Below are 99,258 nucleotides of genomic sequence, written 5' to 3' on the forward strand. Positions count from 1 at the left end.
CCATAAGTCCTTGAGCGTATACGGCGTATCTTCTTCCCAACGCCCGATCCCGTCGGGCAGAACCGTAATCTCTGCCGCAGCATCGGTCTGAAAGTTAAAGACAGCCAGATAGATGCAGTCTTTCCCGCTCTCGGACCGGACCAGCCCGAAGATGTTCGCCGCTGCCGGGCCTTCTGCCTCCACAAGCGGAAGGAAGGTCTCGCCGAGGCCCGCAAGCGCCACGATATCCTGATTCGCCAGCCATTCCTCCGCCCGGAGGCAGGCTTCCTCCTTGCGGAAATCATCCCCCATCATCATCAGGGTGCCGGCTATGACGGAAGCGTTGAGCCGGCTGCGCCCCTCGTGGTACGAGGTAGGTTCCTGATTGAAGCTCTGATACAGCACCGTATGGTCCGGATCGTTATAACGGTAAATGGTTCCGTTCATCCACCACCCGTAGGTCAGCGAATTGAGCATATATTCGGTATCCGCCAGCGTTCCGAAGGCATCGCAGGATATGCGCCGGCTGTGTCCGTAGATATGGGGGAAGATCGGCGCGATGGACAGATTGATATGGAAGGGCCTGCCTATCTTCTGCGGGTCGAGGCTTCGCACGATATAATCCATCCCGAAATTATAGGCTTGAATTCCCGTACGGATATCCGGATTGTGATGGCTGCCCTCCAGCGCGCCATGTCCCAGAAAATCAAGCTTCACATAGTCGAAGCCCCACTCCACGAAGCGCTTCAAATGATAATCCGTCCGCAGCCGGTTGCCGGGATGGGTCGGATCAATCGCCAGCCCTCCATCCAGGCTCGGCAGCAGATTTCCCTCCCTGTCCCGCAGCAGCATATCGTTATACGTAAAGCGGCCTTCCGTTCCTTCCACCTCGCGCTCGAAGCCGGTGCCCCAGAACGCGAACGGAGTCCAATAGATACCGGCTTTCTGCCCGTTATCCTTCACCTGCCGCACAGCGGCTTCCAGCTGCTCCGGCGTCAGGTTATTCCAGAAGGAATCGAAGTTTACATAGACGGTTCCTTCCTTATTAAATCCATTGTCCTGCAGCTTCCGGAGAAAATCCGACGTTTTGCTGTACACATCGTAATCCAGCTTCCCCCCGACGGCGGACCAGCTGTTCCATCCGAAAGGCACGCCATGCTCCCATGGAAGCGCAGGCGCAAAGGCGGCATTGGCATGCCCGAATGCCTCCAATCCGCCGCGGTAGCTCCCGAAGGAGCCGAGCAGAATAACCGGCGATTCAAGCACCGCCCCCGCAATGGCTCCATGCGGGATGGAGTCCCGGCTAAGCTCGCCCGCCGCGCCGCCATAAATCTCCAGGCTCTCCACGCATCCGGCGGCGGCGCTCCTTACCCGCAGACCCGTCTTCCATGTATCGTGCGTAACCGAGCCCATCACCATGCCTTTGCCCGATGCAGGATCATAGAGGGCCGTCGCTTCATAGCCTTCCACCTCTCCCGGCATCGAAACCGATTCATAACGCACCCATTTGTCGTTATCGAAAGGGACAAGCAGCGCCTGCAGAGCGTGACCCTCCGGCAGCCCCAGCGACATGAACGGTCCTGATGAGGCATCCGCAAGGACGGGGGCCATATAGTTCGATTCCAGATTGCCGCCGGATTCCGCATCGACCTCCAGCTTCACGGTGATATACGCTTGCTCCTCATACACCGTGAACTGCTGGCGAAGCAGGGGGAGGCCCTCCCCCGTATGCAGAACCGTCAAGCACCGCCCTGTGCCGATGGCATCGGAAACCTCATCAGCTGCCGCTGCATTCAGTTGGCGGGATTCATACTCCGAAGCGCGGCGGATGGATCCATCCAGACTAAAGCCCGAGTCTATTCCAATCAGCCTGGAGCCGTCCCTCCAGCGTATGCCATATTTTCCGCTCCCAAGATCAACCGTCAATGTCAGGATGCCGTTATCCAGCGATACCGACGTTTTGTCCGCTTCCGTCTCTATCCTGATAAGCCGGGTGTTCATTTGGCGTTCCTCCTCTGCCTTTGTTTGATCTCTGCCGTTTCCTGGAAGCTGGTGAACAAAATGTTCCCCGTCGTTTCATCGCCGACCCTTCTAAAACAGCAGCTTACTTCCACAATTCCATGCGCTTGTTGTAATTATCCGTGATGATCGCTTCGACCTTCTCGCCGCCGGCCGCCTTGATCTGGTCCAGCATCGCATCGTACATGGAGTTGGCCGTCGCTGCATCGCCTGCGATAATGATCTTGGTGATGCTTTGCTTGATGACATCCTGAACCTTCTGGTAATTGAGCGATTCCGGCGTTCCGCCCTGCGGTCCCAGATTATCGTACGGCGACGAGTCAAATACGGTATCAGCCAGGTTCTTGATCGCCATTTTATCGATTATATTGCGGTTGTATTGTCCCAGGCCGTACGGCGTACCATCGCTGCCGGCGCCGTTCTTGATGAACCAGGTCCATTTGCGGATGCCCGCTTTCTTCATCGGATCGTCCGGGTTATCGTTCTGGAGACCGTCAAGCGTTTCCTGCCGCGGCGTATGCTTGCCGTCCTTCATATCCCAGTGCACGCCCTCGATTCCCCACATCAGCAGGTACTGTCCTTCGTCGCTCGCCAGATAATTCATGAATTTCATCGTCTCTTCCGGATGCTTGTTGTTCTTCGTAATGGCGATGGCGTCCCAACCAAGTGGACTACGCGGCCCAAATGTGGTTTTGGCGGGATCCACACCCGGAGCTACAACCTTGTAGGCCATCATCTGCATATCTTCGCCGCCGGTTTTTTTCAGCGCATTATTGGCGTTGCCCACATCCCAGTAAGCGCCAGGCGTCGAGAACACGATGCCGTTGGACAGCTTCTGCTCCCAGGTCTGCGTCTTGCTGACCGCCCAATCGCGGTCGACTAATTCTTGACGGTATAAATCATTCATGTACATAATCATTTCCCGGTATTTCGGATCCTCGACATCGAATCTCAGCTTGCCGCCGTCCTCATAATAGGTTTTCAAGCCCCACATGCCTTTGAAGGTTCCCAGCACGGCTCCCATATTCTCGGCATTGAAGGTAAGCGGAAACGTCGGTTTGCCGTCGACGGACGGATGAGCGGCCTTATAATCCTTGAGCAGCTGTGTAAATTCATCCGTTGTGAACGGCTGGCCGCCCTCCGCCTTATTCGGGGCCAGTTCCGTCAGGACGTCCTTGCGGATGTTCATCCCGAGCACCGGATCGGTATCCATGCCGTACCAGTTGGAGAGATAGTAGTTCTTGCCATCCGTATAGCGGGTTTTCTTGAGCACATCGCCATACTGCGACTGCACATCCGGACCGTATTTCTTAATTAGATCATCCAGGGGAATAATCGCGCCAGCGGCGATATATTTGTTCACGATGTCGCTGCCCCGGTCCAGGAGCACAATATCCGGCAGATCGTTGCTGGCAAGCATGAGATTTAATTTCTCCGCCGGGTTGCCGGTCGGCTGCTGGATTTCCACCGTTACGCCGGTCCGCTTGGTAATTTCCTTGGCGACTTCATTCGTAAAAGCATCGCCCGTGTTTTTGTCAAAGAATGTGAGCGTAAGCGGCTCCGAAATTTTGGCGGGATCCCCGCCTGTGTTTTGACTTCCGGCATTTGCGTTATTGGCGGCCTCGCCATTGCTTCCTCCGTTGCTGCCGCTGTTGCCGCAGCCTGCGAGCAGTGAGCCGGCCAGCGCCAGCATCATCAGAATGGAGGCTGTTTTCTTCTTCTTCATGTTCTTTTCCCCCTACATTCAAATGTGAGTTTCATAGATCCGGTGCACCGGGCCCGGAATGTGCTGCCTGGTAAGAAGAAACGCTGTGCCGACCTTTGGCGGCAGTGTGAGTTTCTTCCCATAAACCTTATAGAAATGGATAAAAGGGAAGCTAATACATTCTATAATGGCAAGAAGAAACGGCTGCGCCGACCCTTGGCGGCAGCGTGAGTTTCTTCCCTGTGGCTGCGTGCGCTCATTACGCTGACCGTCAGCTTTTCACCGCGCCCAGCGTCATGCCCTTCACGAAATACCGCTGCAGGAAGGGATAGACAAGCACGATGGGCAGCGTTGCCACCATGGTGGCCGCCATCCGGATCGTATCCGGGGAGACCGCCAGCCGTTTGGCGGAATCCGCCGTCTTCTGCGCATCCGATACCATGCTGCCGGTCTGGTATTGATTGAGAATCTTGACCAGCACGGCCTGCAGCGTCTTCAGGCTGGACTTGTACGTGAAAACATAGGAATCGAACCAGGCATTCCAGTGTCCAATGGCTGTGAACAGGGCAATCGTAGCCAGCACCGGCATCGTCAGCGGCAAAATGATTTTGATAAACGTCTGCACGTCGTTGGCTCCGTCGATTTTGGCCGATTCGTCCAGTTCCTTGGGCAGCTGCTCGATGAAGGTCCGCACAAGAATCATATAGAACACATTCATCAGCCCCGGGGCGATATAGACCCAGAACGTGTCGATCAGATGCAGGCTTTTCAGAACCATATAATACGGAATAAGGCCGCCGCCAAAATACATCGTGAAGATAAAATAAAGCGTAATGGGCCTGCGCATGAACAGATCGCGCTTGCTTAACGGGTAAGACAGCAGACTGATGACCAGTACTGTAAGCGGCGTTCCGATGACCGTCCGCGCCACCGTCACGACGATGGCGTTCAGAATTTCGGAATCGGTCAGAATTTGCTTGTAGCTGGTAAAGGAGAACTCTCTGGGCCAGAAGTAGATGCCGCCTTTAATCGTATCGGACGCGCTGTTGACCGACAAAACCAATATGTTCCAAAACGGATAGAAGGTCGCAAACAGCACAACCAGCAAGAAGAGATAAACAACCGAGATATAGACCCTGTCTCCCATGCTTTTGCTTTCCATGCTTGTACTCCTTTCTCTGCCGGGCGGCAAGTACGGGTATCTCCCCATATCGTTCGTGTTCAAGAGGACCTTTCAGAGATTCCCGTAGATTTAAAACAGCGACTGATCGTTGACCCGCTTGGCGATATTGTTCACCATCAGCACCAGCATAAAAGCGACAACGGATTTGAACAGCCCCACAGCCGCGCCGTAGGAGAACATGCTGTTCTGCAATCCATACCGGTACGTGTAGGTATCGATAACATCCGAATACTGGAGGATCGTATCGTTCTGCAGCAGATACTGCTGGTCGAATCCCGCATTCAGCACGCCGCCCACCGCAAGAATCATCAGAATGACGATGGTCGGCCTCAAAGACGGCAGCGTAATATGCAGCATCAGGCGCCACCTGCTTCCCCCGTCCACTCTGCCCGCCTCATACAGCTCCGGATTGATGGAAGCAATCGCAGCCAAATACATGATGGCGTTGAACCCCATATCCTTCCAGGTGTTGGAGGAAGCAATAATCCACCAGAAGTAATGCCCGTTCTGGAAAAAAGCGATCGGCTCATTCGTCACATGGAGCAGTACAAGCACCTTGTTCAGGAGACCGTCCGAGGCGAGCAGGGTCACGATAATATTCGCGGCGATGACCCAGGAGATGAAATGCGGCAGATAGGATACGGTCTGCACCACCCGTTTGAAAGCCCGCTGCCTCACCTCGTTGATTGCCAGCGCCAGAATAATCGGTGCCGGAAAGCCGAGCAGCAGGCTGAGCAGGCTCTGGGCCAGTGTATTTCGCAGAATAATGCGGAAGTCGCCGTTATTCAGAAAATATTCAAACCACTGCAGCCCCACAAAGTCGCTGTGGAAGAACGAGCCGAAGAAGGAAGCGCCTCCCGGCTGGTAATTAATGAACGCCATGTACAGTCCGAACATCGGGCCGTACGAGAACAGCAGCGTGCAGATAAACGCGGGCAAAATCATCAGCCACAGCCACTTTTGCTGCCGCAAGCGCTTCCATGAACGTCCTCGCGTTTGGGGTGGTTTGCCCGGCATTTGTGCGTCCGCGTAGGCTCTCATGCCAATTCCTCCTTTTGTGCCAAGTCGCATTCGCCCTTGAAGTACCCTCATTATAAATTCAGCAGCGGGGAGGATTATATGCCAGAATTCTCCGATTCATAGTCCAAAATAACGGAATTCCTGCCGGATGATTGTTGAAATGCGTCAGACCGACTACAATAAAGTTCAGCTGTTATCCTATTCCTGCGGCAAAGGACGTGGTCTTCCCTTGTATAAGATTCTGCTTGTTGATGATGAGAAAATGGAATTGCAAGCGCTTACTGACTGTGTTCCCTGGTCGGATATGGATATCCGCGTGGTTGGAACGGCAAAGAACGGCCGCGAGGCTCTGGAGCTTACGCAGCAGCTGTTGCCTGACATCATTCTGACGGATGTCCGGATGCCCATTATGGACGGACTGGAATTTGCCAGACGCGCCAAAGGGCTGCACAAGCAGATATCCATCGTATTCTTAAGCGGGCATGACGAGTTTCAATATATTAAAAGCGCCCTTGCGGTGGAAGCGACCGGCTATCTGCTGAAGCCTGTCGATCTCGATGAGCTCGCCCAGCTGATGGAGAAGGTGAAGCTCAAATGCCAGGAGGCCAGGCTGGCCGCCCGTTCTGAGTCGCTGGCGAAGGAGAAGCTGCTGCGCGAGCTGCTGCTGGAGGAATCGGAGCAGGGCCGGGCGCAGCTTGCCCGCCAGCTTGCCGAGCTCGACCGCAGGCTGCCGCTCAGGTGGAGGTACGCGGCAGTCTATATGCAAACCGCCGGGGCCTCTCCCTCTGAACTGGCGGCGCCCTCTGCAGGGCCGGACGTCCTGGGGCCGCTTGAGCGCAGCGTCCGTGTTTCCATTCGCAGCCAGCTCCAGGCCATGGGATTTGCGGGCGAGCTGATCGACTGGGGATATGGCGCTTTCGTCGCCCTGCTCCCCGCTTCTTTGCTTGACGGGGATCCGGAGCCGCTGCGGCAGCTCCAGAAGACAATCGGCGAGGAATTCCCGCTCGCCCTGACCATCGGGCTGTCCCGTCCGGGCGAACGGCTGGAGGATGCGGGGGAACTGGTGAAGGAAGCCCGCATCGCATCAGGGCAAAGCTTCTATTATGGCAGCGGAGCGCTGCTGTCTGCTGAGGAGCTCCGCGGCACGGTCATGGGGGAGGTCGAGATCGGCGGCAGCCTCGAGACGCTGCGGCGCCTGATCGGCCTGATGCTGCCGGAGGAAGCGGAATTGGAGATTAAGCGCTTCACCGCCGATCTGAGGGAGCGCCATATTCATCCCCAGCTTGCCCGCAGCGCCGCCGTCCGGCTGGTTACGGCTGTCGAGCAGCATTTTACCGGAGCCTTCAAGGAGCAGCACCGCCCCTTCAACAGCGAGTGGATCATCATGAACGACTGTGCCACGCTGGAAGAAATTGAAGCACATATTCTCCACGTATGCAGTACGCTTGCTATGGCGCTGGCAGACAAGGACAAGGACCGGCACCAGCATGTGGCCAGGCATGTGCAGGAGATTATCGACCGCTCCTACTCGACTTCCCTTACCGTCGAAGAGATTGCCAAAGAAGTATATCTGTCGCCGAATTATATCCGGTCGATCTTCAAGGACAAGACCGGCAAGACGATTCTCGAGGCGATTACAGACCGCAGAATGGAGCGGGCCTCCATGCTGCTCTCGGACAAATCGCTCAAAATCCATGAAGTCGCAGGCAGGGTCGGCTACGAGAATGTTTCCTATTTCTGCTCGGTTTTCCAACGGACCACCGGGATGACGCCGAATCATTACCGTAAACAAATTTGAGGAGGAATGCTTCTTGCTCCGCGGGCTTCAGCGCGTCCTTACCCGGCCTTTTCTGAATATTCGCTTTCGCAACAAGCTGTTCGCCGTCTTCGCGCTGGTTGCGGTCGCGCCGCTCCTATTCTTCGCCTTCTATTCCTATGGAACGATGAAAGCCGAGCTGACCCGGCAAACGTATGCCTCCATGGCGGTCACGACCGACCAGATCAGCGCCAACCTGAGAACGAAGCTGGACGCTTACGCCAAGGTCTCCTCTTCCTTATATCTGGACCCGCGCCTGCGCGATATTCTGATTCAAACCTATTCCAGCGAAAGCTCGCTTATCGACGCCTATTCCTATATCAACAGCACCTTCAAGAATATACTTACCACCAATAACGAGATTATGAGCATGACCATCTATACGCATAATGAAACCATTCCGGCGGATAATGTGTTCCTGCGCAAAGCGGATGAGAAGATGAGGCGCAGCCCGTGGTACGAGCCTGTCAGCAAATCCTACGGAAGCGTCACATTCACCGTCATGACGGCGACAAATCCGCCTGACGATCAGGTTGTAAAGGGAATCGAGGAGCGCAAGCCAGCCCGGGTCGTACTCGCGCGTCTGCTCGATAACAACAGCCTTAATTATCCCTACGGCTATTTGACCATGGAGATCCCGGAAGCCGATATTTACGCGCTGATTGAGAAAGAAAACAAGAATAAGGAGCTGTTCATCGTCTCCGAGGAGGGTGCAATTGTCTCTGCCCGCGACAAGACGCTTCTCAATCAGCCGCTGGCCGGGCTTGTTCAGGGGAATTGGAGCGCGGAGCCCGATGGCAGCTTCATGGGGCATTACAAGGGGGAGCGCGTATATGTGGTCTACAACAGCATCGGCAGCGGATGGAGGACGGTCTCTATCGTCTCCTACGACAGCCTGATTAAAAACGTCAAACTGGCTTTTTCCCGGTTGTTCACGCTGGCTGTATTCATCGTCGGGCTCGCCATACTGCTCATCTATCTGACGGCGCGGTTAATTACCAAACGCATCGAGACGCTGCTCCAGCTGACCCGCCGCATTGAGCGTGAGGACTTCAGCATGCCTGACACGTTTATGGGCCATGACGAGGTCGGACAGCTGGCCTTCGCCATGCTGAAGATGTCCCGCCGTCTGAAGGAAATGATCACCGTTGTCTACAAGAAGGAAATCGCCAAGAAGGAAGCGGAGATGAGCATGCTGCAGGCGCAGATCAATCCCCACTTTCTGTACAACACGCTGGCCTCCATTTCCGCTCTGGCGATGCTTAGCGAGGATGCCCGGATTCACAAGATGGTGACGAATCTGGGCAAATTCTACCGGATTTCCCTCAACAAAGGAAAGACGATCATCAGCTTTGGCGAGGAGCTGAAGCTGACCCAGGCCTATGTAGCCATACAGCAGCTGCGGTTCGAGGGAATGCTCAATATTCACTATGATATCGACGAAACGGTATCGCCTTACCCGGTTGTCAAGCTCGCGCTGCAGCCCTTCATCGAGAACTCCATCAACCATGCCATTTGGGACGACGAGGCGCCGCTCAACATTATTATCCGGGCCAGGACGCAGGGCGGCACGCTTGTGCTGGAGGTGATAGACGATGGCATGGGCATGCGCCCGGAGAGACTTGCTTTCGTGCGCGGCGGTGGGAATGAGGAAGACAAATCCGGTTACGGTATCCGCAACGTCGACCGCCGCATCCGGATGACGTTCGGCGAACGCTATGGCGTGCATATCTTCAGCCGTCTCGGCATCGGCACGACCGTGCAGATCCGCATTCCCGTCAGCGGGCCTTTGTAGCAGCGGGCACCGCGCGCTGCTACCAGCGCGAGCTGTGGCGCTGCATGACGGTGCATATCCGCACCGCGGAAAAACCTTGCTGCACGCTGAATCAGCGGTCAACTCGGCCCAATCGAAAGCTCCAGCAAGGTAAAACCTGCTTACACGCACCACCCCCTCGGGTTTCGCCACTGCATCCCGGAAAAACCTTGCTGTATCGCCGCTGAAGACAGCGCCAACCGGTTCTCTTGATGCTCCCCCTTGATAAACTATGCTATTATATTCATATCTTCAAAAGTTTATCGGGTGAAGGAGCAGGGCTGCAATGAATCACCACCAGAATATCCAACAATTTAAAGCCGATTTCTATAAAGCGCTGGCTCATCCCATGAGAATCCGGATTCTGGAAGCCTTGTGCGAAGGAAATAAAAACGTAAACGAGCTGCAGAGCATTCTGGGCTCGGAGGGTTCCGCCGTATCCCAGCAATTGTCGGTGCTGCGGAATAAAAATGTGGTTTATGGCATTAAGGATGGCACCTCGGTCATCTATTCCTTAAGAGATCCGCTGATCAAGGATCTGCTCGCCGTAACGAGGCGGATTTTTGACAACCACCTTGTGGATGCCATCTCGCTGCTGGAAGATATTCGAAAAGAGACTTGACCGACAGAACAAGGGCATTCCTGAGCATGATTCAGGATACCCTTGTTTTTTTGTTTCTTTCCATGCGCTTTCGTAAAAAGCAGCGGAATTTCATGTTTGACAGCATCTCTCCACAAGGAGTACCATTCATCCTGTATATATTCAAATAATCAAATATATAAAGAAAAGAAGGTATCAGGATGAGATGGTCAGGAAGGTTCGAGGGCTATCATGCAGCCGCCCTCCGCAAGGATCTTGTTTCAGGTCTGATTGTGGGCATAATCGCCATTCCGCTGGGGATGGCGTTTGCTATTGCCGCTGGTGTCAAGCCGGAGTACGGCATCTATACGACTATTGTCGCCGGTATCATCATTTCCTTGTGCGGCGGCTCCAAATTTCAGATTGGAGGCCCAACCGGCGCCTTTATCCCCATCCTTTTCGCCATTGTCATGCAGTATGGTTATGAGGATCTGCTCCTCGCCGGTTTCATGGCCGGGATGATTCTTGTGCTCATGGGAATATTCAAGCTTGGCGTGCTCATCCGTTACATCCCCCGCCCTGTTACCATCGGCTTTACCTCGGGGATCGCCGTTATTATTTTCAGCGGACAGATTGCCAATTTTCTGGGCCTGAGCGGGATCGCAAAACATGAGAATTTCGTGCCGAACATGAAGGAAATCCTCCTGCATTTGGGGACTGTCAATCTTTACAGCGTCCTGACGGCGGCGATTTGCCTGGCGGTGCTCCTGCTTGCGCCCAAATGGATGCCGAAGGTTCCGGCTTCCTTGTTGGGCATTCTTATCTCCACGGTCATTGCGGCTGTATGCTTCCCCGGACATGTCGCGACCATCGGCTCCTCCTTCGGGGCCATCCCGAGTGCGCTGCCTCAGTTTCATCTGCCGGACATGACATGGGGTCGAATAGAAGCTCTGCTCCGGCCGGCCTTTATTATCGCGATGCTTGGAAGCATCGAATCGCTGCTGTCGGCAGTCGTTGCCGACGGCATGACCGGCAGCCGCCATAACAGCAACCGGGAGCTGATCGGGCAAGGAATTGCCAATATGATCACCCCGCTGTTCGGGGGCATTCCGGCAACCGGAGCCATTGCCCGGACGGCAACCAATATCCGAAGCGGGGCCGTATCCCCTTTCTCCGGCGTTGTGCACGGCATTGTCGTGCTGCTGGTGCTTGTTTTATTCGCCCCCTACGCCTCGGAAATTCCACTGGCCAGCATGGCCCCCATTTTGATGCTGGTGGCGTGGAATATGAGCGAGCGGCATGAATTTGCCCATGTCCTCCGGACAAGAACAAGTGATTCCCTCGTTCTTGCCCTTACTTTTGCGCTGACCGTATTTACGGATTTGACAACCGCCGTTGAGGTGGGGCTCCTGCTGGCCGTCATTCTCTTCGTGAAGCGGATGAGCCAGAATCTGGACGTTTCCAAGATGCTGCCAGACCCGCTCGCCAGGCACGGGAAGGTGAAGGCCTATATGGTGTCGGATGGCCATGACTGCCCCCAAATCAGCATCTACACGGTAGATGGTCCGCTCTTCTTCGGCGCCGCCCATTTATTCGAAGAGTCGCTCATGGCGGGTATGGATGCAGTGCCCCGGATCCTGCTTCTGCGCATGGGCAAGGTCCCTTTTATGGATACGACCGGCGAATATAATCTGGCCCGCCTGGTGAACCGGTTCGAGCGTTCAGGCGGCCGGGTTCTTTTGTCGGGGACCCGGCCGCAGCCTATGAAGCTATTGGAGAAGACCGGTCTGGCTGCGCGAATCGGCGCCACTCATCTATTCCGGCATACGGGCGAAGCGATTGATTATGCTTTGACCCAACTGGATGCCGGCAGATGTGCCGGCTGCAGCCATTTTGCTTTTCGTGAATGCGGCAAATTATCGCAAGGAGGCGGCATGGCTGTTATTGAGCGGTCGCATGAGCTAAAATAAGGGGTAGCCGTACACCAAGAGAGGAGTTATATTCTCATGTCTGAAGACGGAAAGCGAAGCGAACGCCCCAAATTGAAAGTGATTCATTTTGATAAAGACAAGCAATCGCTCATTGAGACCGAACAGCCCCAGACGACATTCGACGATGTAGGCGGGCTGGAAGAGGTCAAGCAGAATATCCGCATGAATTTTGTGCTGCCGCTGCAGCAGCCCGAAATGTTCGAGGCCTTCGGCAAGCAGGCCGGCGGAAGCCTGCTGCTCTACGGTCCTCCCGGCTGCGGCAAAACCTTCCTGGCCCGCGCGGTTGCCGGCGAAATCAACGCGAACTTCATCCATCTCGAGCTTCAAGCCATTTTATCCATGTATATCGGCGAAAGCGAGCATAATCTGCATGACCTGTTCGAGAGAGCCCGTCAGGAGAAGCCCTGCGTGCTGTTCATCGATGAGCTCGACGCTCTCGGCGGCAGCCGGCACCAGATGCGGCAGCATCACGAGCGGATGCTGGTCAATCAGCTGCTGCTGGAGCTGGATGGACTGGAATCGTTTAATGATCAGGTATTCGTAATTGGAGCGACGAACACGCCCTGGTATCTGGATACGGCCCTCCGCCGTCCCGGCCGCTTCAACCAGCTTTCCTTCGTCTCGCCGCCAGGCGCTGAAGAGCGCGCCACCATTCTCCAGCTGAAGACGGCCGGCAAGCCGCAGCAGGAGCTTGATATCCGCAAGCTTGCCGGGCAGACGACCCATTTCTCCGGCGCGGATCTGAATCAGCTTGTCGACGATGCCACGCAGCTTGCGCTGCACCAGTCCCTGAAGGCGGGCAGCATTCAGCCGATAACCAGCGAGGATATGATGCAAAGCCTGAAAAGCCGCAAGCCGACCACCCTGGAGTGGTTCCAGACGGCCAAGAATTACGCCACCTTCAGCGATTCCAACAAAGATTATCAGGTCGTCCTGGATTATATGAAGCAGCACCGGCTTCGCTGACGGGAGGTGCAGACGCTGTGCAGCCTTATCGAATGCAAACGCAAACCCTTCAGAAAATCAATCAGCTGGTCGCTTGGGAACGCTATAAGGAAGCGCTGACCGAAGCCGAGGATTGGGTCCGGAGTGCTCCGGATGATTCCGTGGCGCTCGGCATGCTGGCCTTCGTCTACCAGTTTACCGATACCGGCAAAGCTCTCCATTGGTGCGAAGAGGCCTTGAAGCGCGACCCCGAATTCGAGCTCCCTTGGCGGATCATGCTCGTCATTGCCTACGAACGCAGGGAGTGGAAGAAATTCCTGCAGGTAAGCTCCGAGATGCTGCGGATGTTTCCGGAGGAGGATTATATTTACCGGCTGAAGGGGCAGTATCTGATTATGCATGGCAAGTATGAGGAGGCCCGCGTCCTGCTGGAGCAGGCCATCGCCCTTCATCATTCGGCGATTAACTACGCCGTTCATGCCTATACCCTTGCCTTAACAGGCAAGCATGACGCCTCGAGGGATTCAGAGACGACCGCTCTGCGGGAAGAACCGGAGAATATCGAGGTGCTTCTGTACACGGGCTGGGCCGCGGATCGGCGCGGCGAGCACAAACAGGCGGTAGAGCGGATGAATGCCGCCGTCCGACTTGATCCCGATAATAAACAGTCGCGCACCGAGTATCTGGAAATGCTGCAAAAATCCTATTGGTTCTACCGCATCCTGCTGCTGCCCCGGTTTGTGACCCGATTGAAGAGATGGCAGCTGCTTCTTCTGTGGTTCATTGCTTTTGTGCTGTTCAAGCCGCTGATTCTGCTGCTCATCCTGCTGCATGTTCTCTCTTACTGGACCAGCAAGTGGCTTGTTCATCTCAAGGTGTTTGGCTTCCGCCGGTCTCCCTCGCAGCGGGGAAAATGACATTAAGGCAAATGGAAAGGCCCGGTCAAAGGGATTAGCTGCCATTTGACCGGGCCTTTCATTCTGGTTATGAGGTTTTCCTTCTCGCCACTTCAATGAATTCCGCAATTGTAGCACTCTTGATCGGTTTGCTCATATAGGCATCCATGCCGGCGGCCAGGCACTTCTCCTGATCGCCCTTCAGTGCGTTTGCCGTGACCGCAATAATATAGGGGCAGCTCTCCGGCGGCAGCGTTCTCTTGATCATTTCCGCCGCTTCCAGCCCGTTCATGACCGGCATCTGCACATCCATAAAAATAATATCGTAGCTGCCTGCCCCCGCCATTTGGACAACCTCGCTGCCATTAACCGCTATGCTTGTCAGGTGACCCTGCGATTCAAGCATTTTCTGCAGGACCAGCTGATTGACCTTATTGTCTTCAGCAATCAGGATGTTCAGAGACTGCTGGGTGCTTCCCTGCGCATTTCCCTCCGATTCGGCCCCCTGCAGCTGAAGGGAGGTCTGCTGCCCGGCCTTGCGCAGCCGTACGGTAAAAGCAAAAACGGTCCCCTGCTTATCAGCCTGCTCCACCCAGATTTCCCCGCCCAATAGTCCGATAAGCTTCTTACTGATCGCAAGTCCCAGTCCCGTTCCTTCGGTTTTGCGGATCATGAAATCATCCACCCTGTAGAAGGGCTCGAACAAATGCTTGATTTTCTCCTGCGGGATTCCGATCCCCGTATCCTTAATCACAAATTTAAGCCGGACCTGATCGTCATCGTCCGTCAATCTTTCAATGGAAACCGCGATGCTGCCGTAATCCGTAAATTTAACAGCATTCCCGATGAGATTCATCAGCACCTGCTTGAGCCGCTCGGGATCGCCAATCAGTGTCTCAGGCCATTTGTTCCTGAAGTAGGTGTGGATTTCGAGATTCTTCTCCTGGGCCCTGGGCAGCAGGATGCCGAGCGTTTCATTCAGGCAATCCATAATATTGAAAGGGATCTCCAGCATTTCCGTCCTGCCTGATTCAATTTTTGAAAAATCCAGAATATCATTGATAATATTGAGCAGGGTATTGCCGCTTTTGCTGATGATTTGGACATACTCCTGCTGCTTCTCATCCAGGCTGGTGGATTCCAGAAGAAGATCGGTCATCCCGATCACTCCGTTCATCGGCGTGCGGATTTCATGGCTCATCATGGCCAGAAATTCACTTTTGGCTTTGTTCGTGTTCTCTGCCGCCTCCTTGGCGATCAGCAGCTTCCTCTGCTCCGTAATATCCTTCGCAATAATATACCAGCCCACATTCTTCTTATTGATGATGATCGGCGCCAATGTCGTCAGAACCTCGGTACTACGGCCATCTTTATGATTAAAGGCATTAATTTGCCGTTCGGCCATTATATCATCAGAGAGGATGCGGCTTAATTTGTCGGCGCCGATAAAGACGGACACCTTCATGCCGATCATCTCTTGAATGCTGTACCCGGTAAGCTTCTCGGCCATGGCATTGGTATTGATAATACTGCCTTCCAAATCAAGAGAAAGCACGGCATCATGGTTATATTTCTTTAATGATGTATATCGTTCAATGCTTTCCTGCAGCTTCAGTTCTATCTTTTTGCTCTCTGTAATATCCTGGGTAATCCCGTTCATCTTGACAGGTGCGCCGCTCTCGTCGAAAGTAACCGATACGCGCGTATTCAAGTATTTGACCGATCCGTCAGGCTGCAGAGTGCGGAATTCCACACTGTAGCTGTCGCTTTTCATAGCTCCCTGCAGATGTTTGGGAATCAGCTCCCGATCCTCAGGATGAATCAGCGATAACAGGTCGTCAGGCAAGCGGCCGATGTCCAGGTTCAATATCCTGTATAGCTGGTCGGAAAACCTGATTTCCTGCTGGATGATATCCCAGTCCCAGCTGCCAAGAGCTGCAATGCGCTGAGCCTCCGCCAAATTTTCCTCGGTGTTCTTCCTCTCGGAGATGTCCCGGCTGATTCCAAAAATATTCCGGATCCGGCCCTGCTCGTCCCTGATTATGGTCGTTGTGGTTTCAAACCATAGGTAATGGCCGTCCTTGTGGCGGATCCGGTAGGTGAATATGCCATTATCCGCAAAAGGCGAGGCTTGGATCGATTCCAGATCCTGCGGGTGATAGAGTTCAATATTGCTTTGTCCTACCACTTCTTCCGGCTCGTAGCCAAGCAGCTCACGGACCGATGGAGAACAGTATTGAATGATGCCGTCCGAATTGCTGCAGCTGATAATATCCCAAGCATGTTCAGTTATCAGCCTGTACAGCTCACCGGCCTCCATCATTCCTTGTTCAGCGGCTTTGACTTTACTCCGGGATATTTCCTGAATATAGCATAAAATATATAAAGGCTTATTATCCCTTTTATCACCTGCGAGTGACAGCTGCGTGGAGGTCCAGACCGTACTGCCGCCGCGCGTTCTATATCGTTTCTCCATTTCGAATACAGTCGAATCCCCTTCGAGCAGCGTCCGGATTCCCGACGCTTCCGTCTCTAAGTCTTCCGGATGGGCGATATCCGCAGAAGTGAGTCCTGTCAACTCGTTTTCCGTGTAACCGGTGAGACTGCAGAAGGCAGGATTGACCTTGAGCCACTTTCCACCGATGGACATCACCGCTACACCTATTGGCGCATGTGTATGGATTTGTTCGAAACACGCAACATGATCGATTTGCACCTTCTGCATCCCAAACTCCCCCCCGCGATCCATTTCCATTCTATAATTTCGTTTCACCATATTGTTATAAACAGAACCATCGCCTCATACGAAAAACAGCAAAAAAAGCCCAGCCTATTTCTTTTATTCGGCCTTAAACGGTTATATTCCTTGCACATTTGATGGACAGGTTTATTTCCCTGTTTTCCTATTAGCGCACCTCCAAGCCCGGCTGTTTCCATCCTGTGGCGATGAAGCATATCCCTCTGAAATACAAGCAGCGTATGATGGGATTTCAATCTTCCATGCATCAAAAAAAACCTGTCCACGAAGGACAGGCTGTTTGCCGCATTACCGCTTCCTATTCGCTCAGCCGCTTCTGTCTTTCCGCACTGTAATGAAAGATCATCCGGATTAGCGGCGGCACCGCGAAAAAGATGAAAAATGTGCGGAATAGCTGGTAACCGGCCACCATCGAAAGATCAGCATTGATCTCGTGGGCGATAATGCCCATCTGGTCCATTCCCCCAGGAGCCAGGCTCAGCAGCCCCGTCGAGATAGAGATGGGCTCAAGCTTGGTGAGAAGAAAACTGAGTCCGCAGGCCCCGATCAACAGCAGGACGCCCCCTCCAACAGCAAGGGTCAATGTGCGCAGCTTGCTTGGCAGCTGGCCCGGCTTCAGCAGCAGGCCGACATACGTTCCGATCAGCAGCTGAGCGGCATTAATGAGCGGCGAAGGAAGCAGGGGGCCGTCAAGGCCGGCGAACTGGAGAATGGCTGTTGCGATAGCCGGCCCCAGCAGGAAAGCTGTCGGAAATTTGATTCTATTCCCCGCTATCGCGCATACCGTGCAGGCAGCCGCAAATAGAATCAGATTCGGAAACAGTCCGCTCCAGCTTGCCAGGGCGGCAGACACTGTCCCCCCGCCGGAAACTGCTGCATGCGTCTGTCCCATGATGGAGCTGAAGATGATCACCGGAATGCACAGCACAATCATCATCAGCCGGATAACCTGCGTGACCGTCACGATCGTAATGTTGACGCCCTCTGTCTCCTCTGCCAGGGCGATAACCTGCGTCAGCCCTCCCGGGATGCAGCCCAGCAGCGCCGTCTTGTAATTAATGCCGGACAGCTTGCATACGAGCCAGGCAATGCCTGCGCATAAAGCCAGAAGCAGCACCGTCATCAGCAGCATGATGGGAAGCTGATGGTACATCTGGCGCAGCGCTGCGGCGGTCAGGGACAAGCCGATCGTGTAGCCGACGATAATCATCCCCGTATTCCGGAAGAAGCCGGGCCATGCGTAACGCTCCTTCATCAGATTCGAGCCGATCAGGACGGCGATCATCGGCCCGAGCAGCCAGGGGATCGGGATATGCAGCAGCTTGAACAGCAGCCCTCCGGCAGCAGCGGTAATGAATGCGGTCAATATTCGTGAACGGTTGCTTTTATTCATGTTATGTACCCCGCCTGTCTGTAATATCATGCAAAAAACCACCGCCTGTTCCTGCGCGATGGTTTTAAATATGTCCGTATACCAGAAAACGCGAAACGATTCAAAACCTACTGGCATCATAACAAAGAGACAGCTGATCCGTCCAGTATGATAGAATGAGGCAGTAGATGATTACTGACAACCGGGCTGCAGCAAGCCCGCTGGCTAACGGTTGCAGTGTGGGGACAGGAGAAACCGAAGCGATGCCGCAAAATGATCTCGCACATACCCGGCAGCCGGAGAGACGCCGAAAGCCGGGTGTGAGAGCAAGAAACAAAGCTAAACGCCGCAGAATGTTGATGTGGTTAATTTTAGCAGCAACTGCCGTTAGCCTGTGGAAAGGCACTGAAATAGTTGAGCGGTTATGGCCCTCGCCAGCGCCGGATGTGACCTCGCTGCATCCCATCGTTGCAGCCAAACAGGCTGACCTGATCGCGGCAGCCGCGAAAATCGGAATTGCGATTCTGATTACGGACGGCCTTCGTACGAACGAGGAGCAGAATGCGCTGTACCGGCAGGGACGGGGCAGCAGCGGACAGGTCGTAACGAATGTGAAGGGCGGGGAGTCCTACCACAATTATGGTCTGGCGATCGATTTTGCCCTGCGCACCAAGGATAATGACGTGATCTGGGATCTGGATTATGACGGGAACGGCAGCGGCCGCCCTGATTGGCTGGAAGTGGTGGACATCGCCAAGGGGCTTGGCTTCACCTGGGGAGGAGATTGGGAGGAATTCCGGGATTATCCGCATCTGCAAATGGATTTCGGCTACTCCATTCAGGAGCTGAGAAGGGGCGGGCGGCCGCCCCAGGAATGAATAAGGCTGCTTGAACCCGATGATCGCCGCCATGGTGACGAATACAACGATCCCGTATGGGCGAAACGTGATCATTCTGCGCCCCGCTTCAGCATCAGACAGCTTTCTGTATTTCGATGCTCATATAGGCAGCGAATTCCGTTAATTCTGATCTTCCCGCTTCGATGCTGTCCGTTAATCCGGCATAAACATCCAGGCATTGCTGAATTAACGGGTGATATGCGCCGGGAAGCGTCTTTATCCCCCAGTCTCCGCCTTCTTTCTTGGAGGATATGACGCCTTCCTGGAGAAAGTACAATACTCTGCAGAGGTTCAAGGTCATGTATACCGGGTTTTCCACGATATGTTCGTAAGCGTTCTCAATATCATAAAGAACGGATGCCACATAATACTGGCACCTGACAGGCTGGAACAACGCTCGAAGCGGCTGGCCGTACAATGCCGTCCCCCGATCGTAAGCAACCGCATACTGTGCGGCCAGATCATAATCCCCGTAATCGCTGCAGCTGTAGTTTTCATCCGTTTGATACTTTTCCCGGTGGAATTCAGAGTAATGGAGTTCTACGGGAGTGGGGTAAACAAAGTCTGTCAGCTCCGATTCCAGGACAACACTCAGCTCAATTCCGCCTGCACCGGGCAGCTCATCGTTAAGGGCTAATATCTTCCGGACGATCTGTTTGCGATTCTCCACGGTCAGCTTCTTCCTGGCAACCACCAGCAGATCGATGTCGCTGCGGCCCGGGTTAAAGCATCCCATAGCCAGTGAACCGTGCAAATAAACGCCGGTCAGATTATCTTTCATGGCTTCTTTAAACAGCGCTGCGATCCTGTTCAAATCATACGGAATATCCAGCCTGGATCCCCCTCCCTGGCCCTCGTCCTGAAGCTCACAATTCCGGCTGGCGCGCGGCGTTGAGTTCAATGATATTGCGGTCCGGATCGAGCAGGAAGATCTGGGCAAAGCCGGTAATGCTGTTCGGGTTGGCTTTATGCTCGATATTTTGGCGCTTGAGCCAGTCGATTGTCTGCTGATAATCATTAACGCGGATGGCAAAATGACCGTCGCGCGTATCGATGGTGCGGGTCCGCAGCGTCTCGCCATCGTGCACAATCAGGTGGAGCTGCTGGCCAGTCTCTCCGACCGAATACCATGCGCCGGGAAAATCAAACGGCGGCCGCTGCATTTCCTGCAAACCGATGATTTCTTCATAGAAAGCCTTCGCCCGCTCAAGATCGGTCACAATCAAGCTGACATGATGAATGCCTTCAATCTCGAAAATTTGCTGGTTCATGATTTTATCCCCCTTGTAATCTCGTTTATCATCATCTTATCACAAAGATTACCGCAATCGCTTACTGGATCTGCTCCCTGCGCATGGATATCCGTTATCGTGCCAACCTGCATGTTCGCCGGGAAAGCTCTTCTATCAGGGGCTATGGTGGACTGCCTGCAGCTGCTGGTACTGCTCGGTAACCTGTTGATCCGGCTCGATGCCCAGATCCAGGCGGAGCAGCTGTCTGTACGATTCGTAATAGTCTCTCATTTCCCTGTAATCCTTGAGCTGAGAATAAGCCTTCAGGATAAGCAGACAGAGCTCTCTGTCATAAGGCTCCCTCTCCTTCGCCTCCTGCAGCCGGTGAAGCGCCTGGAGCGCCTGCCCCGTTGAGAGCTCGTAACGCGCCATATCCAATGTGCCCTGTATAAACAGAATCTGCAGCCAGCTGCTCCTGGTCTTGGCCCATTCATAGTCGTGTTCCTCCAGATATTCGCCGCGGTACAGCTTCAGCGCGTAATCGAACAGAGTCTGGTTCTGCCTGTTTATGCCCGTCTGTCCATCCAGTATGCTTTCGAATTGCTCGACATCCGTAATAATCCCCTCCCCAAACAGAGCATAGCTCTCGAGGGCGAACTCCACGGAGGCTTGGATTCCCTGCTCCTTGAGCAGCTTGCGGATTCGATAGATGGAGGTATGCAGATGAGTCACGGCCTTATCCTGCTCGTAGCCTGCCCAGAGCGTTTCCGTGAGCTGCTGCTTGGGGATCCACTCGCCTTTGCGGTGCAGCAGATAGGCCAGCAGCTCCTGGGATTTCAGCGTGCGGAATTTGAGCCTGTCCCCTGCTTGCCGGCCTTTGCTCAATTCCAGGCGCTTAAAGCACAGCACTGTGGGACTCTCCATCGCGGGCTTATCCTCCTGATGGCTCTCCCTGCCGCTTAAATACGCGCATATCCGATCCATGGTCTTGGAAAAACGGCTGGGATCTATCGGCTTCAGCAAATAATCCAGCGCATTCAGGTCGAATGCCTCCAGGGCATAATCGGCATACGCAGTCACGTAAATAATCCGGATGCTGCGATCAAGCTCCTGTATACGTTCCGCAGCATCCAGTCCGTTCATTTCCGGCATCCCGATATCCAGGAAGACAATGTCCACTTTCTCCCTGCCTATATGCTCAAGCCCGGCCTGTGCGGTCAGATAAGCCCCCGTCATTTCAACGCGGCCGTCGCTGCGGATCAGCCGTTCCAGTTGAATGAGAGCCGGCCTCTCATCATCAATCAATATCGCGCGCATGAGTCTCACTCCCTGCTGTAATGTATATGCCAGATTACGGTTTCGGCACTTCAAATGAGACCGTCGTGCCGCGCCCCCATTCACTGTCGATGCGCAGTCCTTTGCCATAAAGCGTCAGCAGGCGGCTGTGAATATTGATCAAGCCAACGCCACCTTTCTTCGATTCCATCAGGAGGGAGCCGAGTCTGTCCGGCTGGATGCCGACACCGTCATCAGTGACGGACACCTTCAAGGCATGCTCCGTCTCTTGAATGACAATCCTGATCGTTCCTCCATCCGCCTGCTGCATAATGCCGTGCCTGACGGCATTCTCCACAATCGGCTGGATGCTCAGAGGGGGGACAAGGGTCCGGCTCTGCTCATCGATATCGTATTCGACCTGAAGCCGTTCCTCGAATCGGGCTTTCTCCAGAAACAGATAAGATTGAATCAGCTCCAGTTCCTTGTGCAGCGGTGCCAGCTGTTCCCGATTCTGAAAGTCGAAGCTGCCCCGCAGATAGCGGCTCAGCTCAATTAACAGCTGCATGGCTTTTTCGGGATCGTCGGGACATACGGCAATCGTGGTATTCAGCGCATTATAGAGAAAATGAGGCTTGATCTGTGCCTGGAGAAACGCCATCTCTGTGCGAATGGCCTGCTGGACCGACTTGCGCAGCTTCAGCAGGGTACCGACACGGGCTCTGAGCTCGCCCGCTTCCACCGGCTTGCTCAGAAAATCATTTGCCCCCGCCTGAAAGCCTGCCTGAACATCCTCCGCCCGGCTCCTTGCCGTGAGCATCAGCACCGGCAGCTCGAACAGCGAGCAGCGGATGCGGATCGCCCGGCACAGCTCAATCCCCGACATCCCCGGCATAATCCAGTCCGTGATGACCAGATCCAGATGCGGAGTGGCGGCGATCACGGCCAGCGCTTCTTCCCCGTCATAAGCCCTAATGACCTTGTAGCCGGTGATGCTCAGCAGATTTTCCAGCACCTGCAGGTTAACCGGGTTGTCGTCCACAACCAGAATGGTGCCTTCGTTGTTCGCCGGTTCTTTCACCTTGCTCATGGCCGGGGCCGGCAGCGCGGCATCCGACTCCAGGTCCGGTGACAAGGAAGCCGCCGCTTCCTGACGGGCATCTCCCGCCATGAGGGAGGACCTGGTACGGGAAGCGGCTGGCAGGGTGAAATGGAATACAGCGCCCTGCCCCGAATCCGATTCCACGCCGATCTGACCCCCTCCTAGCTCGACCAGCCTTTTGGTGATGCTCAGTCCAAGCCCTGTGCCTCCATACTCCCGGTTCCCGGCATGGCTGCCCTGATCGTAGGCTTGGAATATATCCTCAAGCCGTTCCTTCGGAATTCCCGCGCCTGTATCGGCCACCTCCACCCTCACATAGGCTCCTTGCGCCCGCGCCGAGATGCGGATTTCTCCCCTTGGCGTATATTTCACCGCATTGCCCAGCAGGTTGTAGAGGATTTGCCGAAGCCTCTCCTCGTCGGTATCCAGAAGCATCAAATTCTCCGGCCAATCCTGAATGAAGCGGATATCCTTGACCCCGGCCAGATGCGCAATGACCTCCAGCACCGATTGAACAACAGAAGGCAAATCCACTTCCTGGCGGTAGAGAATGACTTCCCCGTTCTTCAGCTTCGCAAAATCGAGGATATCGTTGATCAGGAAGCTCAGGCTTCTTCCCGTTGCGGCGATCGTAGCCAGATCCCGGCTCTGTTTGCTGCTCAGCACCCCTCCAGCTCCCTCCAGCAAGGAGTCCGCCATGTTGATGATGCCATGCAGCGGCGTACGAAGCTCATGCGAGGTGTTGGCCAGAAATTCATCGCGCAAGCCGTCAATGGTGAGCAGTCTCCTGGACAGCTGCCTTACTTCGATGAACGTTTTCTCGAATCGCCGGGCCATCAGAAAGGCCTGTAAAATAATAAACATCAGCATCTCGTAGGGAACAAACACCTGATCGTCCAGCAAGCCAAGGACATTCAGGCAGCTTACGGCCACAAGAACCAGAATGCTCGCCATGCTGAGCAGAATATAATGCGCATCCTCTCTCCGGTGGCGAATGCCGTGGATCAGATGATAGATGCCGTAGAGAAGCACAATCTGCGAGAATGCCGTCATCATAACACTGCTAACGGCAAACAGCCCTATAGGAATGACGATATTGATGAGCAGCAGAATCCCCATCAGGATGTTGATGGCAAGATAAAACCTGGCATGGAATTTCCCCGTGCCGAATGCGAGACCGTAACGGAACAAGCAATAATAGGCGATTACCGGGGAAGTGGCCTGCAGCTTCATCACGAGCTCATAGGAAAGCCCGGGCAGCAGATTCGCCACCAGCTTCTCCCCATGGGTCAGTACATAGACCAGCGCGCTGACACAAAATGCGCCGATAAAAAGCAGTCCCTGCTCCTCTCCCCTCCGTGCGCGATAGATGACCAGAAAATATAAAGCCAGAATCGACATGCCTACAGCAGCGGCAAGATCAGCGGTCATCTTCCACTCTCTGCTCACAACGATGGCAGTCTGGTCACCGAAGAGAATCGGATAGATCATACCGCCCGTCGCATAGCTGTAGTTGGATACCTGAACCAGGATATCCGCCATATTCCCCTCTACCTCGGCAAACCCTACATAGGGAATGTTGCCCTGCCCGCCCTTCCGGTTCAGCGCACCCGGATCGCCGCTGTTTCCGACCTCGCGGCTGTTGATGAAAATCCGGTTGGCCATCCTGATATTCGTCGTATGTATGCCGTACAAATCCGTTCCCGTCTCCTTGTCCGGCAAACGAATGCGCAGGCGGAAAGTGCCGTAGCCTGTCGCGGCCTCTTCGCCGTTCTCTGACAGATAATCATTCCAGTCCCCCGGTATTACCGCTCTAACCGGATTTTCCGGCCTGACCCCGTTCCGGAAATCAGCCGGCTCCAGCAGCTGTCCACGGTAAAATTCCCATTCTCCGCCAAGACTCACCAGACCGTCCTTGTCAAACTGCCAACTCGAAAGGTCCATAATGCCTGCTTTCGCATGCACCTGTCCCTGTTCCTCCAGCATCAGATGAACAAACCAGAATATGGGTAATATGAGAACGAACGCAATGCCCGCGACAATGCCGATCAATTGATTCTTCATTCTTAGGCAGCTCCATAACCACAGTTGTTCACATTCGTAAAAGATACCGCTTGTGCTAATATTTAGGGTACCACAGCCTTAATGGACACACCAGATATGATTGCAAAACATTGGAAAAACTCATGAGACTGACTGCCATCATGTACCGTTATACCTTGCGCGAGGCACCGAATCCGGCAGTCCTGCCGCCGGGCTATACCACCAGATGCCCCTTCTTGTCCGCAACGCCAATCACGGCCTCAATGCCGGAGTTGAATTCCAGAAAGTCGCTTTCCACGCCGTCGCTGAAGATGATGCCGTTCTCGGGCATTTGCGACGTGATGCGCAGCGGGCAGTCTGCCGCAATCTGCCCGAAGACAAGCCCGGCAGCAGTCGTCCTGCTCGGGAACGGCTCCCTGACCGTGAAATAAAGATGCGGCGCATCCCATGCCATGGTCCGGCTTGCATGCTCCGGCTCCAGCGCGAGCTGCTGCTGTGTGGCACTGCGGACAATGCCCGCGGCTCCGGTCAGAACGCTTTTGAACCAGCCGGTAGCGCCCATGCCCGTGGAAACAATGACGCCGCTGGAGGATTGCTGCTCGGTCAGCTCGCCCAACGTCAGCTGGTAGCGGGCTGACACATGCGTTTTGCGGCCGATGAACAGATCGTTCACTCCGTACAGGGTTTGGCCGTCATTAAGCTCCGCCTTCGCCAGCGTCACCTCCTTGATGCTCCGGCGTTTATGCAGCACATCCGGTACGATCAGCCGCAAATCCTTGACCGTAAAGGGGAGCAGCACGCCATCCCACCGCAGAGGGTCCGGATTAACACCAATAACCGGACGCTCCGTCACATATTTAAGTGTATTGGCGACCAATCCGTCCTGGCCCAGAACAACAATGGTATCCTGCCCGCCAAAGATGAAATTTGGCAGATACTCACGCTCGATCACCTGTACCCGGCCAATGGGCGTAAGCCCGGCAAGCGCCTCGGCAGCCGCCTCGCGGTAGCGCTCATCTTCTATTATATAGTCGCTGAAATCCGCACCCAGCCGTTCAATGGTAAACTTTGCCTGCTGGATCGTATTATAGCGGACAACCAGCTCTTCGAGGCGGGTTTTGCGCTTGACCAAAATGATCTTGTGCTCCATTGTCCGACTGCTCATCGCGCACCAGCTCCCCTTGTTTCCGTGCCTCCTCCGGCCGGGGCCGACATTAACCCCTGCAGCAGATCCGGCGTAATATTCAGCTGGCCGATCTTGTCCGCGTTCTCCGCAAGCTCCTGGAAGGCGATCGCAATCAGCTTATCGGGCTTCATATCCATGTTGGTAAGCGACTGCAGCACATTCGGCGCAACACCCTGCAGCGAGTTCATCACCGCAGCAAGCTCATATGCCCTGGCATCCGCTTCGGCTCTCTTATTGGCAGCGGCCAGCGTGATTAATTCCTGTTTGCGCTCTTCAAGAGCCGTATCGAACTGGAGCTGCTCCTTTTTCATCTCATTTTGCTTATGCTTCACGCTGCGCTCGGCGTCAAGCTGCGCTTCGCGGATTTGCTTCTTCTTCGTTTCTACGGCGATTTCGGTGCTCAGCTCGTTTTCCTTCACGCGCCTCTCCTGTTCGATGGAAGCATTGCGGCGCTCATACAGCGCGTCATCCGCGCTGCGGAGAATGTCCTCCCGCGCCTGCGCCTCAAGCGCCCTCATCGTCTCCTTATTCGGCAGAATCGCCAGAATGGACAGGCCCATGATCTCGATGCCAAGCTTCCCGATCTCCTCATTCTTCCCGATCTCTCCCGAAATGCTTTGCGCCAGCCGCTCGCTCGATTGGATCGCTTCCCGCAGCTGCATCCGCTCCAGATGCTTCTTGGTCAGCACCTTCGCGATATTGATGACACGCTGCGCCAGCCTGGCGGGATCGTCGGAGATATAGCTTTTGCGGCGGAGATTGTACGTGTAGTTCAGAATTTGCATCGTTTTATGGTAGTCCACAATCCGGTAGGTCAGCTGGCCCTGCACCGTTACCGTCTGGTAATCGTTCGTAATTTCTTCGAACATGAACGGTACATCAATCGAGGATACAGGCAGGACAACAACCGAGGTTGTAGGCGCATAATAGTAAAAAGAAAGGCCGATTCCTTCCCGGATCACCTTCCCATCCCTCACCTTGATCACATAATCGCTTGGCTGAAACTTCACAAAATTGAATCCGAACATGGCGAAAACCTCACTTTCTTCTGAATGAATGGAATGATCAAAACGAAGCCGCTGCTTCCGGCAATCAGGGTGAGCAGCTGAAATGGCTGCTTTCCAATATTTCATATTGTCATTTTGATGTTATAAGGATGATAACATACCGTTTTGATAATATCAATACGACATTTATAAGATTTCATGAGCGTGGGTGTGGCAGTCATTGACTTATGTGGATATAGCCGTCGGTTTTAATCCAGTTAAGCAAACAAAAACCACATGGAGAATTTACTTCGCTCGCATGTGGCTTATCGTTTCAAATTATTGGTACATTGATCAGTATGCAGTAATATGGATTGACGGCCTCTAAACTAACTTTTGTTACTCTCGATTCTCCCCGCACAAAAAAAACGCCACGGACACACGAAGGCTTTTGACTGCCGTGTACCCGAAGCGATTTCTTATCGTATTCAAATCTATTATTCTTTTTCCGGCTCCGCGCACCATTTCAGGCAGTTCCCCAGAAGCTCCAGAAACGGCGCTGCCAGCAGACCTTCCCGCCGGTGCGCAGGCGCGAGGCAGCATACTTTTCCTTCGCCGTGCAGATGACGCCAGCCGCCGATTGACGAACCGTCCTCGGACTCCGAGCGCAGGAATACCCCTGTGCTCTCCTCGGCGCAGCTCACAAAATAATGCTCATCGAGAAACTGGAAACCTTCCGCCGACCAGCCGGTATCGGCTGTATTCACCGGTATGTAACGCACTTCCTTGTTTTGCGGCGGGTGGGAGATGAAGTACCCCTTCAGCATCCGGATATATTCGGAATCCTCAGCATAGGAAGCAAGCCCCGCATGCCAGGCCAGCCATGCTCCGCCGCCCCGGACGTAGCGCTCGATTGCCGCCGATACCGCCCCGTCCATCCACAGATCAACCTGTTCATCCTGCGGATTAAGACGGTTTTCCTTGAACAGGACGATCACCGCAGGGCCCTCTTCCAGCACCTGCAGGATTCGGTCCGTTCCCGTAAAATCAAGCGTCCACTCTCCACTTGATGCAGCCGCTCCAAACGCTTTCTCCAGTGATTCCCTGGCGAGCGCCTCATCATGATAAAAGTCGCCGACGATTGCCGTTATTCGTTTCGTCATACTCAAGACACAACCTTTCACGGCCGGATCGCCGGAAGACCCGCCTTTGCGGAATGTTTAATCCTGCTTCGGTCCAAGCTCCTGCAGTCCCAGCACTACGCCAAGAAGCGATTCCGTATCGAAGTAGCCGTACCGCCCCGCGCCATATTCGCCTTTGTGGGTCAGCGGGATTCCTTGTCCTTCAAGGAAGTTGATATGCTGCTGGAAGCCGTTGACCGTAAAGGTGATAAAGTGAACGCCGGGACCATGCTTTTGTTTGAATTCGTTCCAGGGGTTCGGCTCATCGAACGGCTCCATCAATTCGACGGTTACAGGACCCATTTGCAGATTGGCGAATTTCGTTCTGGCTGTAATATATTCGCCTCTGTACCAGGTGTAGGAGTTATCCGTGTGCTCCTGAACCGAATTCGGATCGGGCGTCTGAATCTCCGGCATTGCCAATCCGAACAGCCCGCAGTAGGCTTTGAGCGCCTTCTCGATATCGTCGACTACGATGCCGACTTTCAACAAGTTATTATTTTCGATATGTTCCATGACTAATCCTCTTTTCCGGGCGTCAGGTTTAGTTATCGTTCTCGAGCAGCTCAAGCAGGATTTTCAGCTGCTTCGACGTATCCATATAGGCGTAGCGTCCGCCTGTATATTCGCCCTTCTGCTGCAGCGGCATGCCATTTTTCTCCATGACCGCAATCTTTTCCTTCATGCCCTTGACGACAAAAGCGATATGATGGGCGCCTTCGCCATGCTCATTCAGGTAATCGCGCCAGGTGCTTGGATTGTGATCGGGCTCGATCAGCTCCAGCTGCAGCGAACCCATATCGAAAAATGCCAGCTTCGAACGGGCTTCCGAAGAAACGCCGTTATATTCCGTTTGCGCCACATCAACCGTATCCGTCCAGAACCACTTCGGCGTCTCGATGCCGAGGAAGTCGGCATACGCCTGGGAAGTCGCTTCAATGTCATGGACCAGGATTCCGATTTGCGCAACCACATTTGTGCCCAATATATTTTTATCCATGATAGATCTCCTTTAGGTTGATCGAATTTGCGGCAGGCAGGCTGCCTGTCACACCTGAAGCTCGCTGATGGATACCCAGCGCCGCTCTGCGATGGATACGTCAACAGCTTCCAGAATTTCCTGACATTTGATGCCGTCCACGAAATTCGGTTCTGGCTGGCGGCCACCATGAATGGCGTCCATCAGCTCCAGGATTTCATGAATGAACGTATGCTCGAAGCCGATCGTATGGCCGGGCGGCCACCAGGCGTCCATATAATCATGGGCGGGGTCAGTTGCAAGCACGCGCCGGAAGCCCTGCACATCATCCGCATCGTCGGTAAAATAAACCTCCAGCTCATTCATGCGCTCAAAGTCGAAACGAACGCTTCCTTTGCTGCCGTTGATTTCAAACGCATTCGTGCAGCGGTGACCTGCGGCAAAGCGGCTTGCTTCAAAGCTGCCCAGAGCTCCGCTTGCAAACCGGGCCATAAACAGCGTGGCGTCATCCACCGTGACTTCGCCCATGGGGCCATCCGTATTTCCTTGCGCGCTCAGGCCGGTCATGGACTCGGCGATTGGACGCTCCTTGACGAAGGTCTCGTTCATTCCGACCACCTCGTTAATCTCGCCTACCAGGTACCTGGCCAGATCAATCAGATGCGCGCCAAGATCGCCGTGCGAGCCAGAGCCCGCCACTTCCTTCTTCAGCCGCCAAACGAGCGGGAACGCCGGATCAACCAGCCAATCCTGCAGGAAGGTCGCGCGGAAATGATGAATTTTGCCGATTCTGCCTTCGGCAATCAGCTTCTTCGCCAAGCGGATAGCCGGTGCAAAGCGGTAATTGAAACCAACCATATGCTTGACGCCGGCCGCTTCCGCCGCCTGCAGCATCTCTCTCGCGTCGGACAGCGTCAGCGCGAGCGGCTTCTCGCAGAACAGATGCTTGCCAGCCTGCGCTGCCGCAATGGCAATTTCCTTGTGCGCGTCGCTCGGGGCATTGATATCGACCAGGTCGATATCCTCCCGCTTGACCAGCTCGCGCCAATCCGTAACCGCATGCTCCCAGCCGAACTGCTTCGCCGCCTGTTGTACACCCTGCTCGTCCCTGCCGCAGATCGCCTTCATGACCGGAGCCGGAGAATCCGGAAAAAACATCGGCAAGTCGCGATACGCATGGCTGTGCGCCTTACCCATAAATTTATAACCGATCATTCCAACTTGTATCGATTTCATGCTTCATGCCTCCATTCCGCCTATCTATAAATCTCTCTCGTCTTCTATCGTTAATTAAAGCATAACCTTCTGGCCGGTTCTTGCGCTTTCCAGCGCGCCGAAGACCATCGATACGCTCTTGATGTTGTCCGTACAATCCGTTTCGGCAGGACGATCCTGCTCCAGCGCCTCGAACATATTGTCCAGGCATCCAAAATGGCCTTCCCGGCCCGTCCAGATATCCGGCACTTCCACTAGTTTGCCCGGACGGATAAAGCCTTCTTCGCCCTCGACAACCTCTGCGACAGGACGATTGTCCCCATCCCATTTGGCCGTCCCTTGGCTTCCTGTAACGCGCCAATCGGACTCCCATGAGGTTCCTGCGCCTTGAGCGCTCCATGAACCGCGGTACGAGAATACCGAACCGTCGCTCATTTCGAAGATGCAGATGGCCGAAGCATTGCCTGCGTACCATGAACCTGCCGGATTATATTCGTGGCAGTAGACCGACACCGGATCAGCTCCGCTCAGGAAGCGTGCCTGGTCGAACGTATGAATCGCCATATCCAGGATCAGCGGGCTTGCCATCGTCTCACGGAAGCCGCCGAAATGGGGTCCGAGAAAGAAATCAGCGTGCAGCGAGCCGATTGTTCCGATCGCACCGGATGCCAGAAAACTGGACAAGGCGCGGATATGCTTCAAATAACGGCGGTTCTGCATAACGGAATACCGCTTGCCGGACCCGCTCGCCACAGCCAGAACTTCCTGTGCGTCTGCCAATGTTTCCGCCATCGGCTTCTCTCCGAATACATGGGCGCCAGCCTGCAGCGCAGTTGTCGCAATCTGCTTGTGGCTGGCAGGAATCGTGACGTCAAATACCAGATTCGCACCCGTTTGGCTGAGAGCCGTGGATAAATCCGTGAATGTCGGAACATTCAATCCGCGCTTCTGCGCCATTTTCTTGGCTGCTTCCTCGAAGAGGTCCACAAGCCCTACAATTTCAACATTTTCCCGCTGTGCGGCGTAGTCAAGCCACTCGTTGGCCATCCCACCACAGCCGGCAACCACAACTTTATGAAGCGCCATACCGCTCACCTCTTTCTATTCATAATATTCAGGTATGATGTCTATGACGGATTTGGAATAAAGTCGCCGCCACGGCAGTTTTTCAGATAGTTGAGCGCGTGTACCTGTCCCGTCATCTCCCACTCGTCGCGGTACACCGGATCATGCCAGCCTTCGATATCAATGCTGCCCTCGTATCCGTGCTGCCGGAGAATCGAAATGACATCCGTCCAATTGGTGTCGCCGAAGCCTGGCGTACGGTGCCATACGAACGGTTTCGGTCCGTGAATGCCGTATTCGCGTACGACATCCCAAGCGATTGTGGCATCCTTGCCGTGCACATTGAAGATTTTCCCTACCCATTTCCGCAGCTGCGGGATCGGATCGATCAGGCTGACCATTTGATGGGTCGGTTCCCATTGAAGTCCGATATTTTCCGCAGGGAGGGCGTTGAACATTCTTTCCCATGCCGTCGGATTATGCGCGATATTCCAGTCTCCGCTTTCCCATGTGCCGCCCATATCGCAGTTTTCAAAAGCCAGCTTGACGCCCTTGTCCGCCGCGCGTTTCGCCAATTCCCCGAACACTTCCGTGTAACGCGGAAGAGAGTCGTCGATCGTACCCGGCATACGCCCGGTGAAGCCCGCTACCAGATCCGTTCCGAATTCATGCGCATGGTCAATCAGCCGTTCCCAGCTGGCCAGCGTATCGGCGTTGTCTCCTTCGCCTGTGAGCGGATTGCCGAAGATGCCGAGGCTGGAGATGGGAACGCCCTTCTCCGCCAGAATTTCCTTAACCCGCTTGGCGGTCTCGGACAAGTCCAGACCATTGGTCGACTGCCAGAAGGTGAGACTGAATGATTCAAAGCCATGAGGAAGAATTTGCGGCAGGACGCGAACTGCGTCCCCGCCGCCAACAAGGGTGCCGATCCGAATTTGTTTCATATGAATAAGACTCCTTTAAGTAATTTGATAGCGCCGGCTTATTCCTTGACTGAGCCCAGCGTGATGCCGTGAATGAAGAAGCGCTGCAGGAACGGATAAACGACCAGAACCGGGATCATCGCGATGAATATTTTTGCCGCGTTCAAGGTCTTGTTGGACAGCTGGCTCAACCGCTGCAGCTGATCCGTGGACATGGTCGACGGATCCAGCATGACAACGACCTGCTGGATATACGTCTGCAGCGGATAATACTGCTCGCGCGTCATAAAGACCAGTCCGTATAAAAACTCATTCCAGTGATACACGATGCTGAACAGCGATACGGTAGCCAGTACCGGCGCGGACAGCGGAACATATACTTTGAGCAGGATATACCAGGGGCCCGCTCCGTCCACAAGAGCCGCCTCGTCCAGTTCCTTGGGCAGATTGCGGAAGAAGTTCATGGCCAGAATCACGTTGAACACCAGGGTTTGCGCCCCTCCGACGAGAACCAGCGACCAGATGCTGTTGAACAGACCGAGCTGCTTGATCGTCAGGTACAGCGGAATCAAGCCTCCGTTGAACAGCATGGTGAAGATCATGGCCCACATGAGAAAGTTCCGCAGCCTGAAATCCTTGATCGTCTTCGACAGCGGATAAGCCATCAGCGGCACGACCAGTAAATTCAGGCCCGCCCCCAGCACGACACGCTTGATCGACGTCCAGAAGGAAACGAAGAACTGGTTGTCCTGCAGCAGCTGCCTGTAGGAGTTCAAATTAAAGCCGACCGGCCATAATGAGACTTGCCCTCCCGCCGCAGCGGATTTGGTACTGAACGATACCGCCAGCGTATACCATAGCGGCAGTATGCAGGTGAGAGCGACTACGACAAGAATAATCACAATCAGCACATCGAATATTTTTGAACCGGCTGTCGTATCTTTGACCATTTCCGCCAGCCTCCTCTCTTAGAAAATCCGGTAATTGGCCCACTTGTAGGCCGCTACATACGAGATGGCAATAAGAATGAACCCGATCAGGGATTTGAGCAGCCCTACGGCGGTCGCAAGCTCATACTGCAAATTCAGCAGCCCTGTGCGGTAAACCCAGGTATCGATGATGTCCCCCGACGAATACACAAGAGGATTATATAAGTTGAAAATTTGGTCAAAGCCCGCATTCAGAACATTCCCGAGGCCCAGTACAGCAAGCAGGGCAGCGGTTGTGCGTATGCCCGGCAGCGTCACATGCCACAAACGGCGCATCCGCGACGCTCCGTCGATCCCCGCTGCTTCATACAAAGAGGGATTGATGCCGGTCAGGGCTGCCAAATAAATAATCATATTGAAGCCGAATTCCTTCCAGACATCTGTGCCTACCGCGAGAAAAGGGAACAGCGGCGCACTGGCGAAGAAATTGGTTGCTTTCAGACCGAAGACAGACAATATGCCATTGATGGGACCGTCAAAGGAGAACAAATCCAATACAATGCCTCCAAGAATAACCCATGACAGAAAGTGAGGCAGATAAACAATGGTCTGCACCCATTTTTTAAGCACGGTAATACGCAGCTCATTGAGCAGCAAAGCAAAAACAAGCGGGACAATCAGATTGGCTATAATCTTCATAAAAGCAATGAAGATCGTGTTGAAAAAGATGCTTCTGGTGTCGCTGAGCGTAAACATGTAACGGAAATTTTCCAGACCGACCCATTCCGAGCCGAGCATTCCCTTGACAGGATTGTAATGCTCAAATGCGATGATAATCCCGAACATGGGAAAAATACTGAATACTCCAAGCCATATAAATCCCGGCAGAAGCATAGCGTAATAATGCTTGGCAAACCCTTTGGTATTCACTGGTTATCCCTCCCCAAGTATTCATATGGCCGGGAATATAGGGGGGCTTATGACTCAAGCCCCCCTGGTCATCCTCTTTATTCCTTGACTGCTTCGGCAACTTCGGCGGTAATTTGATCTCCGCCTTGTTTCTTCCAATCGGTTACGAATTTATCGAAGGTGTCGAGCGGAGCTCCGCCGACGACAATTTTCAGGAAGGTTTCATCTTCCATTTTCTTCAGGTTGACCCATTTGGTCTCCATCGAGTTCGTCTGCGAGTAGAGCAGACTGCTTACCCGGTTCATCTGCACGTCCACGTTAGGCGCAACGCCGACCATGATCGAATACAGACGGGTCCAGGCGCCCATATCGGCCGTTGGATTCCAGTATTGGATATCCATCTTGTCGTAAGGCTCGATTTTTACTTTTTTGATATTCGTCAAATCGCCCTGCAGCAGCTTGTACTCCGGTTTGTCAGCAAAGTCTTCCGGCGTTTTCGCTCCGGAAAGCACATCGCGTACCGCTTGAACGGTAAATTCCGATTCATCGGAAGGTCCAAGAGCAAGACGGACAGGGTAGAAGCCGATTGATCCTTTGGTCAAATCAAATTTGCTTTCGTCGCGAAGCAGCAGATTTTGCAGCTTGATGACGGTTTCGGGAGTTTTATAATCTTTGGAAACGACTACGAATTGACCGGCCGGCGCGCTCAGATGCGGGCTGAATTGTCCTTGCGCATCAAGCGGCAGCGCGTAAGCTTGCCAGTTGGCTTTCGGATTTTGTTTAACGGCATCCGTGAGCGGACCGTAACCCATCCACCAAGGAGCGAAGAACATACCCGTTTGACCGCTGACGATCGACTCGCCGGAATCGGTGCGGATCGCCATTTGCGGATCGATCAATCCTTTGGAATACAGATCTCTAAGCTTGCCGAGCGCTTCTTTCGTTTGCGGCAGAGTCGAGCCATAGGCCGGATTGCCGTCCGCATCTTTTACCCAGTAACCGGGGTATGCGCCATAGGCCGAGAAAATCGGATCGAAGCCGTAGAGATTGTTCGCTGAATCCAGGAAGTTCGCATACATTTTACCGCTGCTGGATGGTCCGGCGATGCCGATCGTATCTTTCTTGCCATTGCCGTCAGGATCCTGGTTGGTGAAAGCGTCTGCCACTTTCTCCAGATCCGCCATCGTTTTGGGAGGCTCAAGGCCGAGCTTGTCGAGCCAATCCTTACGGATCCACATCTCGTGGATACCGGCATCCTCCGCCTGTGGCAGCGCCATGATTTTGCCGTCAAATGTAACGGTATCCATCGCGCGCTTGTTCGAATCTTCCAGAACGCGCTTCAGTGCCGGCGATGCATTCGAATTAAAAGCCTCCGTCAAGTCAGCCAGCTGACCGTTATCGTACATAAGGCGCATTTGCTGGGCATTGACCACCATGGCGTCCGGCAGGTCGTTGCTTGAGATGGAAAGGCTGACTTTCTGATCATAGTTGGTTGGCGATGCCGTAAAGGCATTGGACACGTCGATATTCAAGTTGTCTTTGATGTATCGGGTGAACTGGTTATTATCCGGCGTGTCGCCGGCCGGCAGCGATTTGTCTGCCGGATCTACCTTTTGTCCGACAGCCAGGGTAACCGGCTCTGTGTATTTTCCGAATGGATCCGCCGGTGCAGCCGGTGCATTCCCCGTCTGATTTCCACCGTTGTTCGAAGATGTGTTCGAATTCGACTGACTGCAGGCGCTGATCACCAGTATAAATGCCAAAAGCAGCGTCAGCGTAGCTATGCCTTTTCTTTTGTTTCTCAACATGCTCCCCTTCTTTCCGAGTAGTCGTCAACTTGCATGATAAATGTATCACATCCAAAGCCCCAGTTTAGACAGGGAGCGGTTGTGTGATAAGGGGGAGAAATGAACGGTTTTCCTCCCTGCCGGATGCCATTTTTCACCCTTTTCGGACAAACCTCTACCCTGCTTGTCGGACAAATGTCCCCCCGGGTAGAGGTTTGAAGGATGGATATGCGGTATAGGAATGAAATCGACACCTTTTTCAGCCCTATTCCTTGCGATGCGTTTTGCGGAAGGCGCTTGGCAGCTCGCCGGTCTGCTCGCGGAACACCGTGCTGAAATATTTCCCGTCCAGATAGCCCGTTTTTTCCGCCACCCACAGAATCGGCATGTTCGTATGCACCAAATACTCTTTGGCCTTGTCCACTCTGGCTTGGCGCACGTACTCATTGAACGTCTTCCCGATAATATCCCTGAAGCATTGGCTGAAATAGCTGCGGCTCATATTGACCCTCTTGGCGATATCGGCGGCATACAGCTGCCCGCTTAGCTGCTCCTGAATCAATTGCACGGCTCTCATAACCGCATCCTGGACCTCCTGGGAATAATGAGGTGCGCCCAATGTCCTACTTATCGTTTTCCGAATTTGCCTGAACCATTCATTGGCTTCATGCCAGGAATAAAATTCCTCAGGAAGCACCAATCCGGACGGGAGGACCGAGCTGTACAATTCATTCCATTCATCCGTCAGCTTGCGCAGAAAAAGCATGAGCCTGGATGGAGGCAGCTTCATCGACTTGAGCCTGTCCAGAAGCACGGCAAACCGCTCATCATTGTTTATCCAGCCAAGCGCCGACCACTGCTCGGCTGCTTCTGCGATTTCGCGATCATAACCGTCCGGCAGCTTCTCCTTCTCCTGCAGCTCGCGAAGGGACCGCCGGATCAGCTTGTCCTCCGGATGATAATCGTAAAATAAGAGATGCTTCCTGTATGCGAGCAGCGCCCGCTGCACCTCCGTCTTCTCGATGCCCCGCAGTCCTTCCAGACATAGAAGCACCCAGTTCTCCCGGTTCTGAACAGCCTCCGTCAATACGGCGAACATTGCGTCATTCTCCCGTATATCGGCCGGATACCGGATCCACTGCTGCTCGTCCGGGCTGCTGCCTGAGGGCTCCGGATAAAGCGAATGGACCCAAGCCAGGTCTGCCTGCGCCTCCGGGGAAAGCAGCGCATAACCCAAATCCACCCCGATGGTTTCATCGGAGGCCGGCCCCTCGGCGGACTGTTTGCCTTTCTGCTGTTCCTCCTTGATCCGCGCATGAATACGCGCCAGTATCTCGGAGAACCGGTCCTGCGCCAGCTCCACTTTGGCAATATAGTCGATTGCACCAAGCCGCAGCGCCTCCTGGATATATTCAAAATCCTGATGCAGCGTCAGGACAATAATATACAGATTCGGATAGCGCTTGCGGACAATCCGCATCAGCTCAATTCCCGACATGACGGGCATGGCGAGATCCGTGAGCATCAAATCCACCTCGTTCTGCTCCAGAAATTCGATGGCCTTCTCGCCGTTTTTGGCTTCACCCACCACCTGCATTCCAAACTCCGCCCACGGCAATGACGTTATAATGCCCTGTCTTACCAATTTTTCGTCGTCTACGACTAATATCCGGATCACAGCGTATCCTCCTTCAATATCGGCAAACTCAAGTAAATGCTCGTCCCTTGTCCAGGCGCGCTCTCGATATGTATCCGCGCTTTGCCGTTGTAATAAACTTCAAGCATCCGCTTCACGTAATTCATGCCGATGCCCATGCCTACCTTCTCCCGTTCCATCTGTTCACTGTGGAGCAGCTTGTTAATGGCCTCCTGGGTCATCCCAGACCCGTTGTCCTGGATGGAAATCTCAATCATTTCCTGCGCCTTTACGCGGACCTGGATAACCCCGTTGTCGCTGAAGCCATGGTAGAGGGAATTTTCCACAAGCGGCTGCAGAATGAAACGCGGAATCGGCATGTCAAGCAGGCTTTGATCCACCTCGATATCAACCTGGAATTCAAAATCATAGCGGATTTTCTGCAGGATCAAATACTGCTTAAGCGCATCGACTTCATCGCGTATCGTGGAGGACTGCCCCAGCTTGCCGAGATTATAATGCAGCAGCTTATTCAGGGAAGAAATAATCCGGTCGATTTCGTTCTGCCCGTTCATAACGGCAAGCCAGTGCACCGTATCGAGAGTATTCATCAGAAAATGCGGATTAATCTGATAGAGCAGCTTTTCCACCTCCAGATCGGCTCTCCTTTTCTCCTTCTGCTGAACCTCCACGAACAAATCCCAGATTTGTGTCTTCATATCGCGGAACTGATCCAGCAGCTGGTCAAATTCCGGAATTCTCGTACGCACAAGGAGAGACGGCGTCTTGTTGCTCGTCATCAGCTTGATTTCCTTGTTGAAATTCGATAAAGGACGATAGACCATTTTCCACAGCAGCCACGCCATAAGCACACTGACCCCCAGAAAGAAAAGGGAGGAAACGATGGTTTGCAGAAACCATTTGTTCATTTCTTTGTTGTAGTCCGCGTTGGAAATAACCGACACGATGCTCCAGCCCTGATTGCTGGTTTCATCAAACCAATAATACTCGTTATGCAGACCATGCGATTTGAGAGCTGTATCACTGGTGAATACAGAGTTTATCGGAAATTCCTCAGGAATCTCGCTATATGTAATTTTATGGTTATTATCTAAAAAGAGATAAAAAGCATGCTGGGCATTCTCCCCGTTATCCAGAATGCTTTCCGTCAATTTAAAATTGCTCTCGATATAAACATAAACGTCATTCCGGCTTGGCAGATCCACCTTCCGCATAGCCGACAGCACATATTTATTATTAAAGCGGTCGTAGCTGACATGCGGGCCGTAATAGGTGATACCGTAATATTCGGCCAAGAGCGGCAGACGCTTCGGATCAAAATCCGGCTTGACGCCAGAAGTCTCAAACTGATAAAGCCCGTCCTTTTGAAAATAATACATCGTGAGACCGACATTCGTATTCGTGAAGGTAATCAAATTAAGCTCGCTGTTGATTTGAGTAGTCATTTGCGACCGCTCATACGCGTTGCCCGAGGTTAACAAAATTTCCAGCTCCCTGCCGATCGTTCCCTTGAACGCGAGCTGCTCGGATACGGAATTCAAGTTCCCGATCGCATTCTCCAGAGAGTATTCAACCTGCCTGAGATTGCTTTGAATGCCATCCTGAATTTTATTGGTAAGAATGGAGTATATCGTGTGGTAAGAGATAAAAAACACAAAAATGAAGGGGAGCAGGGAGCTGATCAGGAAGAGAATGATTATTCTTTTTTTTAGCGTCATGGATCCGCTGGTGAGACGTTTCATCGTTCGTTTCATGGCTTGTGCCCTCGCTTTGGCTCTGTCGCTTTTTCTTAATCATGTCACGATTCGACAAACCGTGCAACACGGGATGGATGATCCTTACAGTTGCGCCAGCCCTCGTGGATAGGAATAATCGTTGATGATGCTGGTATAAAAAAAGAGATTGTCCCAGGTCTGCCGCTAAAGAGTGCCCCTGCCTTAGATGGTTCCCAATTTATGCAGAATGCATTTTCGAATCTGTTCTAAAAGTATCTGGTCGGGTAGATCGAGATCGTCGTTTTTTGGTTGAATTTAACCTCAAAAAAACCGCCCATGATAGGGCGGTTAATTGAACTATCGTTGTAATTGACCTCAAGGATTCGTTTATCTGCGGCGCAGACGCTTGTCTTCTAGGGCCGGATTCATCAAGAAGGTATTGTCTGCTACGTTGAGATCGGTGCCGGGTGGAACAATTTCGTCGATCCGATCAAGGATATCCTCGTTCAGTACCGCGTCCGCGCCCGCCAAAAGATCCTCGAGCTGCTCTGGCGTCCGTGGGCCAATAAGAACGGATGTTATAGCCGGATGTGACAGGACAAACGCGATTGCCAGGTGTGCTAACGGCATTTCCGCCTCTGCAGCAAGTTGATTGAGCTGCTGGACAGCGGCCAATTTCACTTGATTTCCCGGTATCGAGAGGTCGAAGGCACGCGTTTGCAGCGATGCGCGGTTGCCCGTAGTTGGGTCCACCCGTCCTGACAACCAGCCGCTACCCAGCGGCCCGTAGGACAGGACACCCATTCCATAGCGCTGCGTCGAGGGAAACACAGCCGATTCGTTCGTTCTATTGAGAATGGAGTACCTCGGCTGCTCCGTGAGGAAGCGGTGATGTCCGTGCTTATCTGCGGACCATTGTGCCTCGACGATCTGCTCTGCCGGAAAAGTGGAAGAACCAATAGCGCGCACCTTGCCTGACCGAATTAGATCGGAGAGCGCTGAGAGAGTCTCACCGATGTCCGTATTCGGATCTGGACGATGCATCTGGTAGAGGTCGATGTAGTCAGTGCCGAGCCGCCGCAAACTATCCTCGACCGCGCGGATGATCCAACGCCGCGCCCCCCCGCTCTGGTTGGCATCCTGCCCCATCGGTAAGCCGAACTTCGTTGCCAGCACCACCTTATCGCGCTTTCCCTTAAGCGCCTTGCCGACAATCTCCTCGGACTCGCCCTTGGAGTATACGTCAGCTGTGTCAATAAAGTTGATACCGGCATCCATGGCCGTGTGGATCATGCGGACCGATTCGTCATGGTCGTTGTTACCCATTGCTCCGAGCATCATCGTTCCAAGAGCGTACTCGCTAACCGACATGCCGGTTGCCCCGAGAATTCTGTATTTCATATATTTGGCCTCCTTTATTTGCGAACCTGAATCTCTGTGATTGAAGATTCCTCCTTCCTTACAACTTGATTATGAGTCAGTTGAGGTGCGGGGAGATAGCTAAATGATCGCAAATCATTGCCTAATCCTCTCAATCAGCTTTGTTCCGCCTCCCAAAGGGGGTATAATGGCGATAAAAAAACAAGGAGGGAAAGTCATGCCGAATCCATCTGCTCACCAAGATCCCCTGGTTCCATATCTGACAGAGTTGGCCCAGCTTATTGAAAATAATACAGGCAGGGACGGGGTTCAGCCGACAGTAATCCCGTCGCTTTCCTTGATACGCAACTCGGTTACGACATTCCCTTCGTTCTCCGTCCATGAGCCGACCATCTGCTTCGTCGCCCAAGGCACCAAAGTAGTCATACTGGGGGGCGAGAGCTATACGTATGGTCCCTCCAGCTATTTGGTTGTGTCCTTGGTTTTACCTGTTTCCGCACAAGTAATTCAGGCAACGCCGGAAGCTCCCTATTTATGCGTCCAGCTCAAATTTGACCCGAAAGATGTCCTTGAATTGATGAACGGTTCGGATCAGCAGGTCCCTGCCAAGGGAGATTCACAGCGAGCTTTGTTTGTAGCCAAAACGAGTTCTTCCCTCTTGGATGCCGCTATCCGGCTTGTCCGTCTGTTAGACAATCCGGAGGATGTACCGGTACTCTCGCCGCTCATTATACGAGAAATTTTATATCGGATCTTAAGCGGAGGGCAGGGAAGTGCGCTAAAACAGATCGCCATGAGCGGCAGCAGATCAAACCGGATTGCAAGCGTCGTGCAGCGGATTAAGCAGAACTACACCGCCCCTTTGCGTATCGAAGAGCTCGCCTCGATCGCCAACATGGCGCCTTCCTCTCTGCATCGGCATTTCAAAGAGGTCACCGCCATGAGCCCGCTGCAGTATCAGAAGCAATTACAGCTGCAGGAAGCACGCCGCCTTTTATTGTCCGAATCTGCGGACGCGGCGGACGTCTCCTTTCAAGTTGGCTACGAGAGCCCCTCCCAATTCAGCCGCGAGTACGCCCGCCTGTTCGGCCTCCCCCCGATCAGCGATATCAAGCGGCTGCGAGAGGAGTAGGATTTTATGGCAGCAAAAGATAGAAGATCTTGTTCTCCGACCAGGAGTCATATTCAAGTTTTAATAATAAAACGTTTTCCCATGGGAAAGAATTCCACATGACCGTTATTAAGTCAAGAAGATCAAGCAGGTAAGCGTCAAACAAGCCCCATCCGCCAGTCAAATGGAAGCCAGTGAATGAAGCATATGGATTAAAGAAAATTGAGGAGCAGGGCATATAGGGTACCAGTGCGCTCGGAGCCCGGGAATCCGGAAGCTCTCGGAAATTGCCCGAACAGATACTTGAAGTACCGGAACGGATGCAGTCCGTTTTCCTTCGCCGTCTTGATAATGCTGTATGTCGGGGTTCGACTGCTTGCGGAACAACTCCCGTCATGCCAATTTAAATGCGAATGCTGAAGCTTGGAGCGGCGTGGAAACATGTGGACAAACGGCCGCATTGCACACATGCATCTCCCGGCAGCAGTCTGCGCTGCGGCTGCCGGGATAGATAGAAGCGCTGTAGACTTGACAGTCGTAAATCTAGACAGGCAGCGGCCCAAAAACAAGAAGCGGTATTCCCTTTTCATCCCGCACATTAACCGCAGGGTTGGTACCGCGGCCATGCCATAATTGGCAGGAATCCGGTGCAGGCCGCTCCAGCGTAAGGATGACCCGCTCTGCAGCTTCATCCAGATGCCCTTCCAGCGGCAGCCGCTCTTCACCGTTTGTCAGCTGGAAGGAAAAAACGCGTTCAACCTTCTGCAGCCTTCCATTGACTCCGCTGAACGTAATCGTCAGTTCCGTGCGCTGCTCATTCCAATCCGCCGATGCAAACCGTGGACCCGGTTCGGCCGGGCTCCGGCCATCAACGAGCCGAAGAGCCGCCCACGCCATACGGTGCCCAATATCCCGCAGGGAGGCGGCATCCGGATGAATAAAGTCAGCCAGCGAAGCGTCGATGGTCGGAACAACCGCTGCGCGGCCCAGTACAGATTCAAGACGGACCTGATCGTCCTGTACCCGGTTCCATCCCTGCTCGAAGGACCAATTGGTCACAACAGATATCTGTGCGTAGATGAACGGCAGCTCCGGATCTCCCAGATCGCGTCTAAGGCTGGCCACCCATTCCGTCATCCGGTCGTAGTAAAGCTCTGAATCCGCTTCAGTAGCGTCGCTCTCTCCCTGATACCAAAGGCATCCCCGCACCTTGCCTCCGGCCTCGCGAATGACCCGCAGCATAGCGCCATATAAGGAACGGCCGCCTTCGCCTGCGAGCGCGGCATCCCATTGGCTCATTGAGGTTCCGCCATGCGCTACCATGAGCAGCCCAACGGGAACGCCGGTGTGACGCAGCATCATTTTGCCGAACGGCAGTCCAAGTCCGCTTCCATGCACTCTGTCTCTGCGGGCCATCCTGATATATTCTTTGCGCTTCTCTTCGGAAACATCCATTCCCTCAGGCAATGGCGTCCAATGTACAGGGTCGGGCGATTCCAGCAGCCAGCAAAGCGGCTCCACAGCCAGATCCCAGCGGTCTCCCATATAGAAACAGCTGACGCCCGGCTGAGGCTCCTCTACATGTATCAGTCTTCCGCAGCCTTCCATATTCGATTGCCCCGCCAATACCCACAGATCACCTACATAGACCGGACCAATATCTCCTTCCGCGAGCAGTTCTCCTGTCTCGGGAGATACGATACGAATATAGATCTCATGCTCGCCTGCCGGCACCCGTTCCAGAGCAGCTGAGAATTCCGGCTGGCTGGCCGAACCCAGACTCCTCCATGGACCGGCGGATATCCGGCCTTCCACAAGCCCCTCCACTCCCTGCGGCACCTTGACCGAGAAAGCAATATCCGCCTGGTCCCGATCGTCACGCTGGTATACCCGGTGGGCTTTCGGTCCCGAAATCTCCAATTGAATGGCCATCTTCCAAGCTCTCCCCTTCCCTGTTCAACCATTAGCTGTGTCAATATCTCATGCTGTTAAAGATCTATATTCCGCATGATTTCTGTTAATCCTGCCGCTAGGTTCTTCACTTCGGAATATCAGTAAAGGTGAATGCAAATGTTAACCTCTCTAAAGATTAAAGAAATAGCCTGCCGAACGGCAGGCCCCTGTACATGATGGATTATATTCGGTAAAATTCAAACAAAGCTTATGTATCGAAGGGAGGCTTTCTGCTAAGATGCTGAGGAAGGCGGATGGATTTGAAGCGGAGAAAATCATTGTCCTGCCCCCGTATATCCTGAAAGAGATGGTGGCCCATCCCTTGATCAGGCAGCTGTATATAACGGATATTGGCTACTTCCCGCGGGCGCGCCACCATTACCGGGACAGGCCCTCCGGCTGCAGCATGCATATTCTGATCTACTGCGCGGGCGGCGAAGGATGGATCCAAAGCGGATCACACAAGGCGATGCGGGTCACCGAGCAGACGCTCACCGTCATCCCTGCCGATACGCCTCATTCCTATGGGGCAGATGAAAACAATCCATGGAGCATTTACTGGTTTCATCTGATGGGGGAGGATGCCGGGGCCTTCTTCTCCAGCTTCAGCATGGAAGCAGGGCCGCTGCGGCTTGGGTTAAGCCATTCCGTCAAGCTGCTGGATTTATTCGGGCAATGCTACGATATCCTGTCATCCAAGCCGTATTCCATGGACCATCAGGTCCATGTTTCGCAGACGGTCAGATATTATCTCAGCTTTGTCGGATTGATGAAGGCAGGGGCAGGCGAGGAGAAATCGGAGCGGTATATCGAGCAGGCCATTCAATATATGAAGGAGCAGCTGGAATCCAATTTGTCGCTCGAAGAATTGGTTGCCCATACCCGGATTTCCAAGCAGCATTTGAACCATTTATTCAAACAATCGACCGGCTTTGCGCCGATCGACTATTATTTGCGGATGAAGATTCAGCGTGCCGGACAGCTGCTCGACCTGACGGACAGAAGCATGAAGGATATAGGCCTGTCGCTTGGCTTCCAGGACCCCTACTACTTCTCCCGTCTGTTCAAAAAAATGATCGGCTTGTCGCCAACGGAATATCGGAACAAGCTAAAAGGCTAAGCGTTCAGTGCAGGGTATCGACGGCAAGCTCCCAGTTTATCGTAAATGATGCGCTTTCCCCTGGCTGGAGGGCGTATGCCGGGCTGTGAATCTCAAGCTCATAATATGGATAGTCGCTGGCATTATACACTTCGACGACCGTATGATGAGGGTAAACTTGCTCCGGCTCAACCGCATAGGTCTTGGTCAAAGTATATGTTTTGCCGTTCGCGGCCTGATGCCGTGCGGCTGCCCGCCCCCCATCCGTCATAAAGCCGAGCTTATACAGCCGGTCATTGTCCATGACCATCCTCCAGCCATCCGTGCCATGAACGGCTGCCGCATTGTGTTCGTCCAACAAGGGCAGCGGCTGCCTCGAACCGAGCAGCGGTCCGTCCGGGATATCCACGATTCCGCTGCGATTCAGCATGGTCACCTGCCACAAGCCTTTGGTTACCGGAACCGTTCCGTGGTTGATCAGCTTCTGCTCGATGCCGATCGACGGCATGCCGTTCACGCATGTGACAGTGCGGATAATTTGCAGCTGCGTCTCACGGCATATAGGGCTCGTCAGAACGATCCGGACAGCCTGTTCATTCCGCTGCACTTCCCAGCCGTACTCGCCGTGATCCAAATCCGCATACGGGATGCCAACCCAGTCGCTTTGGGGAGCAAGCCATGTTTTCTCTCCGCCATAAAGCAGCTGCGGGCTCCTCTCGCGCAGTTCACGCATTTCTTCCGCATTCTCAGCTTCATAGCGGGGGCGGTAACCCGCCAGACTCCCGTTCTGATAGAGCAGATTGACGCCATCCGAGCCAAATTCCATAATACGCCCGCCGATGCCGGGTACGATCGCCAAATCATAATGTTCCGTTTGAATGGAGATTGAAGGAAAACCCATACTTTCCCTTTCCATCACAATAATCATGGAATAAACCGCCTCTCTGCAGATATAGCTGCTGCAATCATATAAGTGCCGCTGCATGCGCCGCGTGTTTTCCAGGTGTCCGTTCCATATGCATACGCTTACTCTAACATTTCGCTGTTCCGGCGCAGAAAACCTTCCGCAGTCCAGCGTTCTCCTGTGATCCGGCGCGGCATCTGCCTATTTCCTCCACTGCAAGGAAAAACCGTGCTGCAGCGGCCGGTACCCACCGATTATACGCTCCAGCACGGAATAACCTTCTTCCAGTATACAATTGTCTGCCTCTATACCTGGGTAGTCCCTCAGCTCACATCAGGGGGTGACTGATGAAAGCGGCAGCGCCACTCCCCCCCTAAACGTCAATCCATATGGTCTGGTCGGCTTGTCATGCAATACGCGAAGCACGCAGTGTGGGGCGCTTTGCGAAAGTGCCGCGCGCAGCAGCCATTACCGTCGGGCTGCACGCAGCTCCCAGCGCGACGTGCATTGATGGCGGTCGGTCGACCACATACCGGCTCCAATAAGCCTACTCCCGCGCTTTCAGCGAGATCAGCACGCTGTCGAAATCGCCGCGCAGGGAAAGCGGAAGGCCCGCATTCATCAAGGTGCTCCCGTGCAATTGCAGGACTTCATCGCCGATACCCTCGATGTCGTAGATTTTATGCTCCGCAAGGCCATCCAGCTTCAGATCCGGAAGCCGTCCGCCGAAATTCTGAGCATGCAGAAATGCAAAAACAATGCTTTCCGTCCGGTCGTCGTTCACATACTGTACAGCCGCTTGCGGGGACTTGCGTAATGAGGCCAGACGGTACTGCCTGCCTTTTTGAACGAGATGCCTGATCTCCTTGTACCGCTGAATATGAACGCCGGCCTCTTCCATTTCCTCCTCCGACCATTCCTTCAGATTGCCGCCGATGCCAAGCGAGCCTGTCATGGCGCTGTGGAACCGGAAGGACAGCGGAAGCTTGCGGCCGTTCATGCCATTGGGCGAATCCGTTACCCAGCACATCATGACCTGAGGGCTGTAGACGTAGGAGAAACCCTCCTGAATGCTCAGCCTGTCGAACGCATCGGTGTTATCGCTCGGCCATGCCTGATCGGCAAATCGCAGCATGCCAAAATCAATCCGGGCCCCGCCTCCGGCGCAGGTCTCAAATTCGACGTGAGGGAATTTCTCCCGCAGCTCCGCCCAGATCTCATACAGGCTTTGCACATGTCTGATCCAGATTTCCTTCTGCTGCACGGCCGGGAAGCCGTGAAGTCCCGGCTCCGTAATGGTCCGGTTCATATCCCATTTGATGAAGGAGATCGGATGAGAGCTGAGCAGCTCCGTCATGAAACCGATAATGAACTGCTTTACCTCGGGCTTGGCTATATTCAGAAGCAGCTGGTTGCGAAGCTGCGAGCCGGTCCGTGTCGGAAAATGGTATACCCACTCCGGATGCTGCCGGTACAGCTCGCTGTCCGGATTGACGGACTCGGGCTCCACCCAGATGCCGAAATCCATTCCCAGCTCCTTGACCTTCTCAATCAAGGCGCCCAGTCCTTCAGGAAACTTCTGCGGATTAACATACCAGTCGCCCAGACCCGCCCGGTCGCTGTCGCGCTTGCCGAACCAGCCGTCATCGACGACAAAGCGCTCGACGCCCATCTTCGCCGCTTTCTGCGCAAGCTCAATTTGCTCCTTCACATTCACATCGAAGGTCGTCGCTTCCCATGAGTTGTACAGCACCTTGCGTGTCGTGGCTCCAGGCAGGACATATTCCCGCTGATACCGGTGAAAGCTGCGGCTCATCTCCCCGAAGCCCGATGGCGTATACCCGCCAACGAACACCGGCGCTGTGAACGTCTCTCCTGGCTGGAGCAGCCATTCACTGTCAAAATCATTAATGCCACCCGTCACTCTCATATGATTGAAGCTGCTCTTCTCCGCGACTATTTTCCAGTTGCCGCTCCAGCCAAGCGCGCCGAACCAGACATTGCCTGCCTTCTCTGTGGCGGTGCCGTCGTCGATAGCGAACCATGGATTGGCATGCGGGCCCGTGAAGCCCCTTCTGGATTCAATCGTTTTCTTGCCTTCGGAGAGAACGGTGTCTCTGAGCTGATACTCGCCCGACCATCTTCCGGTAACATGGGTCATCCGGTATTGCGGCAAATAAGGCACCGCCCACGCGGCCGATTGCATATTTTCGATGACAATCGCCGTTTTGCCGGCATTAACCGCTCGTGCATAGCGTTCGATCATATCCCATTCTGCTATTACCTTGTAATGGAGATGGACCAGCAGATCGTAATGAGCGTCCTTCAGGGTCAGGATCAGCTCCTCGACCCCATTATCGGTTACAATGCGATAGCCCTCGTATACCATTTTCAAATCTCTGACGTGATCGGAGAAACGTACCTTCAGCGTCGGCTCGACATAACCGACGCCGCCCCAGAAGCTGTATTCCTCGTACTCCCGTTCCACCTGAGCGTCAAATGAGCTGTGCGATCTGGAACGGAGACGGTAAGCGCATTCCTGCGCTGCAATCGTCTTTCCCCAATACAAATGCTGGAGGATTCCCTGCTCGTTGACCCCGAATACATAGGAGGTCTGCCTGGTTTGAATTTCAAATAAACCTTCATGAACGGATATCGGCAACGCTTTCACCTCAATTTTGGATTATGATAGACATAGATTTGTCGTTTGGCTTGCTGACATTGTCCCACAAGTACACCATAGAATAGAGCGGCCTCCGGGGCAATTCACAATGTTCGGTTCAGGATGGATTATTCTCGGCTGAAGTCCCGGTATAAATAAAAGCAGAGCCGCCCGGGATCTGCCTGGGGCGGTTCTGCTTGTTGGAATCCTGCAGCATTAACCGATATTGGACTTCAACAGCTCGGCCAGTTCCTGCCGCTCCGGGCCTTCCAATTTAATAATGTCATTCAGAACATGATAGAACCGCTCTCGGTCTGCGGTCTCCATAATCAAATTCAACATATGGACGATCACCTTTTTTTGCTCCGGATTCAAGCGGGCGAAGATTCGGGGTTCTACCCGGTAAAGCTCTTGAATGACATGCTTCAGCTCTTCTTGGCGCGCGCTGTCCTCCGGCGTATCCTTGAAGGCGGGAAATGCGTCCGACGCGATCAGTTCGGAAATGATCAGATCGGAATGGCTTTTGAGGAACGGCTTGCGCTTTCCGCTGATCAAATGGTTGATTTCCTCCAGCAGATATTGGAAGGCCTCGCTTTTCCGGCTTAAACCAAATGCCATTTCCTGCTGCCCGTATTGTTCTTCGCTCATAAAGTCGAAGTCGTCAAACAGCTTGCTTTGGATGTAGACGCTGTGATAGAAGGAGTCCCCTTTATTGTTGAAGCTGGTGGGCTGCTTGTACTTCTCCCTCTTCCTGGAGTCCAGAAAATAGAGTCTGGAATATTCGTTGTTGATTCTCTCTGTCCAGCGGATATATTTGACGGCGAATTTGGTTTTGGTCGCGGGATGCGCAAGCTCGATATTCTCCTTCGCGCCGATAATGCCGGAATAATCCAGGTATTCGCCCGTTTCCATGATGATACCGAACTTCTTGCCCGCATGAAGCTCAAGAAACCAGCCGAACTCCTTGCTCAGAAATTGTTTCAACTCCGTCAAGTCGATTTCCTTGTGGATATGGTCGAATGTGACCGAGGTTCCTGTTCTCGCCTTGCCCTCCGCATTGCCGGTCAGCGTATAGGAATCCAGACTTTCAGATGCTATATGAATGGAGTAGGTCTGATTGACCGGACCTGCTTTATAAGTCGTATTCCATGTCGCCTGGGAGCAGAAGCTGTGGAAGGTCAATCGGCCGATTCCATTCTTGCCATGCATCGCAGAGCTCATCCGCACCCTGTTGTTCGGATCGATCTGCTTCTCGGATTCATAGAAAGGCGTGAATTTCCGTTCCAAAACGGTTCTGTCGATACCCTCTCCGTTATCCGATATGATCAATCTCTCCATACCGCCCAAAGCGTTCCATACGGCTTTAATTTCGACAATCGTCGCCCTCGCGTCAAATCCGTTCCAGACATATTCCGCGATCGCTTGTAAATAGTCAAATTTTTGCAATGTTTTTTTGATGCCTCTGGATGTGATTCGAATTTTTACCACAGCTGTTCAACCCCCTTCTACTAGACAGTGTAACATAAACAGGCAAGAAATCTTGCTTAAATCAGGAGTCTCTGCCCCGATTTTTCGCGAAAAAAATTTGCAAAAAATGACTATATAAGCTATACCAAGTATAGGTACTATTATTTTTATATATTGAGGAGGATGGTTCATGTCTGATCTGAATGTTTCAGCTGCTGCGTCCGGCACCTATGCCATTGGAGGCGATCTGCCGGTCAACCGTTTGGGGTATGGAGCGATGCAGATAACCGGCCCCGGAGTATGGGGAGATCCGAAGGATCCGGCCGAAGCCGTACGCGTTCTTCAGCGCGCTGTGGAGCTCGGAGTGAATTTCATTGACACAGCCGACTCCTACGGTCCCTTCGTTTCCGAAATGCTCATCAAGAAAGCCCTTCATCCTTATGCGGACGGCGTAATCATTGCTACCAAGGCAGGCCTCACGCGGTCAGGCCCCGGCGATTGGCGTCCGGTAGGGCGTCCCGAATATTTGCGGCAGCAGGTTGAGCTGAGTCTGCGCCATCTGGGTCTTGAGCGGATCGACCTGTTTCAATTGCACCGCATAGACGCCAAGGTTCCATTAGCTGAACAAATCGGCGAGCTGGCCCTGCTGCAGCAGGAAGGCAAGATCCGCCACATCGGTCTGAGCGAGGTGAGCGTCGAGCAGATCAAGGCAGCCAGCGAGTTCGCCAATATCACTTCCGTGCAAAATCTGTACAACCTGGCCAAACGGGATTCCGAGGCTGTACTGGACTACGCAGAGGCAAACAACATTGCATTCATCCCTTGGTTTCCGCTGGCAACAGGCGCATTAGCCAGAGAAGGCGGACCGCTCGACGCTATCGCCAAGCAGCATAATGCCCTTCCTTCCCAGCTGGCTCTGGCCTGGCTGCTGAAGCGCTCGCCTGTCATGCTGCCTATTCCGGGCACTTCGACAGTCGCGCATGTGGAGGAGAACATTGCGGCCGCTGCTATCACGCTGAGCGATGAAGAGTTTAATACGTTATCGAACATTGTGAAGCCGTAACATTTTGCCCAGGGTATTTCATATTCTCCAAAATGACCGGTATTCGCGGCTATCGCCCGCAAATACCGGTTTTATTTGTCTTCACTGTGACTGCCTGCGAAAAACATAATGGGAGGTGAAGCATGAACAGGCTTCATTTTAACGATTAAGAGTATTCATTGTTATTCGCATGAATAATTGGGGGAATTAATTAATTCTCTGTTTTCGGTAAACCCGTCAGCGATAGCTCCGACAGACTGCAGACAGGGAAGCAAGCTTACTTTCCTTATTTAAACGAGGAAATGGGGATTCCATAAATCAATATAAACAGGATCGTTCCGACAAGGAATAGAACGTAAGCTAACAGCGGCCTGACATGATGTATAACCAGTATCGGAAATAACGCGAAATCAAACAATATGGACTTCCAGAGGTTCCATCCGTGATGATACCGGATATTCTCCAGCCCATATTGAATGGCTTCCATTACCGTATATATAAACACCCAGAGAACAATGTACATCCCTTTGGCTATCACTTTTTTGTTGAATGGAAAATTGGTCAGGTAAACGAGCACCATTGGCGGATAGGCAAAAATGGTCAGCAACAAATCATTAATTAAATGGCTGCCCAATTCAGAGCTGAGGTCCCACAACAGATAGCTATAGGTTAAAAGATGAACCAAGAAGCTTGATGCAACCATGAACAAAATGGTGGGTTGGTACTTTTTCCAATCCCTCCAATTACTTTTGTAAAAAGCCATGACCCAAAGCACAAGAACGTACACGATTCGCATCATATATATCACCTAGTAATCAACATTCCCATACTGGTTTTTTTTTAGTCCGCATGAAAAAAAAGTCATCTGCAAGGCGGTATGTAAAATTTGCTGCTAAGGGTCAAACAGTAGTCAGCAGCAATAAAAGAATAGCCCTTCGGTTTTGATTGCAGCCTGATCCAAACTCCAAAAAGCCCCCCGCGGCGGGGTGCGCCGCGGGGGATCGGTGCTAACCCGCTGGGAGAAATCTGCGTTTATACAAGATCAGCCAGACCTGCGCGGCAATAAAGATGGACGAGTAAGCGCCGCTCACCAATCCGAATAGAAGCGCAAGCGAGAACAGGTGAATGCTTTCCCCGCCGAGCCATAACAAACCGACAGCGGCGATGAACACGGTCAGGACCGTATACAGGGAACGCCTCATCGTCTGCCACAGGCTCCTGTTCACCAGCTCCTCCAACTCGCGGGCCGATGTGAGCTTCGTCTGCTTCATATTCGTTCGAATCCGGTCGAAAATCACGATCGTATCGTTGAGCGAATAGCCGACAATCGTCAGAACCGCCGCTATGAAGGTCAGATCGATCTCAAGCCGGAGGGCGGAAAACAACGCGACCGGAATCAAAATATCATGGGCAAGCGCGATAATGCACGCAATGCCGAATAAGTAGTGAAAGCGAAGTCCCGTGTACAATACGATACCGGCTGAGGCTATCAGTATGGCGTAGCAGGCCTTCTTCACCATCTCGGCGGCAATGACAGGATCAACCGTAGATTCCTGCTTGCTCACTTGAGCGCCGTACCTTTCCTGCAGCTTGTCCTCTACCGCGTTCAACTGACCGGCGGGAATCGGCTTGCTGAAGGTAGTTGTTGCGGCAAGGCCGTCCGTTCCGTATTTTACGACCGGCTTCATCGTGGCGGACGGGATTTCCTCGTGAATAACCGCTGCAATATCGCTTGTCTGGAAGGGGCTGCCTATATAGAGATCCAGCCTTGTCCCCGATTGAAAATCGACTCCTGGATTAAGCCCTCTGCCCAATATGGCAATCAGGCCAACAATAAGCACCACAGTCGAGAAGCCCAGATACCAGTTTCTTCGCTTCACGAGATCAGGCAGCGGCTTAACCGCTTTGTCTGCCGTCCGTTTCAGACTGACCCCAAACCACTCGGTGCGCTTAATCGCATTGTCCTTCAGGAGCAGCCACAGCAGGAGACGGGAACCGAATACATTCGTAACGAGACTCACCAGGATCGTCATCATGAGAACGATGGCAAACCCTTTGACCGCATTCGTGCCGATCATCATCAGAACCAACGCGGCGATAAAGGTGGTGGCGTGGGAATCCAGAATGGTGGCGAACGATGATTTCGCTCCGCTGCGGCTGGCCGAGCGGATACTTTTGCCCTCTCTTAACTCTTCCTTGATCCTCTCGTACGTAATAATATTGGCATCGACAGCCATGCCGACGGCCAATATGAACCCGGCGATACCGGACAACGTCATCGCCGCATTCATCCAATCAAGAAGCACGAGGCAGATAAAGGCAAACAGCAGCAGCGTAAGATTGGCAATGATACCGGCCAAACGGTAGACGATCAGCATGAAGATGACGATGATCGCGGAAGCCGCATATCCCGCAACTAACGTTCGGTGCAGCGCTTCCTCCCCAAGACTTGCCGAAACGGAATTGACCTGCTTCTCGATAAGCTTCGCCGGCAGGGAACCAGCGTTCAGCAGATCCTTCAGCTCTGTCGCAGAATCCAGGTCCTCACTTGAAATCGAGGAGCTGCCGCCGCTGATTACCGCTTGAACAACCGCCGTGGAGACGACTTTGTCATCCAATAGAATCGACAGCGGCTTGCCCAGATTGTCCTTCGTTACGGTCCTCAGCTTGGCAGGGTCGTTGAATTTCACATTGACCACGGGACGGTTCAACTGATCATGCCCGATGCTTGCGCCATTCGGGGCCAAGTCGCCGCCATCCAGCACGATCCGGTCCTGGCCGTCCTTGAACGTCAGATATGCCGGCTGGCCGATCAGCTCGCGCAGCTTCGTTTGGTCTGCGACCCCCGCTATTTTGGCCCGGATGCGGTCCGTACCTTCGATGGTGATTTCCGGCTCGGCAACCTTACTGATATTGATCCGCTTCTCTACCATGCGCTCGGTTGCCAGCAGCAATTCCTTCGTTACCTTCTGATGGGCGTCAAGAGGCTCGACCTGATACAGGATTTCGAAGCCGCCTTTCAGATCAAGACCCAGCTTGATATTTCCCGCCGCGTTGGGGGCTGCCCAGCCCATAAACGTCACCAAAAACAATACCGCCATGGCAAACGGTACAAACGATCTTCTATTTTTGCGCAAATCAAATACTCCCTTTCATTCTATAGTTATAGAAGAACAGGGAGGGATGCTAAGTAATTGGATTTAAATTTAATGGGGTTAAGGATGTAGAGAAGCCGAAGAATGGGGACTGCCGAACGTATGTGGGATTTGAGACCGATGCGGAGGGCAAAGACAGCGAATAATACCATCATCATGATCATGAAGGGGATGGTCGGAAGCATGGGGAGAACATTCTTGACTGCCGGCGCTTCAATGGCGCCGTTGGAATAGGTATCCATAGCCCACTCGAACTGAGGGGAATTGTCCAAATGGGGGGTTGCTTCATGCCGGGGCGGACTTAAAAAGACAGCAGCGATAAAGGCGGCAAGTAAAATAAACAGCATTAATCTTTTTCTGATCATAGGCTCACCTCCTTCATTTGGGTTAAGGGGGATTATATCATGGGGATATCCGGTTGTCTATTTTGGATTTCCCCCTCATCCTTCTGGTAAAGCGTCAGAACAAAGCACGGTTGAACTTCTGAACGATATAATCAATAATCGGGCTGATCTGTGAATCATCCGCCATGGACAGTTTGTCCGCCTGAAATAATTGAACTTTCTTGAACATGTAGAAGTCATGAAGAACCTGCTGCAGCGACACCTGGTTGATCAGCAGGTATTTAAAATCGATTATTTCCCGAAGCAGCACATCATCCTGAAGCAAAATAAATTTCGGATTCATCCGGTTAAATATCCCCTGCGTCATGCCATCCTCATAAAACTCCAGAATCTTCTGTTCGCGCTGATGCATGACATCCTTAAGACGATCGTACAGGTCGGGGTAGATGGCCTGCAGCTCCTTCAGAAACACATCCGTGATGTTACCGGCCAGCATGACGGATTGCTCGAACTGCTGCTGAAACCGGGTGCCGAACGACGGCTCCGCAACCTCGGAAGCCGGAATCAGCAGTTTGTTTATATAATCCTCATAAGTGACTACGACACCCTCGATGACTTCCTCTTTGGAAGAAAAATATTTGTACATGGTAGCCCGGCTTACGTCCATGCTTTTCGCAATATCATCCATCTTTAACTGTTGAAAGCCCTCTTTGACAATGACCGCATTCAGCTTCTTCAGCATTTTGGTCCTCGTTTTACTTTGATGATTTTCCGTTTCATCCATATTTGTTTTATCCTCCTCTGATTTCTATCCTTATATTATACACAATCCCCTGCTATAGTATATACAACTATTACATAATAGACAATTTGGATTCTTTTTGTTTACTTTATGACAAAATGATGTTATCCTCATTACGAAGTTCAACGCCGAGGGGTGATTATTCATGGCGGGATGATGAGAGCCCGGTTCATGGCTGCATCATGAGAAAACAAAATCATGGAAAGAAGGATAAAAGTGAAACCAAGCACACGAATGGCTTTGCTCAGCTTGTCCATAACGGCAGCGTTCGCACCCATGCTCGCGGCACCGGCGATCAAACTACTCAAGGTTGATTTTCCGGATACCAGCGCGCTGCTCATTCAGTGGGTCGTCACGTTGTCTTCCTTATTTATCTTGCCGACCTTATTCATGGCCGGTTATTTATCCAGAAGGTTTTCCAGGAAAAACATCCTTATAGTTGGCCTGATCCTGTATCTTATTGGCGGTGTGGGACCGGCCTTCCTGAATTCCATCACCGGCATTCTGGTCTTCCGGGCGCTTCTCGGTCTGAGCATCGGATTGATCTCTCCGACGTTCAATGCCCTGATTGCCGAGAACTTTCAGGGCAAGGAACGTTCCAGAATGAACGGATTGGTTACGGCGGTGAACGGAATCGGCGGCGCGATCTTCCTTACGATCGGCGGCTTCATCGCAGCGTATGGATGGAGAAGCGTATTTTTCAGCTATTCCTATGCCCTTCTGCTCCTTATTCTGGTGCTGCTGTTCATTCCCAAATTCCCTCCGGTTCAGAGGCCCGCACAGGGTAGCGGCCGGCCTGCGGTAAAGCTTCCGCGTCTGTTCTACGCCATTGCGCTGGGCAGCGGACTTCACATTATGCTGTACTTCACCATTCCGACCAGCTTGTCGCTGTACCTGGCTGAGAATGGGATCGGAACCGCATCGACGGTCGGATATTTATCCGCGCTTTCCCTAATCGGAACCTTTGCGGCTGGACTTGCCATTACTTCGCTGACCCAGCTGTTAGGGCGAGTCCTTGTTCCGTTCGCTTTTGTCGTATTTGGGCTTGGCTTCCTGGTGGAAAGCCTGGCGCATTCCGTGTTGGCGGCGGCGATTGCGGTATTATTGATCGGCTTTGCGGAAGGATTGTTCTTCCCGATGATGTTCAACAAGACAGCCGAGATTGTGCCCAAAGAGCGGATGACGAGCGCTTTTTCCATACTGCTGGCCTGCAATTATTTTCTCCAGTTTATGTGTCCGCTGTTCATGAAGGGCGTTCAATCGCTGTTCCATCTTTCTTCGACCAGAGGAACGTTCATGCTGTTGGCAGCCGCAATAGGCGTATCCATGATCGTTTCCCTGCTCTTCGTAAGAGCAAGACGGGACCGGCAGCCGGCAGCTTCATTAGAAAATTAATTATTATGGATACGGCAGGCACTCCATCCAAACAATAAGAATCAAGCATAAGGAGCATGTTCAAATGAAAACACTCAATCAATTCTATATAAATGGACAATTCGTGAGCCCTCAGGGCACGGATGTACTGGACCTTATCAATCCCTCAACCAAAGAAATGATCGGCCGTGTGACTTTGGGCAATGTGAAGGATACACAGGACGCGATTGCAGCTGCGAAGCAGGCCTTTAAGAGCTTTTCAAGAACAAGCGTGGAAGAACGCAGTCAGATGCTGCAAAGATTGCATGATGCGGTAATGGCCAATTCGGAGGCACTGATTCAAGGCAATATCGAAGAATACGGCGCCCCGCTGAATGCGGCCATCGGACGCGTCAATCTCGCCGCGGCGGATTTTCTTCGTACGAAGGAGGCGCTGGAGGAGTTTGAATTCGTTCAATATATAGGCAAGGCGAAGGTCGTTCTTGAGCCGGTGGGCGTCATCGGCATCATTACGCCATGGAATGCGAGCTATTCCCAGATTGCCGCCAAGCTGGCCTCAGCCATCGCTGCCGGCTGTACGGTGGTCATCAAGCCGAGCGAGCTTAGCGCGATTCAGACACAGCTGTTAATGGAATCTTTGGACCAGGCGGATATTCCGGACGGTGTCATTAATATCATTAACGGAACAGGCGATGTGGTGGGGGCAGAATTAACCCGCCATCCGGATATTGCAATGATCTCTTTCACAGGGTCCACCAATGTCGGGAAAATCATTCGGCATGGCGTCGTCGATACGATGAAAAGATTGACGCTGGAGCTGGGCGGCAAATCGCCGAATATCATCCTGGATGACGCTGATTTCAACAAAGCCGTTCCGCTTGCCGTCAAGATCGCTTACGGCAACAGCGGACAATCCTGTATTGCCGGCTCCCGGCTGATTGTTCCGCAGCACCGCCTTGAAGAAGTGAAACAGCTCGCCAAGGCGGCTGTTGAAGCGATCAAGGTAGGCGACCCCCGGGAGAAGGATACGGTAATCGGCCCCATGGTAACCGGGAAGCAGTACAACAATGTGCAGCGGTATATCAAGCTTGGCATGGAAGAAGGAGCGGAGCTTGTTATCGGCGGCGAAGGGCATCCGGAGGGGCTTGAACAGGGATACTTTGTAAAACCGACCGTTTTTGCTAATGTCACCATGGACATGACCATTGCCCGAGAGGAAATATTCGGACCGGTGCTTTCTATTTTAACGTATACAACCGAAGAAGAAGCGATAGAAATGGCCAATGATACCAGCTATGGACTGGCGGCTTATATCAGCTCCTCCAGCCTGGATAAAGCCAATCGAATCGCTTCCCGGATTTCATCGGGCATCGTCATGATCAATGGAGCCGGCCCCGAGTTGAAAGCTCCATTCGGCGGATCCAAGCAATCCGGGATCGGAAGGGAATATGGCGTGTACGGACTGGAAGAGTGCCTGGAGCCCAAATCCATCACAGGTTACGATCTCGTATAAAGGTGAACGAGCCTTGAAGGTTGGATATATCCATGCCTTTTCCTTCATCCGGATGTTTAAGAACAACGAGGGCATCACGCCCGGGGATTACCGGAAATAATGAAAAGGCCGACAAGCAGCCGGAACCTGTTTCCTGAGGTTCCGGCTGCTTGTTTATTTGAATCCGGTTCTGCTTCTCTAATATCTCGAAGTCACAAGAGTGAATTCCTCTGCATATGCAGACCGCCATACCACTCGTCTCCCGGCGAAGACCAATGCTGTTCACCAGCCCGTACACGCCGCCCCAATTCCGTCAGCAGCAGCATACATTCACCAAAATCCGGATTCTCCTGCCGGTATTTTGGAAATACCGCCTTCCCCTCAACATGCAGCAGGGGGTTAGGCTCCTCCGCCATAACCGCAAGGCGATGCCAGTATTCCAGATCACCCATCCCGAGAAAATCCAACCTATCGCCGACCTCACGAAACAGCTCGTATGGGGAATGGATCCCCTTTTCAATATATTCCAACGTGGTTTGCTCCACAATTCCAAGCCCGTTGCCGGCAGATGGCAGCCTGGACAAATGTGCCTCGAACGCCGCCCGGGAGAAAGGCAGTGCAGACGTATCCTCCTCCAGAAACCGGGTATGTTCCGCAAGCTCCGGCGAAGCGTAAGCTTCCCATAACCGGCTGCCCAGCTCCAGCTCCCTTGGTCCGACCGGCTGCCATGTGCCCGATAAGGCTGCTAATTGGGAAGGCGACAGCTGCCCGAGTCCCCGGAACACCTCAATACCCGGGAATGAGCCTACGCACAGCAAACTGATGTTCGTTGCTGCCTGCGCCTGCCGGGCGAACCAATGCAGCAAGCAGCCAAGCATCGTCTGGTCGAACAGATCGTGCTCGAACCACAGGATCACCTCATCGTATCTGTGGAATTCCTGCAAAGCCGCCTCCTGCTCCTCGCTGCTCCCGATATATTCCTCCCGAGGGATTCCCAGCGTCCGTTCCAAATATCCGGCACGCTCCGCCCGGTTCCCCCGTTCGCTCATATCGCGGAACACGGGTCCGAACGTATACAACTCCCGCCATACGAGGATATCTCCCTGCACGACACCCTGTTTCAGCTTATCCGCTGTGGCATCTCCGTTCACAATATGCAGCATGCACCTTGACGGAATCATCTTCTTGTTCACCTTCCCCCGTATGCTAATTTATGATTTAACTCAAGCATCGTCCAATGTTGTCCCAGGGGACGAACCTCGTGCAGAGCCATTAACCGGGTGTCGCCAATGCGGACCAGATTTCTTATTCTCTAACGGTTCTGCCAATTCCTCTATTGCGAGCTGAACCTGCCTCACATAATAATATGCACAATAACAACTTCTTCTGAACCTGGCCTGGAAGCACCTCAAAATTCTTCTCATTAACTTTAAACTATTCGTGCTGTTGAATGAAGTCTATTCTTTATGAGGCTTGCTCGGTCGGTCAAAGAAAGGTTAACAAAGACAGGCGGCCGATGTCCAACATCCGCCGCCTGTCTTTTGTCTTATAAATCTGCACAACGTTTAAGCACGCTGCTTAATTGCCTTTACCGTTCGAGTAGAGCGTAAAGATCAAATCCCGCTTCCCGTCATTTTCGGCTGCCCAGGTAAGGCCGCCATCCAGTGAGAGCTTCTCATATCCATCCGGATACGTATCATCGTCGGTGTACGCAAAGCCGTAGTTGTTGTCCGTGGATGGTGTGTTCACGGATTTTGGCGATTTCAAGATAAGCCCGTATTTCCTTGAGGTATCCAAATTATCCAGCTTGGGATAGATCGAATACGGACTTACGCTCCCAGGGATGTTATACGCCGGAAGGGACGCGGAGAACAGGGTCTTCTCCGGGTTATCGTTCTCATCCAGGGTGACAATATCGAAGTAATACGCATCCGCCGGAACGGCATTCACGTAGCTCTCATAAATGTATACATCGAGCTTCGGCAGATCGCTCTTATTCAGCTCGAACACCTGCATCCGCTGAATACCGGCACGGACGTCCGAATAACTCTCATATCCCGCATTGCTGTTGTCCTGATCAATGACAGAGCCGCTCCCTCCTTTGATGTAATAGGCTTCAATTTCATTAATCGACGGGATAATGTAACTGGTCGTCATGTACAATCTAAGTTTGCTTGTGGATACGGTCTTGAAAGTAATCACCTTATTATCACCGACCGTATAGCCTTTCGTCAGATCAACGTACTTCTCGCCGTCCCAGTACTGCAATGCGTAATTAACAATCTGGAAATTGGTATCCCGGTATTCCTTGATCACAACCTGGTTCACGGAAGTTGCCCTGCCAAAATCGATCTCTGACCATTCATCGTTCTTATGCCCGTCGGCGGCGCTCCATCTCGTCGACACTTGTCCGTCGGTCATATTAGCCGCTTCATATCCCGCATCACTCCAGGTAGAGGACACGTTGACCTGTTTGCCCAAAGCAAGATTCACAGGCGCATCATCTTCGTCCCTGCCGGATCCTCCTTTCTCTATTCTAATAATCGCCGTACCGCCAGGCGGAAGCGTGTAAGAGAGCTTCCCGGACGCCTTGCCCAGCGTTCTTCCGGAATAGACCTCGTTTAACATGTATTTCTCATTCCCTCGCAGGCCCAGATCGGCAAAATCAACCTGGATTTGCGCCTCTTCCTTACTGTTCCAATTGGATAGACCGACAAGGATGCCACCCCGGTCATCCTTCACATAAACAGCCGATGGGGAATGCTCTCCTTTATGATACACATTGGTCATCTTAACCGGTTTGGCCGCTTGACCTTTGCCCACAATCCTCAAAAGCTCCTTATTTTCCAGAATACCCAATCTCTCTTCCGACAGAAAAGGAATATTATCGCCAATCAGCCAATGCCCACCGCCAAGCGCAACAGCCGTCGCCAGCAGCTTCCCGTCATTCTGGCCATACTTATTCCAGAAGCCTTGGGCAAAGTTCTCCGGAATGATCATATCGGGATCGTTATACTCATAAAGCGTTCCGTTGGTCCACCAGGAAGCGGCCGTGTTGAACGCCTGGCGTTCAATTCCCGAATAACCATCGACGCCGATCGTCGTATCGCAAGCAGATCTTCTTCCATGTGCGAACGCCGCAGGAAGCAGTGGAGCAATGGACTCATTGATGTAAATGGGCCGTTTGGCCGCGAGGACGGTATCACGGATTATCCCCATACCGATCCGGTAAGCCTGAACGCCATTTACCGTTTCGTCATAATGTTTACCTTCATACATACCCATATCGATAAAATCCAGCTTGAGGTAGTCGAAGCCCCAGTCGATATATTTCTGAATGGCATTACGTATTGCCGTTTGAGCGGCAGGATGCGAAACATCCATCGCATATGTGCCCAGATAGGTTCTGATCAACTGCCCGTTCTCATCCCTGAGGCAAATATCCCGGTGAGTATACGAGGTCCCTTCAACGGGCAAATCCAGCCAGGCGTCATAAATGGTGAACGGCGTCTGATAGCCGCCTACCTTGAGCCCTTTGCTGTGTACATAATCGGCAAACTGCTGCATCCCTTCATCGAAAGGAACCTCGGAGGAAGGCTGGAACCCCCCGTCCAAATTAAAATATTCATAACCGAGCGGCTTCAGATGCTCCGCCATATAATCCACCATACCTTCCAATGCTTCCGCAGATGCATAATTATAGTGGGAATAATAGGTGTTATATCCCATCGGCACATCGCCGTTCCATTTCATGCGAGGCTCTCCGATATCATATACGGTTCCGTATTCTTCCAAGCCGGCTTGATAATCACCGTAAAAGCCCAGAAAGAATCGGTCCGAGGAAACAATTTCTCCGCTTTGAGAGCCGCCCCAATTATAGAGAATGTAAGAGGTGAGCGGTCCGTTTGCTGCCGCTGCCTGCCCGAGGCGCTGACTGCTTTTCCAATTCTTGACGGTCGCTGCGCCACCGATAAATCCCTGTTTGGCATTATTGTCGAAAACGGCGGATACCCAGTGGCTGACCCCGTTAAAGGGTTCCCACTTCAGCTGCTCACCCTCGAAGCGGTCTGCGCCGTTCTGGCTGCCGCCAAAGTCATTAACCGGCGCTACTCCAAAATCAAAGTTATTCGTATATGGAGTGGTAAATATGCGCTTATCCATCCCTGCTCCAATATCCAGGTAGGAGGAAGACACAGGCTCTAGAATATCAATGCTCTGGGCAGCCGGACCGGTTACATTCATATCGGTCAGAAAATAGGAGCTATCCGGATAGAGATAAACCGTCAGCGCGATTGTAGAACCGGAATCCAGCGCATTGCGGAGCGTTAATTGCATGCCATTCCGGCCGTAACCGTCGTTTGGGATCTTCCCCCACTCGGCTGTGCGTTTGCCCGGATCGCTGGAGCGGATTCTGGTCTCTTTGCCTGTGAGCTGATAATTGGAGTTGAAATCCCGTATGACTGTCCTGTCTCCCCAAGCCACATTCCCAAGGCCTGTCGACAAGTCATAGGTGAGCGTGTATTGCCCGTTTGTTGCTTTTACCATTTCCTTCTTCTGCTCGATTGCCATTTTGGACTTGGCCCAATTGACTTCAGGCATCATCGTAATTCCTGTCACAAATAGCAGGACGACCACAATTGCTTTGACCAGACCCATTCTATGCATGAGTATCCTCCCAGGATTATTGAAATCATTACATCTTTATTATCAGATTATTTCCACAGCTCTTTACGCTTGTTGTAATTATCCGTGTATATTTTCTCAATGGCCGACAGACCCGCCGTCTCCAGTTCTTTCATCATTTTGTCGTACAGGGACGCTGCCTCCGCTTCGGAAGGAGCCATCACCATTCTCGGGAAATACTTCGAGACGGTTTCGTTCACCTTCTGCTGCTTGATCACCTCCGGCGTGCCGCCGCTCGGACCCAGATTGTCGTACAGGGCGGTGTCGAACGAAGTGTCAGCCAGGTTCTTGATTGCCAGCTTTGCTACAGCATCCGTCTCATAACGGCCAATCAGGTCATATGGCGTTCCATCCTCGCCCGGGCCATTCTTGATTGCCCATGTCCACTTCCGGATTCCGGTATCCGTCGAATATCCGGCCCAATCCTTCTTGAAGCCTTCCAGAACCTCGGGTCTTGGCACATGCTTGCCGTCCTTCATATCCCAATGCGTGCCCTCCAGTCCCCACATCAACAGGTACTGGCCTTCTTCGCTTGCCAAATAATCCAGGAACTTGATGGCGCTGACGGGATTTTTATTGCTTTTGGAAATAGCAATTCCGTCCCAGCCAAGCGAGTTTTTGGGTCCGTAGGTTGTTTTGGCGGGATCCACGCCCGGAGCAACCACTTTGTACGGATAGAACTGGCTCTCTTCCGCTTTGGCCTGATCTGCTGCTGCCTCTTTCAATATCGTGTTGGGCTTGCCCAGATTCCAAAATGCGTCGGCTGTCGCAAACACGGCGCCCGAGGACAATTTCTGTTCGTACTGCTGCGTCTTGTTTGTCGCCCACTCGGTATCGATCAAGCCCTCCCTGTACAAGGCATTCATAAATTTAATCATGTCCAGGTATTTCGGGTCCTTCACATCGCTTTTGAGCTGGCCATCGGTTTCATAGAACGGCATAATCCCGAACATCCCCTTGAAGGTTCCGGTGATGGCTCCCATATTTTCCCCGTTCAAGGTCATAGCCGTTGATGGCTTGCCATTCACATTCGGGTATTTCTCCTTGAATTTCCTGAGCAGGTCCACGAACTCTTCCGTGGTGAAGGGCTCCCCGTTGTCGGCCTTGGCTCCGGCTCCAAGCTCCTTCATCACGTCCATTCTCATCAGAAAACCGAATACCGGATACTGCTCAAGACCGTACCAGTTAGCCAGATAATAGTTTTTCCCATCGGTATGCCGGGTTTTGTTGAGCATGTCGCCATACATTTTCTTGATGTTGGGTCCATACTCTTCAATAAGATCGTCCAGCGGAACAAGGGCGCCGGCCACAATATATTTGTCGAGCACATCGCCGCGCGCAATCGACATGAGGTCCGGCAGATCATTGCTCGCCAGCATCAGATTCAGCTTCTCCGCAGGATTGCCGGTAGGCTGCTGAATTTCCAGGGAAACGCCGGTTTTCTTCGTGATTTCCTGGGCGACCGGATTATCGAACGCATCCCCTACATTCCGGTCGAAGAACGTGAAGGTAACGGCCGGTTGTTCTCCGCCTGCCCCGGCCGCCTCTTCATTCGTGCCCTGCGCATCCGTTGCTTCTGTAAGCGGCGTGCTGTTGCTGCCGCATCCTACCAGTAACGAGAATAATACAAGAATCATGACAGTCAACCGGTAATACTCTTTCTTCTTCATTGCTGATCAGTTCCCCCTTAAGATATGATAGCGATTTCAATTTTCCTATGAGCAGTATCCCTGGCCCATCATGAATTGCGCTATAACTTAGCTTAATTGTAGACAGCCGATCCTCCGCTTTCTATATAACAAAGTGATGAAACGTAACGGAAAACGCCTTTCATGTAAACGTGACTGTCTTCGGCAGGCGAATGCTCACCGCGGTGCCAATCCCGAGCCTGCTGTAGATGTCCACGCCATAGCGCTCCCCGTAGGCAAGCTTGATTCTTTTATCCACATTATATATACCGTAGCCCGCAGGCTGATCGGTTTTCTGCGCGAGCCTCTCCAGGACATGCGCGGGCATGCCCATGCCATCGTCGATAACAGAGAATACCAGATCATCTCCGTCGGGCATCAGCCTGATAATGATTGTAATGCCGGACTCATCATCCCAAATCGCGTGGTTGATGCAGTTCTCGATAAAAGGCTGCAGAATTAATTTGACCGTGGTAAAACGCAGGAGTGATTCATCCAGCAAATAATGGACCGTGAACAAGCCCTCGAACCGGGTCTTCTGAATGGACAGATAATGCCGGGTGAGCATAATTTCCTGTTCGATCGTAATCCGCTTCTTGCCTTTGTTGAGCGAGATCCGGTAGAACTTGGCCAGATCATCCGCCATGAGATGCCCCTGCATATTGTTGTTGGTAACCGCAAGCGCCGATATGGAAGCTAGTGTGTTATAGAGAAAATGGGGGGTGATCTGCGCCTGGAGGCTGTCCATCTCCGCTTCCTTCTGCGCAATTTCCTTCTTGTAGACGTCATTGATCAAATCCTGTATGGTCATGGCCATTTTGTTCAAGGCAAAAGACAGTTGTCCGACCTCGTCATGGCCCATGGACCGGAAGGACAGATCGAAATTCCCCCGCTCCACCTTGCGGATTTGGTGAAGCAGCGCTTCAAAGCGCTTGGTCATGAGCTGGCTGGTCCCATAGATCAGGAGAGCAGCGGCAATAATGCAGCCCAGCGAGATGTACAGCATTTTCCGGGAGGCATTCCGGGCCTGCTCCAGCAGCTCGTCATAAGGAAGCAGGACAACCGTCCTCCACCCGTTCATCAGCGGTTTTTGAATAACCATGGCTTTTTTGCCGCCGCTCATTTCACTATTCAGGGTACTGCTGGCTGTGTGGGACAGCGCTTGGGGGATCACTTCCGCGATGTTCAGGATCTTCGACGGCCTGGTATTCGTGGTAATCAAATTGCCTTGTTCGTCGGCCACAAAGATCGTTTTGTTCTTGTTCTCCTTCTCGATAAGCGAGAAGAATTCCCGCTCTGTAATCTCCATCGTGAGAATGCCGTAAGGGAAATTCAGGCTCAAGTAATTCAGGGAACGCGCCAGAGTGACGACTCTTTCCTTGGCTGATTTCTGATCGGGATAGAAGTTGGTAATCCGCCCCTCCGCCTGCATCGACTGCGTAGTCAGCGTTTCCGGCAGCTCATCCATATGCTTGATGAAATAACCGTCGGAATGAAGGGTCTCATTGTCCGTGTAGATGGTGATTGCCTTCAGGCTCGGATTCATGGCCATGACCTTGTACAGCAGCTTGTTGATATAATCGTAGGCGTCCAGATAAGATAAATCGTTCTTCTTATACCGGTAAAGCAAATAATTGCGCAGATCGCTGTCCATATAAATTAAGGTGGATATCTGGTAGTACAGATCAAGCTTGTTTTCGATATTATTGTTGATCTGGTCAATGGTGCTTTCTACGTTCTCAACCGCCTGATGAACCAGCTGCTCCTTGATTGTGAGATAGGAATAGATTACAAAAAAGGAAATCGGCACGATCGTAACGAGCAGAAAGACGAGAAACAGCTTGCTTCTGAAGCGTTTGTTAACCAGGCTCAGGTACAGGGTGGATGCAAGCCTATAGAAACTTTTTACGATATTCATTCGGTGTGACCCCTTGCGTTTTATAGAAAAACGAACAAAAATACGAGGTATTGTCATAGCCGACTTTGCGGGCGACATCATGAATCTTCAGCGTTTTGTCCCCCAGCAGCTCCACCGCCTTCTGAAGCCGGATCCGGGTCAAATATTCATGGATCGTGCATCCCTTCTTTTCCTTGAACAGCACTCTCAAATAGTTGGGGGACAGATACACCTTGCCCGCCAAATACTCGATCGTCAGCGATTCGAAATATTCCGTTTCGATCACATGCACCACTTCCTGCACCAGCAGCACATGCCGGTCCAGCTGCCTGTCAGCAAGGTACCCGGCGATTCTGCCGATCAGCCCCTGAATAAACTCCTTAATCCCATTAATGGTATCCATATTCCTGACCCGTTGGTTCCAGCTGTTCAAATCGCCAACCTCCAGGCCGGCTGCTGCCCCATATTTGGCGAGCTCCCAGGCAATCTTGTCGAGCAAAGCCGCAGCGGCGCGGAGAACCCCGTTTTTGCTCAGACGCACTCTGGCCATCCTGTCAAAATATTGACCGATGTCCTCCCGCAGCGGCTCTCCGTCAGCGAGATTCATCTTTTGCAGACTCGGCTCATCTTCGATATCCATATCCGCATCAAGCCCACTCTGAACCTGACCAGCACGGATAATGCCGCCATACCCCCGATAGAACCGTTCTCCCACCGCTTTCTCCGCTTCCTTGAACATGCGGTAACCCTGATTCAGCGGGGCTGCCGTTTCACAAATGCCGATGGTCGCCGTCCAATCCATTGCCCCGCGAATGGCGGACGACATGTCCTGCCAGAATGGTTCATTATTCACACCCTCCCTATATTCGATGATCAGCAGCCATTCATGCTCCTGCTTCCTGACGGCCATTCCTCCCATCTGGCGGCTGTCCAACAGCGATTGAATCGTCTGTTCCGCTATTACGGCCGCCTTCTGCAGCGGCGCAGGATCTTCCGGGTAAAGAGGATAGCCGTCCAGGCTGATAAGAGCGGTTACATAAATCCGGTCCCGATATTCCGCATCCATGCCGGACAGCGCACGCCAGGCCTGCTCCCGGATTTCGCTATCCCCGGCGGTCAACACCTCCGACAGCTGCTGTGCGGCAAGCAGCCGCCGGGAGCGGCGGAGCAGCTTTATTTTCTCCACCTCCTGTCTGCTCCTGTCCATGACGGCAAACAGCTCCTTCCGGTCAATCGGCTTCAGAAGATACCCGACCGCTCCGGACTCAATCGCAGACTTCACATAGGTAAATTCATCATGCCCGCTTAGAAAAACAAGCTGAATCCAACCCAGATTCTCCTGAATCAATGCAGCGAGACGGAGCCCGTCCATAACCGGCATCCTGACATCCGTCAGCACAATATCCGGCTGCAGGCGCTGAATCTGCTCCCAGGCTTTTCTGCCGTTCCTTGCTGTGCCAACAACCCGAATGCCCATGCTTGCCCAGTCGATGTGATTCTCCATCAGGTCCAGCTCAATCGTTTCGTCATCCACAAGAAATATGGTCAACAATTCGCATCCCTCCTCGTGAATCAATTAAAAGCTCTCCTATTATACTATTGCCCCTTCACGCCATGAAGCCATAACCTGCCATTTCCCCTTATGTAAGACGTTTTCCCGCATAGATCTGCACATTGTTATATTGAGGCGGCAACAAGCAGCCCGTATAATTTTCACATTACGATAGAACGGGGTGCGCACATGGAAACAGCCGTCAAGGTTGGCTCAAAAGAATACGTCTCAAAAAAAACCGTGAAACGCCGGCTGATCGAGCAAAGATACCTCATGATCATGCTGCTTCCGGCCCTGATCTGGGCCGTCCTCTTCGCTTATCTGCCGATGGCGGGGCTTTATATGGCGTTCGTCAATTATCAGCCATCGCTGGGAAACTTCTGGAGCTCGCTGTTTCACAGTGAATTCGTTGGCATGTACTGGTTTGATTATTTCTTCAATAACGGCGATTTCTATATCATCATGCGAAATACGCTGGCCTCCACGCTGCTAACGCTGCTGGTGTCCTTTCCGGCACCGATCATTATTGCCATCGCACTGAATGAAATCAAGAACGCCATGTTCAAGAAAACGATGCAGACTGTATCCTACCTCCCGCATTTTATCTCGTGGGTTATCGCCGCCAATATCGTCGTGACTGTGCTGTCCTCGGACGGAATCGTCAACAAGCTGCTCCAGCTGCTGCATTTGACCGACAAGAGCATCCTGTTTCTGCAGGAGGGCAAATATTTCTGGTGGATCGTAGCCTTCGGGAATACGTGGAAGGAGATGGGCTACAGCTCCATCATCTATCTCGCCGCTATCTCCTCCATTAATCTGGAGCTCTATGAAGCCGCCAAGGTAGACGGAGCCGGACGGTTCAAACAGATTATTTATGTGACTCTGCCGCACTTGAAGCCGACGATTGTCATTCTGCTCATCCTCTCGCTGGGCGGCGTGCTCAATGCGGGATTCGATCAGCATTACCTGCTGGGGAACGGACTCAATCAGGAGTACTCCGATGTGCTCTCGACCTATTCCTTCCGGTATGGTCTTCAGAATTCCATGTTCTCCTATGCCTCGGCGGTCGGCCTGTTCAGCTCTGTCGTTGCTTTCATCCTTGTGGTCATCGTGAATTTCTCTTCCAAGAAGCTCAATAACCAGTCGCTATTTTAACAGAAAGCAGGTACAGCCGCATGACAGAAAAAAAGACAATCCCGGATAAGCTCTTCGATATTTCGGTTTACGCCTATATGCTGGTTATTTTCCTGATTACGTTCTACCCCTTCTGGAACATCCTTGTGGTGTCCCTGAACGATGCGACCGATTCCGTTCGCGGGGGATTATATCTGTGGCCGCGGGTGTTTACGCTGGACAGCTATCAGACTATATTCCGGAACTCGGAGCTGATCAGCTCCGTGAAGGTGACTGTGCTGCGGACCGTTGTCGGTACGCCGCTTTCCGTCCTTTGCATCTGCATGATGGCCTATTCGCTCAGCAAACGCGAGCTGATCGGCTGGCGCTTCTTCACGCTTCTGTTTATCTTCACCATGTACTTCGGCGGAGGCCTGATTCCTACCTATATGATCATCAAGTCGCTCGGGCTGATCGACTCCTTCTGGGTATTCATATTCCCCGGGCTGATCGGTGTGTTCCTGATGATTCTGGTGCGCACCTATATCGAGCAGCTGCCTTCCGAGCTTGAAGAGTCCGCCAAAATCGACGGCGCCAACGACCTGCAAATTTTCGTCCGCATCATCCTTCCGCTCTGCGTTCCCGTACTTGCGACCATTGCCCTGTTTATCGGGATCGGCCATTGGAACGCCTGGTATGATTCCTACATCTATACGTACAAGCCCGAGTTAAAAACGCTGCAGGCCATCCTGGTCAAAATCCTGAACCAGTTCCAGACCGGCTCCATGGTCTCGGAAGCCGAGCAGATGGCCAACAGCACCAAGCGGATTCCCGTTTCCGGTGAAAGCATTCGGATGGCCGTCACGATGGTGGCAACCCTGCCGATCGTGCTTGTCTATCCATTCATCCAGCGTTTTTTTGTCAAGGGGATCATGATGGGAGCCATTAAGAGCTGATTAATATGGGGAAGAATATACATTCTTATACTTTGTGAAAGACAAAATTCAAAAAAAACAGACCATCCATGATATTGATCATAGATGGTCTGTTTTGTATTACTCTATCATTCCCGAACATTTGCTGAAGAAGCTCCGGAAGTGGAGTCAAATCCATCTTCCCGTTTCGATTGACCTTCAGCTCTGTCTCGTCAGTTCGTCACGCTCGGCCTTCAAACGAACGGTAACCGTAGTCCCTGCGCCAGGCTGCGAAGAGATGCTGATCCCATAATGATCTCCGGCATACAGCTTAATGCGCTCATTAACATTAAACAGACCATAGGAGCTGCCGCTTCCGGAACCGTCGTTCCTGGCTTCGGGCATCGCCTCCGTCAGAAGCTGCCGCGACAGCCGCTCGTCCATACCGATACCGTTGTCGGACACGGTAAAGAGGAGATCCCCGCTATCCTCTCTTACCGAGATGACGATGGTGCCCCGTTTTCCTTTGGCTTTGCGGATCCCGTGCAGCAGCGCATTCTCGACGATAGGCTGAAGGATCAGCTTCGGCATCAGATAAGCATCCAGCCCCGGCTGGATCTCCAGCTGAAAATCGAACGTATCCGGAAACCGGCTCTGCTGAATTTCCAGATAGACCTGGGCCAGTCGGAGCTCGTCCTCCACGCTGACGATATTCTTGCCCTTGTTCAGACTGAGCCGGAAATATTTGGCCAGGCTGTCGATCATCTGGCTGATGTCCGCTGCTCCCTTGCCGATCGCGATCCAGTTGATCGTATCGAGCGTATTGTAGAGAAAATGAGGATTGATCTGGGCCTGCAGCGCCTGCAGCTGCGCCTCACGTTCATGAATTTGAGCCTTGTACTTCTCTTCGACAAGCGTACGCACCCGGATGATCAGATGATCGACGCTTCGTTCGAGCATGTGAAAATCGCCGTTTACGGGCGAGAGATCCTTCAGACTTTCCGTCCCCTCCTTGCGGATGACGGTAATGACATGATTCACCCTGCGGTTCATTCCCCGCACGATGATAGTCAGCAGGACAAAAGGCAGCAGGAGAAACAACGCGATATACTCCAGAAGCGAAGTCCATTCCGACCTTTGCGTCAGCTTGACCGCGCGCTGCGACAGCTGGGATTCGGTTCCTTGGGCAACCAGCTTCCAGCCGGTTGAAGGAAGTGTCGTATACATCACGTCATTGACCTCCGCATCCAGCTTGAGCGAGCCGCTGCCTTCGCTTCCCTGCTTCAACAGGTCCAATATGGACCGGTCAATGACCGTGCCGATCCGTGTCTTGTCAGGATGATAGACCACGGACCCGCTGGAATCCACAAGATATACCTGCGTGCCCGGCGAGAACTGGAGAGCCGATAGAATGTCCGACACCAGATTCTCCTTCACATCGACCATCAGCACGCCAGATACCTTATCGTAGTGATTGGGGTCCCGGAGCATGCGGGCTGAGGAAAATATATTCACATCTCCCACATCCAGGTAGGTTTCCTTGTAATCGCCCGTCCACACGATTCCTCCGTTGGCCTCGATGATGTCGGAGTACCAAGGTCTTCCCTTCAAGCTGTCCAGTGCGAAAAAATTGATCTTCTCTCCCGCATAAAGCTTCGATTTGTCAACGAACAGGCGGACATGGAACACGTCGGTATTCAACTGTACCGTATCGACCAGGTACCTCAAGTCCTTGATGACCTGCAGTTGAATGGCAATCGATTGGTCATCGGCTCCCACGGACAGGTAGGAATGGAGATTGGAATTCATGAATGCGGCGTCGCTCAAATCCTGAATATGCTCCAGCCGGTAAGAGAGATTGCTGCCCGCCTGCTTCAGCGCCTGCTGCATCGTCCGCACCACTTCGCCTTTCAGAATCATGGCCGAGCGCTCGTAATAGCCGTACAGGAAAACGGCCGCCGGAACCACGATCAGCAGCAGATAAGCCAGCAGCCATTGACGGGGAATCGTGAAGCGGCGGACGAGGCGGCGTAGCAGAGCGGCTCCGGCTGCCAGTAGACGCAGGATGGTTTTGACGGCTTTATACATAATTGTCCCGATAAACGCTCGGCGTTACTCCCGTTGCTTTCTTGAACAGCTTGGTGAAGTAGCTCGGATCCGTATACCCGATCGCATAGCAGATATCGTAAAACTTGTACTGGGGATCGCGCAGCAGCTCCTTCGCTTTATCCACCCTGACCTGAGTCAAATATTCGTTAACGGTCTGTCCGGTCTCCTGTTTAAACAACAGGCTGACATAGGTTGGCGTCAAATACACCGCCTTGCCGATATCGGCCACGGTCAAACCGCCGTCCGCATAGCTTTGCTCAATAATCGTCCGTACCCGTTCAACCAGATTAGCCACTTTGCCCGTCCGCTTCTCACGGATACGTTCGCAAACCGCGGACAAATGCGATTCAATCAGCTGCCGCATCTCGCCAAGCGTCTCCTGCTCGAACAACGCTTCCCACAGCAGGGATTCGGCCCCTTCCAGCTCGGAGGATTGCGCATTGAGCTCCAGCAGAAGCTGCCCTACCGCAAGCACGATCTGCAGACACACATTGCGCCCGTATTTCAATCCGTCCCGCCGGTTGCGGCTCAAGTCCGTGAAAATATGGTCGAGAACCTCCCGCAGCTTGTCCGGATCGGCAGCCTTCAATGCCGAAATGAGCAGCTCATTATGAGCCAGATCATACCTGTTGATACTGCTGGCATCCGTCTCGGGGATTTCCAGGCTGTCCATCGTGATAATCCGGTTTTTGCCCAGATACCATTTATGGTCAGCCGCCTCGCGGGCCTGCTTGTACGAGTGAGCCAGGTGGGACAGAGCGGCCACCCGGTCGCTAATGCCGATCGTAACGCTGATTTTAAGCCAGCGTTCCAGGTTATCGCGGATATCTCCGGCTAACGCAAACAACGCTTCCGCCGCATCCGGAACGTTATCGCCTTCCATGTCCATCCGCAAAACACCGACGAATTCGCCGTTTCGGTGTTCGAAGGTATACCCGCCGAGGTGGGTAGCGATCAGCTCCTGGCATATGTTCAGCACCGAATACCAAAGCAGCTGGCGATCCCGCTCCGAACGGCTCGCCATCACTTCGGCCAAGTCATCGACGGAGATGACGATTACCCAATAGGAAGCCTCGACGGGCAAGTCCAGCCCGAGAAATTCAAGCCGCTCGCCAAGCTCCACCTTCGGCACGCTGTTATCGATCAGCGACAACAGAAACTTCTCCCGCAGCAGCGGCATGCCCTCCTTCAGCTTGACCTGCAGGTCCTGTTTAAGCCGCTGCTCCGCCCGCTCCGCATCCAGATCCGCGACGACCCGCTTCATCACCGCGCTGAGCTCCTGCAGATTGACCGGTTTGAAGATGTAATCGACCGCGCTTACTTTCAAAGCGGATTTCAAATAATCGGCATCATCATGACCGCTGACAAAAATAATTTTGCACTGGGGATAATGCGCGGAGATTTGCCGGGACAACGTGATCCCATCCATGTTCGGCATGCGAACGTCCGTCAAGATAAGATCGGGCTGCTCCATCCCGATCATTTCCAGCGCAACGTCCCCATCGTCCGCTTCGCCCATCACTTCAATACCGAAGGAGGACCAGTTGAAATAGGTCTGCAAGCCGGATCTCACCGTCGGCTCGTCATCCACGATCAGCAATTTGTACAACGCTCTGTCCTCCTTTCCCACTCATTTGCGCTTCGCTCCCGTCACTCGTCCGGACTCTTATTCCCGCAAAAATCTGACTCCTTGATGTTCTAATATTTCATGCAATTTGTCTATTGAAATATTTCTCATCGAGCTGGATTCGTCCAGCGAAACGGCAGCCGCAGCGCCTGCAGCCTGCCCCAGCGCATAACAAGTCGCTTGTACGCGCATGGAGGACATGGCAACATGCGTTGCGGAGATCGCTCTTCCCGCCACGAGCAGATTGTCGATTGCGTCGGATACCATGCACCTATAGGGTATATCATATCCGCTGACTTTACGCTCATCCGTTGTTTTCTTCGCATCGGGACTATGAATATCGATCTCATAATTGGTCTGCGCGACCACATCCGGGAAGCGGGCCCCGCTCACCACATCATGCTCGGTCAGCGTATAGAGTCCCTCGATTTGATTCGTCTCCCGGACTCCGGTCTGCGGGGCAATATGGGATAAGACATAGGTTTCGAATCCGGTTTTCTGCAAGTAATACGCAATGGAGAACACCTGCTTCAGCGCTTCGGTCTCCGCATAATTGACATCCTCGATTTTGGCGCCGTTCGCTTTGACACGAGACATATTGACCAGCAGCGTGCCATCGTTATTTTGCTCCCAATACAATCTTCGTCCCTGCGGCAGATCTGTAACATCCCCGTAATCATAGCATCCTTCCGGCAATACGGGCGTGACGGGCTTGCCGGTATTTTGCATGGTGAACATCAAAGTCATCGGCTGCGTCAAGCCGTCTTCTTCCCGGCCGGCGTGATAGGGGACACCCGCATCGATCGCTGCCCTGGCGTCGCCTGTACAATCGATGAAGCAATCTCCCTCGAAAGCCTTCAATCCTTCCCTGGTCGATACGATAACCGCCCGGATCCGGCTGTCCTCCTGAATCGTTCCGATGAATTCGCAATGGTAAAAGACCTGCACCTGTTCCTTTTTCATTTTCCCGTTCAAATACTGCCGGAGCAGGAACGGCGAATACTGCGGCGCAATGGACTGATCATGATCCGGCGGCAGATATTCCGCCATCGTCTCCGAGATAATCTCCCGGTAAATTCCGGTTACATTGCCTACAGGCATAAATATGCTGACATTGGCGAGCGTCCCCATGCCGCCAAGCTGCGCCGATTTCTCCAGCAGTACGACCTTCTTGCCGCATCGCGCCGCGCTGATCGCCGCAGCCGTGCCCGCAGGACCGCCGCCGATTACAATGACCTCCGCATGCAGATACGTATCAATTTGACGCTTGAATGAATATTCCGTGTTATTCATAGCCAAGTCTCCTCCAATGAAAGAAAGCGGCAAGCTGCTAACCACCTGCCGCCGCCTATTCTGTTATTTTTGTAGGGTCGCGTACCAATCGTTGATTTCTTTCGCGCTTGCTTCTTCTCCGGCCGCTTTATATTTGGCCTGGAATGCTTCCAGTCCGGACAAGGATTCGGCACCCGCGATAAGCTTCACCGTATAATCGCCGACCATGGATTCCAATTGAAGATTGTTCTTGGCGTAATCCGGCATAAACGGCGCAAGACCAAGCTTATTCGGGATTTTGACCTCATCAGGCTGCTGGTTGTTCAGGAAATCGAATGCCTCGAACATAACCGGATTTTTGCGAACACGGGCCTGCCAGTACAAGGGATAATTGGTCTCGTCCGTTCCCGCCATATAGTTGTTCGCCAGATTGCGTTCATCAGTGAAGATCGGCAGGATTGGCGTATAAGCGCCGTTCTCAAACGTATAGTGCTTGCCTTCTTCCCCGATAGCCATATCCTTGAACGTCTCTGCATCCAGGCTTGCGTTGATCCATTTGATCGCGTCCTCCGGATGCTTGGAGGCTTTCGGAATGAAGGTCAGCCGGTCGAAGCCCGCATTAGCCGCGAAGCCCGCTTTGCCTGCCGGTCCCTTCAAAGCTGGAACGTAAGCGAATTTCGCATCCGGGAGATTCTTGATCATCGCATCGGAGATTGTCGGGATGTCGGCCCAGTGGACAATAATGGCGCCGGCTTTGCCGCTTGAGAACTTCTCTTTGGCGGTTGCATCTTTGTTGGCGACGAACTCCTTGTCAAGCAGGCCTTGCTTGTAAAGATCGGACGTATAAGCGATATAATCCTTGTAAGCCGGGTCGAGGAGCCTTGGAACCAGTTGTCCGTCCACATCGTTCCAGGTATTCGGCATGCCGAACGCGCCTACGATATTATCGAGCATCGGAAGGTCCCCCCTGATCGTAAGCGGCACATTCTGATCTCCGTTGCCCCCCGGATCCTTCTCCTTGAACGCCTTAAGAACGGTGACCAGCTCGTCTGTCGTTGTCGGCATCTGCAGGCCCAGCTTCTCCAGCCAGTCCGTACGGATGAGGATGCTGCTGTTTACGGGATAGGTGATCGACGTCGGAATCGCGTATAACTTGCCGTCGACCTTGAGGGCATCTATGGATTGCTGCGAAATCGACGTTTTGATATTAGGGCCGAATTGCTCGATGAGCGGGGTCAGATCGACCAGCGCCCCCTTCTGGGCATAATCCGAGTAGAGCGCCATATCGCTGGAAGTGGTGACGAGATCGTACGGTTCGCCTGAGGCCATAAGCAGATTGAGCTTCTCGGATGGCTTATCCTGCGGAAGCATGTCGTACTGCACTTTATATCCCGTCTTCTCCTCCAGCATTTTGGCAACAGGATAGGTATTGTAGTCTTCGTTCTGCCAGACGTCCAACCGCTTCAACGTTGGCTTGGACTCCGTGTCATTACCGGCTGTGCTTCCTTCACTTCCCGCATCTGCCGCCGTATTCGAATCCCCCGAAGCGTTCCCCCCGCCGTTGTTCGACGAGCAGGCTGCCATAGCCACAATAATAAATGCAGCCATGACCATAACCATGATTAACCTGGATCCTTTTCGCATTGTAAAACCCCCTGAATTTATTATATATCATTAAACTTTCAAAAAATCCCTGAAAGCGTTAATGCAAAAGTGCGCTCACCCTTTGACAGAACCGATTAATACGCCCTTGATAAAATATTTCTGCAGGAAAGGATAGACCAGCAGAATGGGAATGGTCGATGCAATGACCGTCGCCGATCTGATCCCTTCCGCCGGAACGTTCATCATATCATCGGCGCTCTTGTTCAAGGCCGAGGATGTATCGGCATTCATGACAATGTCCTGCAGATATAATTGCAGCGGCTTGAGCGAGGAGCTGTTGATATAGAGCATCGGATTAAAATAATCATTCCAGAAATAAACGGCGTAGAAGAGTCCGATCGTCGCCAGCACAGGTCCGCTCAGCGGAAGGATAATCCGGAACAGGATGGTGTAATTCCGCGCTCCTTCCAGCTTGGCGGATTCCTCCAGGCTCGAAGGAAGATTCTCGAAGTAGCTTTTGATAACAAGTAAATTGAATACGCTGATCAAGGCCGGCAGAATAAGCGCACCCAGATTGTTAATCAAGCCCAATTGGCGGATGAGCAAATAATTCGGAATGATGCCTCCGTTGAACATCATCGTGAAGATAAACAAGACAATGAGAACACCCATACCGGGAAGCTCCCGTTTCGACAGCGGATAGGCTGTCAGCGCCGTGATCAGCAGGGACGACAGCGTTCCGATCACGGTAATAAGCGCCGAAATGAGCAATGAATGAAGGAATTGACCGGAGGTTGCGACATAATGCAGCGTATCGAGCTGAAACCCCACCGGAATAATCCCGACTTTGCCTGACACGATTGCCCACTCTTTGCTTATCGACTTTGACAGCACATTCGCGAAGGGGAGCAGTGTCGCGAGCCCCATGACGATCAGGATGATATAAATCCCGCCATCCAGCGCATAGTCTCCGATTTTTTTGCTGTGCACAGTATCTAACCCCCTACCAGATGCTTCGCTGAAGAAATTTTCGACTGAGCATATTCCCGCCCATAATCAGCAGGAAGCCGACTGCGGAATTGAACAGGCCAACGGCCGTGCTGAAGCTGTAATCCTGCTGCCCCAGACCCATGCGGTATACGTACGTTCCGATTACGTCCCCGCTCTTGTAGACGAGAGGATTGTACATGGTCAGAATTTGTTCGGTCCCGGCTTCCAGCAGGCTGCCGATGCGCAGAATGAGCATCAGTATAATTATCGGCATGATGCCCGGCAGGGTGATGGACAGCATCTGTCTTATCCGGCCCGCGCCATCGATGGCAGCCGCCTCGTATTGTTCCTGCTCGATGCCCGCGATGGCGGCTATGAAGACAATAGCGTTCCACCCGATTTCCTTCCAGCCTGCCGTGAATACAACCACACTGCGGAATAATTGATTGTCGGTCATGAAGGAAATGGGCTGTCCGCCGAACGAACGGATAATCTCGTTGACGAATCCCCCCGAAGGCGAAAGGATGTTGATGAACAAGCCCGAAATAATAACCCACGACAGAAAATGCGGCAAATAAATAATGGTCTGGATCGTGCGCTTGAAGAACATCCGCCTTACTTCATTCAGAAGCAGTGCGATCACGATCGGAATCGGAAACAGGATTACGATCTTGTACAGACTGATCAGCAGCGTATTGGCAAGCACCTGCAGAAACTCATCCGAATGAATCAGCTTCTCGAATTGCGCAAGTCCCACCCACTCGCTGCCCGAAATGCCGCTAAAAATATTGAAATCCTGAAAGGCGATCACAATCCCATACATAGGCGCGTATTTAAACAATAGCAAAAAGATAATCCCCGGAAGCAGCAGCGCATACATGTCGAGATTCCCGCGGATCAGCCGCAGGCGGCCGCCTCTCTTTCCCATGCTGACGGCAGGCTTGCTATCGATCGAGATGTCGGCCTTACTCAAATCCATCACCTTCTTCTGTCTGTTATGTCTTTATTTTAAATAACCGGCTCCCGCCTGAGTAGAAGGCAATCCATCGATTTCTGGTGGTATTGTATAGTGTTTTATAGATTCTTATAGGGTAAGAAGAAACGGCTGAAGCCGTTCTTTGGCGGCGCAGCAAGTGAAACTTATACATTCTATAGGGTTAAGAAAAAGCCGCTCTTCTGCTGGAGAAAAGTCGGCTTTCATTAATGGCCCCGAGAAGATAGCTTACGATCCGAAATCCCCTCATTAGCCCCTTCCAGAATGGTTGCCTCCGGCATATATAAATGGAGAACAAACACATTGGACAAATGAAAAGGAGCGGATTCTCAGGTGCCATCGGGCGATGGAATCAAAATCGACGTCGTCATTCCGGCTATTGCCAAAGATTTGGGTACTCTTCCTCACGTGATCGAGGGCGTAAGGAAGCATGTGGCGCATCCTATCGGCCAGATCTTCGTCGTGGCGCCCGAAAACAAAAAGATCAAAGCTGTCTGCAAGCGCAAAGGCTGCACTTTTGTTCATGAAGACACCGTCCTCCCCCTTCGAAAAAAACATATCGTTTATCACTCCAAGAAATGGGAAAGGTCCGGTTGGTTGTACCAGCAGCTATTAAAGCTTGGGAGCAGTTCCTTCGTAGGTCAACAGCATTATTTGGTCATGGATGCCGACACTGTGCTTATCAGGCCTCACCGATTCTACGTGGACAGCAAACAAGTGTTTTATTGCCGGGGGTGGAGCCAGCCGGAGTATTTCGTCACCTACCGCAAGCTCCTTGGGAAGAAGGCTCCCCGTCCCCGCTCCTTCGTGACGCACTATATGATGTTTGACAAGGAGAAGATCGAGTCGCTGAAGAACAGGATCGAGGAAAGGCACGGAAAGAAGTGGTACAAAGCGATCATCGCAAGCATCAACCGCAAAAAGCAATTCGGGTTTTCCGAGTTCGAGACTTACGGCAACTATGTGTATTCGCTCAATCCCGGGAAAGTCCGTTTGAAGAGCGCGCTGAACAGAAGTCTGTTCTCCAGCCCGTCAGACCTGTCCCAATCGAAAATCAGCAAGCTGGCAGGCAGCTACCGTTCGCTTTCTTTTCATAAAAGAAAAGACTATATCCGGACGGAAAGCAAGCAATCTGCGAAAAATTAGGCCGTGCTGTAAAGCAGGGGCGTTCAGGAATCCAGCCGCCGATGCACGCCGGCCCGCGGGTTATCCGACGGTAAGTAAGGGGATTCGCGAAGGTGTTTCTTGAGTGATCAGCAGGATCTAAATCAAAGGAATACGTGACAAAGGCTGGCCTGATCAACCATGGAAAATCAGGCCAGTCTTGATCATATCCGGGCTCTTAGCGCGATGCCGGTCTTATCGAATTTAATTGCCGTGACTCTCAGCTCCTAGAGAGGAGGTTTGACTTGCACGCCGTGAAAATAAGAAATACATAAACGTACTGCAGAGTATAACCAGAATCATTAATAGCGTTAAATTGACAAACAACAACGGCTGTTTTCCCACAACGAATGGGTGAAGCTGAAATGTCAGGAAGGAGCCATCCAGCAGTTTAGCCGCGACAGCTGTTCCCAGCGCTTGCGCAATAAACATGCCTAGACTGAATATTCCCATGCCGATTCCAATCTGATCCCTGCGAAGCGTTGAGGACACGCTTTCGGTTATTGACGTTTGAGCAAAAGCATACCCCGTGTTCATGACCACCAAGGCCGCCGCTATCCACCATACCCATTGATCAATGCTAATCCAAATCAGTGCGAAGCCAAGAGAGATCAGACCCAAACCGGTGAACGTAACATACCTGGCCCCTCTTTTCACAACGATATCGCCAGCTATTTTCCCGCACAACGCTGCGCAGATTGCGCCAGGAAACATGATCACGCCTATTGTCTCGGCACTTAAAGCGTATATCTGGGACAGCATCAACGGCATTAGGAACATCATCGTCATAATGGCGCTGAACATTAGAAATCCGATAATAACACCGATTCTGTACAAGGGATTTCTAAAGAGCGCAGTTTCAAGAAATGGATTCGCTCGTACCCGGACATGAATGGCAAACCAAATGCCTGCAGCGAGACTACCCGCAAGGTACGCCACATTCAATCGTGTCAAAAACAACATTAATCCTGAGACCGTCAAACTCATAAGAACAGCGCCAAGAAGATCGAATTTCCCTTGCTTCTTCTCCTCGACGGGAAGAATTTTCAAGAAAAAGGGGATGGCCGCAAGCGTAAATACCGGAATTAAAAATAAGTACGCCCAGTGTACGAGACCGGTAATGTATCCGCCGAGTACAGGTCCTGCCGCAACGCCGAAGGAGAATGCCGATGTCACCAAACCAAACATTTTCTTGCGGCCTGTGGCCGTAAAATAGCGGGTAATGATCGTGTTGTTTATTGCCGGGATGGCTGAGGCCCCTAGTCCCTGAATGGCACGAAAGAGAATAACCGTGCTGTAATTGTCATGAAAAATAAAACCGAGAACAGAACTCGCGACATAAATGGCGATTCCAATCACCATAAGATGCTTGGGGCTGAACATGTCGCTAAGCCTGCCAAACACAATAGAGCCGATCCCAAAGAAAAGAATAAAGATGGTGACTACCCAACTGACTTGGGAAGGAAGTAAATGAAACTGCGCTGCAATACTCGGTGTAGACACATTAAATACCGTTTCATTCAAAACGGAGAAAAAGATGACATAGAGGAGCCAAGGCATAATCCGCCTTATGTCAGCTTCACCCGGTTGAGACGTAGTCTTGGATATCGACATTGAATGCCCCCTTTGAACTGGATTCAATGACTATATTAGACTTTTCCATGCCGTCAAAATAGTAAAAAACGGACTTCCTCAGTCCGTTCTACACTTGTTTGGGCAGTATCCCGTAATAACGCTTGAAGCTTTTAATGAAATGCGATTGATCATAGTAGCCGTATTTGACTGCAATGTCCGAAAAGCTTGAATATGCGCCGGTGCAAAGCTCCTGCAGGATGCTTTGAAATCGAATAATTCCCAGCATTTCCTTCGGGCTGAGTCCAAGCTCCTGAGCAAAGGTCCTTCTTAGATACCGTTCGCTGAAGCTAAGCTTGTCCGCCAGCTCCGATGTTGAAATACTCCCCTTAAAAGCATACATATATTTCATACTTGCGAGCAGCAGGGAATTGGGTGAAGTGCTGCTGGAGCATAATAAATATCGCAGCTTGCGTTCCATGATTTCAATCATGTCTGAGGCTGTACCGGCAGCTAAGATCTCCTCAACCATATACAGCCCTTCAACTCCCCATATCTCCTCCAGGAAGACATGCTGTCCGATAAATGCGGAGACGGGGAATTTCAGAATGGACTGCGCGGATTCCGAAAAAAAACGAATGCCAAACAAAGATCTGGCATCGGAAATATGCAAGACTTCAAATTGATCCATCAGTCCTTCGACAAAGGCGGCCTTCCGGGGGGCCGGCGACCGGCGGTCCACAATAATATCCACGCAGCCATCCGGAATGATCCGGTGTAATTGATTATCGACATCAGCATGAAAGTCAATGGTCCAATAACAACTGACATGCGATGCCAGTTGCTCGCACGGGGCATATTCCCGGTACCTGTAACCGGGGTGCTCCGGCTCCTGCTGAAATATAGGCGATTGAATAGGACGGTAATCACTCGTCATCTCCGCTGAAGCACCTCCCTGCCTAACCACTAATTATAAATCCTTTAATTTAATAAAGCTGACCATCAGCAGCGGCAATATCGCTATCGTACTGCACGCTTATGCTTGCGGCAATTTCAATTGCTTTCACCATAACGTCCAGGCTCATGCTTGGCAATTGCGGCCGTGCGACAGTTTGGACAGGCAGATAAGGTATATGAATGAAGCCGCCTCGAATATTCGTAAACTCCGTTGCGATCATATGCTGGAGTCCATAAAATAGATGGTTGCATACAAAAGTACCCGCGCTTTGAGATACAGAGGCTGGTATTCCGGCCTGGCGTATATGTGCTGCAATCGCCTTTACCGGCAGGGATGACCAATACGCTGCCGGACCGTCTACGACAATTTGCTCATCGATCGGTTGATTTCCCTCGTTGTCCGGGATGCGGGCATCGTCAATATTGATCGCCACTCGTTCGACCGCCATATCGCTTCGACCGCCGGCTTGTCCGATACAGATGACAACATCCGGCTTTACATCCAGAAGCATCTGCCTGAGTGCATAAATTGATTTTTTGAACACCGTCGGTATTTGCCTGACCTCCACCTCAAATCCTTCGTACATCTTAAGGTGAAAATGGCTGACCGCTTCCCAAGCGGGGTTAATCGCTTCCCCGCCAAACGGATCAAAGCCGGTTAGCAGCACTCTACTCATCCCATTCCCTCCACAGTCTGGCTTATCTCTGCGCATCTCGCGGCATATTGCAGCATATTGCGGGGCCACCAAGCATCAGCAGGATACATGTTCACAGTACCTCAATCATACACTATTTTCTCTGCGGACAGACCAATCATAAACAATAGAAGCAAGACAAAGGAGCAGCACAGATGCTCCTTTGTCTTGTTAATGGACATGAATCGGATCTCTTGAATCGGGTTTGATGTCCGTTTTTAAACGCGGTTACGATTACGGTTGCGATTGCCATGACGCTGCTTCTGATTCAGCAGGACCGCAACCCCCATAATGATTACGCATGCGGCAGAGCCTATTTCGTAACCTTGTTCTCTTGCTCCCAATAGTCCGCCGATTTCTCCCACTGCAATCATACATAGCCCGCAAATCATGCCTGCTTTTCCGATCATTCTGAACACTCCCTCGTTTTTCTTATGTACTTATCTTAACGCATCGCCTATTCACAGATTAGTAGCAGTTATCATGAATATGGCATGACAATTGTCACATCAACCATGGGGGGAGCGTCTAGTCATATTTTCCAACGGGACGCTCCCGGGAACGACGGGCTGCAAGTCTTTTTCTTTTCCGTTCATCCATTTCCAGGCTTGCTTCGCCTCTTTTTCAATCTCCAATTGATTCTGGAACATCAGATACTCGGCAGAAAATATATTGATCATATTCGTTCACCTCATTAATCAAAATATTTTGATGAATTAGTGGATCAAACCCTATAATTATAAACGAACGGCAATCTGGAAAAGATACGGTGTTTTCTAGAGTCCTCACACCTCTCAGTTCATTTTTCAAAAAAAAGCAATCGAAAAGAAATGACAGAGAAAGCATAAGATATAATGGAATTATAGTACTTAAAATACGGAGGGAAATACTCTAAATAAGGGGATTTACAATAATGGGGAATATTTTTAATCATACACATTCTATGGAAATTTTAGCCCGTATCGATAAATTAAGCCCGCAATCACAATCGCAATGGGGACAAATGAATGTTGCCCAAATGCTGGCTCACTGCACATCATTCCAAGACATTCCAATGGGGAATTCTTTTCCACCGAGAGGCTGGTTAGGGGTATTAATCGGAGGGTTTGTGAAACCTCTTTTTTATAACGACAAGCCGCTACCCCGCAATATGTCCACTATTCCAGCTATTTTGATTACAGAAGAAAAAGAGTTTGAACAAGAAAAAGAAATACTGAAACAAAATATTATAGCATTCCAGAATAATGGGCCGGAAAGGTGTTCCACTCATCCCCATCCCTTTTTCGGAAAACTTACTCCCGAGCAATGGGGAATCGGAATTTACAAGCACCTGGATCATCATTTAAAACAGTTTGGCGTTTAGTCATTTAGATACCAAATTTTCATCTCTGAGCTATCGTACCCGTAAATTAATATGTCTTGGCTGGTCTTTAGTTATCCGCCAATCCATCCGTCATGATCAAATCCAGGTCCGGCGGGATATATCCTTTCATCCGTCCCATTGTGGCAATTTGCCCCTTGTGATGAAACTCGTGTGTCACGGTTTGTGTGAAAAGCCAGAGCGGTGTAGCCGTAAACTTTTGTCCATTGAACTGACCTTCAATTTGCAAATCCGATTCAAGCGCGAAGCGTTCCAGAAATTCGATAACCAATTGATCGACTTCCGCAAATACACCGCGCATCGCGGCCACATCCACAACCGTTTCCAATCTCCAATCGCAAGAGCGCCCCATACCGAACTCACCGAGCCAAAAAGCGTAGCATTCCGCAACATGGAAATGCGTTTCACGAATCGACCCACGCCCGAACTGCTCAATTTCCGTTATGTATTCATCGTCTGTCATTTTCTCACAGTAGCTAAACAGGATCCCCCGTGTACGTCTTACATAATCGTATTGCTTGAATAATAGCTCCACCCTGCATCTTCCTTTCTAATGTAGAAATTAACTCCTGCCCCACGCTGATTATTCAGTTCTCGCTTCCTGTTAGAATTCCTGTAGCCTGGATATTTCTGTGTGTAAATAAAAAAAACGCCTTTGTACGATGGGAATATACAACGGGTCAAAAGGAAGCCCTGAAGTCCACATCTGGAGGTCGCTCTACTATGAAGTTTAAGGTACAGGTCTATCAAAATCAACTCATTAAAAACTTACCGTTAATCATCTTGTCGTGGCTGTAGGAATCCAGAAAAAGCCCTCAATCCCGAAGGAGAGAGGACTTTATGGTATTCATAATCTGCTGTTTTTGATCATCGCCTGGAGGCGCGTGTTTATTGGCGGCGGCGCAGGCGCTTGTCATCTATGGCCGGATTCGAGAAGACGTTGTCCGCTGCATTGACCTCGGTGCCGGGTGGAACGATTTCGTCGATCCGGTCGAGGGTATCCCCGTTCAGTTCCACTTCCGCTCCGGCTAATAGATCCTTAAGCTGCTCTGAATTCCGTGCGCCGATCAGGACGGAAGTCACACCCGGGTGCGACAGGACAAACGCGTTAGCCAAGTGCGCCAATGGCATTCCCGCTTCTGCAGCAAGTTGAGTGAGCTGTTGAACGGCCTTTAGCTTCGCCTGATTTTCCGGTACTGAGAGGTCAAAATCCTTCGTCTGCTGCATGTACAAATATTTTGCTTCAAAAGAAGAAGTCATAGAGTCTACTGTGGCCTGTATTGTTGCTTATCATTTGATGAAGCATCAACTGTTTAAAAGTGAACAACTTCATACTATAGATGACTCCAATATGACAAGTAAAATTGATTTTTATTACAACTAACATTACCCGTGATTTGTTATAGAGGACTGGGATGCCGCTATTTCTAAACTGTAAAATTAGCTAATATTTTGGACAAGTTGAGACTCCTCTTCAAAATATAAAGAAAGTCCCGATGATTTATAAATTCATCGGGACTTTCTTCAGCGGCTTCACACATTTTTTACTGATCCCACAGTTTTTTATCACCAGACAACAGTGTTCGAAGATAATAAAGGTTTAGACTGCGTGAGCATTTAGTTTTCTATATGACTTATCTTTCGGCTACGCATCGGGAGGCTGTTAATAAATCTTCTTCAACAGCTCAAAAACTTCATCTATGGTGAGGCCAAAGGATTTGTAGTATGAAGTGTCGCTAACCATTTGTTTCAAGATCATGTCGTTGCGTATTTGCAGCATCTCATTGGATGAGAATTCGGCTACAAAACACCCTTTACCCGTTACTGTATTGATCAAACCACGTCGTTCGAGTTCTTCCCAAGCTTTCTTTACGGTGATGACACTAATACGAAGCTCCTGGGCCGCTTGACGAATTGGCGGTAAGCAATAGCCGCTTTCTAACTCGCCTTTCAGAATTTGGGCGCTGATTTGTTCGAAAAGCTGCTGATAAATCGGTTTCTCAGATGTGTTCGAAATAGCTACGTTCATTGTAGTTCCACTTTTAGGAACCGTTTAATCGCAATTCGATAAGCAATCATGGTGAATGCAATAAATATCACGATTCCTGCGATCAGGATGGAAGTTTGAAGGGCCATATTGTCAACACCAGCACCATAGAAAATGTCAGCTAAATAAGAATTCTGGATTCCCAACCATTGTGCAATTCCGGCAAAAAGCATAGCGGACGCAATTGATCCGGTCGTTGCCGCACCATATTTATACGCTGTCTTGTAATACATGGAGATAAAGATAATGTTGAAGACCGCAAGCATGACAAAACATAGTCCCCAAAAACCCATGTATGGTCCGAAGAAATAGTAGGTCAGATTCGGGTATAAGCGAATCGTTATCATGCCATAGATCATGGCAATCACAATATGCAATAATTCCAGGATGACGATAACGGACACCCTTGCTTTCACCATGTCTTTTTTGGTTACAGGCATCATCGAGGTAAAGATCAAATCGTTCTGAATCCGAAATCCACCAAACATATTCGGTATCGTGATCCAGCAAAAATACAGAGGAACGAGAAAATATAACCAACCGGGAACAAGCATTAATGCGCCTATGAGAAACGGGAATACGAAAAACATAGGATTTACGCCTAATTTTAAATCCTTCATCACCAAGTTAACCATACATATCCTCCTTTTTCGCGAAATAAATCATGATTTCCTCAAGACTCGGCGTGGTTGCTTTAATGCCGGAAGAGGGATCGAAGTCTCGGGAGTGAATCAATCCCGTAAAGCCGAACGAATTTGTTTTATAGGAAATCAACTTTTCCTTCACCTGGTTCAGTTGGCTCTCTTCACCGTTCAGCAGGCGATAGGACTCCATAAATTCGTCTTTCTCAGAACTGTTGATGATTTGCCCGCTTTCGATAAAGGTAATAAAGTCCGCGCATTTTTCCAAGTCGGATGTAATGTGAGTGGAGAAAAGAATACTGATTTCGCCATCTATGACGAGCTCTTGAAAAATATCCAATAGATCATCTCTTGCGACCGGATCAAGTCCGCTTGTTGGTTCATCGAGGATGAGCAGCTTCGCGCCATGGGATAAGGCTAGGGCCAAAGTGTACTTTACTTTCATTCCTGTCGACAAATCGGCAATTTTTTTGTTTTCATCCAATTTGAATCTTCTCAGATAGTTGTAATACGTTTCATCATCCCAATTTTTAAAAAATTTCTTAATCACATCGGTCAGTGTTTTCATTTTGCTTCGCATATAAAAATCGATGCCGCCAAATGCCCAGCCGATTTCCTGTTTCAATTCCAATTCGTGTTCGGCCATATTCTTGCCCAGAATACGGACCTCACCGCTATCGATATGAACCATATTTAAGATCGATTTGATTGTGGTTGTTTTTCCTGCACCATTGGCACCGATAAATCCCATAATATAACCCTTTTCAAGCTGAAAAGATACATCCTTTAACTGAAAATTTTGATATTTCTTATTTAAATTTCGAATGTCTAATGCCAGCATACAGTACCTCCTTGATATATTGTGTATGTTGTTCATGCACAATATATCACGAGAGGTTTGTTAAGTCAATGCACCCTAACCGAACTTTGCCTACGACAATGATGGTGAATATATGTACAACTTTTTTAGGATGGGGTTTAGCACCAGTGAAGATGCTTTTTTCTGATGTGCTTCTTGCTTGTGCTGCTCGATTTTTTCATGAGGGACTCTATCAACCAGATGGGTAGCCAAGAAAAGGGGGGCAATTTATTTCGGCTGCTTTTTCCAGCCCGAACAAGAAGTTTCGTTAACTGAAAAAGCTAAGGAGGAATGAATAAACCATCTTGACTCAAGAATAAGACAACCATTTATTATCATAACTTAAGAAAAAGAATGAAGGTGATGATAAAATTGAACCTAAATAAAAAACTAATTTTATTTTATACAATCAAAGATTCAACAATTAAAAAAATTATTATTACAGTGATATTAAAATTGAAGATAAACAAAAAACTAATTGTATTTTATACAATCAAAGGTTCAACAATTAAAAAAATTATTATTTTTGACATTTTTGTTGGTACTGGAATATATTATCTTTTAAAGATAGTTATTTCAAGCACGATAATTGCAACTATAGGAAGTCTAATCGGAACTGAAGGAGCTAAAAAACTTAATTTCGTTGACGTCCGGAAGGAAGCTGTGATAACCCTGTGACGTTCTCTGTTCATCTGAACCCGTTCACTATCGTGCCGTTATTTGGGTTGATCACCCTCGCTCTTTAATGACAGTGTCAGCAAAAAACACAGAACCTAATAATTGCCCCTCATAAAACTTTCCTCCCTCAAACGCTTGGAGTTTCTTCTTCATTATGGACGTCGGTTTGGACGAAACTTTTCCTGAAAAGGGGAATAAATCTGCTAACATAATCCATTAGCTTAATACTTGCTGAATTTATCAGGATTAAGTTCACGAACAACTCATCACTGCATGATCAACATCCTTGTTCTTTACTAATACATTTATATCATCATCGACCTGATATTCAATTTTTTGAGTTTTAAAACATTTATACAGTGAATTTCTCAATTCATCATTCATATTTTCGTGGTGTGCAAATACAACAAATTCATCTTGATCAGCGTTTCGTTGATTACAACCAGTAACAAAACTTTTTACAATTATACAGATAAGAATACACCTAAAACTTTTCAAAACAGGAATGAACCCACAAGTCCACGCCCGACAGCACTTACTGCACTAGTCGTATGCGATTCATCCATTACTTCATATTCTTCAATAGTTGTCTTGTCTAAGTAAACTCTTGTTGTAAATCCAAGTACGATTATTGCACCTTTCGCTGTAACCATCACTTTCTTTTTCTCGTAATCTCCCGCAATAACCTCATTCTTAGCACCCATGTATCCCTTCTCCTCGAATCTGCCTTATTTTCCAATATATTACTGTGATCTCATTTCCTTTATATTACTATAGTCCGAAGGGATCAGTCTACTTTTTTTCGACATAAACCGCGCTATTATTGCGCTATGGGTCAAAGGGGAGCCAAGCCGCCTTATTCGTGTTATCAAATATTTTATAATTAAACCATCCTCCCCGTTTAATGAGGCTGCAACCAGTCTAAAACTTTATTATCAGCGGACAGCAAATAAGCGCTCACATATCCGGTGAATCTGCTAGAAATTTTTTATAGACTATTATGTATCTATACTTTTATTGGGAGCATCCTTTCTGGCATTATTGGTTAACCGGCACATATTGTGCCGGTTTTTTCGTTAACGTAATCTGCCCATTAGTTCAATTATCAACATCCCAGTTGATTGAACGGTTTCGTTATCGTAAAATCTCTCGATAGTCCAGTTTCTACCTACCGTTACCAGATAAACAATTGTCCGACTATTCTTTTTCTTGCGCAAACCTTGAACCATGCCACTCAACGATGCCCCATTTGCGGATGATTTCTTGACCAATGTCAGATGGCAGCTTACTCTCAGTGTCTACAATCACATGCTCCAATTTCTTTTGGGCGAGTTCCTTAGTGAGTTGGGTTGAGCGTTGTAGATGCCAATTTAGTGAATCGACGGTCTTTTCCCTGCCACGTATCCGAGCATGATTGACTTCAAGTGATGCAACAAGGCGAACTACGAATATATCCGCTCCTGGTACTGACATTCGCAGTTTGTCCAGATGTTCTCTGCTTTCCATGACACTTGGGATGATTAGACACTTGGCCCCAATAGAGCGATAGTTATTCCAGACAGCAGCAAGATTCTTAAACCCAAGCTCCATGTTGAAAGGATCTTCTCTTGGCGCAGGATATGCATGCCTTACATAATCAAGGTCGACTACCGCATGCGGAAGAGTATAGTCATGCCCCAGAATTTCTGATATGGCATCTGCGGTACTCGACTTTCCAATGCCAACAGGTCCAATGATATTCAGCACGGGAACAACCCGTTCTTGTGTGTTCATAGAATCCACTCCAGTATTTTTGTATGCTGATAACGATCCTTCCCATAATCAAAACGAGGCTGCCGATCGATTATAGCAGCCTCGTCTTAAAGTATTGTTAAACTCTCGTGTCCCGTTACTTAGTGAGGTGCTGTCGCGCGGCAGCCGTGCTATCATCCTGACATTCTAGTTAAGTCTTCTTTTAATGAATTTCTACTTTGTAGTTCTTCGATTCCAAATTCTTTATTCTTAAAGCGTGCCATTAAGACTTCGAAATGATGAATGCTTATCCGACTCATCCTTTCTTTTTGTTTGTAGGTGTATTCGACGATTTGTCGCCTTATCCTGCCCATTACTTCAACATACGAAAAAGGAGCTGCCGCATGGCAACTCCTCACTAACGTGCCCGTAACTTTAACGAAGATGAGCTGTGTCTGCATGAAAAGCTCCTCCTTTACTAACGCAGTACCCTGCAGCTCAACTTCTTAATTAATTATGTGTTGCCAGTTAGGTAATAGTTTATAGTCCTCAATATGATTATAATTTATAACTTCAACGTTTCCATTATTATCTATTTGAAATTTAATCATGTCCTTGCCAACGTCAAGATGTGGACCAACATAAGGGATCAGTGTTACGTTCACATCAATATGTGAAGTGAACGTTTTGAATTCAACACGATTACCACCAAGATAAGGAGCAAATGTTGGAGATTCTGTAAGCTTGTTTTTGTAGTATTTATTTATTTCTTCTTGAATTTTTGGGGCCAAAACAGTAAGGATCGTCCGTTGACATGGATCGTCAAACTGGAATGCATAGGTTGAATATCCAAATGAAATGAGCGAAATCAGTAAAATTCCGAAAACTAAATTTCTTTTTGTCATGGTTTTATACCTCATGGTTACTTTTTACAGAACCAGGAGTAAATATACATATTCATTCCCCGTATTCTATTGAAAGGGTCTTGTATACCAACTCTCTTCAGAGTTGAATTGCTACCCAGGGGCCGATTGTTAAAGGGTTGACGGCTTCTTTAGAATGGCTTAAGGACCATAAGCACGGTTATGGCAATCATAAGCAGCTGTGACGCCGTCTCGATCGGTACGATCTTTTTCATCAATCGACCGAGCTCGGAGGGTACTTCATCCCCTTTGCTTTGACTTATAGATACAATCTCCATGATCTTTTTCATGCGCGGCCCGATCAATCCCTCGATCGTGGCGATCATGAGCAGCGATAAAAGGATCGATATATTTAGCCACATTTGGGACAACCCCATCTTGGTTATGATCATAAGCCAAACCCCGGTAATAATAAGTACGGCTCCGCCAATTTTAGGCAGGATGGCAAGCTTGTTCGTTGCATCAAAAGCAAAGCGCAACTGGCCGGCGGTTCTAGCGGACCTTCGAATGAAGGGTACCACGATAGCGGGACCGATTACCGCGATAGAAGCCAATATATGGAAAACGAGGAGCCATCCAAACAAACTGATCATCTCCCTTCTTGCTCCTTAGCGCACCGGAATATCGCTTTGATAGGCGAGACCGACCCTTTTTCTCTTAAATGGCCCTCCGGGCTCGATATGGTCCAGCATGCATTTCACGACATCATCATAAGCAACATCCAGCTCTTGAAGCCGACTGAACAAGTAACCGGCTATATCGGCCTCGGAAAATTCCTTAATCGTCTTCGGAATGGATATGGGCAAGGTTTCCGTTGTCACATGCAGATGAGCCGACGCCGGAGGCTCTATCGAATCCATCATGGTTCCCGGACACATAATTGACCAATCGAGCTCAGACTGCAGCAGTCGTTCAAAATTCCGGTTGTGATTTTTATACGCAGGCGGGAAGCCGGGCAGATTGTTGCCAATGAGATCCGTATATGGAATATCCAGCAGGCCGGCACCTCCCATTACCCATACCCTCCCGGAAAAACTAGGATGGATTTCACATTGGCTTATAATGTTATCAACGAGACGAACGAACTCATCTCCTTGACCTGCATGGCCGGCAGCAATAATAGCGGCGTCTTGATGCGAGAGCGCCTCGCCGACGCTTACTGGGTTTATGATATCGTCCACGATCACCTTTACATGTTTGGCGGAACGGTCTCCTTGCTGTTCATAAAACTTCTCGGAGTTTCGCACGAATGCGGTCATTTCATGTCCCATTTTACACCCTTGCACAAGCGCTCTTCTCCCCGTATTTCCCGTTGCTCCGAAAACAATAATTTTCATCTTTTTTTCCTCCTTTTATAATTGACTCCCGATATTTCATCTCTGGATTGACTTAAGCTTATCATCGTTTAAAAATCTTGATAAGAACCCACTTTAATGTAGGGTGCTTACTTAAAAGTAAGCAATAAGCAGAAAGGGTTATCCAGTTTGGTCCACGGCGAAAATCTTAAAGGAAGATTGACTGTAAATAGTAAAAGCTGCCAGGGAAAATCCCGTGGCAGCTTTTGCTATGAGTCCTTGAATTAGTGTGCAAATAAATTGAACCAGCTTTAAGAAGCAGATTCTTCATATTTCCGCTTATTATGGTTTTCTCCCCAAGCACACATGACTTCTGCTACAGGAATCAATGTTTTTCCATATTCACTAAGGGAATATTCTACTTTTGGAGGGACGGTGGGGTAGACTGTTCTATCGATTATACCCTCTCGTTCCAAGTCCCGTAGATGTTGTGAAAGCATTTTTTGAGAAACATCCGGTATAAGCTTTTCCAGATCGTTGAATCGCTTATTGGATTGTATCAAATGCCATAAAATCAATGGTTTCCATTTGCCGCCTAGAACATGAATGATTGTCTCCACTGGACATTCAAGCTGATGAATCATTATAAATCATCCCCTTACCTTTAAGTAAGCTCATTACCCTAAAGTATACACTTAATAAAATTTTATAGGATGTTTGCAATCCGGTCAACCAGATAAAATGAATTCGTTTTCGGATCCAAAATCGGTTGCGAAGATTAAACGAGACTAATGAAATGGGGTTATTCTCCTCTATAACTGACCGTTCAACGAAATGCAGCCGATCATTCCGACCGACTGCAATCCCGTCTTTTATTCAATTATCGTACCCGTTACTTTAATGGCCTGGTTGTTGCGCTATCGTTCTCCGTTAGCTCAGCCATCCATCTCTTATGCAACTACTCGAAAGTATTTATTAGCAGCGGGCCGATACATTAGAATCAATGCAGTAATTACTGAAGACAAATGAACCATTCGACTTAACCCGAACAAACTGGAGTATAATGTCATACCAGTAAACGCTTTCTCAAGCGAATTTCCTTCTAAGATCCAATTGATTGGACCAATTAGCAAGGAAAAAGTTCCAATCCCACCGAGAAGTATTGTTAGAGCTAAACGGGCCCAGTTTTTTCCGCGGTACATATTAATAATCAGGAAGACAAGGGCGGCAAATATTATGGTTCTGAGCCCAACCGCGATAAGAATACTGCTTCCGGCTTCAGAGTCTTTAGATAGCAATTGAGTAACAGCGATAATCATTTCAAACACTCCCGCTGCAATACCTTCTCTGTTGTTGAAATTAGCTGAATAGGCTGCCTATCTCTCGGGCAGCCTGGTCCAATTGCGTTATCATACCCGTTAAGTTCTTACAATCGGTTTTCTGCTAACCAGCAAGTAATAAAATTGCCGCACCGAGCAAAATTTGTCCGGTACGGCGATGTTTGGGTCGAATGACGAACAGAATTACGAAAGGATCGCGCCGCCTTCGATTTGAATGACAGAGCCGGTCGTAAATGTATTTTTAGCCAAGTACACATACGCCTCGGCGATCTCTTCAGGCTTTGCAATATGCTTCAGCAAAAGTGATTGCGCAATCGCTTGGAACATCGCTTCGCGACTTTCCTCGTCCATCTTGCTGAAAATGGGTGTATCCACCACCCCAGGCGACACTGCGTTGACTCGAATCGGTGCCAAATCCACCGCCAAGCCGCGAACAAGCCCATCAATAGCTGAGTTGATCGCAGCCACCGTCGAGGAGCCTTGTGCCGGGCGTATGCTAAATGCACCGGAGGTCAGTGTGATTGACCCGGACTTCTTGATGAATGGCAATGCGGCTTTCACACTCACGTATTGTCCCCAGAACTTGCTATCGAACGCTGCCCTTGCATGATCGGCGGGCAAAGTATCAAAAGGCGTCATAGCCGAATCTCCGGCGGCCGTAACGACGAGGTCATCGAAGGGGCCAATGTTCTCAAAGAATTGTTTCGTCTGGCTTTCATCCCGGAAATCCAGTACTTGCCCTTGTGCTGTCTGACCAAGGTTCTTCTTCGCCGCGTCTACTTTATTCTGTGACCGGCCGGCGACGATGACCTGAGCACCTTGGGTGAGGAATGATTTCGCGACTGCCAGGCCAATACCCGAAGTACCTCCTATGATGACGGCACGATGATTTTGCAATGACATGTTTCATACCTCCTTGTAATCGACAACGATCGATGGGCGTTCAGTTTTTGAAATAGTGACCCTCTTCGAGGTCCGGGATCAGTGAGGCGTGCTCTGGCCGCCATCCCAAGCGTTCCTGGGTTAATAGGCTCGACGTCGGGTTGTCGGCTGATGCGGCGAAGGAAAGCCAGCCGAAATGGACGTCTGCCTCTTCACGGGAAATGCTGACCACCGGCAGGTTCAGGTGGCGACCGATGACACCAGCGATATCACGGAATGGCACACCCTCATCGCCGACCCCGTGCAGCCGTGAGCCCGCCGGCGCGGCTTCCACCGCCAAACGGAACAGGCGCGCCGCATCGAGGCGATGCACGGCCGACCATCGGTTGGACCCGTCGCCGATGTAGGCGGAGACACCCTTGGTGCGGGCGATGTCGATAAGGGTCGGGACGAAGCCATGATCGCCCGGGCCGTGCACAGACGGTGCGAGACGGACGATTGATGATCGCACCCCGCGCTTAACCAGCGCAATCGCCGCTTCTTCCGAGCGCCGCGGCGTAGTCGGGATCGGCGCGTCCCCTTCCGTCCCGAGGCGTCCTGGTGTGAGCATGAGCGTCCCCGAGGTGACTACGAAAGGTTTGTCGGAGCCCTCGAGCGCTGCTCCGATCGCCTCGATCGCCAGCCTATCGGTCTCGGCGGCGGCCGCAAAGTCCGAGAAGTCGTGAATGAAGGCCAGGTGAATGACGCCGTCCGCTGCGGCGGCGCCGCTGCGAAGGCTGTCGAGGTCGTCGAGGGCACCGTGATGCACAACGGCTCCGGCCGCACTCAATGCTGCAACAGCCTTGTCCGAGCGGGCAAGGCCGACGACCTGATGCCCTGCAACGATGAGTTCGCGGACGACGGCCGAACCGATGAAGCCCGTGGCTCCTGTGACAAAAACACGCATAATGAAGTCCTCCTAAAATGAATGATTACTTACATGTGCAATGATAAAGTATTGAGTGCACTCGATAGCAATACACTTCGAATCAATGCTATAATAAGGATTATGGAAAACAAATTTTCAAGCAAACACGTTTCTGAAGAGACCGGATTAAGCATCCATACATTACGATACTATGAGCAAATCGGGTTAATTGACGGTATAGAACGGGACGAAAATGGATATCGTAAGTATTCAGAATCCGATATCGTATGGTTTCAAGTCTTAAGTTACTTTCGAGCGATGGGGATGCCCATTCGGGAGATGCAGGAGTTTATCGCCTTGAAAAATAGTAAAGTCTCCACAATAACAGCTCGACGAGAATTCATGGAAACTTATCGCAGGAAAGTTATCGATCAAATGAAGGAACTTGAAAAGACGCTGGAGAAAGTCGATGATAAAATCATTTTTTTCAAAAATCTAGAGGACTCAGATAAGCTACAAAAGAACAGATAATAAAAACAGTGATTCTACCATGTTAAGAACGTTAGCAATGAAGGACATCTGAACAAGACACCATGTTTGTTGAACAAGTCCATAAAAGTGAAGAAGGAGCTGCCGCGGCAGCTCCTTCTTCAAAATGTCTTTATTATTCTATCGAGATCCGTTCGCTCAAGAAGGAACTAGACAGTAACCTCCCTCAAAGAAGAGTAACCAACCCATATTGCAGTACTATTGCATATCCGACTTTTCATCAATAAATAGCCTTCCAAGCGCACTTATATAATTATAGTATCGGTTAGAAGATTGGTTGATCTTTCTATCGTCAGACGGAAAGTTAGTCATGAGCATATCGATGTCACCAGAAGTACTGGGGGAAAATCAGTTTTGAAAACCGCGGTAGGCGCACCAAAACGCCTAAATATTTGAACAGTCAAAAGTCTGGACACATTTAAAATCAAGCTCAAGCTCCTGGCGCATTCGATCCAACAGATAGCTGTACCGCAGATCCTCATACATTTCATGAAATTCTACCATATTTATACAGGCCTAGCAGTTTTTCTTTCATGTTTCGGAGGATAATTCCTATATGAACATAGTTGAAGGAGCAGCTGTAGCACGTAATAAGTCTCTTTGGCATTGTAGTCATAGTGTTATTTGTAGCTCTTCTATGTTTTTTGTTCGTCCTCATTTTTAAGAATATCAAGAAAAAATGAGTTGTTTCTGTGTTCTCATTTATAGGCGGACATGACTTTTCAAATACTAAAAATGACCAATAGAGGGAAAGCGTGCCTAACGGAACATTGCGTGATACATTTTCTTATTGAATGTGGCATCTTAATTTCATATATTTCTTAATTACCATTTTTCATTATTACGCCATTTCCGAATCGATGTCGAATTGATTGAGTACATCCAATATTTGTGCATGAGTATCTAGCATTTGTTGGATTTGTCCCTTGTCAACAGACTGGAGCGCTGCCATCATTGCCCTGTAGGAATACGCCTGCCGGATGGAACGCTGGGCGAGTTCCCCTCCTTTCGCGGTCAATGTCACGTTGACTTCCCGTCTATTTCCTTCTGCCTGTTCTCGTTCCACAATTTCAGACTGCACAAGCCCTTCTACGCTGACACTTATCGTGCTCTTAGATGATTGCAGTTTCACCCCCAGTTCTTTCAACGTTAAGCCCGGTGCTCGGTATAAGGTATTCACGATGGACATTCCAAGTATCGTAAGTCCTAGACTTTCCGCATTGCGGCGCGTAAAATCCGACGTTGTTCGCGTCACGGCCATGAACGATTGCAGCACCTCGATCGCTTGTTTTACTTGCGGGTCGGAATAGTTCATTTATTAATCCTCCTAATAATAGTTCTAATATAGACAGTTCATAATTGAACAGTAATTCTATAAACTATATTGACGCCAACCATTTTCACCGTCAAGCTCGAAAAGCATGAATTAGGTGCCTCAGCTGTTTACGCCACTGTACGTTGAACCAAAACCTATTGCACAACAAACGAAAAAGGAGCTGTCACGCGGCAAGCTCCTCACTAGCATACCCATTAACTTAACAGGCTACTAATTGTATAGGCAGCCTGGCTCATTGCGCTATCATACCCGTTAGTTGAGTTGATCGCCTCGCTCTTTAATGACAGTATCAGCAAAAAACACAGAACCTAATATAGTAAGAAATAACCCGATAAAAAAAGTCCAATTTGTAATACCCCAAATATATGGTGGAGTCAAGCCCTTCACTCCATCCATTGTTCTACTTGACAAAGCAACAAAGATTAACACCTTTTCTAATCCGCTTAACCCCATTAAACCTATACCCGAAACCAAAATTGCGACACCTAAGCTTTTCAATAATCCTACCTCCTTGCAACATGGTTGAACACTATTTCTCTTCTAACAATTTCACACTCAAAATCAGTACAAGAATTTAATAATTTTATCCCGCAAATCCTACAATTCCTTTCACCCGAATACCAATAACCTGTTTTATGAAACAAAGCAACGCTTTTATCCCAATGAATGTTATTTTCATGTGTCGGCGGATATGTATCACCTTCTTCATCGACCGGAGGTGATGGTTCATTCCCTGATAAGAAACCCTTAATCCAATACTTAGTAGCTAGAGACATATCGCCTATTTCCTCAAGTGAAACATTAAAGAACACATCTTTATGTAGGCAATACGCTGAAATTCTCCCATGAAAAGTATGAGGATTTCCAACTATGTAATGTTTGCCTTTGCAATGTTCTTCAAAAGTGAACCATAGGTCGTTATCAAAATTATGAAACGGTTTCAATTGCTCACCACCTAAAACGTCTTTTATTTCGCTACCCTGCCCGTTGCGGAGTGAAGGGCAGCCGCGCGGCTGCCCTTCGAAGTTAAACTAACGATATGCGTTGTCTGCTAACCTTGTTGTCTAAAAGCCCAATAAATCCCTCTGGCATAAAGTTTGACGCCAAAGAGTCGGATTACAGCAATGATCAGAAAACCTACCAAAATCCCCGTCATATTGGTCATCACATCCACAACATCCGTGATACCTAGACGAAAAACATATTGAGAGAGCTCAATCAGCAGGACCAAAGCCAATCCCGCGAGCATTGTCCGCCAGAAACCTCGCAACAGCAGATAAAGCATCCAACCGATAGGAATAAAAATCAGGATATTGGCCAAAGTTTCTGCATGAGAATTCCAGAAGACCGCCCGCCACTGCAGATTAACCCCGGCAATGCCATCACCGTAAGTCTTGAAAAGAATAAAAATCATGCTACTTAGAAAATACACGATGCCTTCTAACCAAACAAACCATTTGTAAAAGCGCCCACGGCAAAGCTGGTAAATATTAGCCACAAAAACCAAATTGGCCAAAAGAAAGAGAGCCGTGGCTGGCCAGATACTATCAAAAGCAGCCACTCCAAACATGAGCCTGAGCAAATAGCGCCCAAAACTCCCATAAAACCATAGATAGGCGCCCAAAAATGGAAGAAATAGAATAGTTGTCAAAATAAGTGCTGTTTTTTTAGTCATATCTTATTTTATGATATTTGACGATGCATATACAATTAGGCACTTTGCTACCTGCCCTTCACTTCAACAAAAGAGCAGCCGATTATGTGCCGGCTGCTGTCGTGTTGCTTTAAACTATGGTCTCCGTTAGCCATCCATGCCCCTCTCGGGGCACCACAGAGTAATGAAAATTTTGGTGCGGTGTTCTATACTATTCTTACGGCTGGTGAGGAAGGTCGTTAAGCTATGGTGTCGCGA

At 51.0% G+C, this 99,258-nt stretch carries 85 protein-coding genes (1 of these 85 cut by a window edge); 18 read left to right on the top strand and 67 right to left on the bottom strand.

The genetic code is table 11. The features are described 5' to 3' along the window. The 4 genes from AC0YNV_RS33580 to AC0YNV_RS33595 form a co-directional block, all read right to left on the bottom strand. Window positions 1–1,980 carry the 5' portion of an alpha-galactosidase gene (locus AC0YNV_RS33580; protein ID WP_475771934.1) on the bottom strand. Its footprint begins 87 nt before the window's first position, so only the first 1,980 of its 2,067 coding nucleotides appear in the window; the start codon lies at window positions 1,978–1,980; its stop codon lies off the left edge, out of view. Between the two features lie 103 nt (window positions 1,981–2,083). Continuing rightward, window positions 2,084–3,724, bottom strand: coding sequence for an extracellular solute-binding protein (locus tag AC0YNV_RS33585; RefSeq protein WP_475771935.1), 1,641 nt, complete (start codon window positions 3,722–3,724; stop codon window positions 2,084–2,086). Window positions 3,725–3,974: 250 nt separating this feature from the next. Then, window positions 3,975–4,865 (bottom strand): carbohydrate ABC transporter permease, encoded by an 891-nt coding sequence (locus AC0YNV_RS33590; protein ID WP_210046239.1) that lies wholly within the window; start codon window positions 4,863–4,865, stop codon window positions 3,975–3,977. A gap of 90 nt (window positions 4,866–4,955) precedes the next feature. After that, window positions 4,956–5,927 (bottom strand): ABC transporter permease, encoded by a 972-nt coding sequence (locus AC0YNV_RS33595; RefSeq protein WP_475771936.1) that lies wholly within the window; start codon window positions 5,925–5,927, stop codon window positions 4,956–4,958. Window positions 5,928–6,054: 127 nt separating this feature from the next. On the opposite strand from AC0YNV_RS33595, the gene AC0YNV_RS33600 reads away from it, so the two are divergent. The 6 genes from AC0YNV_RS33600 (at window position 6,055) to AC0YNV_RS33625 (ending at window position 13,968) form a co-directional block, all read left to right on the top strand. Continuing rightward, window positions 6,055–7,704, top strand: coding sequence for a response regulator (locus AC0YNV_RS33600; RefSeq protein ID WP_475771937.1), 1,650 nt, complete (start codon window positions 6,055–6,057; stop codon window positions 7,702–7,704). Window positions 7,705–7,717: 13 nt separating this feature from the next. Next, window positions 7,718–9,517 (top strand): sensor histidine kinase, encoded by a 1,800-nt coding sequence (locus AC0YNV_RS33605; protein WP_475771938.1) that lies wholly within the window; start codon window positions 7,718–7,720, stop codon window positions 9,515–9,517. 304 nt (window positions 9,518–9,821) lie between these two features. Then, window positions 9,822–10,157 (top strand): ArsR/SmtB family transcription factor, encoded by a 336-nt coding sequence (locus AC0YNV_RS33610; RefSeq protein ID WP_475771939.1) that lies wholly within the window; start codon window positions 9,822–9,824, stop codon window positions 10,155–10,157. 179 nt (window positions 10,158–10,336) lie between these two features. After that, window positions 10,337–12,085 (top strand): SulP family inorganic anion transporter, encoded by a 1,749-nt coding sequence (locus AC0YNV_RS33615; protein WP_475771940.1) that lies wholly within the window; start codon window positions 10,337–10,339, stop codon window positions 12,083–12,085. 36 nt (window positions 12,086–12,121) lie between these two features. After that, a complete protein-coding gene (locus AC0YNV_RS33620; protein WP_475771941.1) occupies window positions 12,122–13,072 on the top strand; it encodes an ATP-binding protein in 951 nt (316 codons plus the stop codon). Window positions 13,073–13,089: 17 nt separating this feature from the next. Further along, window positions 13,090–13,968, top strand: coding sequence for a tetratricopeptide repeat protein (locus AC0YNV_RS33625; protein ID WP_210046246.1), 879 nt, complete (start codon window positions 13,090–13,092; stop codon window positions 13,966–13,968). A gap of 67 nt (window positions 13,969–14,035) precedes the next feature. Here the strand turns inward: AC0YNV_RS33625 and AC0YNV_RS33630 are convergent, their stop codons facing one another. After that, complete coding sequence (locus AC0YNV_RS33630) at window positions 14,036–16,672, bottom strand: PAS domain S-box protein (RefSeq protein ID WP_475771942.1); 2,637 nt, start codon at window positions 16,670–16,672, stop codon at window positions 14,036–14,038. 331 nt (window positions 16,673–17,003) lie between these two features. Then, a complete protein-coding gene (locus tag AC0YNV_RS33635; protein WP_475771943.1) occupies window positions 17,004–18,098 on the bottom strand; it encodes an AbrB family transcriptional regulator in 1,095 nt (364 codons plus the stop codon). Window positions 18,099–18,265: 167 nt separating this feature from the next. Here AC0YNV_RS33635 and AC0YNV_RS33640 point away from each other — a divergent pair, with 167 nt between their 5' ends. Then, on the top strand, window positions 18,266–18,955 hold the full coding sequence (locus AC0YNV_RS33640; protein WP_475771944.1) for a M15 family metallopeptidase: 690 nt from the start codon (window positions 18,266–18,268) through the stop codon (window positions 18,953–18,955). Between the two features lie 94 nt (window positions 18,956–19,049). Here the strand turns inward: AC0YNV_RS33640 and AC0YNV_RS33645 are convergent, their stop codons facing one another. From AC0YNV_RS33645 to AC0YNV_RS33730, 18 genes are all read right to left on the bottom strand, one after another. Next, window positions 19,050–19,877: an aminoglycoside adenylyltransferase domain-containing protein gene (locus AC0YNV_RS33645; RefSeq protein WP_475771945.1), complete on the bottom strand. Its 828-nt coding sequence runs from the start codon at window positions 19,875–19,877 to the stop codon at window positions 19,050–19,052. Continuing rightward, complete coding sequence (locus AC0YNV_RS33650; RefSeq protein WP_475772012.1) at window positions 19,843–20,235, bottom strand: VOC family protein; 393 nt, start codon at window positions 20,233–20,235, stop codon at window positions 19,843–19,845. The genes AC0YNV_RS33645 and AC0YNV_RS33650 overlap by 35 nt, the downstream gene beginning before the upstream one ends. A 147-nt stretch (window positions 20,236–20,382) precedes the next feature. Then, a complete protein-coding gene (locus AC0YNV_RS33655) occupies window positions 20,383–21,525 on the bottom strand; it encodes a response regulator (RefSeq protein WP_475771946.1) in 1,143 nt (380 codons plus the stop codon). 34 nt (window positions 21,526–21,559) lie between these two features. Continuing rightward, window positions 21,560–24,649: a hybrid sensor histidine kinase/response regulator gene (locus tag AC0YNV_RS33660; RefSeq protein WP_475771947.1), complete on the bottom strand. Its 3,090-nt coding sequence runs from the start codon at window positions 24,647–24,649 to the stop codon at window positions 21,560–21,562. A 193-nt stretch (window positions 24,650–24,842) separates the two neighbouring features. Next, window positions 24,843–25,793, bottom strand: coding sequence for a diacylglycerol kinase catalytic domain-containing protein (locus tag AC0YNV_RS33665; RefSeq protein WP_475771948.1), 951 nt, complete (start codon window positions 25,791–25,793; stop codon window positions 24,843–24,845). Then, complete coding sequence (locus tag AC0YNV_RS33670; RefSeq protein ID WP_475771949.1) at window positions 25,790–26,842, bottom strand: SPFH domain-containing protein; 1,053 nt, start codon at window positions 26,840–26,842, stop codon at window positions 25,790–25,792. The genes AC0YNV_RS33665 and AC0YNV_RS33670 overlap by 4 nt, the downstream gene beginning before the upstream one ends. A 455-nt stretch (window positions 26,843–27,297) precedes the next feature. Next, a complete protein-coding gene (locus tag AC0YNV_RS33675; RefSeq protein ID WP_475771950.1) occupies window positions 27,298–27,963 on the bottom strand; it encodes a ThuA domain-containing protein in 666 nt (221 codons plus the stop codon). A gap of 57 nt (window positions 27,964–28,020) precedes the next feature. Continuing rightward, a complete protein-coding gene (locus AC0YNV_RS33680) occupies window positions 28,021–28,497 on the bottom strand; it encodes a VOC family protein (RefSeq protein ID WP_475771951.1) in 477 nt (158 codons plus the stop codon). A 28-nt stretch (window positions 28,498–28,525) separates the two neighbouring features. Then, the gene (locus AC0YNV_RS33685) at window positions 28,526–28,981 is read right to left on the bottom strand and encodes a VOC family protein (RefSeq protein ID WP_475771952.1); all 456 of its coding nucleotides are present in this window, start codon (window positions 28,979–28,981) and stop codon (window positions 28,526–28,528) included. A gap of 48 nt (window positions 28,982–29,029) precedes the next feature. Then, the gene (locus tag AC0YNV_RS33690) at window positions 29,030–30,196 is read right to left on the bottom strand and encodes a Gfo/Idh/MocA family protein (RefSeq protein WP_475771953.1); all 1,167 of its coding nucleotides are present in this window, start codon (window positions 30,194–30,196) and stop codon (window positions 29,030–29,032) included. A 54-nt stretch (window positions 30,197–30,250) separates the two neighbouring features. Then, complete coding sequence (locus AC0YNV_RS33695) at window positions 30,251–31,261, bottom strand: Gfo/Idh/MocA family protein (protein ID WP_475771954.1); 1,011 nt, start codon at window positions 31,259–31,261, stop codon at window positions 30,251–30,253. 41 nt (window positions 31,262–31,302) lie between these two features. Continuing rightward, window positions 31,303–32,184 carry a sugar phosphate isomerase/epimerase family protein gene (locus tag AC0YNV_RS33700; protein WP_475771955.1) on the bottom strand — a complete coding sequence of 294 codons (882 nt, stop codon included), beginning with the start codon at window positions 32,182–32,184 and terminating at the stop codon, window positions 31,303–31,305. Between the two features lie 38 nt (window positions 32,185–32,222). Then, a complete protein-coding gene (locus AC0YNV_RS33705; RefSeq protein WP_475771956.1) occupies window positions 32,223–33,113 on the bottom strand; it encodes a carbohydrate ABC transporter permease in 891 nt (296 codons plus the stop codon). An 18-nt stretch (window positions 33,114–33,131) separates the two neighbouring features. After that, window positions 33,132–34,022: an ABC transporter permease gene (locus AC0YNV_RS33710; RefSeq protein ID WP_210046269.1), complete on the bottom strand. Its 891-nt coding sequence runs from the start codon at window positions 34,020–34,022 to the stop codon at window positions 33,132–33,134. 77 nt (window positions 34,023–34,099) lie between these two features. Next, window positions 34,100–35,809, bottom strand: a complete 1,710-nt coding sequence (locus AC0YNV_RS33715; RefSeq protein WP_475771957.1) for an extracellular solute-binding protein — start codon at window positions 35,807–35,809, stop codon at window positions 34,100–34,102. A gap of 244 nt (window positions 35,810–36,053) precedes the next feature. Next, the gene (locus tag AC0YNV_RS33720; protein ID WP_475771958.1) at window positions 36,054–37,466 is read right to left on the bottom strand and encodes a response regulator transcription factor; all 1,413 of its coding nucleotides are present in this window, start codon (window positions 37,464–37,466) and stop codon (window positions 36,054–36,056) included. Then, a complete protein-coding gene (locus tag AC0YNV_RS33725; RefSeq protein WP_475772013.1) occupies window positions 37,463–39,163 on the bottom strand; it encodes a sensor histidine kinase in 1,701 nt (566 codons plus the stop codon). Before AC0YNV_RS33725 ends, AC0YNV_RS33720 begins: the two co-directional genes overlap by 4 nt. Before the next feature lie 384 nt (window positions 39,164–39,547). Continuing rightward, window positions 39,548–40,561 (bottom strand): aldo/keto reductase, encoded by a 1,014-nt coding sequence (locus AC0YNV_RS33730; protein ID WP_475771959.1) that lies wholly within the window; start codon window positions 40,559–40,561, stop codon window positions 39,548–39,550. A 196-nt stretch (window positions 40,562–40,757) separates the two neighbouring features. On the opposite strand from AC0YNV_RS33730, the gene AC0YNV_RS33735 reads away from it, so the two are divergent. Beyond that, the gene (locus AC0YNV_RS33735; RefSeq protein WP_475771960.1) at window positions 40,758–41,672 is read left to right on the top strand and encodes an AraC family transcriptional regulator; all 915 of its coding nucleotides are present in this window, start codon (window positions 40,758–40,760) and stop codon (window positions 41,670–41,672) included. A 522-nt stretch (window positions 41,673–42,194) separates the two neighbouring features. Here the strand turns inward: AC0YNV_RS33735 and AC0YNV_RS33740 are convergent. After that, window positions 42,195–43,583, bottom strand: a complete 1,389-nt coding sequence (locus AC0YNV_RS33740; protein ID WP_475771961.1) for a sialate O-acetylesterase — start codon at window positions 43,581–43,583, stop codon at window positions 42,195–42,197. A 259-nt stretch (window positions 43,584–43,842) separates the two neighbouring features. Between AC0YNV_RS33740 and AC0YNV_RS33745 the strand changes: the two genes are divergently transcribed. Then, window positions 43,843–44,724: a helix-turn-helix domain-containing protein gene (locus AC0YNV_RS33745; RefSeq protein ID WP_475771962.1), complete on the top strand. Its 882-nt coding sequence runs from the start codon at window positions 43,843–43,845 to the stop codon at window positions 44,722–44,724. Window positions 44,725–44,728: 4 nt separating this feature from the next. Here the strand turns inward: AC0YNV_RS33745 and AC0YNV_RS33750 are convergent, their stop codons facing one another. The 3 genes from AC0YNV_RS33750 to AC0YNV_RS33760 all read right to left on the bottom strand — a co-directional run bounded on the left by AC0YNV_RS33750 (window position 44,729) and on the right by AC0YNV_RS33760 (window position 49,757). Further along, on the bottom strand, window positions 44,729–45,631 hold the full coding sequence (locus AC0YNV_RS33750; protein WP_475771963.1) for a hypothetical protein: 903 nt from the start codon (window positions 45,629–45,631) through the stop codon (window positions 44,729–44,731). A gap of 523 nt (window positions 45,632–46,154) precedes the next feature. Further along, window positions 46,155–48,278, bottom strand: coding sequence for an alpha-galactosidase (locus AC0YNV_RS33755; RefSeq protein ID WP_475771964.1), 2,124 nt, complete (start codon window positions 48,276–48,278; stop codon window positions 46,155–46,157). A gap of 207 nt (window positions 48,279–48,485) precedes the next feature. Then, window positions 48,486–49,757, bottom strand: a complete 1,272-nt coding sequence (locus tag AC0YNV_RS33760) for an ATP-binding protein (protein WP_475771965.1) — start codon at window positions 49,755–49,757, stop codon at window positions 48,486–48,488. Between the two features lie 169 nt (window positions 49,758–49,926). Between AC0YNV_RS33760 and AC0YNV_RS33765 the strand changes: the two genes are divergently transcribed. Further along, complete coding sequence (locus tag AC0YNV_RS33765; protein ID WP_475771966.1) at window positions 49,927–50,799, top strand: aldo/keto reductase; 873 nt, start codon at window positions 49,927–49,929, stop codon at window positions 50,797–50,799. 265 nt (window positions 50,800–51,064) lie between these two features. Here AC0YNV_RS33765 and AC0YNV_RS33770 read toward each other — a convergent pair whose 3' ends face one another. The 4 genes from AC0YNV_RS33770 to AC0YNV_RS33785 all read right to left on the bottom strand — a co-directional run bounded on the left by AC0YNV_RS33770 (window position 51,065) and on the right by AC0YNV_RS33785 (window position 55,061). After that, on the bottom strand, window positions 51,065–51,577 hold the full coding sequence (locus AC0YNV_RS33770; protein ID WP_475771967.1) for a CBO0543 family protein: 513 nt from the start codon (window positions 51,575–51,577) through the stop codon (window positions 51,065–51,067). Window positions 51,578–51,785: 208 nt separating this feature from the next. After that, the gene (gene secD, locus AC0YNV_RS33775; RefSeq protein ID WP_475771968.1) at window positions 51,786–53,915 is read right to left on the bottom strand and encodes a protein translocase subunit SecD; all 2,130 of its coding nucleotides are present in this window, start codon (window positions 53,913–53,915) and stop codon (window positions 51,786–51,788) included. A 26-nt stretch (window positions 53,916–53,941) separates the two neighbouring features. Continuing rightward, window positions 53,942–54,298 carry a hypothetical protein gene (locus tag AC0YNV_RS33780; RefSeq protein ID WP_475771969.1) on the bottom strand — a complete coding sequence of 119 codons (357 nt, stop codon included), beginning with the start codon at window positions 54,296–54,298 and terminating at the stop codon, window positions 53,942–53,944. A 94-nt stretch (window positions 54,299–54,392) separates the two neighbouring features. Continuing rightward, entirely contained in the window at window positions 54,393–55,061 is a 669-nt protein-coding gene (locus tag AC0YNV_RS33785; RefSeq protein ID WP_475771970.1) for a TetR/AcrR family transcriptional regulator, read from the bottom strand. Between the two features lie 234 nt (window positions 55,062–55,295). On the opposite strand from AC0YNV_RS33785, the gene AC0YNV_RS33790 reads away from it, so the two are divergent. Together AC0YNV_RS33790 and AC0YNV_RS33795 are read left to right on the top strand one after the other, a co-directional pair. After that, window positions 55,296–56,474 carry an MFS transporter gene (locus AC0YNV_RS33790; RefSeq protein ID WP_475771971.1) on the top strand — a complete coding sequence of 393 codons (1,179 nt, stop codon included), beginning with the start codon at window positions 55,296–55,298 and terminating at the stop codon, window positions 56,472–56,474. A gap of 64 nt (window positions 56,475–56,538) precedes the next feature. Next, window positions 56,539–57,966, top strand: a complete 1,428-nt coding sequence (locus tag AC0YNV_RS33795) for an aldehyde dehydrogenase family protein (RefSeq protein WP_475771972.1) — start codon at window positions 56,539–56,541, stop codon at window positions 57,964–57,966. 191 nt (window positions 57,967–58,157) lie between these two features. Here the strand turns inward: AC0YNV_RS33795 and AC0YNV_RS33800 are convergent, their stop codons facing one another. The 5 genes from AC0YNV_RS33800 to AC0YNV_RS33820 form a co-directional block, all read right to left on the bottom strand. Beyond that, window positions 58,158–59,126 (bottom strand): DUF1835 domain-containing protein, encoded by a 969-nt coding sequence (locus AC0YNV_RS33800; protein ID WP_475771973.1) that lies wholly within the window; start codon window positions 59,124–59,126, stop codon window positions 58,158–58,160. 397 nt (window positions 59,127–59,523) lie between these two features. After that, a complete protein-coding gene (locus AC0YNV_RS33805) occupies window positions 59,524–62,610 on the bottom strand; it encodes a discoidin domain-containing protein (RefSeq protein ID WP_475771974.1) in 3,087 nt (1,028 codons plus the stop codon). A gap of 47 nt (window positions 62,611–62,657) precedes the next feature. Then, window positions 62,658–64,298 carry an ABC transporter substrate-binding protein gene (locus AC0YNV_RS33810; RefSeq protein ID WP_475771975.1) on the bottom strand — a complete coding sequence of 547 codons (1,641 nt, stop codon included), beginning with the start codon at window positions 64,296–64,298 and terminating at the stop codon, window positions 62,658–62,660. A 160-nt stretch (window positions 64,299–64,458) separates the two neighbouring features. Beyond that, window positions 64,459–66,234 (bottom strand): sensor histidine kinase, encoded by a 1,776-nt coding sequence (locus AC0YNV_RS33815; protein WP_475771976.1) that lies wholly within the window; start codon window positions 66,232–66,234, stop codon window positions 64,459–64,461. Beyond that, window positions 66,209–67,765 carry a response regulator transcription factor gene (locus AC0YNV_RS33820; protein ID WP_475771977.1) on the bottom strand — a complete coding sequence of 519 codons (1,557 nt, stop codon included), beginning with the start codon at window positions 67,763–67,765 and terminating at the stop codon, window positions 66,209–66,211. Before AC0YNV_RS33820 ends, AC0YNV_RS33815 begins: the two co-directional genes overlap by 26 nt. Window positions 67,766–68,038: 273 nt before the next feature. Between AC0YNV_RS33820 and AC0YNV_RS33825 the strand changes: the two genes are divergently transcribed. Continuing rightward, complete coding sequence (locus AC0YNV_RS33825; protein ID WP_379114394.1) at window positions 68,039–68,920, top strand: ABC transporter permease; 882 nt, start codon at window positions 68,039–68,041, stop codon at window positions 68,918–68,920. Window positions 68,921–68,940: 20 nt separating this feature from the next. After that, window positions 68,941–69,834 carry a carbohydrate ABC transporter permease gene (locus AC0YNV_RS33830; protein ID WP_210046759.1) on the top strand — a complete coding sequence of 298 codons (894 nt, stop codon included), beginning with the start codon at window positions 68,941–68,943 and terminating at the stop codon, window positions 69,832–69,834. A 177-nt stretch (window positions 69,835–70,011) separates the two neighbouring features. On the opposite strand, the gene AC0YNV_RS33835 is transcribed toward AC0YNV_RS33830, so the two are convergent. The 6 genes from AC0YNV_RS33835 to AC0YNV_RS33860 all read right to left on the bottom strand — a co-directional run bounded on the left by AC0YNV_RS33835 (window position 70,012) and on the right by AC0YNV_RS33860 (window position 78,323). Continuing rightward, window positions 70,012–71,880 (bottom strand): cache domain-containing sensor histidine kinase, encoded by a 1,869-nt coding sequence (locus AC0YNV_RS33835; protein ID WP_475771978.1) that lies wholly within the window; start codon window positions 71,878–71,880, stop codon window positions 70,012–70,014. Further along, complete coding sequence (locus tag AC0YNV_RS33840) at window positions 71,873–73,510, bottom strand: response regulator (RefSeq protein WP_475771979.1); 1,638 nt, start codon at window positions 73,508–73,510, stop codon at window positions 71,873–71,875. Before AC0YNV_RS33840 ends, AC0YNV_RS33835 begins: the two co-directional genes overlap by 8 nt. A gap of 57 nt (window positions 73,511–73,567) precedes the next feature. Further along, window positions 73,568–74,821 carry an FAD-dependent oxidoreductase gene (locus AC0YNV_RS33845; RefSeq protein ID WP_475771980.1) on the bottom strand — a complete coding sequence of 418 codons (1,254 nt, stop codon included), beginning with the start codon at window positions 74,819–74,821 and terminating at the stop codon, window positions 73,568–73,570. 63 nt (window positions 74,822–74,884) lie between these two features. Next, a complete protein-coding gene (locus AC0YNV_RS33850) occupies window positions 74,885–76,444 on the bottom strand; it encodes an extracellular solute-binding protein (protein WP_475771981.1) in 1,560 nt (519 codons plus the stop codon). 75 nt (window positions 76,445–76,519) lie between these two features. Then, window positions 76,520–77,395 carry a carbohydrate ABC transporter permease gene (locus tag AC0YNV_RS33855; RefSeq protein WP_475771982.1) on the bottom strand — a complete coding sequence of 292 codons (876 nt, stop codon included), beginning with the start codon at window positions 77,393–77,395 and terminating at the stop codon, window positions 76,520–76,522. A gap of 13 nt (window positions 77,396–77,408) precedes the next feature. Continuing rightward, window positions 77,409–78,323: an ABC transporter permease gene (locus AC0YNV_RS33860; protein WP_475772014.1), complete on the bottom strand. Its 915-nt coding sequence runs from the start codon at window positions 78,321–78,323 to the stop codon at window positions 77,409–77,411. 399 nt (window positions 78,324–78,722) lie between these two features. On the opposite strand from AC0YNV_RS33860, the gene AC0YNV_RS33865 reads away from it, so the two are divergent. Continuing rightward, window positions 78,723–79,535, top strand: a complete 813-nt coding sequence (locus AC0YNV_RS33865; RefSeq protein WP_475771983.1) for a DUF6492 family protein — start codon at window positions 78,723–78,725, stop codon at window positions 79,533–79,535. Window positions 79,536–79,757: 222 nt separating this feature from the next. Here the strand turns inward: AC0YNV_RS33865 and AC0YNV_RS33870 are convergent, their stop codons facing one another. The 5 genes from AC0YNV_RS33870 to AC0YNV_RS33890 all read right to left on the bottom strand — a co-directional run bounded on the left by AC0YNV_RS33870 (window position 79,758) and on the right by AC0YNV_RS33890 (window position 83,457). Then, complete coding sequence (locus AC0YNV_RS33870; protein WP_475771984.1) at window positions 79,758–81,167, bottom strand: MFS transporter; 1,410 nt, start codon at window positions 81,165–81,167, stop codon at window positions 79,758–79,760. 88 nt (window positions 81,168–81,255) lie between these two features. After that, window positions 81,256–82,062, bottom strand: a complete 807-nt coding sequence (locus AC0YNV_RS33875; RefSeq protein ID WP_475771985.1) for a DUF6597 domain-containing transcriptional factor — start codon at window positions 82,060–82,062, stop codon at window positions 81,256–81,258. A gap of 49 nt (window positions 82,063–82,111) precedes the next feature. Continuing rightward, window positions 82,112–82,759 carry a pyroglutamyl-peptidase I gene (gene pcp / locus AC0YNV_RS33880; RefSeq protein ID WP_475771986.1) on the bottom strand — a complete coding sequence of 216 codons (648 nt, stop codon included), beginning with the start codon at window positions 82,757–82,759 and terminating at the stop codon, window positions 82,112–82,114. A 236-nt stretch (window positions 82,760–82,995) separates the two neighbouring features. Beyond that, window positions 82,996–83,187 carry a hypothetical protein gene (locus tag AC0YNV_RS33885; protein WP_475771987.1) on the bottom strand — a complete coding sequence of 64 codons (192 nt, stop codon included), beginning with the start codon at window positions 83,185–83,187 and terminating at the stop codon, window positions 82,996–82,998. 99 nt (window positions 83,188–83,286) lie between these two features. Beyond that, window positions 83,287–83,457, bottom strand: a complete 171-nt coding sequence (locus tag AC0YNV_RS33890; protein WP_210046774.1) for a hypothetical protein — start codon at window positions 83,455–83,457, stop codon at window positions 83,287–83,289. Window positions 83,458–83,690: 233 nt separating this feature from the next. On the opposite strand from AC0YNV_RS33890, the gene AC0YNV_RS33895 reads away from it, so the two are divergent. After that, window positions 83,691–84,140: a DUF1569 domain-containing protein gene (locus AC0YNV_RS33895; protein ID WP_475771988.1), complete on the top strand. Its 450-nt coding sequence runs from the start codon at window positions 83,691–83,693 to the stop codon at window positions 84,138–84,140. A gap of 67 nt (window positions 84,141–84,207) precedes the next feature. Here the strand turns inward: AC0YNV_RS33895 and AC0YNV_RS33900 are convergent, their stop codons facing one another. The 5 genes from AC0YNV_RS33900 to AC0YNV_RS33920 form a co-directional block, all read right to left on the bottom strand. Further along, window positions 84,208–84,693, bottom strand: coding sequence for a DinB family protein (locus AC0YNV_RS33900; RefSeq protein WP_475771989.1), 486 nt, complete (start codon window positions 84,691–84,693; stop codon window positions 84,208–84,210). A gap of 353 nt (window positions 84,694–85,046) precedes the next feature. Next, window positions 85,047–85,418 (bottom strand): aldo/keto reductase, encoded by a 372-nt coding sequence (locus AC0YNV_RS33905; protein WP_475771990.1) that lies wholly within the window; start codon window positions 85,416–85,418, stop codon window positions 85,047–85,049. Between the two features lie 403 nt (window positions 85,419–85,821). After that, on the bottom strand, window positions 85,822–86,187 hold the full coding sequence (locus AC0YNV_RS33910) for a GntR family transcriptional regulator (protein ID WP_210046778.1): 366 nt from the start codon (window positions 86,185–86,187) through the stop codon (window positions 85,822–85,824). Beyond that, window positions 86,184–86,840 carry an ABC-2 transporter permease gene (locus AC0YNV_RS33915; protein WP_475771991.1) on the bottom strand — a complete coding sequence of 219 codons (657 nt, stop codon included), beginning with the start codon at window positions 86,838–86,840 and terminating at the stop codon, window positions 86,184–86,186. Before AC0YNV_RS33915 ends, AC0YNV_RS33910 begins: the two co-directional genes overlap by 4 nt. After that, complete coding sequence (locus AC0YNV_RS33920) at window positions 86,833–87,687, bottom strand: ABC transporter ATP-binding protein (protein ID WP_475772015.1); 855 nt, start codon at window positions 87,685–87,687, stop codon at window positions 86,833–86,835. Before AC0YNV_RS33920 ends, AC0YNV_RS33915 begins: the two co-directional genes overlap by 8 nt. Before the next feature lie 390 nt (window positions 87,688–88,077). Here AC0YNV_RS33920 and AC0YNV_RS33925 point away from each other — a divergent pair, with 390 nt between their 5' ends. Next, window positions 88,078–88,383, top strand: a complete 306-nt coding sequence (locus AC0YNV_RS33925) for a hypothetical protein (RefSeq protein WP_379114392.1) — start codon at window positions 88,078–88,080, stop codon at window positions 88,381–88,383. Window positions 88,384–88,877: 494 nt separating this feature from the next. On the opposite strand, the gene AC0YNV_RS33930 is transcribed toward AC0YNV_RS33925, so the two are convergent. From AC0YNV_RS33930 to AC0YNV_RS33975, 10 genes are all read right to left on the bottom strand, one after another. After that, the gene (locus AC0YNV_RS33930) at window positions 88,878–89,087 is read right to left on the bottom strand and encodes a hypothetical protein (protein ID WP_475771992.1); all 210 of its coding nucleotides are present in this window, start codon (window positions 89,085–89,087) and stop codon (window positions 88,878–88,880) included. A gap of 493 nt (window positions 89,088–89,580) precedes the next feature. Next, window positions 89,581–90,156 carry a hypothetical protein gene (locus AC0YNV_RS33935; protein WP_475771993.1) on the bottom strand — a complete coding sequence of 192 codons (576 nt, stop codon included), beginning with the start codon at window positions 90,154–90,156 and terminating at the stop codon, window positions 89,581–89,583. Between the two features lie 152 nt (window positions 90,157–90,308). Then, entirely contained in the window at window positions 90,309–90,575 is a 267-nt protein-coding gene (locus tag AC0YNV_RS33940) for a hypothetical protein (protein ID WP_475771994.1), read from the bottom strand. 45 nt (window positions 90,576–90,620) lie between these two features. After that, window positions 90,621–91,019: a DUF3888 domain-containing protein gene (locus AC0YNV_RS33945; protein ID WP_475771995.1), complete on the bottom strand. Its 399-nt coding sequence runs from the start codon at window positions 91,017–91,019 to the stop codon at window positions 90,621–90,623. Between the two features lie 149 nt (window positions 91,020–91,168). Beyond that, window positions 91,169–91,630: a DUF2269 family protein gene (locus AC0YNV_RS33950; protein ID WP_475771996.1), complete on the bottom strand. Its 462-nt coding sequence runs from the start codon at window positions 91,628–91,630 to the stop codon at window positions 91,169–91,171. Between the two features lie 15 nt (window positions 91,631–91,645). Next, entirely contained in the window at window positions 91,646–92,374 is a 729-nt protein-coding gene (locus AC0YNV_RS33955) for an NAD(P)-dependent oxidoreductase (RefSeq protein ID WP_475771997.1), read from the bottom strand. Between the two features lie 269 nt (window positions 92,375–92,643). Next, entirely contained in the window at window positions 92,644–92,976 is a 333-nt protein-coding gene (locus tag AC0YNV_RS33960) for a winged helix-turn-helix transcriptional regulator (RefSeq protein ID WP_475771998.1), read from the bottom strand. Between the two features lie 306 nt (window positions 92,977–93,282). Beyond that, window positions 93,283–93,651 (bottom strand): hypothetical protein, encoded by a 369-nt coding sequence (locus AC0YNV_RS33965; protein ID WP_475771999.1) that lies wholly within the window; start codon window positions 93,649–93,651, stop codon window positions 93,283–93,285. A 204-nt stretch (window positions 93,652–93,855) separates the two neighbouring features. Continuing rightward, the gene (locus tag AC0YNV_RS33970; RefSeq protein ID WP_475772000.1) at window positions 93,856–94,575 is read right to left on the bottom strand and encodes an SDR family oxidoreductase; all 720 of its coding nucleotides are present in this window, start codon (window positions 94,573–94,575) and stop codon (window positions 93,856–93,858) included. 40 nt (window positions 94,576–94,615) lie between these two features. Continuing rightward, a complete protein-coding gene (locus AC0YNV_RS33975) occupies window positions 94,616–95,500 on the bottom strand; it encodes an SDR family oxidoreductase (protein WP_475772001.1) in 885 nt (294 codons plus the stop codon). A gap of 102 nt (window positions 95,501–95,602) precedes the next feature. Between AC0YNV_RS33975 and AC0YNV_RS33980 the strand changes: the two genes are divergently transcribed. Continuing rightward, window positions 95,603–95,992, top strand: coding sequence for a MerR family transcriptional regulator (locus AC0YNV_RS33980; RefSeq protein WP_475772002.1), 390 nt, complete (start codon window positions 95,603–95,605; stop codon window positions 95,990–95,992). An 859-nt stretch (window positions 95,993–96,851) separates the two neighbouring features. Here the strand turns inward: AC0YNV_RS33980 and AC0YNV_RS33985 are convergent. The 4 genes from AC0YNV_RS33985 to AC0YNV_RS34000 all read right to left on the bottom strand — a co-directional run bounded on the left by AC0YNV_RS33985 (window position 96,852) and on the right by AC0YNV_RS34000 (window position 99,021). Then, the gene (locus AC0YNV_RS33985; protein WP_475772003.1) at window positions 96,852–97,325 is read right to left on the bottom strand and encodes a MarR family winged helix-turn-helix transcriptional regulator; all 474 of its coding nucleotides are present in this window, start codon (window positions 97,323–97,325) and stop codon (window positions 96,852–96,854) included. Between the two features lie 273 nt (window positions 97,326–97,598). After that, on the bottom strand, window positions 97,599–97,844 hold the full coding sequence (locus tag AC0YNV_RS33990; protein WP_475772004.1) for a hypothetical protein: 246 nt from the start codon (window positions 97,842–97,844) through the stop codon (window positions 97,599–97,601). Between the two features lie 5 nt (window positions 97,845–97,849). Further along, on the bottom strand, window positions 97,850–98,290 hold the full coding sequence (locus AC0YNV_RS33995; RefSeq protein WP_475772005.1) for a hypothetical protein: 441 nt from the start codon (window positions 98,288–98,290) through the stop codon (window positions 97,850–97,852). Between the two features lie 107 nt (window positions 98,291–98,397). Next, the gene (locus AC0YNV_RS34000) at window positions 98,398–99,021 is read right to left on the bottom strand and encodes a VanZ family protein (protein ID WP_475772006.1); all 624 of its coding nucleotides are present in this window, start codon (window positions 99,019–99,021) and stop codon (window positions 98,398–98,400) included. Window positions 99,022–99,258: the final 237 nt, after the last annotated feature.

It is taken from the genome of Paenibacillus sp. JT31N11 (assembly GCF_056269285.1).

What these genes read in the sequence shown, in the direction of transcription:
- AC0YNV_RS33585 (WP_475771935.1), bottom strand. Translation starts at nt 3,724, where the DNA reads ATGAAGAAGAAGAAAACAGCCTCCATTCTGATGATGCTGGCGCTGGCC.
- AC0YNV_RS33590 (WP_210046239.1), bottom strand. Translation starts at nt 4,865, where the DNA reads ATGGAAAGCAAAAGCATGGGAGACAGGGTCTATATCTCGGTTGTTTAT.
- AC0YNV_RS33595 (WP_475771936.1), bottom strand. Translation starts at nt 5,927, where the DNA reads ATGAGAGCCTACGCGGACGCACAAATGCCGGGCAAACCACCCCAAACG.
- AC0YNV_RS33600 (WP_475771937.1), top strand. Translation starts at nt 6,055, where the DNA reads ATGATTGTTGAAATGCGTCAGACCGACTACAATAAAGTTCAGCTGTTA.
- AC0YNV_RS33610 (WP_475771939.1), top strand. Translation starts at nt 9,822, where the DNA reads ATGAATCACCACCAGAATATCCAACAATTTAAAGCCGATTTCTATAAA.
- AC0YNV_RS33615 (WP_475771940.1), top strand. Translation starts at nt 10,337, where the DNA reads ATGAGATGGTCAGGAAGGTTCGAGGGCTATCATGCAGCCGCCCTCCGC.
- AC0YNV_RS33620 (WP_475771941.1), top strand. Translation starts at nt 12,122, where the DNA reads ATGTCTGAAGACGGAAAGCGAAGCGAACGCCCCAAATTGAAAGTGATT.
- AC0YNV_RS33630 (WP_475771942.1), bottom strand. Translation starts at nt 16,672, where the DNA reads ATGCAGAAGGTGCAAATCGATCATGTTGCGTGTTTCGAACAAATCCAT.
- AC0YNV_RS33635 (WP_475771943.1), bottom strand. Translation starts at nt 18,098, where the DNA reads ATGAATAAAAGCAACCGTTCACGAATATTGACCGCATTCATTACCGCT.
- AC0YNV_RS33640 (WP_475771944.1), top strand. Translation starts at nt 18,266, where the DNA reads ATGATTACTGACAACCGGGCTGCAGCAAGCCCGCTGGCTAACGGTTGC.
- AC0YNV_RS33655 (WP_475771946.1), bottom strand. Translation starts at nt 21,525, where the DNA reads ATGCGCGCGATATTGATTGATGATGAGAGGCCGGCTCTCATTCAACTG.
- AC0YNV_RS33660 (WP_475771947.1), bottom strand. Translation starts at nt 24,649, where the DNA reads ATGAAGAATCAATTGATCGGCATTGTCGCGGGCATTGCGTTCGTTCTC.
- AC0YNV_RS33665 (WP_475771948.1), bottom strand. Translation starts at nt 25,793, where the DNA reads ATGAGCAGTCGGACAATGGAGCACAAGATCATTTTGGTCAAGCGCAAA.
- AC0YNV_RS33670 (WP_475771949.1), bottom strand. Translation starts at nt 26,842, where the DNA reads ATGTTCGGATTCAATTTTGTGAAGTTTCAGCCAAGCGATTATGTGATC.
- AC0YNV_RS33675 (WP_475771950.1), bottom strand. Translation starts at nt 27,963, where the DNA reads ATGACGAAACGAATAACGGCAATCGTCGGCGACTTTTATCATGATGAG.
- AC0YNV_RS33680 (WP_475771951.1), bottom strand. Translation starts at nt 28,497, where the DNA reads ATGGAACATATCGAAAATAATAACTTGTTGAAAGTCGGCATCGTAGTC.
- AC0YNV_RS33685 (WP_475771952.1), bottom strand. Translation starts at nt 28,981, where the DNA reads ATGGATAAAAATATATTGGGCACAAATGTGGTTGCGCAAATCGGAATC.
- AC0YNV_RS33690 (WP_475771953.1), bottom strand. Translation starts at nt 30,196, where the DNA reads ATGAAATCGATACAAGTTGGAATGATCGGTTATAAATTTATGGGTAAG.
- AC0YNV_RS33695 (WP_475771954.1), bottom strand. Translation starts at nt 31,261, where the DNA reads ATGGCGCTTCATAAAGTTGTGGTTGCCGGCTGTGGTGGGATGGCCAAC.
- AC0YNV_RS33700 (WP_475771955.1), bottom strand. Translation starts at nt 32,184, where the DNA reads ATGAAACAAATTCGGATCGGCACCCTTGTTGGCGGCGGGGACGCAGTT.
- AC0YNV_RS33705 (WP_475771956.1), bottom strand. Translation starts at nt 33,113, where the DNA reads ATGGTCAAAGATACGACAGCCGGTTCAAAAATATTCGATGTGCTGATT.
- AC0YNV_RS33715 (WP_475771957.1), bottom strand. Translation starts at nt 35,809, where the DNA reads ATGTTGAGAAACAAAAGAAAAGGCATAGCTACGCTGACGCTGCTTTTG.
- AC0YNV_RS33725 (WP_475772013.1), bottom strand. Translation starts at nt 39,163, where the DNA reads ATGACGCTAAAAAAAAGAATAATCATTCTCTTCCTGATCAGCTCCCTG.
- AC0YNV_RS33730 (WP_475771959.1), bottom strand. Translation starts at nt 40,561, where the DNA reads ATGAAATACAGAATTCTCGGGGCAACCGGCATGTCGGTTAGCGAGTAC.
- AC0YNV_RS33735 (WP_475771960.1), top strand. Translation starts at nt 40,758, where the DNA reads ATGCCGAATCCATCTGCTCACCAAGATCCCCTGGTTCCATATCTGACA.
- AC0YNV_RS33740 (WP_475771961.1), bottom strand. Translation starts at nt 43,583, where the DNA reads ATGGCCATTCAATTGGAGATTTCGGGACCGAAAGCCCACCGGGTATAC.
- AC0YNV_RS33745 (WP_475771962.1), top strand. Translation starts at nt 43,843, where the DNA reads ATGCTGAGGAAGGCGGATGGATTTGAAGCGGAGAAAATCATTGTCCTG.
- AC0YNV_RS33750 (WP_475771963.1), bottom strand. Translation starts at nt 45,631, where the DNA reads ATGATTATTGTGATGGAAAGGGAAAGTATGGGTTTTCCTTCAATCTCC.
- AC0YNV_RS33765 (WP_475771966.1), top strand. Translation starts at nt 49,927, where the DNA reads ATGTCTGATCTGAATGTTTCAGCTGCTGCGTCCGGCACCTATGCCATT.
- AC0YNV_RS33770 (WP_475771967.1), bottom strand. Translation starts at nt 51,577, where the DNA reads ATGATGCGAATCGTGTACGTTCTTGTGCTTTGGGTCATGGCTTTTTAC.
- AC0YNV_RS33780 (WP_475771969.1), bottom strand. Translation starts at nt 54,298, where the DNA reads ATGATCAGAAAAAGATTAATGCTGTTTATTTTACTTGCCGCCTTTATC.
- AC0YNV_RS33785 (WP_475771970.1), bottom strand. Translation starts at nt 55,061, where the DNA reads ATGGATGAAACGGAAAATCATCAAAGTAAAACGAGGACCAAAATGCTG.
- AC0YNV_RS33795 (WP_475771972.1), top strand. Translation starts at nt 56,539, where the DNA reads ATGAAAACACTCAATCAATTCTATATAAATGGACAATTCGTGAGCCCT.
- AC0YNV_RS33800 (WP_475771973.1), bottom strand. Translation starts at nt 59,126, where the DNA reads ATGATTCCGTCAAGGTGCATGCTGCATATTGTGAACGGAGATGCCACA.
- AC0YNV_RS33805 (WP_475771974.1), bottom strand. Translation starts at nt 62,610, where the DNA reads ATGCATAGAATGGGTCTGGTCAAAGCAATTGTGGTCGTCCTGCTATTT.
- AC0YNV_RS33810 (WP_475771975.1), bottom strand. Translation starts at nt 64,298, where the DNA reads ATGAAGAAGAAAGAGTATTACCGGTTGACTGTCATGATTCTTGTATTA.
- AC0YNV_RS33815 (WP_475771976.1), bottom strand. Translation starts at nt 66,234, where the DNA reads ATGAATATCGTAAAAAGTTTCTATAGGCTTGCATCCACCCTGTACCTG.
- AC0YNV_RS33825 (WP_379114394.1), top strand. Translation starts at nt 68,039, where the DNA reads ATGATCATGCTGCTTCCGGCCCTGATCTGGGCCGTCCTCTTCGCTTAT.
- AC0YNV_RS33830 (WP_210046759.1), top strand. Translation starts at nt 68,941, where the DNA reads ATGACAGAAAAAAAGACAATCCCGGATAAGCTCTTCGATATTTCGGTT.
- AC0YNV_RS33835 (WP_475771978.1), bottom strand. Translation starts at nt 71,880, where the DNA reads ATGTATAAAGCCGTCAAAACCATCCTGCGTCTACTGGCAGCCGGAGCC.
- AC0YNV_RS33845 (WP_475771980.1), bottom strand. Translation starts at nt 74,821, where the DNA reads ATGAATAACACGGAATATTCATTCAAGCGTCAAATTGATACGTATCTG.
- AC0YNV_RS33850 (WP_475771981.1), bottom strand. Translation starts at nt 76,444, where the DNA reads ATGCGAAAAGGATCCAGGTTAATCATGGTTATGGTCATGGCTGCATTT.
- AC0YNV_RS33860 (WP_475772014.1), bottom strand. Translation starts at nt 78,323, where the DNA reads ATGGGAAAGAGAGGCGGCCGCCTGCGGCTGATCCGCGGGAATCTCGAC.
- AC0YNV_RS33870 (WP_475771984.1), bottom strand. Translation starts at nt 81,167, where the DNA reads ATGTCGATATCCAAGACTACGTCTCAACCGGGTGAAGCTGACATAAGG.
- AC0YNV_RS33875 (WP_475771985.1), bottom strand. Translation starts at nt 82,062, where the DNA reads ATGACGAGTGATTACCGTCCTATTCAATCGCCTATATTTCAGCAGGAG.
- pcp (WP_475771986.1), bottom strand. Translation starts at nt 82,759, where the DNA reads ATGAGTAGAGTGCTGCTAACCGGCTTTGATCCGTTTGGCGGGGAAGCG.
- AC0YNV_RS33885 (WP_475771987.1), bottom strand. Translation starts at nt 83,187, where the DNA reads ATGATCGGAAAAGCAGGCATGATTTGCGGGCTATGTATGATTGCAGTG.
- AC0YNV_RS33890 (WP_210046774.1), bottom strand. Translation starts at nt 83,457, where the DNA reads ATGATCAATATATTTTCTGCCGAGTATCTGATGTTCCAGAATCAATTG.
- AC0YNV_RS33895 (WP_475771988.1), top strand. Translation starts at nt 83,691, where the DNA reads ATGGGGAATATTTTTAATCATACACATTCTATGGAAATTTTAGCCCGT.
- AC0YNV_RS33905 (WP_475771990.1), bottom strand. Translation starts at nt 85,418, where the DNA reads ATGACTTCTTCTTTTGAAGCAAAATATTTGTACATGCAGCAGACGAAG.
- AC0YNV_RS33910 (WP_210046778.1), bottom strand. Translation starts at nt 86,187, where the DNA reads ATGAACGTAGCTATTTCGAACACATCTGAGAAACCGATTTATCAGCAG.
- AC0YNV_RS33915 (WP_475771991.1), bottom strand. Translation starts at nt 86,840, where the DNA reads ATGGTTAACTTGGTGATGAAGGATTTAAAATTAGGCGTAAATCCTATG.
- AC0YNV_RS33920 (WP_475772015.1), bottom strand. Translation starts at nt 87,687, where the DNA reads ATGCTGGCATTAGACATTCGAAATTTAAATAAGAAATATCAAAATTTT.
- AC0YNV_RS33930 (WP_475771992.1), bottom strand. Translation starts at nt 89,087, where the DNA reads ATGGGTGCTAAGAATGAGGTTATTGCGGGAGATTACGAGAAAAAGAAA.
- AC0YNV_RS33935 (WP_475771993.1), bottom strand. Translation starts at nt 90,156, where the DNA reads ATGAACACACAAGAACGGGTTGTTCCCGTGCTGAATATCATTGGACCT.
- AC0YNV_RS33940 (WP_475771994.1), bottom strand. Translation starts at nt 90,575, where the DNA reads ATGCAGACACAGCTCATCTTCGTTAAAGTTACGGGCACGTTAGTGAGG.
- AC0YNV_RS33945 (WP_475771995.1), bottom strand. Translation starts at nt 91,019, where the DNA reads ATGACAAAAAGAAATTTAGTTTTCGGAATTTTACTGATTTCGCTCATT.
- AC0YNV_RS33950 (WP_475771996.1), bottom strand. Translation starts at nt 91,630, where the DNA reads ATGATCAGTTTGTTTGGATGGCTCCTCGTTTTCCATATATTGGCTTCT.
- AC0YNV_RS33955 (WP_475771997.1), bottom strand. Translation starts at nt 92,374, where the DNA reads ATGAAAATTATTGTTTTCGGAGCAACGGGAAATACGGGGAGAAGAGCG.
- AC0YNV_RS33960 (WP_475771998.1), bottom strand. Translation starts at nt 92,976, where the DNA reads ATGATTCATCAGCTTGAATGTCCAGTGGAGACAATCATTCATGTTCTA.
- AC0YNV_RS33965 (WP_475771999.1), bottom strand. Translation starts at nt 93,651, where the DNA reads ATGATTATCGCTGTTACTCAATTGCTATCTAAAGACTCTGAAGCCGGA.
- AC0YNV_RS33970 (WP_475772000.1), bottom strand. Translation starts at nt 94,575, where the DNA reads ATGTCATTGCAAAATCATCGTGCCGTCATCATAGGAGGTACTTCGGGT.
- AC0YNV_RS33975 (WP_475772001.1), bottom strand. Translation starts at nt 95,500, where the DNA reads ATGCGTGTTTTTGTCACAGGAGCCACGGGCTTCATCGGTTCGGCCGTC.
- AC0YNV_RS33980 (WP_475772002.1), top strand. Translation starts at nt 95,603, where the DNA reads ATGGAAAACAAATTTTCAAGCAAACACGTTTCTGAAGAGACCGGATTA.
- AC0YNV_RS33985 (WP_475772003.1), bottom strand. Translation starts at nt 97,325, where the DNA reads ATGAACTATTCCGACCCGCAAGTAAAACAAGCGATCGAGGTGCTGCAA.
- AC0YNV_RS34000 (WP_475772006.1), bottom strand. Translation starts at nt 99,021, where the DNA reads ATGACTAAAAAAACAGCACTTATTTTGACAACTATTCTATTTCTTCCA.